The sequence below is a fragment of the Georgenia ruanii genome, from assembly GCF_009193175.1.
Taxonomy (GTDB): Bacteria; Actinomycetota; Actinomycetes; order Actinomycetales; family Actinomycetaceae; genus Georgenia; species Georgenia ruanii.
The window spans coordinates 54,594-169,936 of the sequence record NZ_VUKE01000010.1; the positions used below are offsets into that span (position 1 = coordinate 54,594).

Annotated in this window: 100 protein-coding genes and 1 pseudogene (2 of these 101 cut by a window edge); 60 read left to right on the top strand and 41 right to left on the bottom strand. The window is 74.0% G+C overall.

What is annotated here, in order from left to right; genetic code table 11:
• The 10 genes and pseudogenes from GD880_RS11090 to GD880_RS11135 all read right to left on the bottom strand — a co-directional run.
• Positions 1-103 carry the start of a TetR/AcrR family transcriptional regulator gene (locus tag GD880_RS11090; RefSeq protein WP_152231687.1) on the bottom strand. The gene continues 593 nt to the left of window position 1, outside the view, so the window shows 103 of its 696 coding nt (coding positions 1-103); the start codon lies at positions 101-103; its stop codon lies beyond the left edge, outside the window.
• A complete protein-coding gene (locus GD880_RS11095) occupies positions 100-1,710 on the bottom strand; it encodes an AMP-binding protein (protein WP_226909581.1) in 1,611 nt (536 codons plus the stop codon). Before GD880_RS11095 ends, GD880_RS11090 begins: the two co-directional genes overlap by 4 nt.
• Complete coding sequence (locus GD880_RS11100; protein WP_152231688.1) at positions 1,707-2,867, bottom strand: branched-chain amino acid ABC transporter permease; 1,161 nt, start codon at positions 2,865-2,867, stop codon at positions 1,707-1,709. The genes GD880_RS11095 and GD880_RS11100 overlap by 4 nt, the downstream gene beginning before the upstream one ends.
• On the bottom strand, positions 2,864-3,736 hold the full coding sequence (locus GD880_RS11105; protein WP_152231689.1) for a branched-chain amino acid ABC transporter permease: 873 nt from the start codon (positions 3,734-3,736) through the stop codon (positions 2,864-2,866). Before GD880_RS11105 ends, GD880_RS11100 begins: the two co-directional genes overlap by 4 nt.
• Positions 3,733-4,508, bottom strand: a pseudogene (locus tag GD880_RS11110) (ABC transporter ATP-binding protein). Before GD880_RS11110 ends, GD880_RS11105 begins: the two are co-directional and overlap by 4 nt.
• Positions 4,505-5,263, bottom strand: coding sequence for an ABC transporter ATP-binding protein (locus GD880_RS11115; protein WP_152231690.1), 759 nt, complete (start codon positions 5,261-5,263; stop codon positions 4,505-4,507). The pseudogene GD880_RS11110 and the gene GD880_RS11115 overlap by 4 nt, the downstream one beginning before the upstream one ends.
• A 179-nt stretch (positions 5,264-5,442) precedes the next feature.
• Complete coding sequence (locus GD880_RS11120; RefSeq protein WP_152231691.1) at positions 5,443-6,672, bottom strand: substrate-binding domain-containing protein; 1,230 nt, start codon at positions 6,670-6,672, stop codon at positions 5,443-5,445.
• A 205-nt stretch (positions 6,673-6,877) separates the two neighbouring features.
• Positions 6,878-7,180, bottom strand: coding sequence for a hypothetical protein (locus GD880_RS11125; protein WP_152231692.1), 303 nt, complete (start codon positions 7,178-7,180; stop codon positions 6,878-6,880).
• Positions 7,181-7,305: 125 nt separating this feature from the next.
• The gene (locus GD880_RS11130) at positions 7,306-7,632 is read right to left on the bottom strand and encodes a hypothetical protein (RefSeq protein WP_152231693.1); all 327 of its coding nucleotides are present in this window, start codon (positions 7,630-7,632) and stop codon (positions 7,306-7,308) included.
• 172 nt (positions 7,633-7,804) lie between these two features.
• Positions 7,805-7,999: an antitoxin gene (locus GD880_RS11135; protein WP_152231694.1), complete on the bottom strand. Its 195-nt coding sequence runs from the start codon at positions 7,997-7,999 to the stop codon at positions 7,805-7,807.
• Between the two features lie 213 nt (positions 8,000-8,212).
• On the opposite strand from GD880_RS11135, the gene GD880_RS11140 reads away from it, so the two are divergent.
• Complete coding sequence (locus GD880_RS11140; RefSeq protein ID WP_152231695.1) at positions 8,213-9,658, top strand: amidase; 1,446 nt, start codon at positions 8,213-8,215, stop codon at positions 9,656-9,658.
• Here the strand turns inward: GD880_RS11140 and GD880_RS11145 are convergent.
• On the bottom strand, positions 9,649-9,930 hold the full coding sequence (locus tag GD880_RS11145; RefSeq protein WP_152231696.1) for an Rv0909 family putative TA system antitoxin: 282 nt from the start codon (positions 9,928-9,930) through the stop codon (positions 9,649-9,651). The genes GD880_RS11140 and GD880_RS11145 overlap by 10 nt on opposite strands.
• 134 nt (positions 9,931-10,064) lie before the next feature.
• On the opposite strand from GD880_RS11145, the gene GD880_RS11150 reads away from it, so the two are divergent.
• The 9 genes from GD880_RS11150 to GD880_RS20735 all read left to right on the top strand — a co-directional run bounded on the left by GD880_RS11150 (position 10,065) and on the right by GD880_RS20735 (position 19,747).
• A complete protein-coding gene (locus tag GD880_RS11150) occupies positions 10,065-10,817 on the top strand; it encodes a metal-dependent hydrolase (protein WP_193314460.1) in 753 nt (250 codons plus the stop codon).
• 194 nt (positions 10,818-11,011) lie between these two features.
• Positions 11,012-13,678: an ATP-dependent chaperone ClpB gene (gene clpB / locus GD880_RS11155; RefSeq protein ID WP_152231698.1), complete on the top strand. Its 2,667-nt coding sequence runs from the start codon at positions 11,012-11,014 to the stop codon at positions 13,676-13,678.
• A 180-nt stretch (positions 13,679-13,858) separates the two neighbouring features.
• Positions 13,859-14,668, top strand: a complete 810-nt coding sequence (locus GD880_RS11160) for a serine hydrolase domain-containing protein (protein WP_152231699.1) — start codon at positions 13,859-13,861, stop codon at positions 14,666-14,668.
• Between the two features lie 194 nt (positions 14,669-14,862).
• A complete protein-coding gene (locus GD880_RS11165) occupies positions 14,863-15,846 on the top strand; it encodes a carbohydrate ABC transporter permease (protein ID WP_152231700.1) in 984 nt (327 codons plus the stop codon).
• The gene (locus GD880_RS11170; protein ID WP_152231701.1) at positions 15,843-16,739 is read left to right on the top strand and encodes a carbohydrate ABC transporter permease; all 897 of its coding nucleotides are present in this window, start codon (positions 15,843-15,845) and stop codon (positions 16,737-16,739) included. Before GD880_RS11165 ends, GD880_RS11170 begins: the two co-directional genes overlap by 4 nt.
• Before the next feature lie 157 nt (positions 16,740-16,896).
• Positions 16,897-18,285 carry an ABC transporter substrate-binding protein gene (locus tag GD880_RS11175; RefSeq protein WP_152231702.1) on the top strand — a complete coding sequence of 463 codons (1,389 nt, stop codon included), beginning with the start codon at positions 16,897-16,899 and terminating at the stop codon, positions 18,283-18,285.
• Complete coding sequence (locus GD880_RS11180; protein WP_226909582.1) at positions 18,282-19,088, top strand: glycerophosphodiester phosphodiesterase; 807 nt, start codon at positions 18,282-18,284, stop codon at positions 19,086-19,088. Before GD880_RS11175 ends, GD880_RS11180 begins: the two co-directional genes overlap by 4 nt.
• A 60-nt stretch (positions 19,089-19,148) precedes the next feature.
• Positions 19,149-19,610, top strand: coding sequence for a hypothetical protein (locus tag GD880_RS11185; RefSeq protein WP_226909583.1), 462 nt, complete (start codon positions 19,149-19,151; stop codon positions 19,608-19,610).
• Complete coding sequence (locus GD880_RS20735) at positions 19,571-19,747, top strand: LURP-one-related/scramblase family protein (RefSeq protein ID WP_226909584.1); 177 nt, start codon at positions 19,571-19,573, stop codon at positions 19,745-19,747. The genes GD880_RS11185 and GD880_RS20735 overlap by 40 nt, the downstream gene beginning before the upstream one ends.
• A 76-nt stretch (positions 19,748-19,823) precedes the next feature.
• Here the strand turns inward: GD880_RS20735 and GD880_RS11190 are convergent, their stop codons facing one another.
• Entirely contained in the window at positions 19,824-20,603 is a 780-nt protein-coding gene (locus GD880_RS11190; RefSeq protein ID WP_152231703.1) for an exodeoxyribonuclease III, read from the bottom strand.
• A gap of 89 nt (positions 20,604-20,692) precedes the next feature.
• Here GD880_RS11190 and GD880_RS11195 point away from each other — a divergent pair, with 89 nt between their 5' ends.
• From GD880_RS11195 to GD880_RS11205, 3 genes are all read left to right on the top strand, one after another.
• Entirely contained in the window at positions 20,693-21,466 is a 774-nt protein-coding gene (locus GD880_RS11195) for an SDR family NAD(P)-dependent oxidoreductase (protein ID WP_152231704.1), read from the top strand.
• Between the two features lie 36 nt (positions 21,467-21,502).
• On the top strand, positions 21,503-22,075 hold the full coding sequence (gene pyrE / locus GD880_RS11200) for an orotate phosphoribosyltransferase (protein WP_152231705.1): 573 nt from the start codon (positions 21,503-21,505) through the stop codon (positions 22,073-22,075).
• A gap of 115 nt (positions 22,076-22,190) precedes the next feature.
• Positions 22,191-22,787: a LemA family protein gene (locus GD880_RS11205; RefSeq protein ID WP_152231706.1), complete on the top strand. Its 597-nt coding sequence runs from the start codon at positions 22,191-22,193 to the stop codon at positions 22,785-22,787.
• On the opposite strand, the gene GD880_RS11210 is transcribed toward GD880_RS11205, so the two are convergent.
• Positions 22,771-23,544 carry an HAD-IIA family hydrolase gene (locus GD880_RS11210; protein ID WP_152202933.1) on the bottom strand — a complete coding sequence of 258 codons (774 nt, stop codon included), beginning with the start codon at positions 23,542-23,544 and terminating at the stop codon, positions 22,771-22,773. The genes GD880_RS11205 and GD880_RS11210 overlap by 17 nt on opposite strands.
• A gap of 182 nt (positions 23,545-23,726) precedes the next feature.
• Between GD880_RS11210 and GD880_RS11215 the strand changes: the two genes are divergently transcribed.
• Positions 23,727-24,392 carry a TrmH family RNA methyltransferase gene (locus tag GD880_RS11215; RefSeq protein WP_152231784.1) on the top strand — a complete coding sequence of 222 codons (666 nt, stop codon included), beginning with the start codon at positions 23,727-23,729 and terminating at the stop codon, positions 24,390-24,392.
• 49 nt (positions 24,393-24,441) lie between these two features.
• Here the strand turns inward: GD880_RS11215 and GD880_RS11220 are convergent, their stop codons facing one another.
• On the bottom strand, positions 24,442-24,810 hold the full coding sequence (locus GD880_RS11220) for a cupin domain-containing protein (protein WP_152231707.1): 369 nt from the start codon (positions 24,808-24,810) through the stop codon (positions 24,442-24,444).
• A 171-nt stretch (positions 24,811-24,981) separates the two neighbouring features.
• On the opposite strand from GD880_RS11220, the gene fbaA reads away from it, so the two are divergent.
• A complete protein-coding gene (gene fbaA, locus GD880_RS11225; RefSeq protein WP_152231708.1) occupies positions 24,982-26,004 on the top strand; it encodes a class II fructose-bisphosphate aldolase in 1,023 nt (340 codons plus the stop codon).
• Positions 26,005-26,082: 78 nt separating this feature from the next.
• Here fbaA and GD880_RS11230 read toward each other — a convergent pair whose 3' ends face one another.
• Positions 26,083-26,412, bottom strand: a complete 330-nt coding sequence (locus GD880_RS11230) for an STAS domain-containing protein (RefSeq protein WP_152231709.1) — start codon at positions 26,410-26,412, stop codon at positions 26,083-26,085.
• A gap of 168 nt (positions 26,413-26,580) precedes the next feature.
• Here GD880_RS11230 and GD880_RS11235 point away from each other — a divergent pair, with 168 nt between their 5' ends.
• A complete protein-coding gene (locus GD880_RS11235; protein WP_152231710.1) occupies positions 26,581-28,878 on the top strand; it encodes an ATP-binding SpoIIE family protein phosphatase in 2,298 nt (765 codons plus the stop codon).
• 103 nt (positions 28,879-28,981) lie between these two features.
• On the opposite strand, the gene GD880_RS11240 is transcribed toward GD880_RS11235, so the two are convergent.
• The gene (locus GD880_RS11240; protein WP_152231711.1) at positions 28,982-29,362 is read right to left on the bottom strand and encodes an STAS domain-containing protein; all 381 of its coding nucleotides are present in this window, start codon (positions 29,360-29,362) and stop codon (positions 28,982-28,984) included.
• Between the two features lie 334 nt (positions 29,363-29,696).
• Here GD880_RS11240 and GD880_RS11245 point away from each other — a divergent pair, with 334 nt between their 5' ends.
• Positions 29,697-30,983, top strand: coding sequence for an adenylosuccinate synthase (locus GD880_RS11245; RefSeq protein WP_152231712.1), 1,287 nt, complete (start codon positions 29,697-29,699; stop codon positions 30,981-30,983).
• Positions 30,984-31,101: 118 nt separating this feature from the next.
• On the opposite strand, the gene GD880_RS11250 is transcribed toward GD880_RS11245, so the two are convergent.
• Positions 31,102-32,577 carry a helix-turn-helix domain-containing protein gene (locus tag GD880_RS11250; protein ID WP_152231713.1) on the bottom strand — a complete coding sequence of 492 codons (1,476 nt, stop codon included), beginning with the start codon at positions 32,575-32,577 and terminating at the stop codon, positions 31,102-31,104.
• 123 nt (positions 32,578-32,700) lie between these two features.
• Here GD880_RS11250 and GD880_RS11255 point away from each other — a divergent pair, with 123 nt between their 5' ends.
• Positions 32,701-34,542: a phosphoenolpyruvate carboxykinase (GTP) gene (locus GD880_RS11255; protein ID WP_152231714.1), complete on the top strand. Its 1,842-nt coding sequence runs from the start codon at positions 32,701-32,703 to the stop codon at positions 34,540-34,542.
• A gap of 161 nt (positions 34,543-34,703) precedes the next feature.
• Positions 34,704-35,981 (top strand): phosphoribosylamine--glycine ligase, encoded by a 1,278-nt coding sequence (purD, locus tag GD880_RS11260; protein WP_152231715.1) that lies wholly within the window; start codon positions 34,704-34,706, stop codon positions 35,979-35,981.
• 90 nt (positions 35,982-36,071) lie between these two features.
• Here purD and GD880_RS11265 read toward each other — a convergent pair whose 3' ends face one another.
• On the bottom strand, positions 36,072-37,481 hold the full coding sequence (locus GD880_RS11265; protein WP_152231716.1) for an MFS transporter: 1,410 nt from the start codon (positions 37,479-37,481) through the stop codon (positions 36,072-36,074).
• Between the two features lie 245 nt (positions 37,482-37,726).
• Between GD880_RS11265 and GD880_RS11270 the strand changes: the two genes are divergently transcribed.
• From GD880_RS11270 to GD880_RS11290, 5 genes are all read left to right on the top strand, one after another.
• A complete protein-coding gene (locus GD880_RS11270; RefSeq protein WP_152231717.1) occupies positions 37,727-38,527 on the top strand; it encodes an IclR family transcriptional regulator in 801 nt (266 codons plus the stop codon).
• A gap of 218 nt (positions 38,528-38,745) precedes the next feature.
• Positions 38,746-40,017, top strand: coding sequence for a 4-hydroxybenzoate 3-monooxygenase (locus GD880_RS11275; protein WP_152231718.1), 1,272 nt, complete (start codon positions 38,746-38,748; stop codon positions 40,015-40,017).
• Entirely contained in the window at positions 40,014-40,328 is a 315-nt protein-coding gene (locus tag GD880_RS11280) for a Dabb family protein (RefSeq protein WP_152231719.1), read from the top strand. Before GD880_RS11275 ends, GD880_RS11280 begins: the two co-directional genes overlap by 4 nt.
• Positions 40,325-41,107: an SDR family NAD(P)-dependent oxidoreductase gene (locus GD880_RS11285; RefSeq protein ID WP_152231720.1), complete on the top strand. Its 783-nt coding sequence runs from the start codon at positions 40,325-40,327 to the stop codon at positions 41,105-41,107. Before GD880_RS11280 ends, GD880_RS11285 begins: the two co-directional genes overlap by 4 nt.
• 17 nt (positions 41,108-41,124) lie before the next feature.
• Positions 41,125-42,897, top strand: coding sequence for an FAD-dependent oxidoreductase (locus GD880_RS11290; RefSeq protein ID WP_152231721.1), 1,773 nt, complete (start codon positions 41,125-41,127; stop codon positions 42,895-42,897).
• A gap of 85 nt (positions 42,898-42,982) precedes the next feature.
• Here the strand turns inward: GD880_RS11290 and gndA are convergent, their stop codons facing one another.
• Positions 42,983-44,437 (bottom strand): NADP-dependent phosphogluconate dehydrogenase, encoded by a 1,455-nt coding sequence (gndA, locus tag GD880_RS11295; RefSeq protein WP_152231722.1) that lies wholly within the window; start codon positions 44,435-44,437, stop codon positions 42,983-42,985.
• Positions 44,438-44,616: 179 nt separating this feature from the next.
• Between gndA and GD880_RS11300 the strand changes: the two genes are divergently transcribed.
• The 6 genes from GD880_RS11300 to GD880_RS11325 all read left to right on the top strand — a co-directional run bounded on the left by GD880_RS11300 (position 44,617) and on the right by GD880_RS11325 (position 49,704).
• Positions 44,617-45,534: a phosphoribosylaminoimidazolesuccinocarboxamide synthase gene (locus GD880_RS11300; protein WP_152231723.1), complete on the top strand. Its 918-nt coding sequence runs from the start codon at positions 44,617-44,619 to the stop codon at positions 45,532-45,534.
• 152 nt (positions 45,535-45,686) lie between these two features.
• Positions 45,687-46,799, top strand: coding sequence for a fatty acid desaturase family protein (locus tag GD880_RS11305; protein ID WP_152231724.1), 1,113 nt, complete (start codon positions 45,687-45,689; stop codon positions 46,797-46,799).
• A gap of 140 nt (positions 46,800-46,939) precedes the next feature.
• Entirely contained in the window at positions 46,940-47,896 is a 957-nt protein-coding gene (locus tag GD880_RS11310; protein ID WP_152231725.1) for a nucleoside hydrolase, read from the top strand.
• Positions 47,897-48,030: 134 nt separating this feature from the next.
• Positions 48,031-48,288, top strand: a complete 258-nt coding sequence (locus GD880_RS11315) for a phosphoribosylformylglycinamidine synthase subunit PurS (RefSeq protein ID WP_152231726.1) — start codon at positions 48,031-48,033, stop codon at positions 48,286-48,288.
• Positions 48,288-49,001 carry a phosphoribosylformylglycinamidine synthase subunit PurQ gene (purQ, locus tag GD880_RS11320; RefSeq protein ID WP_152231727.1) on the top strand — a complete coding sequence of 238 codons (714 nt, stop codon included), beginning with the start codon at positions 48,288-48,290 and terminating at the stop codon, positions 48,999-49,001. The genes GD880_RS11315 and purQ overlap by 1 nt, the downstream gene beginning before the upstream one ends.
• A 127-nt stretch (positions 49,002-49,128) precedes the next feature.
• Positions 49,129-49,704, top strand: coding sequence for a YceI family protein (locus tag GD880_RS11325; protein ID WP_152231728.1), 576 nt, complete (start codon positions 49,129-49,131; stop codon positions 49,702-49,704).
• Between the two features lie 4 nt (positions 49,705-49,708).
• On the opposite strand, the gene GD880_RS11330 is transcribed toward GD880_RS11325, so the two are convergent.
• From GD880_RS11330 to GD880_RS11345, 4 genes are all read right to left on the bottom strand, one after another.
• Positions 49,709-51,373, bottom strand: a complete 1,665-nt coding sequence (locus GD880_RS11330) for an ABC-F family ATP-binding cassette domain-containing protein (RefSeq protein ID WP_152231729.1) — start codon at positions 51,371-51,373, stop codon at positions 49,709-49,711.
• A 23-nt stretch (positions 51,374-51,396) separates the two neighbouring features.
• On the bottom strand, positions 51,397-52,137 hold the full coding sequence (locus GD880_RS11335) for a MerR family transcriptional regulator (RefSeq protein WP_152231730.1): 741 nt from the start codon (positions 52,135-52,137) through the stop codon (positions 51,397-51,399).
• 184 nt (positions 52,138-52,321) lie between these two features.
• A complete protein-coding gene (fucP, locus tag GD880_RS11340; protein ID WP_152231731.1) occupies positions 52,322-53,650 on the bottom strand; it encodes an L-fucose:H+ symporter permease in 1,329 nt (442 codons plus the stop codon).
• Between the two features lie 114 nt (positions 53,651-53,764).
• Positions 53,765-54,067 carry a putative quinol monooxygenase gene (locus GD880_RS11345; RefSeq protein ID WP_152231732.1) on the bottom strand — a complete coding sequence of 101 codons (303 nt, stop codon included), beginning with the start codon at positions 54,065-54,067 and terminating at the stop codon, positions 53,765-53,767.
• 175 nt (positions 54,068-54,242) lie between these two features.
• On the opposite strand from GD880_RS11345, the gene GD880_RS11350 reads away from it, so the two are divergent.
• Positions 54,243-55,175, top strand: coding sequence for a carbohydrate kinase family protein (locus GD880_RS11350; RefSeq protein ID WP_152231733.1), 933 nt, complete (start codon positions 54,243-54,245; stop codon positions 55,173-55,175).
• Between the two features lie 40 nt (positions 55,176-55,215).
• Here the strand turns inward: GD880_RS11350 and GD880_RS11355 are convergent, their stop codons facing one another.
• The 4 genes from GD880_RS11355 to GD880_RS11370 all read right to left on the bottom strand — a co-directional run bounded on the left by GD880_RS11355 (position 55,216) and on the right by GD880_RS11370 (position 59,671).
• Positions 55,216-55,698, bottom strand: a complete 483-nt coding sequence (locus GD880_RS11355; protein WP_152231734.1) for a hypothetical protein — start codon at positions 55,696-55,698, stop codon at positions 55,216-55,218.
• A gap of 177 nt (positions 55,699-55,875) precedes the next feature.
• Entirely contained in the window at positions 55,876-56,727 is an 852-nt protein-coding gene (locus tag GD880_RS11360; RefSeq protein ID WP_152231735.1) for a MaoC/PaaZ C-terminal domain-containing protein, read from the bottom strand.
• 158 nt (positions 56,728-56,885) lie between these two features.
• On the bottom strand, positions 56,886-58,271 hold the full coding sequence (locus GD880_RS11365) for a 3-oxoacyl-ACP reductase (protein ID WP_152231736.1): 1,386 nt from the start codon (positions 58,269-58,271) through the stop codon (positions 56,886-56,888).
• Positions 58,268-59,671, bottom strand: a complete 1,404-nt coding sequence (locus tag GD880_RS11370) for an acetyl-CoA C-acetyltransferase (RefSeq protein WP_152231737.1) — start codon at positions 59,669-59,671, stop codon at positions 58,268-58,270. Before GD880_RS11370 ends, GD880_RS11365 begins: the two co-directional genes overlap by 4 nt.
• A gap of 34 nt (positions 59,672-59,705) precedes the next feature.
• Between GD880_RS11370 and GD880_RS11375 the strand changes: the two genes are divergently transcribed.
• From GD880_RS11375 to GD880_RS11385, 3 genes are all read left to right on the top strand, one after another.
• Positions 59,706-60,494, top strand: a complete 789-nt coding sequence (locus tag GD880_RS11375; RefSeq protein ID WP_226909585.1) for a TetR/AcrR family transcriptional regulator — start codon at positions 59,706-59,708, stop codon at positions 60,492-60,494.
• Between the two features lie 23 nt (positions 60,495-60,517).
• Entirely contained in the window at positions 60,518-62,665 is a 2,148-nt protein-coding gene (locus GD880_RS11380; RefSeq protein WP_152231739.1) for an acyl-CoA dehydrogenase family protein, read from the top strand.
• Positions 62,666-62,784: 119 nt separating this feature from the next.
• Positions 62,785-63,495 (top strand): 4'-phosphopantetheinyl transferase family protein, encoded by a 711-nt coding sequence (locus tag GD880_RS11385; RefSeq protein WP_152231740.1) that lies wholly within the window; start codon positions 62,785-62,787, stop codon positions 63,493-63,495.
• Positions 63,496-63,512: 17 nt separating this feature from the next.
• Here the strand turns inward: GD880_RS11385 and GD880_RS11390 are convergent, their stop codons facing one another.
• The 3 genes from GD880_RS11390 to GD880_RS11400 all read right to left on the bottom strand — a co-directional run bounded on the left by GD880_RS11390 (position 63,513) and on the right by GD880_RS11400 (position 70,448).
• The gene (locus GD880_RS11390) at positions 63,513-65,030 is read right to left on the bottom strand and encodes a CYTH and CHAD domain-containing protein (RefSeq protein ID WP_226909586.1); all 1,518 of its coding nucleotides are present in this window, start codon (positions 65,028-65,030) and stop codon (positions 63,513-63,515) included.
• Between the two features lie 106 nt (positions 65,031-65,136).
• Positions 65,137-66,459 (bottom strand): M1 family metallopeptidase, encoded by a 1,323-nt coding sequence (locus GD880_RS11395; RefSeq protein ID WP_226909587.1) that lies wholly within the window; start codon positions 66,457-66,459, stop codon positions 65,137-65,139.
• Positions 66,456-70,448: a Pls/PosA family non-ribosomal peptide synthetase gene (locus GD880_RS11400; RefSeq protein ID WP_152231742.1), complete on the bottom strand. Its 3,993-nt coding sequence runs from the start codon at positions 70,446-70,448 to the stop codon at positions 66,456-66,458. Before GD880_RS11400 ends, GD880_RS11395 begins: the two co-directional genes overlap by 4 nt.
• A gap of 146 nt (positions 70,449-70,594) precedes the next feature.
• Between GD880_RS11400 and GD880_RS11405 the strand changes: the two genes are divergently transcribed.
• The 4 genes from GD880_RS11405 to GD880_RS11420 all read left to right on the top strand — a co-directional run bounded on the left by GD880_RS11405 (position 70,595) and on the right by GD880_RS11420 (position 75,568).
• Positions 70,595-71,077 (top strand): cation:proton antiporter regulatory subunit, encoded by a 483-nt coding sequence (locus tag GD880_RS11405; RefSeq protein ID WP_152231743.1) that lies wholly within the window; start codon positions 70,595-70,597, stop codon positions 71,075-71,077.
• Between the two features lie 4 nt (positions 71,078-71,081).
• A complete protein-coding gene (locus GD880_RS11410) occupies positions 71,082-72,239 on the top strand; it encodes a cation:proton antiporter (RefSeq protein ID WP_152231744.1) in 1,158 nt (385 codons plus the stop codon).
• A gap of 122 nt (positions 72,240-72,361) precedes the next feature.
• Complete coding sequence (locus tag GD880_RS11415) at positions 72,362-73,819, top strand: dihydrolipoyl dehydrogenase family protein (RefSeq protein WP_152231745.1); 1,458 nt, start codon at positions 72,362-72,364, stop codon at positions 73,817-73,819.
• A 90-nt stretch (positions 73,820-73,909) separates the two neighbouring features.
• Positions 73,910-75,568 (top strand): PTS sugar transporter, encoded by a 1,659-nt coding sequence (locus tag GD880_RS11420; protein ID WP_193314461.1) that lies wholly within the window; start codon positions 73,910-73,912, stop codon positions 75,566-75,568.
• A 166-nt stretch (positions 75,569-75,734) separates the two neighbouring features.
• Here the strand turns inward: GD880_RS11420 and GD880_RS11425 are convergent, their stop codons facing one another.
• The 3 genes from GD880_RS11425 to GD880_RS11435 form a co-directional block, all read right to left on the bottom strand.
• Positions 75,735-76,067: a YnfA family protein gene (locus GD880_RS11425; protein WP_152231746.1), complete on the bottom strand. Its 333-nt coding sequence runs from the start codon at positions 76,065-76,067 to the stop codon at positions 75,735-75,737.
• Positions 76,068-76,114: 47 nt separating this feature from the next.
• Positions 76,115-76,351: a hypothetical protein gene (locus GD880_RS11430; RefSeq protein ID WP_152231747.1), complete on the bottom strand. Its 237-nt coding sequence runs from the start codon at positions 76,349-76,351 to the stop codon at positions 76,115-76,117.
• Positions 76,352-76,412: 61 nt separating this feature from the next.
• Positions 76,413-77,810, bottom strand: a complete 1,398-nt coding sequence (locus tag GD880_RS11435; RefSeq protein ID WP_152231748.1) for a glycosyltransferase — start codon at positions 77,808-77,810, stop codon at positions 76,413-76,415.
• Between the two features lie 172 nt (positions 77,811-77,982).
• On the opposite strand from GD880_RS11435, the gene purL reads away from it, so the two are divergent.
• The 4 genes from purL to GD880_RS11455 all read left to right on the top strand — a co-directional run bounded on the left by purL (position 77,983) and on the right by GD880_RS11455 (position 82,864).
• The gene (gene purL / locus GD880_RS11440; RefSeq protein WP_152231749.1) at positions 77,983-80,286 is read left to right on the top strand and encodes a phosphoribosylformylglycinamidine synthase subunit PurL; all 2,304 of its coding nucleotides are present in this window, start codon (positions 77,983-77,985) and stop codon (positions 80,284-80,286) included.
• Between the two features lie 225 nt (positions 80,287-80,511).
• Positions 80,512-81,849 (top strand): NADP-specific glutamate dehydrogenase, encoded by a 1,338-nt coding sequence (gene gdhA / locus GD880_RS11445; RefSeq protein ID WP_152231750.1) that lies wholly within the window; start codon positions 80,512-80,514, stop codon positions 81,847-81,849.
• A gap of 86 nt (positions 81,850-81,935) precedes the next feature.
• Positions 81,936-82,238, top strand: a complete 303-nt coding sequence (locus tag GD880_RS11450) for a thiamine-binding protein (protein WP_152231751.1) — start codon at positions 81,936-81,938, stop codon at positions 82,236-82,238.
• A 158-nt stretch (positions 82,239-82,396) separates the two neighbouring features.
• On the top strand, positions 82,397-82,864 hold the full coding sequence (locus GD880_RS11455; RefSeq protein WP_152231752.1) for an SRPBCC family protein: 468 nt from the start codon (positions 82,397-82,399) through the stop codon (positions 82,862-82,864).
• 33 nt (positions 82,865-82,897) lie between these two features.
• Here GD880_RS11455 and GD880_RS11460 read toward each other — a convergent pair whose 3' ends face one another.
• Positions 82,898-84,403, bottom strand: a complete 1,506-nt coding sequence (locus GD880_RS11460; protein ID WP_226909588.1) for an MFS transporter — start codon at positions 84,401-84,403, stop codon at positions 82,898-82,900.
• 257 nt (positions 84,404-84,660) lie between these two features.
• On the opposite strand from GD880_RS11460, the gene GD880_RS11465 reads away from it, so the two are divergent.
• The 11 genes from GD880_RS11465 (at position 84,661) to purM (ending at position 95,236) form a co-directional block, all read left to right on the top strand.
• Positions 84,661-86,403, top strand: a complete 1,743-nt coding sequence (locus GD880_RS11465; RefSeq protein WP_152231753.1) for a bifunctional metallophosphatase/5'-nucleotidase — start codon at positions 84,661-84,663, stop codon at positions 86,401-86,403.
• A gap of 120 nt (positions 86,404-86,523) precedes the next feature.
• Entirely contained in the window at positions 86,524-86,928 is a 405-nt protein-coding gene (locus GD880_RS11470) for a sterol carrier family protein (protein ID WP_152231754.1), read from the top strand.
• Positions 86,925-87,608, top strand: coding sequence for a hypothetical protein (locus GD880_RS20350; protein WP_193314462.1), 684 nt, complete (start codon positions 86,925-86,927; stop codon positions 87,606-87,608). The genes GD880_RS11470 and GD880_RS20350 overlap by 4 nt, the downstream gene beginning before the upstream one ends.
• Positions 87,609-87,617: 9 nt before the next feature.
• Complete coding sequence (locus GD880_RS11475; protein ID WP_152231755.1) at positions 87,618-89,090, top strand: RNB domain-containing ribonuclease; 1,473 nt, start codon at positions 87,618-87,620, stop codon at positions 89,088-89,090.
• Positions 89,091-89,142: 52 nt separating this feature from the next.
• Positions 89,143-89,667, top strand: a complete 525-nt coding sequence (locus GD880_RS11480) for a hypothetical protein (RefSeq protein WP_152231756.1) — start codon at positions 89,143-89,145, stop codon at positions 89,665-89,667.
• Positions 89,664-90,893, top strand: coding sequence for an Nramp family divalent metal transporter (locus GD880_RS11485; RefSeq protein WP_152231757.1), 1,230 nt, complete (start codon positions 89,664-89,666; stop codon positions 90,891-90,893). The genes GD880_RS11480 and GD880_RS11485 overlap by 4 nt, the downstream gene beginning before the upstream one ends.
• The gene (locus GD880_RS11490) at positions 90,890-91,303 is read left to right on the top strand and encodes a hypothetical protein (protein WP_193314463.1); all 414 of its coding nucleotides are present in this window, start codon (positions 90,890-90,892) and stop codon (positions 91,301-91,303) included. The genes GD880_RS11485 and GD880_RS11490 overlap by 4 nt, the downstream gene beginning before the upstream one ends.
• Positions 91,290-91,619 carry a PRC-barrel domain-containing protein gene (locus GD880_RS11495; protein ID WP_152231758.1) on the top strand — a complete coding sequence of 110 codons (330 nt, stop codon included), beginning with the start codon at positions 91,290-91,292 and terminating at the stop codon, positions 91,617-91,619. Before GD880_RS11490 ends, GD880_RS11495 begins: the two co-directional genes overlap by 14 nt.
• The gene (locus GD880_RS11500; RefSeq protein ID WP_152231759.1) at positions 91,616-92,419 is read left to right on the top strand and encodes an MIP/aquaporin family protein; all 804 of its coding nucleotides are present in this window, start codon (positions 91,616-91,618) and stop codon (positions 92,417-92,419) included. The genes GD880_RS11495 and GD880_RS11500 overlap by 4 nt, the downstream gene beginning before the upstream one ends.
• Positions 92,420-92,528: 109 nt before the next feature.
• Positions 92,529-94,118, top strand: a complete 1,590-nt coding sequence (gene purF / locus GD880_RS11505) for an amidophosphoribosyltransferase (RefSeq protein ID WP_152231760.1) — start codon at positions 92,529-92,531, stop codon at positions 94,116-94,118.
• Entirely contained in the window at positions 94,115-95,236 is a 1,122-nt protein-coding gene (gene purM / locus GD880_RS11510; protein ID WP_152231761.1) for a phosphoribosylformylglycinamidine cyclo-ligase, read from the top strand. Before purF ends, purM begins: the two co-directional genes overlap by 4 nt.
• 164 nt (positions 95,237-95,400) lie before the next feature.
• Here the strand turns inward: purM and GD880_RS11515 are convergent, their stop codons facing one another.
• Positions 95,401-95,604: a DUF3073 domain-containing protein gene (locus GD880_RS11515; RefSeq protein ID WP_152231788.1), complete on the bottom strand. Its 204-nt coding sequence runs from the start codon at positions 95,602-95,604 to the stop codon at positions 95,401-95,403.
• 360 nt (positions 95,605-95,964) lie between these two features.
• Here GD880_RS11515 and GD880_RS11520 point away from each other — a divergent pair, with 360 nt between their 5' ends.
• A complete protein-coding gene (locus GD880_RS11520) occupies positions 95,965-96,183 on the top strand; it encodes a BldC family transcriptional regulator (protein WP_152204060.1) in 219 nt (72 codons plus the stop codon).
• A 113-nt stretch (positions 96,184-96,296) separates the two neighbouring features.
• On the opposite strand, the gene GD880_RS11525 is transcribed toward GD880_RS11520, so the two are convergent.
• Both GD880_RS11525 and GD880_RS11530 read right to left on the bottom strand, forming a co-directional pair.
• Entirely contained in the window at positions 96,297-96,566 is a 270-nt protein-coding gene (locus tag GD880_RS11525) for a DUF3618 domain-containing protein (RefSeq protein ID WP_152231762.1), read from the bottom strand.
• The gene (locus tag GD880_RS11530; RefSeq protein WP_226909589.1) at positions 96,563-97,006 is read right to left on the bottom strand and encodes a phage holin family protein; all 444 of its coding nucleotides are present in this window, start codon (positions 97,004-97,006) and stop codon (positions 96,563-96,565) included. The genes GD880_RS11525 and GD880_RS11530 overlap by 4 nt, the downstream gene beginning before the upstream one ends.
• Before the next feature lie 403 nt (positions 97,007-97,409).
• Between GD880_RS11530 and GD880_RS11535 the strand changes: the two genes are divergently transcribed.
• On the top strand, positions 97,410-99,923 hold the full coding sequence (locus GD880_RS11535; RefSeq protein ID WP_152231764.1) for an ExeM/NucH family extracellular endonuclease: 2,514 nt from the start codon (positions 97,410-97,412) through the stop codon (positions 99,921-99,923).
• 109 nt (positions 99,924-100,032) lie between these two features.
• Here the strand turns inward: GD880_RS11535 and GD880_RS11540 are convergent, their stop codons facing one another.
• Both GD880_RS11540 and GD880_RS11545 read right to left on the bottom strand, forming a co-directional pair.
• The gene (locus GD880_RS11540; RefSeq protein ID WP_152231765.1) at positions 100,033-102,633 is read right to left on the bottom strand and encodes an ABC transporter permease; all 2,601 of its coding nucleotides are present in this window, start codon (positions 102,631-102,633) and stop codon (positions 100,033-100,035) included.
• Positions 102,633-103,472, bottom strand: coding sequence for an ABC transporter ATP-binding protein (locus GD880_RS11545; protein WP_226909592.1), 840 nt, complete (start codon positions 103,470-103,472; stop codon positions 102,633-102,635). Before GD880_RS11545 ends, GD880_RS11540 begins: the two co-directional genes overlap by 1 nt.
• Before the next feature lie 990 nt (positions 103,473-104,462).
• On the opposite strand from GD880_RS11545, the gene GD880_RS11550 reads away from it, so the two are divergent.
• Positions 104,463-105,431: an AAA family ATPase gene (locus GD880_RS11550; protein ID WP_152231767.1), complete on the top strand. Its 969-nt coding sequence runs from the start codon at positions 104,463-104,465 to the stop codon at positions 105,429-105,431.
• Positions 105,421-107,985 carry a S8 family peptidase gene (locus GD880_RS11555; protein ID WP_226909590.1) on the top strand — a complete coding sequence of 855 codons (2,565 nt, stop codon included), beginning with the start codon at positions 105,421-105,423 and terminating at the stop codon, positions 107,983-107,985. Before GD880_RS11550 ends, GD880_RS11555 begins: the two co-directional genes overlap by 11 nt.
• Positions 107,986-108,113: 128 nt before the next feature.
• Here the strand turns inward: GD880_RS11555 and mobF are convergent, their stop codons facing one another.
• Positions 108,114-111,548 carry a MobF family relaxase gene (gene mobF / locus GD880_RS11560; protein WP_193314464.1) on the bottom strand — a complete coding sequence of 1,145 codons (3,435 nt, stop codon included), beginning with the start codon at positions 111,546-111,548 and terminating at the stop codon, positions 108,114-108,116.
• 1,321 nt (positions 111,549-112,869) lie between these two features.
• Between mobF and GD880_RS11565 the strand changes: the two genes are divergently transcribed.
• The 3 genes from GD880_RS11565 to GD880_RS11575 all read left to right on the top strand — a co-directional run bounded on the left by GD880_RS11565 (position 112,870) and on the right by GD880_RS11575 (position 114,887).
• A complete protein-coding gene (locus GD880_RS11565) occupies positions 112,870-113,493 on the top strand; it encodes a hypothetical protein (protein WP_152231769.1) in 624 nt (207 codons plus the stop codon).
• 99 nt (positions 113,494-113,592) lie between these two features.
• A complete protein-coding gene (locus GD880_RS11570) occupies positions 113,593-114,060 on the top strand; it encodes a hypothetical protein (protein ID WP_152231770.1) in 468 nt (155 codons plus the stop codon).
• A 509-nt stretch (positions 114,061-114,569) separates the two neighbouring features.
• On the top strand, positions 114,570-114,887 hold the full coding sequence (locus tag GD880_RS11575; protein WP_264372280.1) for an SOS response-associated peptidase: 318 nt from the start codon (positions 114,570-114,572) through the stop codon (positions 114,885-114,887).
• 15 nt (positions 114,888-114,902) lie between these two features.
• On the opposite strand, the gene GD880_RS11580 is transcribed toward GD880_RS11575, so the two are convergent.
• Positions 114,903-115,343 carry the 3' portion of a hypothetical protein gene (locus GD880_RS11580; protein ID WP_152231772.1) on the bottom strand. It continues 93 nt past the right edge of the window, so the window shows 441 of its 534 coding nt (coding positions 94-534); its start codon lies beyond the right edge, outside the window; it ends in the stop codon at positions 114,903-114,905.

Below are 115,343 nucleotides of genomic sequence, written 5' to 3' on the forward strand. Positions count from 1 at the left end.
TGGAGGCGTCGTGGTAGCCCCGCTCGGCGAAGACCTGGGTGGCGACCTCGAGGATCCGGGCCCTGGTACGGCCGCCGCGCTCGGTGCGCGGCTGGGCGCTCACCGGGCCTCCTCGGCGGGCCGTGGGGCCGTCGGCGGCACCAGGCGCAGCGGTGCGGCCGGCGGCGCCGCGGTCTCGGGCCGGCCCAGGGCGCCGCGGCGCAGCTTGTGCAGCGCGGTGCGGGGCAGCTCGTCGACGAAGCCGACGGTGCGCGGGGCCTTGAACGCCGCCAGCCGGGTGCGCGCGTGGGCGATGACGCCCTCGGCGGTCAGCCGGGCACCCGGCCGGGCCACGACGTACGCGTGGCCGACCTCGCCCCAGCGCGGGTGGGGCACGCCGACGACGGCGGCCTCGCGGATGTCCGGGTGCGCGGTCAGGGCGGCCTCGACCTCGGCGGGGGAGATGTTCTCCCCGCCGGAGATGTACATGTCGGTGAGGCGGTCGACGACGCTGAAGTACCCGTCGCCGTCGCGCTCGACGAGGTCGCCGGTGCGCAGCCACCCGTCGCGCACGGCCGCGGCGGTGGCCTCGGCGTCGCGCAGGTAGCCGGCGAAGACGGCCGGCCCGCGCACGAGCAGCTCGCCGCGGCCCGGGCCGGCCATCAGCTCACCGGTGGTCGGGTCGGCCACGGCCACCTCGACGTGGGGGTAGGGCTTGCCGACCGAGCCGAGGTGGGTGACGGCGTCGGCCGCGGGCAGCGCGAGCACGTTGGGGCCGGCCTCGGTCAGCCCGTAGCCCTGGGTGATGCGCACCCCGCGCGCGTGCCAGGTGCGCAGCAGCTCCTCGGGCATGGTCGCGCCGCCGACGACGGCGTGGGTGAGGGTGGACAGGTCGGCGGTGGCGAAGTCCGGGTGCTCGGCCAGGAGCCGGTAGTTCGTCGGCACCCCCATCATCGTGGTGACGCCGTGCGCGGCGACGGCGGCCAGCGCCCGGCCGGCGTCGAAGTCCGGCTCGAGGATGACGGTGGCGCCGGTCCACCAGGCCAGCAGCGGCTGGATGTTCCACCCGCCCACGTGGAACTGGGGCAGCACGGCGAGCACGACGTCCTCGGCCGTCAGCCCGGTGGCCCCGGCCAGGGAGAGGTTGGTCCAGAAGCAGTTGCCGTGGGTGAGCACCACGCCCTTGGGCGCCGTGGCGGTGCCGGAGGTGTAGACGACGAGCAGCGGGTCGTCGTCGGCCACCGGGCGGGGGCCGGCCGGCGGGGCCGGGTCGGTGCGCACGGGGTGCGGCACGTGCGCCTCGACGCCGTCGGGCCCGAGCAGCTCCACGGCCGGGGCCGGGTCCGTCCCAACGAGCGCGGCCCGGGCGGCCTCGGCCAGCGGCGCCTGGACCAGCACGAGCGCGGGGCGGGCGTGCCGCAGCTGGTAGGCGAGCTCCTCGCCGGCCAGCCGCCAGGACAGCGGGACGAGCACGAGCCCGGCCTTGGCGCAGGCGAAGAAGAGCACGACGTGGTCGGTGCTGTTGCGGGTCAGGGTGGCGACCCGGTCGCCGTGGCCGTACCCGGCCCGCAGGAGCCGCTCGGCCAGCGCGGTGGCCCGGGCGTCGAGCTCGGCGTACGTGGTTTGCCGGCCGCGCTCGTCGACGGCGACCGTGGCCGGGGTGAGCCGGGCCCGGTCGGTGGTCCACCGGCCCAGGGTGTGCCGGTCCGCCGCCGGGGGCAGGGCGCTCACGCGAGCTCCTCGAGCCGGCGGCGCTGGGCGGTCGTCGTCGACTCCCGCGCGCCGGACGCCCGGCGCGGGCCACCCCGGGTGCGCAGCCGCTCGACGGCGCCGGCGATGCCGCCTGGGAGGAACAGCACCACGAGGATGAACAGCACCCCGAGGATGAAGAGCGGCTCGCTCAGCGGCACGCGGAGCACCGCGGGCAGCCCGGCGACGAGGTCCGAGGAGGCGAAGACGCCGAGGCGCTGGTCGAGCAGGGTGTAGACGACCGCGCCAACGACGGCGCCCCACCGTGAGCCGACGCCGCCGAGCACCACCATGACCAGCACCGTGATGGTGAAGTCCGCGGAGGAGATCTGCGGGACCGCCTGGGACTGCAGGACCAGGTACGCCATGCCGATGACGGCGGCGAGGCCGGCGGCGATGACGAACGTGAGCAGCCGGATCAGGTAGGGCTGCTGCCCGATGACCCGCACGCGCATCTCGTTCTCGCGGGTCGCCTCGACCACGTGCCCGGCACGGGAACGCTGCACCCAGGTGACCACGACGTAGACGAGCACCAGGACGCCGAGGGCGACCCAGTAGATGGTGCGGGTGTTGACCACCCCGACCAGGGCGTCCGGCACGTTGGTGGTGCGCAGCCCTACGCCCTCCTCCCCGCCGGTGAGCCCCCAGGTGTTGCGTCGCGCGAGCACGTTGCCGGCCTGGGCGAAGGCGAGGGTGACCATGGCGAAGGAGACGCCGGTGACCCGCAGCGAGACGGCCCCGACGACGTGGGCGAGCACGATCGCGCCCACCAGCACGAGCGCGGCGGCCTGCAGCAGACCGAGCTCGGTGTGCTTGAGGAGGATGCCCAGCCCGTACGCGCCGGCGGCGAAGTACAGGGCGTGGCCGAAGCTGAGCATGCCGGCGACGCCGTAGAGCAGGTGGTAGCTCAGGGCCAGGGCCGCGAACAGCAGGCACAGCGCCATGAGGTGGAGGCTGCCGGGGGTGTAGGTGGGCCCGGGCAGCACCCCGGGCAGCGGGATGTTGAGCAGCGGCAGGCTGAACAGGACGACGACGGCGACGGCGCCGCCCACCCACGGAGCCAGCCGGCGGCGGGGCCGTGCCGGCGGGGCCGGGGCGCGGACGGCGGCGGCCTCGGGGGCCCGCGTGGAGGTGGTCATGCCTTCGCTCCCAGGAGTCCGGAGGGCCGCAGCAGCAGGACGACGGCGAGGGCGAGCACCGCGATGAGATCGCCGACGCCCCAGTAGAAGTTGGCCAGCTGCTGCGGGATGGCCACGAGCACGGCCGCGACCGCCGCCCCGCTGAGCGAGCCGAGGCCGCCGATGACCGTGACGATGAAGGCGAAGATCAGCAGGGTGGCGCCCAGGTGCGCGGAGACGTAGTTGAAGGACTGCGAGGCCAGCACCCCGGCCAGCCCGGCCGCCGCGCCGCCGATCGAGAAGACCAGGGTGAACGAGCGGCGCACGTCGATGCCCAGCGCGGTGACCATCGCGCGGTTCTCCACCCCGGCCCGGATGATGAGGCCGTAGCGGGTGTGCTTGAGGAAGAGCACGAGCGCGGCGAGCACGGCGACGGCGACGGCGACGGCCAGGAAGTTGTCGTTGGAGATCCGCGCGCCGAGCACCGTGGTGGTCGAGCCGAGCCAGGCCGGGCCGGCGATGGTGATCGCGTCGGTGCCCCACACGCCCTCGAAGAGCGCCACGGTGGCCAGGCCCAGCCCGACGGTCACGAGGACCTGCTCGATGTGCCGGTTGTACAGGGGCCGGATGAGCAGCAGCTCGGTGACCGCGGCGATGGCCGCGCCGGCGACGGCGCCGACCAGCAGGGCCAGCAGGAACCCGGTCCACGTCGTGGCGCCGACCCGGCGGGCCACCTCCCACCCGGCGAAGGCGCCGAGGGTGAGGAAGGAGCCGTGGGCGAAGTTGAGCACGCCCATGAGCCCGTAGATGAGGGACAGGCCGGATGCGACGAGGAAGTACAGGGCGCCCAGGCCCAGGCCGGTGATCAGCAGCAGGACGATGGTGCTCACTTCGCGCCCTCCGGTGCGGTGGCGGCGGGGCCGCCGGGGGTCGGCACGGTCGCCGCGGCGGCGACCGTGCCGGCGGTCTCGGAGTGCACGCCGAGCAGCCGCTGGACGGCGTCGGGGTCGGCGAGCAGCTCGCGGGCCGGGCCGGTGTGGACCACCCGGCCGGAGTCGATGACGACGGCACCCTCGGCGAGCCGCTCGATGACGGGCAGGTTCTGCTCGACGAGGAGGATCGGCACGGTGCGCGCGGCCTCCGCGAGGGCCTCGGCGACCTCGGCGACGATCTTGGGCGCCAGGCCCTTGGTCGGCTCGTCCACGAGGAGCAGCCGGTTGTCGTTGAGCAGCGCCCGGGCCAGGGAGAGCATCTGCTGCTGCCGCCGGAAAGGGTGCCGGCGCGCTGGCCGGACCGCTTGACCAGGTCGGGGAAGAGCGCGGCGACGAGGTCGCGGCGCGGGGCGGCGTCGCGCTCGGCCAGGCGCAGGTTCTCCGCGACGGTGAGGGAGCCGAAGACCTCCCGGTCCTCGGGCACGTAGCCGATGCCGCGGCGGACGATGCGGTGGGGGTCCTCCCGGTCGATGCGCACGCCGTCGAGCACCACCTTCCCGGACCGGCTGATCAGGCCGAGGACCGCCTTCATGGTGGAGGTCTTGCCGACCCCGTTGCGGCCCAGGACGGCGGTGACGCCGGTGGCCGGGACGGTGAAGGTGATGTCCTCGATGACCTGCTGGCCACCGATGGCGGCGGAGAGGTGCTCGACCTCGAGGATGGCGCTCATACGGCGGCTCCCAGGTAGGCGCTCTGCACGAGCGGGTCGGCCATGATGGCGCCGGGCGCGTCCAGCGCGAGGATGGTGCCCTGGTGCAGCACCGCGACCCGCTCGACCAGTCCGAGGACGACGTCGATGTGGTGTTCGACCATGAGGACGGTGCACCCGTGGCCGCGGTGCAGGCGGCGGATGACCTCGGACAGGCCCGGCACGTCCGCGCGGGCGACGCCGGCCATCGGCTCGTCCAGGAGGATGACAGCGGGCTCCATGGCGAGCAGGACGGCGATCTCGAGCTTGCGCTTGTCGCCGTGGGACAGCCCACCCGCCGGGACGTCGGCCAGCTCGCTCAGGCCCACCTCCTCCAGGTGGGCCAGGGCCTCCCGGGAGGCGTCGTCGCCGCGCCGGGGGAAGCGCAGCACCGAGAGGTTGCCGCCGAGGCGGCGCTGCGCGGCGAGGCGGACGTTCTCCGCCGCGCTCAGCCCGGGGAAGAGGTTGGAGGTCTGGAAGGTCCGGCCCAGGCCCGCCTTGGCGCGGCGGTGGACCGGCTCGTGGGTGATGTCGGTGCCACCGAGGCGGATCCGGCCCGCGGTGGGGGCGTGGATCCCCGAGATCATGTTGAACAGGGTCGTCTTGCCCGCCCCGTTGGGGCCGATGACGCCGATCATCTCGCCGGGCGTGACCTCGAGGTTGACGTCGGTGAGGATCCGCGCGCCGCCGACCTGAAAGCTCAGGGACTCGACGGCGAGCGCGGGGGTGCTGGGCATGCTGGTCCTCTCGGGCCTCGACGATGCGCGACCACATCGCGGTTCTGGCTGCAGCGAGAATGCCGTTCTGGCTGCAGCCGCGGTCGCGGCTTGGCTGTGAGCGCGGGTGCTTCGCGGGACTGCGGTCACGGGCTGGGCCGCCCGGCAGCCTCGTGGACGACGGCTGCCGGGCGACCGGCTCAGCCGGCCTCGGGCGGGGCCACGTCGTCGGCGGTGGCGGTGGAGACGAGCTCGGGCTTCCACCCGCCGTTGCCGTCGGAGACGAGCCGGGCCTGGAACATCGGCTGGATGAGCGCGTGGTCGCCGGCGCGGATGGTGTAGCTGCCCTTGGGGCCGTCGAAGCTCCAGCCCTCGAGGGCGGTGATCATGGCGTCGACGTCGTCGGCGCCGCCCGCCTTCTCCACGGCGCGGACGATCATCTGCGCGGCCGTGAACCCGTCCGGGGTGAACAGGTCCGGGGTGCCGCCGGCCTTCTCGACGTGGTCGATCATCGCCGCGTTGATCTCGTTGTCCGCCGCGCCGGGGAAGTAGTGGTTGAGGAAGTCGATCTTCTCCGACGCCGCGCCGTAGGCGTTGTAGGTGGAGGCGTCGCCCAGGCCCGTGACGACGGTGACGTCGTCGAGCACGCCCTGCTGGTCCAGGGCCTGCCACATGGCGCCGGAGGTGGCGCCGGCCCAGGCGACGAACACCATCGTCGGCCTGGCCTGGAGGACCTGCGCCGCGAACGGGGTGAACTCCGTGACGTCCTCGGGCACCATCACCGAGGTGACCTCGGCGCCCTGCCCGCCCAGCACCGCCTGCACGGCGGCGAGGTTGCCCTGGCCGAAGGCGTTGTCCTGCGCGAAGACGAGCACCTGCTGGCCCTTGACGTCCGCGAAGGAGCCGGCGGTGGCGACGTCCTGGAGGGACTGACGACCAGAGCGGAACGTGTAGTCGTTGATCCCCGTGAGCGCGTCGGTCGCCGCGGGTCCGGAGACGTACAGGACCTTGTTCTGCTCGGCCTGCTCGGCGAGGGACAGCGCGATGCCGGAGGACGCGGTGCCCCCCAGGATGGTGTATCCCTGGCCGATGAGGTCGCGGGCGAGAGTGACGGCCCGGTCGGTGTCGCCGCCGTCGTCCTCGAAGGTGACCTTGAGCTCGCGCCCGTTCACCTCGCCGGTGCCGTCGGTGGCGTAGTCCAGGCCGGCCTCGAACCCCTCGGTGAAGGTCTTGCCGTAGGCGGCCAGCGGGCCGGTGGTCGAGGTGATGATGCCGACGTTGATCGGCTCTCCTCCCTGGCTGGCCCCCTGGGAGGAGCCGGTGCCGGCGCTGGCGCTGTCGCCGCCGCTGCTCGAGGGGGCGCACGCGGCGACGGCCAGCATGGTGGCGACGCCGAGGGTCAGAGCGAGTGACTTCCTTGTGGCTCGCATGAGACCGCCTTCCTTGGTGGTGCACCTCCCAACCTGAGAGGTGATTCAGGTTGCATCTTCTGGGGCGCACCCGGCGGAAACAACGTGCCTGCACACATATCTGCGGGCCGGCACCCTGAGGCTGCCCACATATGCCACCTCGCACGCGCGAGGGCGGCCGACCCCCTCGGGTCGGCCGCCCTCGGTGCGGGAACGGGCGGGAAGATCAGGTCAGCGGCTGCCCGGGTACGTCATCGGTCGCCTGCCCCTCGTCGAAGCGCCCCCGGACGTCCTCCTCGGCGTCGAGGGTGGCGTCGGTCGCCTGCCCCTCGTCGAAGCGGCCGTGGATCCCCTCCTCCGCGTCGAGGGTCACGTCGGCGGCCACGCCCTCGTCGAAGCGGCCGTGCACCGCCTCCTCGGCGTCGAGAGTGGCGTCGGCCGCCTCGCCCTCGTCGTACCGGCCGTGGAGGCCCTCCTCGGTCTCGCGGTCCACCGGGTCCTGCCCGCCGGTCATGGGAGATTCGCTCATCGCGCGCCCTTCGCCGTCACCTCGTCGTGGGCTCCGAGTGTCGCGGGCACCGGTGGTCGCCGCAACCGTTTCCGGCGCGCGCCGTCGCGCGGCACGCGGCGAAGCGGTCAGAGCTCTGGGGCCGATCAGAAGTCCGTCCGGCCGACGTCGGGCTCCTCGGTGGGGGTGGCGCGCTCGCCGTCGTCGAACCGCCCGTGCGGCTGGCGGACCTCCTCGGCGAGCTCGGCGTCGCTGATCTGGCCCTCGTCGAAGCGGCCCCGGATGGGCTCGTCCGGCGTGGGGGCGCTGGTCCCCGAGCGCTCGCCCTCGTCGAACCGCCCGTGCGGCTGGCGGACCTCCTCGGCGAGCTCGGCGTCGCTGGCCTGGCCCTCGTCGAAGCGGCCCCGAGAGAGCGTGACGGGGGGCTCGGGTTCGTCAGCGGGAACAGAGCGGGGGGTGGTGTCGTCACTCATGGCGTCCCTCCGGTCGATCGGAGTGTGCGACTCGCCGTCCCGCCAAGTCTCCCGCTGGTGGCGCCCAGCGGCAAGATTCGGCGGACGGCGGACGGCGGACGGCGGACGGCGGACGGCGGAGACAGGACGACGGCGTGGCCGGAACCCCGACCACGCCGTCGCCGAATGGCGGTCACTCGTCGCCGATGTGCTGGTCCGCGGCCGTCTGTCCCTTCTCGAGCTGCTCCTCGTACTTGCCGCCGGTGCGCTCGTTGAGGGCGTCCGTGCCGCGCTGCAGCGCGTCGTCGCTCTTCTCCTCGCCCTTGTCGGTGTTGAGGAAGTCCTTGGCCTTCTCGCCGAGGTCCTTGGCCTTGTCGCCGATGCCCATGTCCTCGTCCCTTCGTCGGCTGCGCACGCCGGCCGGCGCGGCCCTTCCAGGCTCCGTCCGGCCGAGCGGGCCCCGCAACCGCAGGGGAGGGGCCGGGGACCGGCCCTGGCCCTGGCCGTAGCCCTGGCCCTCCGGCTGCGGGGCTCGCTCCGTTGTCCCGGCCCGTCCGCCGTCGTCCCATCGGCCCCTGCCCGCCCTGGTTAGCCTCGGGGCATGACGCAGATCCACGAGCTCTCCGCCCGCGACCTCGCGGCCGCCGTCCGCGCCGGCGACGTCTCGCCGCGCGAGGTCGCCGATCACACCCTCGACCGCGCCCGGCGGCTGGGCCCGGACGTGGGGGCCTTCGTGCACGTGGCGGAGGAGCGGGCGCGGGCGCAGGCCGCCGAGGCCGAGGAGCAGCTGGCGGATGGCGGTGGGGCGGGCACGCTGCCGCCCTTCCTCGGCGTCCCGGTGCCGGTCAAGGACCTCACCATGGTCGCCGGGCTGCCGTTCGAGTGCGGGTCGGCCGCCTTCGCGGGCGCGGTCGCCCCCGTGGACGACGGCGTCGTGACGCTGCTGCGGGCGGCCGGGACCCTCATGGTCGGCAAGACCACCACCCCGGAGCTCGGCCTGCCGCCCTACACCGAGCCCGACGTCGCCGCCCCCGCCCGCAGCCCGTGGGACCGCAGCCGTACCGCCGGAGGGTCGAGCGGCGGCGCCGCCGCGGCGGTCGCCGCCGGAATCGTGCCGGTCGCCCACGGCAGCGACGGCGGGGGCTCGCTGCGCATCCCGGCCGCCGCCTGCGGCCTGGTCGGGCTCAAGCCCTCGCGGGGGCGGGTCTCGCCGGGCCCGTACGGCGTCGACGGCGCGGCCCTGGCCACCAACGGCGTGCTCAGCCGCACGGTGCGGGACACCGCGGCGTTCCTCGACGTGCTCTCCGCGCACTGGCCGGGCGACGCGCACCTGCTGCCGGAGCCGCGCACGAGCTTCCTGGACGCCTGCGACCGGGCGCCGGCCGCGCTGCGGGTGGGCGTGCTCACCGCGCCGGTCAATGTCGCCGATGCGCCGGTGCACCCCGGGGCGCGCGCCGCCGTCGACCGGGCCGCCCGGCTGCTCGAGGGCCTGGGCCACCACCTCGACGAGGCGCCGGTGCCGTTCTCCCCGGAGCAGTGGGACGCCTTCATGCCGCTGTGGTCGGTCGGCGCGCTCGCGGCCCCGGTGCCGCCCGAGCGCGCGGAGCTGCTCGTCCCGCTGACCCGGTGGATGCGGGAGGTGGGCCGGGGGTTCAGCGCCGCCGACTACGCGCGGGCCGTCGGCGACGTCCAGCGGCTGACCCGGCAGACGGCGCTGGCCTGGTCGGCGTTCGACGTCATCCTCTCCCCGACGCTGGCCCAGCCGCCGGTGAAGATCGGCGCCATGCGCGACGACGCCGACCCCGCCGGGGACTTCCAGGCGCAGAAGGCGTTCACCCCGTGGACGTCGGCGTGGAACCTCATCGGCGCCCCGGCGATCTCCCTGCCGCTGCACCGCGAGGTGGTCGAGGACGGCGACGGGCCGCGCGAGCTGCCCTTCGGCGTGATGCTCGGCGCCCGGCTGGGCCAGGAGGAGGCGCTGCTGGGCCTCGCCGCCCAGCTCGAGGCGGCCGATCCCTGGCCGGTCCTCGCCCCCGACTACCGCTGAGAGTCCCGGGCCCCGCCCGTCTTGCCGGCTGCGGGCCCGTCCGCCTGGGCGGCGCGCCGGTCGGCCTCGGTGCCGATGCGCTCGTCCGCTGCGTGGCGGCCCCGCTCCACCCGGTCGGTGTAGCGACCGCCCGTGAGCCGGTCGGCGAGCCCGGCCGCGCGGTCGAGGACGGCGTCGCTCACCTGCTCGGCCCGTTCGGTGCGCAGGGCCGCCTGCACCTTCTCGTTCTGGAACGCCTCCTTGGCCTTACGGGCTAGGTCCTCGGCTGCCATGTCGGTCCTTCCGGTCGGGCTCCTCACGCTAAGGCGACCCTCGACCGGGCGCACCCGGGATGGCGGTCACCCACGTCCGATGTGGGTGGTGTCGTCGACGATGGTCGACGTCGCCGACCCCAGGGGGAACCACCATGATGAGCCACGCCCACGCCACCACCGGAGCCGCGGCCTGGCTCGCGGTGACCGCCACGGTGCCGTGGGCGCTGGGCTGGATGCCGCTGCCGCCGAGCGAGGTTCTGGCCGGGGCGGTGGTGACGGCGGGCGCCGCGCTGCTGCTGGACGCCGACCACCACGCCGGCACGATCGCCCGGTCGCTGCCGCCCGTGTCGCGGTGGGTCACCCGCGGCCTGGGCAAGCTCTCCGGCGGGCACCGTCACGCCACCCACTCCCTCGTGGGGGTGGTCGGGGCCGGGCTGCTCGCCCGGCTGCTGGCCGCGGTGCGCGTGCCGGTCGGGGGCGAGGAGTTCCAGCTGGGCGCCTGGTTCATCATCGTCCTGCTCGTCGCCTACGCGGCGAAGGCGCTGCGGCTGACGCGCGGCTGGCTCTCCTCGTGGGCCGTGTCCCTCGCGGCCGGCTCCGCCGCCACCTGGTTCGCCCCGGAGACGACGTGGTGGCTGCCGACGGCCGTGGTGCTCGGCTGCCTGTGCCACCTGGCCGGCGACGCGCTGACCTCCGAGGGGGTGCCGCTGCTGTGGCCGCTGCGCCCGGATCCCCTGGTCCCGACGCCCCTGTGGCGAAACAACGGCCACTTCGCCCTGCCCCTGCTCGGCAGCGCCGGCTCCAAGCGGGAGTGGGCGTTCGCCGCCGTGGTGGACCTCTACATCGTCTACGTCGTCGCCATGACGTCGATGCAGGGCGCGCACACCGTGATGGCGTCGCTCTGATCCGCTGCGGCCACGCCTCCCGCCCGTGCTGACCGCACTGGCGCAGCCCCCGCCGGACGCCATCGGCGGCGACGCGGACCCCGCAGCAACGACGCGCGCCTCGTCGGGCACGCGCCAACGAGGTTGAGTGGAATAGGCTCAAGTTTGGGAGAGTTGATCCAAGCAGTACTGCCCCGACCCGACCGGAGGTCCCTTTGGACACCAAGCTCACCACCAAGTCGCAGGAGGCGATCGCGGAGGGCATCCGCACCGCCTCCGCCGCCGGCAACCCGCAGCTGGAGCCGGTCCACGTCCTCGCCGCGCTGCTCGAGCAGGAGGGCGGCGTCGCCGTCGCGCTGCTCGACGCCGTCGGCGCCGACCGCGGCGCCATCGCCCAGCGCACCCGGGCGGCGCTGGCCACCCTGCCCGGGGCCAGCGGCGCTTCGGTCGCCCAGCCGCAGACCTCGCGCGCGACCATGACGATGATCACCGACGCCGGCAACGAGGCCCGCACCCTCGGCGACGAGTACGTCTCCACCGAGCACCTGCTCATCGCCCTGGCCGCCTCGACCAGCCCCGCCGGGGAGATCCTGCGCGCCGCCGGCGCGACCCGCGAGGGGCTGCTCGCCGCGCTGCCCACCGTGCGCGGCTCCGCCAAGGTCACCTCGCCCGACCCGGAGGACACCTTCAAGGCGCTCGAGAAGTACGGCAACGACCTGACCGCCGCCGCCCGGGAGGGCAAGCTCGACCCGGTGATCGGCCGCGACGGGGAGATCCGCCGCGTGGTCCAGGTCCTGTCCCGGCGCACGAAGAACAACCCGGTGCTGATCGGCGAGCCCGGCGTCGGCAAGACCGCCGTCGTCGAGGGCCTCGCCCAGCGCATCGTGGCCGGCGACGTGCCCGAGTCCCTGCGGGGCAAGCGGCTCATCGCCCTGGACCTGGCCGCCATGGTCGCCGGCGCGAAGTACCGCGGTGAGTTCGAGGAGCGGCTCAAGGCCGTCCTCGAGGAGATCAAGGGCTCCGACGGGCAGGTCATCACCTTCATCGACGAGCTGCACACCGTCGTCGGCGCGGGCGCCTCCGAGGGCTCGATGGACGCGGGCAACATGCTCAAGCCCATGCTGGCCCGCGGCGAGCTGCGCATGGTCGGCGCCACCACGCTCGACGAGTACCGCGAGCACATCGAGAAGGACCCCGCGCTCGAGCGCCGCTTCCAGCAGGTGTTCGTGGGCGAGCCCTCGGTGGAGGACACCGTCGCCATCCTCCGCGGCATCGCCCCGCGCTACGAGGCCCACCACAAGGTGCGGATCTCCGACGGCGCGCTGGTGGCGGCCGCGTCCCTGTCCAACCGCTACATCACCGGCCGGCAGCTGCCCGACAAGGCCATCGACCTGGTCGACGAGGCGGCGTCCCGGCTGCGCATGGAGCTCGACTCCTCCCCGGTGGAGATCGACGAGCTCCGCCGCACCGTGGACCGGCTGAAGATGGAGGAGCTGGCGCTGGAGAAGTCCGACGACCCGGCCTCCCAGGAGCGGCTCGAGAAGCTGCGCGCCGACCTGGCCGACCGCCAGGAGGAGCTCGGCGGCCTTACCGCGCGGTGGGAGGCCGAGAAGGCCGGGCACAACCGCGTGGGCGACATCAAGGCCCGGCTCGACGAGCTGCGCACCGAGTCCGACCGCGCCCAGCGCGAGGGCGACCTGGAGACCGCCTCGCGGCTGCTGTACGGGGAGATCCCGGCGCTGCAGCGCGAGCTGGCCGAGGCCGAGCGCGCCGAGGAGGCCGGGGAGGCCGCGAAGCACGACGCGCCGATGGTCACCGACCACGTCGGCCCGGACGAGGTCGCCGAGGTCGTCGCGTCCTGGACCGGCATCCCGGTGGGCAGGCTGCTCCAGGGCGAGACCGAGAAGCTCCTGCACATGGAGGACCACCTCGGCCAGCGCCTCATCGGCCAGCGCAGCGCCGTGCGCGCCGTCTCCGACGCCGTGCGCCGCTCGCGCGCCGGCGTCGCCGACCCCGACCGGCCCACCGGCTCCTTCCTGTTCCTCGGGCCCACCGGCGTGGGCAAGACCGAGCTGGCGAAGTCCCTCGCCGACTTCCTCTTCGACGACGAGCGCGCCCTGGTCCGCATCGACATGTCGGAGTACTCCGAGAAGCACTCGGTGGCCCGGCTCGTCGGGGCGCCCCCGGGGTACGTCGGCTACGAGGAGGGCGGCCAGCTCACCGAGGCCGTGCGCCGTCGGCCGTACTCCGTGGTGCTCCTGGACGAGGTCGAGAAGGCCCACCCCGAGGTCTTCGACATCCTGCTGCAGGTGCTCGACGACGGCCGCCTCACCGACGGCCAGGGCCGCACGGTGGACTTCCGCAACACCATCCTCGTGCTGACCTCGAATCTCGGCTCGCAGTTCCTCGTCGACCAGAGCCTGGACGAGCGCGCCAAGCGCGAGGCCGTCATGGCGGCGGTGCGGGCGAGCTTCAAGCCCGAGTTCCTCAACCGGCTCGACGACGTCGTCGTCTTCGACGCGCTGAGCCTGGACGAGCTCGGCTCGATCGTCGACCTGCAGGTCGACCGCCTCGCCCGGCGGCTGGCCGACCGGCGGCTGCGGCTGGAGGTCACCGACGGCGCCCGCGAGTGGCTGGCGCTCGAGGGCTACGACCCGGCCTACGGCGCCCGCCCGCTGCGCCGGCTGGTGCAGACCGAGATCGGCGACCAGCTCGCCAAGATGCTGCTCGCCGGCGAGATCCACGACGGCGACACCGTGGTGGTCGACCGCCCCGAGCTCGACGCCGCGGCGGCCCTGGCCGAGACCAGCACGCTGACTCCGGGCCAGCCGCGGCTCGTGCTCAGCGTGGTGGCCGAGGAGCCCGCGCCGCACGTGGCGTGAGCCCGGCCGCCGCTCATCGGGCGCGCCACGACCAGGGGACCGCGTCAGCCGTAGCTGGCGCGGTCCCCATGTCCTGTGCCATGCCTGGCGACCGCTGCAGCGCTCGCCAGGCGTGGCTCCCGCGCTCGGGACGGGGAGCGCGGCGCCGGCCCGCGCCCGCTCCCGTGGCAGGCTGGGCGGGTGAGCAGCTTCGAGGCACTGCGTGACCTGGACTTCCCCGCCGGTGTCGTCGTGACGGACGCGGACGGCGTCGTCGCCACCTACGGCGAGACGACCACCGAGTTCCGCTGGGCGTCGGTGACCAAGCTGGTCTCCGCCTACGCCACGCTCGTCGCGGTGCGCCGCGGCCTGGTCGACCTCGACGCCCCGGCCGGCCCGCCCGGGTCGACGCTGCGCCACCTGCTCGCCCACGCCTCCGGCGTGCCGTTCGACTCCGGGGCCGTCCTCGCCCCGCCCGGCAAGCGCCGCATCTACTCCAACCTCGGCATCGAGCTCGCCGCCGAGCACGTGGCCGAGCACGTCGGCACCGACTTCACCAGCTGGGCCGAGGAGACGGTCATCGACCCGCTCGGCATGTCCACCGTGCTCATCGAGGGCTCGCCCGCGCACGCCGCCACCGGGTCCGCCGAGGACCTCGCCCGGCTCGGCCGCGAGCTGCTCGCCCCCACGCTGCTCGACGGCGAGCTGTTCGCCGAGGCCACGACCGTGGAGTTCCCGGGGCTGTCCGGCGTGCTGCCGGGGTTCGGCCGCCAGGCGCACAACGACTGGGGCCTCGGGTTCGAGATCCGCGACCACAAGACCCCCCACTGGACCGGCGCGACGTCGTCGCCGCGCACCTTCGGCCACTTCGGCCAGTCCGGCAGCTTCCTGTGGGTCGACCCGGAGGCCCGCCTGGCGACGGCCTTCCTCGGCGCCAACCCCTTTGGGGAGTGGGCGGCGCACGTGTGGCCTCGCCTCACCGACGACATCCTCGCCCAGCACCGCCGGTAGGGCGGAGCGGCGCCGCGCGTGAGTGGCGCGGGTCACCACGCGACGAACAGCAGGTGTCCGGCGCGACCGGCGGCGAGCCGCCCGGTGAAATCTTCTGGAACAGTCGGTAATACCGGTGGCCGGGCCGCTGACCTGCGCCGATGCTGCCCCTAGCGTGACTTCCGCACTCCTTCGAGAACGGAAGCCCCGCCCCGATGACCACCCTCCTCACGCCCGCGCGCCGCCCGTCGGTCGCGCCGACGGGAGCCGCCGCCGAGCCGCCCCCGAGGCGCCACCCACGCCCGCGCGGCCGGCGGCCGCTCGGCCGACGCCGGTCCACCTGGCTGGCGTTCCTCCTGCTGGCCGGTCCCAACCTCCTCCTGCTCCTCGTCTTCACCTACCGGCCCCTGCTGCTGAGCTTCTACTACTCCACCCTGCAGTGGAACGTCGGCTCCCGGACGGCCCGCCCGGTGGGCCTGGGCAACTACGCCGAGTGGTGGCAGGACCCCGACACCCCCATGGTGCTGACCACCACGGCCGTGTTCACCCTCGCCACCGTCGGGGGCGCCCTGGTCCTCGGGTTGGGCCTGGCCCTCGTGCTCAACCGGCGAATGGCCGGTCGCGGGTTCGCCCGCTCGGTGGCCTTCGCGCCGTACGTGCTCTCCGGCATCGCCGTCGGCATGCTCTGGCTGTACATCTTCGACCCGCGCTACGGGCTGCTCTCCGTCGTGCTGGGCTGGTTCGGCGTCGCCTCGCCCGACTGGTACAACAGCTCGCCCTGGGCGCTGATCATGCTGATCGTCGTCTACCTGTGGAAGAACCTCGGGTACGTCGCCCTCATCTACCTCGCCGGGCTGCAGGCGGTCCCGCGCGACCTGCTCGACGCCGCCGCGCTCGACGGCGCCAGCCGGGCCCGCGCGTTCCGCTCGATCGTGCTGCCGCTGCTGGGGCCGACGACGTTCTTCCTCGTCGTGACCCTGCTGCTCAGCTCGCTGCAGTCCTTCGACCTCGTCCAGGCCATGACCCAGGGCGGCCCCCTCGGCACGACGACCACGCTGATGTACCAGATCTACGAGGAGGGCTTCGTCGTCGGTCGGGCCGGCTACGCCTCCGCCGTCGCCACCGTGCTGTTCCTCATCCTCCTGGCCATCACGGCGCTGCAGCTGCGCGTCACGGAGCGGAAGGTGCACTACGCATGAGCCTCACCGCCCCGCCCCGCGACGCCCGGCCCGCCCCGGCGCTGCCCGGCCCGGACCGCCCCCGGCGGACGCGGCGCCGGGATGCCGGCCCGGGCCGCTACGCCGTCATGGTCCTGGCGGTCCTGGTCCTCGGCGTGCCGCTGCTGTGGATGCTGCTGGCCGGCTTCAAGCAGCCCGACGAGCTGTACACCGTGCCGCTGCGGTGGCTGCCGCACGGCCTCGACCTGTCCAACTACGCCGAGGCGACGTCCCTGGTGCCGATGGGCACGATGTTCCTCAACTCCGTGGGCATCACCCTGGTCGGGGCGGCCGGGGAGATGCTCCTCGGGCTCGGCTGCGCCTACGCCCTGGTGTTCCTCGACATCCCGTTCAAACGGGCGATCTTCGTCGCGGTGATCTTCACCCTGCTCATCCCGCAGCAGATCACGATCATCCCCAACTACACCCTCACCGCCGAGCTGGGGTGGATCAACACCTACCAGGGCATCATCGTGCCGGGCCTGTCCAGCGCCTTCGGCACCTTCCTGTTCCGCCAGCACTTCCTCACCCTGCCGGCGTCCATCCTCGAGGCGGCCGAGCTCGACGGTGCGGGCCACTGGCGCAAGCTCTTCCAGTTCATCGTGCCGATGTCCGCCCCGACCATCGCCGCGGTGGGCGTCGTCTCCGTCGTCGGCAAGTGGAACGAGTACCTGTGGCCGTTCCTCGTCACCGACGACCCCGACAAGATGACGCTCCCGGTGGGCCTGACCCTCCTGCAGAAGGTCGACGGCATGCAGGACTGGGGCCTGCTCATGGCCGCCACCTCCCTGGTCACCTTGCCGATGGTCGTCGTCTTCCTCGTCCTCCAGCGCCGGCTCGTCTCCGGCCTCACCGCCGGCGCGGTCACCGGCTGACGCCCCTCGCGCCGGCCGGCCGCCGGATCCCGGGCACCGGCCCGACCCGTCCCCGGCCACGTCCCGGACGCCGTCCCTCCCCGCGCCAGCTGGCCCGGCGCGCCCACCAACCCGTTTCCCCCGCACCTGTCAGTCCCCCACCACCAAGGAGCCATCCGTGCGCACGTCCCTCACCCGCCGTCCCTCCGGCCTCTGGGCCCCCTCCCGCCGGTCCGTCCTCCAGGCGGGCGGCCTCGGCGCCCTCGCCCTGACCCTCGCCGCCTGCGCCGGGCCCGCCGTGGGCGACGACGCCACCGCCGCGGACGAGGAGGAGAACGTCGACTGGGCCTCGATCACCCCGGCCGAGGAGATCACCTGGTGGAGCAACCACCCCGGCGCCTCGAAGCCCATCGAGGAGGAGATCATCAAGCGCTTCAACGCCGAGCACCCCGAGATCACCGTCAAGCTCGTCACCGGCGGGGCCAACTACGACGAGATCGCCCAGCGCTTCCAGGCCGCCTCGAGCACCGACAACCTCCCCGACCTGGTCATCGCCAGCGACGTGTGGTGGTTCCGGTACTTCATCAACGGCCAGATCATGCCGCTGGACAAGGTCTTCGCCCACCTCGGCGTGGACACCGGCGACTTCGTCCCCACCCTCTACGGCGACTACGAGTTCGAGGGCCAGCACTGGGCGGCCCCCTACGCCCGCTCGACGCCGCTCTTCTACTACAACAAGGACCTGTGGGCGAAGGCCGGCCTGCCCGACCGCGGCCCGAAGAACTGGGCCGAGCTGGAGGGCTGGGGCGAGCCGCTGCGCGGCGTGCTCCCCGACGGCGGCGCGCCGCTGGGGCTGGCCACCGGCACCTCCTGGGCGGCCTGGTGGTTCTCGAACATCCTGTGGGGCCACGGCGGCGCCTACAGCGACGAGTGGGCCGTCACGCTGGACACGCCCGAGGCGGTCGCGGCCGGCAACTACGTGCGCGACATGTACCACGGCCCCAAGGCCTACGCCGCCGTGGGCACGGACACCAACGCCGACTTCGCCGCGGGCACCTTCGCCGCGCTCATCGGCTCCACCGGCTCCCTCAGCGGGCTGCTGGAGGCCAGCTCGTTCGAGCTGGGCACCGCGTTCCTGCCCGACGGCCCCAAGGGCCCGGGCCGGTACACCCCCACCGGCGGCACCGGCCTCGCCATCCCCGCCTCGCGGACGCCCGAGCAGCAGCTCGCCGCCGCGATGTTCCTCGCGTTCCTCACCAACGAGGAGAACACCTCGGAGTTCTCCAAGGGCACCGGGTACATGCCCGTGCGGACGTCGGCGATCGACGGGCCCATCATGGGTGAGGTGTACGCACAGACGCCGCAGTTCCGCACCTCGGTCGACCAGCTCACCGAGAAGACCCGCAGCCAGGACCGGTCCCGGGTGTTCGTGCCGTCCGGGGACAAGATCCTCACCGACGGGCTCGAGAAGATCGTCCTGCGGGGCACCGACGCCGAGACGGTCTGGGCCGAGGTCACCCCCCAGCTCGAGCGGGCCTTCTCCGACAACGTGGAGCCCTACCTGTGACCGGCGCGACCACCGCCGGTGTCCCGGGCGCGGCCGCGCTGCCGGCCGTGCCCGGGGGCCCCCAGGAGGCCGCCCTGCCGCTGGTCGTCGCCCACCGGGGCAACTCCTCGGTGGCCCCGGAGAACACGCTCGTGGCCTTCGAGGCGGCGTGGCGGGCCGGCGCCGACCTCATCGAGGTCGACCTCCAGGTCACCCGGGACGGCGTCGCCGTCGTCATCCACAACGACACGGTCGACGCCACCACCGACGGCGCGGGCCGGGTGGACGACCTCGACGCCGACGAGCTGCGCCGGCTCGACGCCGGCACCTGGTTCTCCCCGCGCTACCGCGGCGCCCGGGTGCCCACGGCGGTCGAGCTCTTCGCCTTCCTCGCCGAGCGGCCCGACCTCGGGCTGCTCGCCGAGTTCAAGGGCGCCTGGCAGCCGGAGGCGGCGCGGCAGGTCGCCGAGGAGATCGAGCGGGCCGGGCTGCACGACCGGGTCATCGTCCAGAGCTTCTGGACCGAGACGGTGGCGGCGCTGCGCGACGTCGCCCCCGACCTGCCCCGCGGCCTGCTGCTGGTGGACCTGCCCGAGGACCTCCTGGCGCTGTGCCGGGAGCTGCGGGTGATGACGGTCAACCCCGCGGGCACCCTGCTCGTCGACGAGCCCGGCCTGGTCGACGCCCTGCACGGGGAGGGGCTGCGGACGATGCCGTGGACCCTCAACGAGCCGGCGCACTGGGCCGCCGCCGTCGCCGCCGGCGTGGACGCGATCATCACCGACCGCCCCGACCGGCTGCGCGGCTGGCTCTCGGCCCGGTAGCGCGACCGGGCCCGGGACGTCGCACGATGCCCCGGGCCCGGCCACTGCCACACCCCGCCCATGACGATGCCCGCCGCGCACGTGCCCCGGTTCTTCGTCCACCAGCACGTCACGCTGATGGTCAACCGGTACGAGATCCTCGCCGCCAACCCCGACGGCACCCCCGGGCCGCTGCTGGCCTTCGCCCAGCAGAAGCGGGCGGCGCTGCGCGAGGAGGTCACGTTCTACGCCGACCGGCAGCAGACCCGCCGCCTCTTCTCCTTCAAGGCCCGCAAGGTCGTCGACCTCGGCTCCGGCTACGACGTCCGGGACGACGCCGGTCGGCCCGTCGGGTTCTTCCGCAAGGACTCTCGCGCCAGCCTGCTGCGCTCGACCTGGCACGTCTCCGCGCACGGGCTGGAGGCCACCGGCCGGGAGCGCAGCGCTGCGGTGGCCCTCCTGCGCCGGGTCTGGGACCTCGTCCCCTACCTGGGGAGGTGTGGGTGCCCTTCGTCCTCCATGTCGACGTCGTCGACGCTGTGACCGGGCGGCCGGTGATGACCTCCGAGCGGCAGCTCGCGATCCGGGACCGGTACACCGTCACGGTGCCCGACGCGCGGCTCGACCTGCGCGTCGCCGCGTCCATGGCCGTGGCGCTGGACGCCCTGCAGGGCCGCTGACCGCGCCCGCCTCCCCCCGCGGCCACGGTGCCAGGCTGGTCACAGCCAGCATGGCGGTGTGGTCGTGGGGGTGGAATCAGTCGAGGTCGACGATCACCGGCACGTGGTCGCTCGGCGCCTTGCCCTTGCGCTCGTCCCGATCGATCTGCGCCCCGACGACGTGCGCGGCCAGCGCGGGGGAGGCCTGGACGAAGTCGATGCGCATGCCCTCGTTCCGGGGGAAGCGCAGCTGCTGGTAGTCCCAGTAGGTGTACTGCTGGACGTGCGGGCGGGTGACCTCGGTGAACCCGACGTCCTCGAGCGCCCGGAACGCCGCCCGCTCCGGCTCGGAGACGTGGGTGGCGCCGGTGAACAGGGACATGTCCCAGACGTCCTCGTCCCGGGGCGCGATGTTCCAGTCGCCGACCAGGGCGAGCTGCGCGTCCGGGTCGTCCGCCAGCCAGCCGCCGGCGGCCTCGCGCAGCGCGGCCAGCCACTCCAGCTTGTACACGTAGTGCGGGTCGCCCACGGCCCGCCCGTTGGGCACGTACAGGCTCCACACCCGCACGCCGTCGCAGGTCACGCCCAGCGCGCGGGCCTCCGCGGCCGCCGGGTCGCCCCAGGTCGGCATGCCGGGGAAGCCGACCTCGACGTCGGCGAGCCCCACCCGGGAGGCCACCGCCACCCCGTTCCACTGGTTGAGGCCGTGGTGCACGACCTCGTAGCCGGCCGCCTCGAACGCCAGGGCGGGGAACTGCTCGTCCCGGCACTTCGTCTCCTGCATGGCCAGCACGTCGGTGCCCGAGCGCTCCAGGAAAGCCACCACGCGGTCCACGCGGGTGCGGATGGAGTTCACGTTCCACGTCGCCAGCCTCATGGGCCCGACGGTACCGGGCGGCGCCGTGAGCTCCGGACCGTGCCCGTCCACCGGGCTCGACGGCGGCCCGAGCCCATACGCTGCGGAGCATGGGAACCGCACTCGTCACCGGCGCCTCCTCGGGGATCGGGCTGGAGCTGGCCTGGCAGCTGGCCGCCAACCGGCACCGCCTCGTGCTCGTCGCGCGCGACAGGGACCGGCTGGAGAAGCTCGCCCACCAGATCCGCTCGGCCGCCGGCGTCGAGGTCGAGGTGCTGCCCGCGGACCTGGCCATCGCCGCCGGCCGGGACGCCGTCGCCGCCCGGCTGCGCCAGGAGACCCACCCGGTGGGCCTGCTGGTCAACAACGCCGGCTTCGGCCTGGGCCAGCACCTGCTCGGCGGGGACCTGGCGCGCGAGGAGTCGGCGCTGGAGGTCATGGTCCGCGCCGTGCTCGTGCTCTCCAAGACCGCCGCCGAGGCGATGGTCCCGCGCGGGCGGGGCGCGATCCTCAACGTCTCCTCGATGGCGGCGCTGACGGCGATGGGCACCTACGCCGCCCACAAGGCCTGGGTGCTCACCTTCACCGAGGGCCTCGCGGCGGAGCTGCGGGGCACGGGCGTCACCGCCACCGCCCTGTGCCCGGGCCTGGTGCGCACCGAGTTCCACGAGCGTGCGGGCCTGGAGGCGGCCGCCTGGCCGGCGTCGGCGTGGGTCGACGTCGAGAAGGTGGCGGCGGACGCCCTGGCCGCGGTCCGGCGCGGGCGGGTGGTCGTCACGCCGTCGCTGCGCTACGGCGCCGCGGCCGTGGCCCTGCGGCACCTCCCACGCCGGGTGGTGCGCCGGGTCGCCGGGCCGGAGACCAGCGGGCGGGCGATGCGCTGAGCCGGGCACCCAGGTGGCGCCACTACGCTGGCCGCCGTGACCATCACCAACGACACGCCCCGGACCCAGCTGGCTGCCCTGGTCCGTGAGCTCGCCGTGGTGCGCGGCGAGGTGACCCTGGCCTCCGGGCTGACCTCCGACTTCTACGTCGACATGCGCCGCGCCACCCTCCACCACGCCGCCGCGCCCCTCATCGGGCACGTCATGCTCGACCTGCTCGAGGAGGCCGGGTACGGCCCCGACGAGGTCGACGCCGTCGGCGGGCTGACCATGGGCGCCGACCCCGTCGCCACCGCGATGCTGCACGCCGCGGCCTCGCGCGGGCTCGACCTCGACGCGTTCGTCGTCCGCAAGGAGGCGAAGTCGCACGGCATGCGCCGGCGCATCGAGGGCCCGGACGTGACGGGAAGGCGCGTCGTCGTCCTCGAGGACACCTCCACCACGGGCGGCAGCCCGCTGCAGGCCATCGAGGCGCTGCGCGAGGCGGGCGCGCAGGTGCAGGCCGTGGCCGTCGTCGTCGACCGCGCGACCGGGGCCCGCGAGGCGATCGAGGCCACCGGGCTGCCCTACCTCGCCGCCCTCGACCTGGCCGACCTCGGCCTCGACTGACACCGGCCGGCCGCACCGGGCGGATCGGCCCGGTGCGCCGTGCCGCCACCCGTCTGCCGCGTGACGCCCGGGTCCCTGTGGTTCAATCGCCGCCAGCGGGGGATCGGGAGGCCTGATGGACGGGCTGGTGGTGGCGCTGGTCCTCATCGCCGTGGTCGTCGCGGCGGTGGGGGGCTGGGCCGTGGCCACCGACAACGGCTTCGCCCGCCAGCGCCGGCTCCTGGGGGAGGCCTGGGGGCAGATCGACGTCGAGCTGCGCCGTCGCCGGGACCTCGTGCCCCGGCTCGCCGCCATGATCACCGCCGACCTGCCCTCCGCGGAGGAGCCGGCCCGGGAGTGCGAGCGGTGCGCGGCGTGGGCGGGCGCCACCGTGGCGGACCCCGCCGAGCAGGCGCGCCGGGAGAACGACCTGACCGCCGCGCTCGGGCGGCTGCTCGCCGCCGCGGCGACCTCGTCCCGGCTGAGCGGCGCCGAGGCGTTCGCCCGGCTGCACGCCGAGCTCACCGACGTCGAGGACCACATCGCGGCCGGCCGGCGCTTCTACAACGCCCACGCCCGCCAGCTCAACGCCCGCCTCGAGAGCTTCCCCGCGGGCCTGGTCGCGCGGCTGTCCGGCATCCGCCCCGCCGCATATTTCGCCGCGGAGGACCCGGCGGTGCGGGCCGCGCCGGCCGCCGCCTTCGAGGACCCGCAGCTCAGACGCGGTCGATGAGCTCGGCGATCGACGGGCGCACCTCGGTCGGGCGGAACGGGTACTTCTCCACGTCCGCCTCCGTGGTGGACCCGGTGAGCACGAGGAACGTGCGCAGCCCGGCCTCCATCCCGGCGAGGACGTCGGTGTCCATGCGGTCCCCGATCATCGCCGTCGTCTCCGAGTGCGCCTCGATGCGGTTGAGCGCCGCCCGGATCATCACCGGGTTGGGCTTGCCGACGAAGTAGGGCGACCGGCCGGTGGCCTTGGTGATGAGCGCCGCGACCGCGCCGGTGGCGGGCAGCGGGCCCTCGGTGGACGGGCCGGTGGGGTCGGGGTTGGTGGCGATGAACCGGGCGCCGTCGCGGATGAGCCGGATGGCCCGGGTGATCGAGGAGAAGGAGTACGTGCGGGTCTCGCCGAGGATGACGTAGTCGGGGTCGACGTCGGTCATGATGTAGCCGGCCTGGTACAGCGCGGTGGTCAGGCCCGCCTCACCGATGACGTACGCCCGCCCGCCGGGCATCTGCTGGGCCACGAAGGTGGCCGTGGCGAGCGCTGAGGTCCAGATGCGCTCCTCGGGCACCTTGATGCCGGAGGCGGCGAGCCGGGCCGAGAGGTCGCGCGGGGTGAAGATCGAGTTGTTGGTCAGGACCTGGTACGGCCGGTCGAGCTCGGTGAGCCGGGCGATGAACTCCGCCGCCCCGGGCAGCGCGTAGCCCTCGTGGACCAGCACCCCGTCCATGTCCGTCAACCAGCTCTTGATCTCCTCGGTCATGTGCTCGCCCTCCAGCTCTGACGCCCCCGGGCGGGGCCGCCCCCGGCGCGGACGAACCCGCGCCTGCCTCGAACGATACCGACGACGCGGCCCCGGGGTCGGGACGGCGCCGTCCGCCGGGCCGTTACCGTCGGGGGGTGAGCGACACAGTCAGGGCCGATCCCGACGGCGGCCGGGACCTCCTGGATGCCGCGGGGCCCGACGGCGGTCGGGACGTCCGGCGGGAGGGCGTGGAGGTCGGCGTGGGGCCGTGGCCCGGGGGCGAGGCCGCCTGGCCGGAGGACCCGCGCTACGACCCGGAGCTGCTCGCGCACGGCGACCGCCGCAACGTCGTCGACCGCTACCGGTACTGGACCGTCGAGGCGATCGTGGCCGACATCGACACCCGCCGGCACCCGCTGCACGTGGCGATCGAGAACTTCGCCCACGACATGAACATCGGCTCGGTGGTGCGCACGGCCAACGCGTTCGCCGTCGCCGAGGTGCACATCGTCGGGCGACGGCGATGGAACCGGCGCGGAGCCATGGTGACCGATCGGTATCAGCACCTGCGCCACCACGACGACGTCGCAGCCCTGCTCGCGTGGGCGGGGGCGGCGGGGCTGCCCGTGCTGGGCATCGACAACGTGCCCGGCTCGGTGCCGATCGAGGGCCGCACGCTGCCGCGGGACTGCGTGATGCTCTTCGGCCAGGAGTCCACCGGCCTGAGCCCCGCCGCCCTCGCCGGGTGCGCCGAGATCCTCCACATCACCCAGTACGGCTCGACCCGCTCGATCAACGCCGGCGCTGCGGCAGCCGTGGCGATGCACGCGTGGATGGTCCAGCACGCCGAGCCCGCGCCGGCCTGACGCGGCAGCCCACGGCTCCCCGGCGCGCCCGGCGGGGCCGGGGAGCGGGCTACTCCCGCTTCTTCGCCCAGACGGAGGCGCCCTGCCAGTCGACGGCGACGCCCGGCTCCTCGCCGACCACCCAGGCGTCGTGGCCCGGCGGGATGGACGTGACCTCGCCCGCGGTGGACTCGAACTCGGTGCCGTCCTCCATCTGCACGTGGAGCCGGCCGGAGATGAGGTACTGCTGGTGCGGCGCCATGCACAGGTCGGTGCCGGCGACCGGCTTGACGTGCTCGGACCAGCGCCACCCCGGCTGCAGGGTGATCCGCCCGACCTGGGCGCCTCCGGCGAGGTTGACCAGCTCCATGCGCCACTTCTCGCCCTCGCGGACCTCGTCGGGCTGGTCGAACGAGACGTGCTCCAGCGGCTGGCTCATGATGGTGCTCCTGACGGTGTCTGCTGAGAGACCCTGCCTGCTGACCCGACCATGCAGCGCCGCGCCCCCTCGGTGTGTCAAGCCCCGAGACCTGGGGCGAGGGTCCCAGTGCCCCTCGCAGGATGATGAAACAATCCCAGATGTACTGAAAATCACGAGACAGGAGCTGACGTGCCCATCGCAACCCCTGAGGCCTACGCCGAGATGATCGACCGGGCGAAGGCGGGCAAGTTCGCCTACCCGGCCATCAACGTGACCTCCTCGCAGACCGTCACCGCCGCGCTGCGCGGCTTCGCGGAGGCGGAGAGCGACGGCATCATCCAGGTCTCCGTCGGCGGCGGGGAGTACGCCTCCGGCTCGACGATCAAGGACGCCGTCACCGGCACCGTCGCCCTGGCCCGGTACGCCACCGAGGTCGCGAAGGGCTACGGCGTCACCATCGCGCTGCACACCGACCACTGCGTCAAGGAGAACCTCGACCGCTGGGTCCGCCCGCTGCTCGCCCTCGAGGCGGAGGAGGTCGCCGCCGGCAGGCAGCCGACCTTCCAGTCGCACATGTTCGACGGCTCCACCGTGCCGCTGGACGAGAACCTCGTCATCGCCGAGGAGCTGCTCGAGCTGTCGCAGAAGGCCCGCACCATCCTCGAGATCGAGATCGGCGTCGTCGGCGGCGAGGAGGACGGCCACGAGGCCGAGATCAACGAGAAGCTCTACACCACCCCGGAGGACGGCCTGGCCACCGTGCGGGCGCTGGGCACGGGCGAGCGGGGCCGGTACCTCACCGCCCTGACCTTCGGCAACGTTCACGGCGTGTACAAGCCCGGCGCCGTCAAGCTGCGCCCGGAGCTGCTCGGCGAGATCCAGCAGGTCGTGGGTCGGGAGGTCGGCAAGGAGCAGCCGTTCGACCTCGTCTTCCACGGCGGCTCCGGCTCCTCGGCGGAGGAGATCGCCCTCGCGGTGGACCACGGCGTCATCAAGATGAACATCGACACCGACACCCAGTACGCCTTCACCCGGCCGGTGGTGGACCACATGTTCACGAACTACGACGGCGTGCTCCGGATCGACGGCGAGGTGGGCAACAAGAAGGCCTACGACCCGCGCGCCTGGGGCAAGCTCGCCGAGGCCGGGATGGCCGCCCGCGTCGTCGAGGCCTGCCAGCAGCTGCGCTCGGCCGGCACCACGATGGCCTGACTTGAGCGTGGCCTGACGTGAGCGGGCGTGGGCCGGCGCCGTGTGGCGCCGGGCCACGTCGCGGCCGGGTCAGCGGCGTCAGGCCGCGTCGCCGCCCGTGGGTGGCTCGTCGTCGGGGAAGCCGGGGTCGACGTCGACGACGTCGACGACCTCGCCGATCCGCGTGACCCCGAGCAGGAACCGGACGACGTCGGGCGGCTCGATCATCGTCAGGCGACCGGGCGTCCGGTGCGCGAGCCGGGCGAGCATGCTCACGCCGGAGGAGTCCATGAAGGTCACGTGCCGGGCGTCGATCTCGACCGGCAGCCCGGCGCGCTCGGCCTCGGTGACCGCCTCGGTGAGGTCGCCGGAGAGGGCGACGTCGACCTCGCCGGAGAGCACCAGCCGGGTGCGTGAAGATGAGACCATGACGTGAACCGAACCGGTCTCCGCCGCCCCTGCGGCGTCCGGGCCGGGGCGGCCCGCTGGCTCGTCCTGTGTCACGTCGTGCACGTCACTCCCCTTCGCCTTGGCCTACACGTGCGTCCCGCGCGTCCACCGGGCATCGTAAGGAACGCTAACGGATCGGAGGACCTGATGGTGAAATCCCACGGCTCGGCGCGTACACCCGGCGTCCCCGTCGGGCCGGACGAGCCGTGGACCCCCGCGGGCGGCGCGACCACGGACGGCGCTCCGCAGGCCCCGGCGCGCACCGCGGACGTCGCGGCGGCCCCGGCCGGCCCCGCGCCCGTGTGCGCCACCTCGGTCCTCGAGCAACTCCCCGACGCCGTGCTGGTGCTGGGCCGCGGCGACGGGGAGTGGGAGGTCGCCTTCGCCAACGACGCCGCCGTCGAGCTGTGCGGGTTCGAGCGCACGCAGCTGCTCAGCGGCCTCGCCGAACCCCGGCACGTCCTTGGCCTCGACGCCGACGGCGCGCGGGCCGTCGCCGCCGCGCTCGAGCAGGGCCGCCCGGCCTCCCTGCGGGTGGCGGCACAGCGGGCGGACGGCACCGGCTACTGGGCCGGGATCGCGCTGGCGCCCCTCGAGGACGCCACGGGCCAGCGCTGGAGCGCCGTCGTGCGGGACGTCTCGGCCCAGGTCGCCAGCGCCCAGCTCGAGCGGGTGCGCCTGGACGCCGAGCGGCGGGCCCGGGTGGCGCTGAGCCTGGTGGCCCGCGTCTCCGACCTGCTCCAGGAGGTCGACTCCGGCGACGTGCTGCGCGCCATCGCGGACATGCTCACCCGGCAGGTCGTCGCCTGGAGCGGCTTCTACGTCCCCGGCCGGACCCTGCGCGAGGTCGACGGCATCGAGGACGACCCGCCGCCCGCCCGCCCGGCCGGCCGGCGCGGCGCCCAGCGCCACGACGAGGACCAGGTCCTCGACCTCGTGCTCGCCGCCGCCATGCGCACCCTCCGCCTCGACCCCGACCGGCCCGCCCCCCAGGGGACGCTCACGGCCGAGCTGCTCGAGCTGGTCACCCCGCACCTCGCCGAGCGGCCCGACGCGCTGCGCGAGGTGCTGGTCTTCCCCGTGCTGGGCCGCCAGCGCACCCTCGCGCTGCTCGTCGCGCTGCCCCGCCGGGCCAGCGCGGTGGTGGTCGACGACCTGACGGACGGGAACAGGGAGGTCCAGGGCTTCCACGAGGAGGTGCAGACCGTCCTCGAGCTCACCGCCCGCCGCGTGGGCATGGCCATGGACAACGCCCAGCTCTACGCCCGCGAGCACGTGCTGGCCGAGACGCTGCAGCGGGCGATGCTGCCCGAGCAGGACGACGTCGCCGGCCTGGACGTGTGGACGTACTACGCCCCCAACGCCGAGCACGCCCAGGTGGGCGGGGACTGGTACGACGTCGTCAACCTCCGGGCCAGCACCGTCGCGGTGGTCATCGGCGACGTCGTCGGCCACGACGTGGAGGCCGCGGCGGCGATGGGGCAGCTGCGCTCGGTGGTGCGGGCCCTGGCCGCCGAGCTGGTCGACCCCGGCACCGTGCTGGGGCGGGTCGACGGCCTGGTCACCGGCATGCGGATCCCGCGCAGCGCCTCCCTCGTGTACGCCACCCTCACCCCGCTGGAGGAGGGGGCGTGGGACTTCGCGTACTCCCGGGCCGGGCACCTGCCCCCGCTGCGGGTGCGCGGCGGGGAGGTGAGCGTGCTCGACGGCGCCGGCGGCACCCTGGTGGGCTTCAGCACCGGCGAGCGCGGGACCGCTCGCACCCTCGTGCTGCCCGGGGACGTGCTCGTCCTGTACACGGACGGGCTCATCGAGCGTCGCGACCGCCCCATGCGGGCCGGGCTCGAGGCCCTCAAGGAGCTCGCCGGCCAGGTGCACGCGCCCGACGCCGCGGGCGTGGGGGAGGAGCTGCTGTGGCTCGCCGACGCCCCCGAGGACGACGTCGCGATGGTCGTCATCCGGGTCCCCGGCGGCCCGGAGGGCGAGGTCGACGGCGCGGCGCCGCGGCAGCGCCGCTGGCAGCTGCCCATGGACGCCAGCTCGATCGGGCGGGCCCGCCACGCCGTGCGCCGCACCTGCCGGGCCTGGGGCATGCAGGAGGTCGCCGCCGCCGAGCTGGTCATCTCCGAGCTCATGGCCAACGCCGTCATGCACGGCTGGGGGCGGATCGGGCTGCGGCTGCAGGACACCGGCGACGGGCTGCGCATCGAGGTCGAGGACGCCAACCCCGCGCCGCCGATCACCCGGGAGCGCTCCGCCAGCCGGGTCGGGGGCTTCGGCATGCACATCGTCGACCGGCTCGCCGACTGGGGCTGGCGCCCGACGCCGACCGGCAAGGTGGTCTGGGCGCGGCTGCGTTCCCAGCCGCGCTCGACCGGCGAGCAGCCGCTCGGGTCGTCGGCCGAGCCGGACCACGACGGCGCGCCCCAGGGTGGCTCGGACTAGCGGCGAGCGGCGGCGCAGCGGCCGGCGCGCGGCGGGACGCCACGCCGTCGACGTCGCGTCGACCGGGGCCGGGCGGCTCCCACGTCCGGGAGCCCGTCGGGCGTCAGCGCGAGTTGTCGAGCTGGCGGGACTCGCGCTCCGCCCGCAGCCGCCCCTGCTCACCGCTCAGCTCGCAGCGGTGCTCATGGTCGATCCGGAACAGGGGCAGCGCCCCGCAGATCTCGAGGACGAACAGGTCCCGCTCGCTCACGCCGCGCAGCACCGTCGCGCCGCCGCGCCGGGAGCCGGCCTCGGCCAGCGCCATGAGGAAGGCCGCGCCGGTGGAGTCCATGAAGCTCACCCGGCACATGTCGATGACGAGCAGCTGGCGCCGCAGCCCGCTGACCCGGGCGGTGACCTCGGGGAACCGTTCGCGCTCGGCGAGGTCGAGGTCTCCGGTGATCGTGACGTTCGCCGTCGTCGACGACGCCGAGATCTCGATCATCCGCACTTCCTCCTCCGGGACCCCGTCCGGGTCACGGACTTTCCGCGACTCTGGGCGCGTCCATGTCACTTGTGGGACGTCACCAGTTCCTCCGAACCTAACGCGCCTTTTCCGGAGATGCACGTCGGGGTGCTCGCTGGGGGTGTGGACACCGTCACGTGAGGGACGCCCCCGTCGCGCCGGCGGCCGGCCCCGGCCTTCCGGGGGCGTCCCCACCCGGTGCCCCGCCGCCGGCCCCGGGCGGTCTCGCGCGAGAGGACCCCCGGCGGGTGGGGGCGCTCCGGTAGCCTCGTCGGGGCGCCGACCGGCGTCCGTGGCGGCGGAAGGGACCGAAATGCCAGCCGTGGTGGTCGTCGGAGCACAGTGGGGCGACGAGGGCAAGGGGAAGGCGACCGACCAGCTCGGCTCGCGCGTGGACTACGTCGTGAAGTTCAACGGCGGCAACAACGCCGGGCACACCGTCGTCGTCGGCGACGAGAAGTACGCCCTCCACCTGCTCCCCTCGGGCATCCTCACGCCCGGCTGCACCCCGGTGATCGGCAACGGCGTCGTCGTCGACCTCGAGGTGCTCTTCGAGGAGCTCGACGCGCTCAGCGCCCGCGGGGTGGACGTCTCCAAGCTGCTCGTGTCCTCCTCGGCGCACATCATCCCGCCGTACAACCGCACGCTGGACAAGGTCACCGAGCGCTTCCTCGGCAAGCGGCAGATCGGCACCACCGGGCGGGGCATCGGGCCGACGTACGCCGACAAGATGAGCCGGGTGGGCCTGCGCATCCAGGACCTGTTCGACGCGAGCATCCTGCGCCAGAAGGTCGAGGGCGCGCTGGCCCAGAAGAACCAGATGCTCGTCAAGGTCTACAACCGCCGCGCCGTCGACGTCGACGAGATCACCGAGGGGCTGCTGGCCTACGCCGAGCGGCTGCGCCCGATGGTCGCCGACACCTCCCTCGTCCTCAACCAGGCGCTCGACGCCGGTCAGACGGTGCTGTTCGAGGCCGGCCAGGCCACGATGCTCGACGTCGACCACGGCACCTACCCGTTCGTCACCTCCTCCTCGGCCACCGCGGGCGGGGCGTGCACCGGGTCCGGCGTGGGGCCCACCCGCATCGACCGCGTGGTGGGCGTGCTCAAGGCCTACGTCACCCGGGTCGGGGAGGGTCCGTTCCCCACCGAGCTGCACGACGAGGCGGGCGAGTTCCTGCGCCGCACCGGCGGGGAGTACGGCACGACGACCGGTCGGCCGCGCCGCACCGGCTGGTACGACGCCGTCGTCGCCCGCTACGCCACGCGCGTCAACGGGCTGACCGACCTGGTCATGACCAAGCTCGACGTGCTGACCGGCCTGGAGAAGATCCCGGTGTGCGTGGCCTACGACGTCGACGGGGTCCGGCACGACGAGATGCCCGCCGACCAGTCCTCCTACCACCACGCCCAGCCGATCTACGAGGAGCTCGACGGCTGGTCGGAGGACATCGGCGCCGCCCGCACCTTCGAGGACCTGCCCGCCAACGCCCAGCGCTACGTGCTCGCGCTGGAGGAGATGAGCGGCACCCGGATCTCCGCCGTGGGCGTCGGGCCGGACCGCGAGGCGACGATCGTGCGGCACGACCTGCTCGACTGAGAGCGCCCCGGCCGCGTTTGTCACCGCCCGGCCGCTTCGGTCACCCGTGGGCCCGGCCGCTTCGGTCAGCGCGCCAGTTCCCGGCGAGAGCTGGCGCGCAGCGCAGAGCACGCCGCGCTCAGGCCTCCGGGGCGTGGGCCTGGAGGAACTCGTACACCTCGGTGTCGTCCACCCCCGGGAACGTCCCCGACGGCAGCGGCCGGAGCACGTGGGCGTGCATCTTCGCGCTCGGCCAGGACTTCTCCCGCCACCGCGAGGCCAGCTCGGGGCGGGGCCGGCGGCAGCAGCCCTCGTCGGGGCAGGTGGACCGGGCGCGCCGGGTCGTCTCCCGGCCGCGGAACCACTTCGCGTGGGCGAAGGGCACGCCGAGGGTGATGGAGAACTCCTGCTCCGTCGTCGAGCCGGTCTGCGTGCTGCACCAGTACGTGCCCGCGGGGGTGTCGGTGTACTGGAAGAACTCGGTGGTGCGGTTGCGGCGGGAGAACGCCGCCCGCGCCGCCCACTTGCGGCACAGCAGCTGCCCCTCGATCGCGCCGGTCGCGTCGGTGGGCAGCGGCACCCCGTCGTTCTCGTAGCCCCGGTAGAGGTCCCCGTCGCTGTTGGCGCGGATGAAGTGCACCGGGATGCCCAGGTGCGCGGTGGCCAGGTTGGTGAACCGCTGGGCGGCGGAGTGGTGGGTCACCCCGAAGGCGTCGCGGAAGTCCTCCATCGCCAGGTCCTTGACCGCCTTCTTCTTCTCGAGGAACGCCAGCGCGGCGAAGCGCGGCACCAGGCAGCACGCGGTGAAGTACGCCAGCTCCTGGCGCTGGCGGAGGAAGTCGCCGTAGTTGCGCGGGTTCTCGTGGCCGAAGATGCGGTGCGCCATCGCCTGCAGGGCGAGCGAGCGCAGCCCGTAGCCGCCGGGGATGGACGCCGGGGGCAGGTAGATCCGGCCGTTCTCCAGGTCGGTGATGGTGCGCGTGGAGTGCGGCAGGTCGTCGACGTGGATGATCGTGAACCCGAGCCGGTCGGCCATCTGGGAGACCATGTGGTGGGTCAGCGCCCCGCCGGTGTACCCCACCGAGCGGACGAATTCCTCGGCCATCTCCTCGATCTCGGGCACGTAGTTGTTGCGGGCCTGCATCTCCAGGCGCAGCTCGGTGTTGATCCGCCGGGCCTCCTCCGGGGTGGCGATCGCCGCGCGGGCGCGCCGGTCGAGCTCGGCGTGCAGGGCCACGAGCGACTCCAGCGCGTCCATCGGCAGCCGGCGCCCGGGCCGCACCGGCGGCACCCCGAGGGAGGCGAACACCGGGCTGCGCTGGGCCCGCTCGAGGGCGATCTCCAGCATGGCCCGCCGGTCCGGCGGCGGCTCGGGGCTGAGCAGCGCCGCGGGGCTGGTCCCCAGCGCCTCGGCGAGCGCGGTGAGCAGCGACAGCCGCGGCTCGCGGCGGCCGTTCTCCACCAGGGACAGCTGGCTCGTCGTCGACCCGACGGCGGCGGCGAGCTCCCGCAGCGTCAGGCCGGCCGCGGTGCGCGCGTGGCGGATGCGCCGGCCGAGGACGAGCGGATCCGTGCCGTGTCTGGAATTCTGGGTGGCAGAGGTCTCAGCGGCCATGGTTTGACAGTAGTGAAACTTTGGCGCTTTTTGCCAGCAGGTCCGCTTTGAAGGGGGCCGGGAATGCACCGAGAGTGGATACAGGACGCGAAAGAGCGCGCCGCAGGACCCTCGGAGGAGAGCATGACGACGACCGACGCCCGCCCGCGCACCGTTCCGGTGACCGGGCTGCCGATCAACGACCCGGACCTGGACGCCTGGGTGCAGCAGATCGCCGCCCTGACCGAGCCCGACGAGATCTACGTGTGCGACGGCTCCCAGGAGGAGTACGACCGCTTCGCCGCGCAGCTCGTCGAGGCGGGCACGTTCATCAAGCTCAACGAGGCCAAGCGGCCGGGCAGCTACCTCGCCCGCTCGGAGCCGTCGGACGTCGCGCGGGTGGAGTCGCGCACCTTCATCGCCTCGGAGCAAGAGATCGACGCCGGCCCGACGAACAACTGGGCCGAGCCGGCGGCCATGCGCGAGGAGCTGCGCGGGGTCTTCGCCGGCTCGATGCGCGGCCGCACGATGTACGTCGTGCCCTTCTCCATGGGCCCGGTCGGCGGCCCGATCTCCCGCGTCGGCGTCGAGCTCACCGACTCGCCCTACGTCGTCGTGTCCATGCGGGTCATGACCCGGATGGGGGCCGCCGCGCTCGAGCAGATCGAGAAGGGCGCGGACTGGGTCCCCGCGGTCCACTCGGTGGGGTACCCGCTGCGCGAGGCCGGCGGCGCGGAGCGCCCGGACGTCGCCTGGCCGTGCAACGACACCAAGTACATCGTCCACTTCCCCGAGACCCGGGAGATCTGGTCCTACGGCTCCGGCTACGGCGGCAACGCCCTGCTCGGCAAGAAGTGCTACGCCCTCCGCATCGCCTCGGTCCTGGGCCGGGACGAGGGCTGGATGGCCGAGCACATGCTCGTCCTCAAGATCACCGGCCCCGACGGGCGCGTGTACCACCTCGCCGCCGCCTTCCCCTCCGCCTGCGGCAAGACCAACCTGGCCATGCTGCGCCCGACCATCCCGGGCTGGAAGGTCGAGACCATCGGCGACGACATCGCCTGGATGCGGCCCGGCGCCGACGGCCGGCTGTACGCGATCAACCCCGAGGCGGGCTTCTTCGGCGTCGCGCCGGGCACCGGGGAGTCGACCAACCCGACGGCGATCGCCGCGCTGGACCGCGACGTCATCTTCACCAACGTCGCCCTGACCGACGACGGCGACGTGTGGTGGGAGGGCCTGACCGACGAGGTGCCCGCGCACCTCATCGACTGGCAGGGCAACGACTGGACGCCGGACGCCGGCCACCCCGCCGCCCACCCGAACTCCCGGTTCACCGTGCGCGCCGACCAGGCCCCGTCCATCGCCCCCGAGTGGGAGGACCTCGGCGGGGTGCCGATCGACGTCATCCTCTTCGGCGGGCGCCGCGCCACCAACGTCCCGCTGGTGGCCGAGGCCTACGACTGGGAGCACGGGGTGTTCATCGGCGCCACCGTCTCCTCCGAGCAGACCGCCGCCGCCGAGGGGGCCGTGGGCGCGCTGCGCCGCGACCCGTTCGCCATGCTGCCCTTCTGCGGGTACAACATGGCCGACTACTGGGGCCACTGGCTGGAGATGGGGGAGAAGCTCGGCGACAAGGCGCCGCACATCTTCCAGGTGAACTGGTTCCGCAAGGGTCACGACGGCACGTTCCTCTGGCCCGGGTTCGGCGAGAACTCCCGCGTGCTCGAGTGGGCGCTGCGGCGGGTCAACGGCGAGGTGGGCGCGCGCGACGCCGCCACCGGCCGGCTGCCCCGGCCCGAGGACCTCAACCTCGAGGGCCTGTCCCTCTCCGCGGACGAGCTCGCCGAGCTCTTCGCGATCGACCCGGCCAGCTGGGCTGCGGAGGCCGACCTCACCGAGGAGTACTTCGCCCAGTTCGGGTCGCGCCTGCCCGACGCGATGACCGACCAGCTCGCCGCGCTGCGCGAGCGGCTCGGCGACTGACCTCGCGGACGCGATGCCGCGGCCCCGCCTCCCGTGGGAGGCGGGGCCGCGGCGTCTCCGGGGTGGCCCGGCGTGCGCCCGTCGCCCGCGCGAGGCGGTGTCCCGCCCGCTCCGCGAGACGCGCCCCGGGCGCCGCGGTGGGCCCCCAGTAGGCTCACCGGGTGAGGATCCTGCTGATCGGGTCGGGGGCGCGCGAGCACGCCCTGGCCCGGGCCCTGGCCCGTGACGGACGCGTCGAGCAGCTGGTGGTGGCCCCGGGCAACCCCGGCACCGCCGCCATCGCCACCAACGTCCCCCTCGACGTCCTCGACGGCGCCGCCGTGGTGGCCGCCGCCCGCGACCTGGCCGCGGACCTCGTCGTCATCGGGCCCGAGGCCCCGCTCGTCGCCGGCGTGGCCGACGCGGTGCGCGCCGCCGGGTTCGCCTGCTTCGGACCCGACCGGGAGGCGGCGCGCCTGGAGGGCTCCAAAGCGTTCGCCAAGGAGATCATGGCAGCCGCCGGCGTTCCCACCGCGCTGGCCCGGGTGTGCACCACCGAGGCGCAGGTGGTCGACGCCATGGAGGCCTTCGGCGCCCCGTACGTCATCAAGGACGACGGCCTCGCCGCCGGGAAGGGCGTCGTCGTCACCTCCGACCGCGAGGAGGCGCTCGCGCACGCCCGCGCCTGCCTCGCCAAGGAGGGCGGCGACCCGGCCACCCACGGCGAGCCCGCCGTCGTCGTCGAGGAGTTCCTCGACGGACCCGAGATCTCCCTGTTCTGCCTGTGCGACGGCACCACCGTGGTGCCGCTCGCCCCCGCGCAGGACTTCAAGCGGCTGCGCGACGGCGACGCCGGCCCGAACACCGGCGGCATGGGCGCGTACTCCCCGCTCACCTGGGCGCCCGAGACGCTCACCGACGAGGTCGTCGAGCGGGTCGCCGAGCCGGTGGTCCGCGAGATGGCCCACCGCGGCACCCCGTTCGTCGGCCTGCTGTACTGCGGCCTCGCCCTGACCTCCCGCGGCCTGCGGGTGGTGGAGTTCAACGTCCGCTTCGGCGACCCCGAGACCCAGGTGGTCCTCGCGCGCCTCGAGTCCTCCCTCGGCGAGGCCCTCCTGGCCGCGGCCACCGGCCGCCTCGACCAGGCCGGCGAGCTGCGATGGAGCCGCGGCGCCGCCGTGACCGTCGTCGTCGCCGCCCAGGGCTACCCCGGGCAGGTCCGCAAGGGCGACCCCCTCGCCGGCCTGACCGAGGCGGAGGCGGTCGAGGGCGTGCACGTGCTGCACGCCGGCACGGCGCTCGACGGCGACGACCGCCTGGTCAGCGCCGGCGGGCGCGTGCTCAGCGTCGTCGGGACCGGTGCTGACGTGGCCGCGGCCCGGGCGGCCGCCTACGCCGGGGTCGACCGGGTCGGCCTCGCCGGGTCCCAGCACCGCACGGACATCGCCGCCGGGCGCTGACCTCGCGGCGCCGCGGCGCCTCGGACATCGGCGGCCCGCAGGCACGACGACGGGCCGCCCGGATCCTCGGGCGGCCCGTCGTTCGTACCGTCAGCGCGCCATGGCCGTCTCGGGCGCGGGCGTCGGCTCCGACGGGCGCCGACGCAGGCCCAGCTCGTCCAGCGGCGTGCGGTAGGTCTCCCGGGCGGTGGCCATCGCGATCGCGGAGACCAGCCCGCACCCGCCGGCCAGCACCGCCACCGGGAGCCAGCCCCACGGTCCGTCGCCTGCCAGCCCCGCCGCGATCGCCGGAGCGAACCCGCCGATGAGGAAGCCGAACTGCGAGCCGATCGCGAAGCCGGAGTAACGCACCGGCGCGGCGAACGTCTCCGAGAAGAAGGCCGGCCACAGGCCGTTCACGGCGCTGTACACGACGCCGGCGAAGAGCACGCCGGTGACGAACACGAGCGGGTAGCTTCCCGCGGAGATCGCCCAGAGGTAGAGGGGCAGCAGCAGGGTGCAGCCGACCGCGCCGACGATCCACACCGGCCTACGTCCCACCCGGTCGGAGAGGGCGGCCATGGCCGGCAGCGCGATGACCGCGGTCGCGTTGGCCGCGACCGAGACCCACAGCATGGCCGAGCGGTCCAGCCCGACGGCGTCACTCGAGGCGTACGACAGGCTCCAGACCGCGAACAGCGACTGGAAGACGCTGAAGAGCGAGATCGCCATGACCCGCACGACGTCGCTGCCCTGACGGTGGAACAGTTCGACGACGGGGACGGCGGCCACGGCTTCCTTCTCCTGCTCGGCCACGAAGACAGGCGTCTCGTCGAGGCGGCGGCGGACCACGTAGGCGACGGCGATGACGAGCACGCTGACCCAGAACGGCACGCGCCAGCCCCAGGAGTACAGCGCCTCGTCGGGCAGCGCCGCGACGGGGAGGAACACGATGTTCGCGAGCACCATGCCGCCGGCGAAGCCCGACATGGCGAAGCTCGTGAAGAACGCCCGGCGGCCCCGCGGGGAGTGCTCGAGGGTCAGGGTGCTGGCCCCGGCGGCCTCGCCGCCCGCGGAGAAGCCCTGGGCCAGGCGCAGGACCACCAGCAGGATCGGCGCGAGTGCGCCGACCTGGTGGTACGTGGGCAGGAAGCCGATCGCCAGGCTCGCCACCCCCATGAGCAGCAGGGTGAACACCATGACCTTCTTGCGGCCGATCCTGTCGCCGAAGTGTCCCAGCACGAACGCGCCCAGCGGGCGGGCGACGTAGGCGATGCCGAAGGACGACAGCGACAGGACCGTCGCGACCGTGGGGTCGTCCACCTGGAAGAAGAGCGTGGGGAAGACCAGGGCCGCGGTGAGCCCGTAGACGAAGAAGTCGTAGTACTCGAGCATGCTGCCAAGGAACGCCGCGAGTGCGGCCTTCCGGGCGTTGGTCGTGGTGGGGCCGCGCGTGCCGGCGAGGCTGCCGGGCGTCGGCACGGTGCCGAACTCGGGGTGGGACAGGTGGCGCTGGGGCATGACATGCTCCCTAAGGCGTCTGGGCCGCCGGAGGCGGGCAGGCGGGCAAGGTCGCGGCAGAAGGCTCGACAGAGCCACGGCGGGGGTGCGCCGGGTCGAACGGCCGCCCCGCCGGAGCTCGCACCCCTCCGTCGAGGATGCGCCGGCCGGACGGCCTGGGATGGGCCGACGTTACGGGCGGTGACGCACGGCACCAAGCCCGTCTCCATTGAATGAAAAGTGCGCGTGGGCCCAGGATGGGCGCCATGGCCAGGTCCAGCTCCGGCGACTCACTGCTCACCCGCGTCATGCGCGTGCTCCAGGTCTTCGGGGGGACGCCCAGCGCGACCATCTCCGAGATCGCCGTGCGAGCCGACCTGCCGCTGGCCACCGCCCATCGGCTGGTCACCGAGATGCTCGGCTTCGGGCTGCTGGAGCGCACCGAGGACCGCCGCATCCGCATGGGGGTGCGGCTGTGGGAGATGAGCCTGCGCTCGCACCGGGTGCTCGGGCTGCAAGAGGCCGCGCTGCCGTACATGGAGGACCTCCAGGCGGTCGTGCGTCAGCACGTCGAGATCGCCGTGCTCACCGGGACCGAGGTGCTCTACATCGAGCGGTTGTCCGCCCCGGGGGCGGTGGCCAACATCGCCAAGATCGCTCGCCGGCTGCCGGTCTACGCCTGCTCCTCGGGCCTGGTGCTCCTGGCTCACGCCCCGTCGGAGGTGCGGGACGCCGTGCTGACGGGCCCGCTCGAGACCTTCACCCCGCAGTCCATCACCGACGCCGCTCGCCTGCGCCGGGTGGTGGGGAACGTGCGCCGGCGCGGCTACGCCGTCGCTCCAGGGCTCATCACGGTCGGCTCGAAGGGAGTGGCCGCGCCGCTGCGCGACGCCAGCGGCGCCGTCGTCGCCGCGCTGTCCATCGTCATCCCCATGACCATGGACCACCGCCCGGTCGTCCCCGCGCTCATGGCCGCCGCCCGCGGCATCTCGCGCGCCATGGGCGGTGCGACGCCCGGCGAGGCGGACCTCGTCCGGCAGCGCAATCCGCTGCCAATCTCCCATTGAATGGGAACCTGTTCGCCCTGCCTGTGACGTAGGTCCTAGCGTCGGTCGCACGGCAGAACATCGTCGCCCGCCGGGAGCCCACCAGGCTGCCCCGGGGGCGCGGGACCGGCGCTCCGTCGCGCCGGCTCTCACCACGTACCACCACCCACCCGCGCGGCTTCGTGCTGCCCGGGCTCGCGCACGCCGACGACCGCCGGGTGTGAGAACAGGAGACAACCGTGACCACCACCACCGTCCGCACCCAGGTCGGGATCGTCGGCGCGGGCCCGGCCGGGCTGTGGTTGGCGCACCTGCTGGCGGTGGCCGGGATCGACTCGGTGGTGCTGGAGCGGCGCTCGCGGGTGGAGATCGCCGCCACGCACCGGGCGGGGATCCTCGAGCAGGGCACGGTGGACCTCATGGCGGCGCTGGGCCTGGACGCCCGGATGCGGGCCGAGGGGTACGCCCATCACGGCATCGAGCTGCGGGTGGCCGGGGAGGCGAGGCGCGTCGACTTCGCCGACCTGGTCGGGCGGGCGGTGCAGCTCTACCCCCAGCAGGAGGTCTTTTCCGACCTGGCCGACGGCGCCGCCGCGAGGGGCCTGGACGTGCGGTTCGAGGTCGCCGACGTGGCCGTGCACGACCTGACGAGCCAGGCGCCGTCGATCACCTTCACCGACGCCGACGGCACGCCTGCTCGGCTGGTGTGCGACTTCGTCGCCGGCTGTGACGGCTCGCGCGGGATCGCCAAGTGGGCCATCCCCGAGAACGTGCGCACCGATCACTTCCGCGAGTACCCCTTCGGCTGGTTCGGGATCCTCGTCGAGGCGCCGCCGAGCGCGCCGGAGCTGATCTACGCCGCCTCCGACCACGGCTTCGCGCTGATCTCCCAGCGCACCGCGACCACCCAGCGGATGTACTTCCAGTGCGACCCCACCGACAGGCCCGACAACTGGGACGACGCGCGCATCTGGGACCAGCTCGAGGCGTGCACCGCCGCCCCCGGCTTCGCGCTCACCCGCGGGCCGATCGTCGACAAGACCGTCATCCCCATGCGCTCCTACGTGTGCGAGCCCATGCAGCACGGGCGGCTCTTCCTCGCCGGCGACGCCGGCCACACCGTCCCCCCGACCGGGGCCAAGGGGATGAACCTGGCCGCCGGGGACGTCGCGGTGCTGGCCCGGTCCCTGGAGCGGTTCTACCGCGACGGGCAGCACGACCTGCTCGACGCCTACTCGGCCACCGCGCTGGCGCGGGTGTGGAAGGCCCAGCACTTCTCCTGGTGGATGACCTCGATGCTGCACACCCACCCCGGCGCCTCCACCTTCGACCGGCGCCGCCAGCTCGGCGAGCTCGACCTGGTCACCACCTCCCGCGCCGGGTCGACCTACCTCGCCGAGGCCTACACCGGCTGGCCGCTGATCCCCACCCGCCCCGGCTTCCTCGACCCCGACACCGCCCTCGGCGCCGCCCTCGCGTCCCAGCTTCCGGCCGAGGCGGTGACCGCATGATCCGCCACGTCGTGATGTTTCGGTGGAAGCCGGACTTCGAGGAGAGCCGACGGCGGGAGTGGTACGACCGGCTGCTCGAGCTGCCGGGCAAGATCGACGTCATCCGGTCTCTCAGCGCCGGGCCTGACGTCCTCCGCTCCGGCCGATCCTGGGACGTCGTGCTCGTGGCCGACTTCGACTCCCTCGAGGACGTCGGGGTCTACACCGACCACCCGGACCACCAGCCCCTCATCGCCCTGTCCGGCGCCGGCGCCGCCCAGATCGCATCCGTCGACTTCGAGATCCCCGAGCCCCCTGGGAGCATCGCATGACCACCACCGCACCAGCCCCCGCCGTCGCCCCCGGACGCGTCGCCGGCAAGCTCGTCGTCCTCACCGGCGGCAGCGGCGACCTCGGTGGCGCCACCGCCCGTCTCCTGGCGGCACACGGGGCCACCGTCGTCAACCTCGACCGGGTCGCCCCCGCGGAGCCGTGGGGAAGCGAGGCCATCAGCGACCTCGAGACCGACATCACCTCCGCACCTGAGGTCGAGGCGGCGGTGGCCGAGGTCGTCACCCGCCACGGCGTGCCGGACGTCCTCGTCAACGCCGCCGGCATCATCGGCCGCCCGGCGCCCTCCCACGAGGCCACCGAAGAGGAGTTCGACCAGCTCTTCGCCGTCAACGTCAAGGGCACCTGGCACATGACGAAGTACGTGGTCCCGCACATGATCGCGGCCGGGCGGGGAAGCATCGTCAACTTCTCGTCCATCCACGGCATCACCGGCGGGAAGACGGTCCCGCTGTACCACGCCACCAAGGGCGCCATCCGGCTGCTGACCAAGTCCGACGCCGCCGTGTACGGCGAGCACGGCATCCGGGTCAACTCCATCCACCCGGGGTCGATGGCCACGCGCATGAGCCGCTCCGCGGCCGAGCGCAGCCCCGGCGGCCCAGACGCCTACTACCGCCAGCTCGTCAGCGCCAACGCCTTGCCACGCCAGGGCCGGCCGGAGGAGATCGCCTACGCGGTCCTCTACCTCGCGTCCGACGAGTCCACCTTCACCACCGGCGCCGAGTTCGTCGTCGACGGCGGCTACACGGCCGTCTGAGAGAGAGCAGGAGAACCATGAGCACCCCCCGCGCCGGCACCACCGGCACGATCCACACCGACGTCCTCGTCATCGGCTCCGGCGCCGCGGGCATCGCCGCCGCGCTCAAGGCCGCCCACCAGGGCCACAGCGTCGTCGTCGTCGAGAAGGAGAAGTACCTCGGCGGCACCTCGGCCATCTCCGGCGGCTGGGCCTGGGTGCCCGGCAACAAGCAGGGCGTCGCCCAGGGCGACACCCGTGCCGAGGTCGAGACGTACCTGCGCCACCTGGCGCCCGACACCCTCAACGACGAGATGGTGGCCACCTTCCTCGACGAGGTGCCCGAGGCCATGCGGTTCCTCGAGGAGGACGCCGGCATCGCGGTCAAGTACGCCGACAAGGCCCCCGACTACCAGATGGACGCCCCGGGCGCGAGGGAATCCGGCCGCGCGGTGACCTTCGAGGCGGCCGACGGGCGGATGCTCGGCAAGGACCGCCTCCGCGTCCAGCCCTACCTCATGTCCTACACCGTGTACGGCTACATGCCGGAGATCGGCAAGGACATCGCGACGTTCCTCACCGCCAACCAGAACGTCAGGGACTTCCTCTACGCCACCCGCAAGGTCACCCGCACCTGGATCGAGACCCTGCTGTTCAAGCGGTCCTTCACGCGCACCAACGGCAACGCCCTCATGACCCGGATGATCACCGCCGCGCGGGAGGCCGGGATCCGCATGTGGACCTCCACCCGCGCCGCGGAGCTCCTCACCGGGCCCGACGGCGTGGTGACCGGCGTGCGGCTCGAGGGCGAGCACCGCGGGGTGGTCGAGGCCCGTCTCGGTGTCGTCGTCGCCGCCGGGGGCTTCTCCGGCAACGCCGAGCTCCGCAAGAAGTACTTCCCGCACGACCCGCACGGCGACAACCACACCACGCCCACCATCGGGCACCAGGGTGAGTCCTACCGGCTCGCCCAGCCCCTCGGCGGCCACATCGACGCCGCCCCGCACCAGCCGGCCTCCTGGGGCCCCGTCACGGTGTTCCAGGGGATGCGAGGCCAGAAGCGGTGGTTCCCGCACCTGCGGGCGTTCGGCCTCCCGGGGCTCATCGCGGTGGACCGCGAGGGCATCCGGTTCGCCAACGAGTCGCTCTCCTACCACGACTACGGCGTGGAGATGCTCAAGAACGACGCCGGCCGGGAGAAGACGTTCGGCTGGATCGTCGCCGACCACAAGGCCATGCACAAGTACGGCATCGGCTACGCCAAGCCCTGGCCGTTCCCCCAGGCGCTCTTCACCTCCTCGGGGTACCTCACCAGGGCGGCCACCGTCGCCGAGCTCGCGCAGAAGATCGGCGTCCCGGCGGCCAACCTGCAGCGGACCCTGGACGAGTTCAACGAGGGGGCCGCCCGCGGCGTGGACCCGAAGTTCCACCGCGGGTCGAACAAGTTCCACCACTTCAAGGGCGACATGACCCACACGCCCAACCCCAACCTCGCCCCGATCGACAAGGGGCCCTACTACGCGGTGAAGATCGAGATGGGAGACCTGGGCAGCTACGCGGGCCTGGCCGTCAACACCCGCAACGAGGTCCTCGACGAGCGCGGGCACGGCGTTCCCGGGCTCTACGCGGTCGGCACCGCCGCGGTGTCCGTCTTCGGCGGCGGGTACCCCGGCTACGGCGCGAACATCGGCCCGGCGCTGGTGTTCGGGCACATGGTCGGCCGCGACATCGCCGGGCACGCCGCCGAGCGCACCCGGGCCGCGTCCACCGGCGCGAGCCGGCGCCGGCATCCGGCGGCCGCGACGGCCTGACCGCCCCGCACAGCACCGACGACGACGGCGGCCGGTCACCGGGCAGGTGACCGGCCGCCGTCGTGCGCCGGAAGGGTCCGTCAGGTCAGGACTGCTTCTCCTCGGACCGGTCGCCGGACCACAGCGTGTGGAACACGCCCTCCTGGTCCACCCGGTGGTAGGTGTGCGCCCCGAAGAAGTCACGCTGGGCCTGGATGAGCGCGGCGGGCAGGCGCGCGGCGCGGATGCCGTCGTAGTAGCTCAGCGAGGACGCGAACGCCGGGGTGGGCACGCCGTTGAGCGCGGCCTGGGACACGACCCGGCGCCACGCGGCGACGCCGTTGCCGACGGCCTCGGTGAAGTACGGGTCGGCGAGGAGCAGCGGCAGGTCCGCCTGGCGCTCGTAGGCCTCGGTGATGCGGTTGAGGAACCGCGCGCGGATGATGCAGCCGCCGCGCCAGATGCGGGCCATGGCGCCGCGGTCGATGTTCCAGCCGTACTCGGCCGAGGCGGCCGCGATCTGGTCGAAGCCCTGGGAGTAGGCGACCACCTTGGAGGCGTACAGGGCCAGGCGCACGTCCTCGATGAAGGCGTCGCGGTCGGTGACGTCCCAGGTGCCGGCGTCGCCGGGGAGGGCGGCGCGGGCCGCCTCGCGCTGGGGCACCGAGCCGGACAGCGCCCGGGCGAAGGTGGCCTCGGCGATGCCGGTGATCGGCACGCCCAGGTCGAGGGCGTTCTGCACGGTCCAGCGGCCGGTGCCCTTCTGCTCGGCCTGGTCGAGGACGACGTCCACGAACGCCTGGCCGGTCTGGGGGTCGGTGTGCTGGAGCACGTCCGCCGAGATCTCGATGAGGAAGGACTCCAGGTCCCCGGCGTTCCACTCCTCGAAGATCTTGCCGATCTCGGCCGCCGAGGCGCCCAGGCCCTGGCGGAGCAGGTCGTAGGCCTCGGCGATGAGCTGCATGTCGGCGTACTCGATGCCGTTGTGCACCATCTTGACGAAGTGGCCGGCGCCGTCGGTGCCGACGTAGGTCGCGCACGGGACGCCGTCGACGTGCGCCGAGATGGCCTCCAGCATCGGGCCGAGGCGGTCGTAGGACTCCTTGGTCCCGCCCGGCATGATGGACGGGCCGTTGAGGGCGCCCTCCTCGCCGCCGGAGACGCCCATGCCGACGAAGTGCAGGCCCTTCTCCTTGAGCTCGCGCTCGCGGCGGATGGTGTCGGGGAAGTGCGAGTTGCCGCCGTCGACGATGATGTCGCCGGGCTCCATGTACTCGGCCAGCTCGTCGATGACGGCGTCGGTCGGGCCGCCGGCCTTGACCATGATGAGGGCCACGCGGGGCTTGGCGAGCGAGGCGACGAAGTCTTCCACGGACTCCGAGGGGACGAACGTGCCCTCGTCGCCGTGCTCGGAGACCAGCCTCTCGGTGCGGGCGTAGGTGCGGTTGTGCACGGCGACCTTGTGCCCGTGACGGGCGAAGTTCCGGGCCAGGTTCGAGCCCATGACCGCCAGTCCGGTCACGCCGATGTCGGCCACACCGACGGGCTTCTCGCTTGCCATGTCCACTTCCTCCTGGGGGTTGGGCTGCACAGGCTTCCCCCGAAACGGTACGCGGTCGCCCATCCCGGTGGCCCGCCGGTGCCATGAGTTGCCGGGTGTCGGTCGGTGGCGCCGGCACGCGCGGGCCGCATGCCGGACCGCGGCAGACGCCGCCGGGAACCGGCTGCCAGGATGACGCCATGACGACCACGCCCGGGACCGCGCCCGACCTCGAGGGCTGGACGCACGCCCACTCCGGCAAGGTCCGCGACCTGTACGTGCCCGCCGGGGCCGCGTCGGGCGCCGGCGGCGACGTCGTCCTCGTCGTCGCGTCGGACCGCATCAGCGCCTTCGACTACGTGCTGCCGACGACGATCCCGGACAAGGGCAAGATCCTCACCGCCATGAGCCTGTGGTGGTTCGAGCAGCTCGAGGACGTCGTCCCCCACCACGTGGTCTCCCTCGACGTGCCCGAGCAGGTCGCCGGGCGCGCGATGATCTGCCGGCAGCTGCGCATGTACCCCATCGAGTGCGTGGCCCGCGGGTACATCACCGGCTCGGCGCTGAGCGAGTACCGCGCCAGCGCCGCGGTGTGCGGGGTGCCGCTGCCGGCCGGGCTTGTCGAGAGCGACCGGCTGCCCGAGCCGATCTTCACCCCCGCCGCCAAGGCGCAGATGGGCGAGCACGACGAGAACATCACCTTCGAGGACATGGCGGAGCGGGTGGGGGAGACGGCCGCGCGCCGCCTGCGCGAGACGACGCTGGAGGTCTACGAGCGCGCCGCCGACCTCGCCGCCCGCCGCGGGATGATCCTCGCCGACACCAAGCTCGAGTTCGGGGCCTCCCCGCACCCCGGCGAGCCGGAGATCGTCCTGGCCGACGAGGTGCTCACCCCCGACTCCTCGCGCTTCTGGGCGGCCGCGGACTACCAGCCGGGCCGGCCCCAGATGAGCTACGACAAGCAGTTCGTGCGCGACTGGCTCCTCTCGCCGGACGCCGGCTGGGACCGCCGCGACGGCACCCCGCCCCCGGCGCTGCCCGCCGACGTCGTCGAGCGCACCCGCGAACGCTACGTCGAGGCCTACGAGCTGCTGACCGGCAAGACCTTCGCGGCCTGAGGGCGCCGCGAGGCAGCCGGCGCCGACGTAACCTACGGCACCGTAGCCCGAGGTATCGGTCGCCACCGTTCCATGCCAGACTCGGCGCAGGCGGTCGCCCGTGACCGCCAGTGCGGCCCGTGGTCGTGCCCCTCGAGCATCAGGCGGCGGCCATGAGCCATACCCTCAGCCCAGCAGCATCTCCCGATACCGGCGGCGGCAGGAGCCCTGCCCCGCGCAGCGCCCGCGAGCGGCAGGTCAGCGACTTCACCGCGCTCACGGCGAAGGTCCAGGAGCACGGCCTCATGCGCCGGGCCTACGGCTACTACTGGTCCAAGCTCGTCGGGCTGACCGTGGCCGGGCTGGTCCTGGCCGGGACGTTCGTCCACATGGGCGACACGTGGTGGCAGCTGAGCACCGCCGTCGTCCTCGCCCTGCTCATGACGCAGATCGCCTTCCTCGGGCACGACGCCGCCCACCGGCAGATCTTCGTCTCCGGCCGGTGGAACGAGTGGGTCTCCCTCATCGTGGTGAACCTGTTCGCCGGGATGGGCCTGGGCTGGTGGCAGCGCAAGCACACCAAGCACCACGCCGCACCGAACCAGGTCGACGCCGACCCCGACATCGACTCGGGGGTGCTGGCCCTCACGCCGCAGGCGGCCGCGGGCCGCACGTCCCGGCTCGGGCGCTGGCTGGCCACCAAGCAGGGCTGGTTCTTCTTCCCGCTGCTGCTGCTCGAGGGCGTGAACCTGCACGTCCAGGGTCTCAAGCGGGTGCTCGGGCGCGACCGGGTCAAGCGCCGCTGGGTGGAGCTGAGCTTCATCGGCTTCCGGCTCCTCAGCTACGTCGCGCTGGTGTTCGTGATCCTGCCGCCGGGCAAGGCCGCCGCCTTCATCGGGGTCCAGCTCGCCGTGTTCGGCCTGTACATGGGCCTGTCGTTCGCGCCCAACCACATCGGCATGCCGATCGTGCCGCCCACCGTCAAGATCGACTTCCTGCGGCGCCAGGTCCTCATGAGCCGCAACATCACGGGCGGGCGCTGGGTCGACACGTTCATGGGCGGGCTGAACTTCCAGGTGGAGCACCACCTCTTCCCCTCCATGGCGCGGCCGAATCTGCGCAAGGTCGCCCCGATGGTGCGGGCGTACTGCGAGCAGCTCGGCGTGCGGTACACCGAGACCTCGATCGGCCAGTCCTACAAGGCGGTGCACGACTACATCAACCGCGTCGGCCGGGGCGGGCTGGACGTGTGGGCGTGCCCGCTCGCCACGCAGTACCGCGTCTGACGCCGCGGGGCGCGCAGCTCTGACGTCGCCGGGCGTGCAGGGTGCACGCCCCGCCGCCATTGCACGCCCCGCCATTGCGCGCCCCGCCATTGCGCGCCCCGCCATTGCGCGGCCGGCGGCCCGCGCGGCACCGTGGCCCGGTGACCACCCCCAGGCCGGCCCCGCGCCGCATCGTCCTCGACTGCGACCCGGGCCACGACGACGCCCTCGCCCTGCTCCTGGCCGCCGGGCACCCCGGCGTCGAGATCGCTGCCATCACCACGGTCGGTGGCAACCAGACCCTGGAGAAGGTCACCCGCAACGCCCTCGCGGTCGCCACCGTGGCCGGGCTGGACGACGTCGTCGTCGCCGCCGGCTGTGACCGGCCGCTCGTGCGCGAGGCGGTGCTCACCGACCCGCGCACCCACGGCGAGAGCGGCCTGGACGGCCCGGCGCTGCCCGCCCCGACCGTGGCGCTCGATCCCCGCCACGGCGTCGACGTCATCATCGACACGGTCATGGGCGCCGAGCCCGGGACCGTCACGCTCGTGCCCACCGGCCCGCTGACCAACATCGCCACCGCGGCGCGCCGCCAACCGGACATCGTCGGCCGGGTGGCGGAGGTCGTCCTCATGGGTGGGGGGTACTCCAAGGGCAACGTCACCGCCGCCGCGGAGTTCAACATCTACACCGACCCGGAGGCGGCCCACGTCGTCTTCTCGGCCCCCTGGCGGGTGACCATGATCGGCCTCGACCTGACCCACCGGGCGCTGGCCACCCCCGACGTCGTCGAGCGGTTCCGGGCGCTGGGGACGACGGCGGGCCGCTTCGTCGTCGACCTGCTCGCCTTCTTCGGCCCGGCCTACCGCGCCAAGCAGGGCTTCCCCGCCCCGCCGGTGCACGACGTGTGCGCCGTCGCGCGGGTCATCGACCCCGACCTCGTGCGCGTGCGGCCCGCGCACGTCGCCGTCGAGCTGCGCGGGGAGCACACCACCGGCATGACGGTGACCGACTTCGCCGGCCGGGCGGGCCAGGAGCTCGACCACCTGGTGGCCACCGATCTGGACGTGCACCGGTTCTGGGACCTCGTGCTGGGGGCCGTGGGCCGGCTGGCGTGACCGCTGCGCGCTCGGCGGGCGGCCGGGAGCGGCCGCTGTGGCCGGGCTCTCGCCCCGCATGGACGGCCCCTCGGACGGGTTGGGGCGAGCGGTTACCCTGACCTCGCCGTCGCCGAGACACCAGGAGCGAAGTAATGGGACGCATCGTCGTCGAGGTCATGCCGAAGCCGGAGATCCTCGATCCCCAGGGCAAGGCTGTCGCCGGGGCGCTGCCGCGGCTGGGCCTGGACCAGTTCACCGGCGTGCGCCAGGGCAAGCGCTTCGAGCTGAGCGTCGAGGGAGCCGTCACGCCGGAGCTCATCGACGCAGCCCGCCAGGCGGCCGAGACGGCGCTGTCCAACCCGATCATCGAGGACGTCGTGGGCGTCTACGACGCCGAGGAGCAGCGCTGATGTCCGCCGCCAGCGGCGCCCGGATCGGCGTCGTCACCTTCCCCGGCACCCTGGACGACCGCGACGCCCAGCGGGCCGTCCGCCTCGCCGGCGCCCAGCCGGTCGCCCTGTGGCACGCCGACGCGGACCTGCGCGGCGTCGACGCCGTCGTCCTGCCCGGTGGCTTCTCCTACGGCGACTACCTGCGCTGCGGCGCGATCGCCCGGTTCGCGCCGGTGATGGGCGAGGTCGTGGCGGCCGCTCAGGGCGGGCTGCCCGTGCTCGGCATCTGCAACGGCTTCCAGATCCTGTGCGAGGCCCACCTGCTGCCCGGCGCGCTCATCCGCAACGACCACCAGCACTTCATCTGCCGGGACCAGCAGCTGCGGGTGGAGAGCACGCGCACCCCGTGGACCGCCGACCTCGCGGCCGACGAGGTGATCACCATCCCGCTGAAGAACGGCGAGGGCGGCTTCGTCGCCGACGAGGACACGCTGAACCGGATCGAGGGGGAGGGACAGGTCGTCTTCCGCTACGCGGGGATGAACCCCAACGGCTCCCTGCGCGACATCGCCGGCGTGAGCAACGCGCGCGGCAACGTCGTCGGGCTCATGCCGCACCCCGAGCACGCCGTCGAGCCCGGCTTCGGCCCGGACGCGCCGGGCGCGCCGCGCGGAGGCACCGACGGGCTGAAGCTGTTCACCTCGGTGATCGGCTCGCTCGTCGCCGCCTGAGAAGCCGCGAGAGCGACGCGCTGCGGAAGACACCGTTCCGAAAAACCGGTCGTCACGTGCCCGGCAAGGGTAGGGTCTCCGACAGCCGTCTAAGATACCCGGCGACGGTCTTCGAAGGAGGAAGACGATGGCGGATCTCGACGCCAGCACGCTGAGCGGGGAGTGGATCTTCGACCCCGACCACACCCGGATCGGGTTCTCCGCCCGGCACGCCATGGTGACGAAGGTCCGGGGGGCCTTCAACGACGTCGACGGGCACATCCACGTCGACGCCGCGAGCCCGGGCAACTCCACCGTCGAGGTCCGGGTCAAGACCGCGAGCGTGGACACCCGCAACGCCCAGCGCGACGAGCACCTGCGCAGCGCGGACTTCTTCGACGTCGAGCGCTACCCGGAGATCGTCTTCACCAGCTCCACCGTGGACGAGGTCGAGGACAACACCTTCATGGTGGTCGGCGACCTCACCATCCGGGGCATCTCCAAGCAGGTGGCCATCCCGCTCGACCTCGTCGGGGTCCACCGCGACGCCACCGGCCAGCTGCGCGCCGGCTTCGAGGGCACCCGTCGGGTCAACCGCCGCGACTGGGGACTGGAGTGGCAGGTCGCCCTGGACACCGGCGGCGTCCTCGTCTCGGAGAAGATCACCCTCGAGTTCGAGATCTCCGCGGTCAAGGTCGAGGACCAGGCGGCCGGCGCCGCCTGAGGGCTCACCGCTGCGGCAGCTCCCGCAGCCGGCCCGCCTCGAGCTCCCACCGGCGGGTGGCCCGAACCTGCGCGAGCATCCGCCGGTCGTGCGTGACCAGCAGCACGGTGCCGGGGAAGGACTCCACCGCCTGCTCGAGCTGGACGATCGCGGGCAGGTCCAGGTGGTTGGTCGGCTCGTCGAGCACCAGCAGGTTCACCCCGCGGGCCTGCAGGAGGGCGAGCGCGGCCCGGGTGCGCTCGCCGGGGGAGAGCGAGGCCGCGGGGCGCACCGCGTGCTCCCCGCCCAGCCCGAACTTCGCCAGCAGCGTGCGCACCTCGGCCGCGGGCCACTGCGGCACCAGCTCGCCGAACGCCGTCGCCAGCGGCTGCGCGCCCCCGAACAGGGCGCGCGCCTGGTCCACCTCGCCGACGGCGACCGAGGCGCCCAGCGCGGCCCGCCCCTCGGCGGGGGCCAGCCGGCCGAGCAGCACGGCGAGGAGGGTGGACTTGCCCGCCCCGTTCGCGCCGGTGACGACGATCCGGTCGCCGTAGTCCACCTGGGCCGTGACGGGGCCGAAGGTGAAGCCGCCGCGGCGCACCACCACGCCGTCGAGCGTGGCCACGACGCTGCCGCTGCGCGGGGCGGCCGCGATGGACATCCGCAGCTCCCACTCCTTGCGCGGCTCCTCGACCCGCTCGAGCCGCTCGATGGCCCGCTCGGTCTGGCTGACCTTCGCCGCCTGCTTCTCGGTGCGCGCGACCGCGTGCGCCTTGACGTGCTTGTCCGGTTCGCGGCGCGCGGCCTTCTTGCGGGCGTTGCGCACGCCCTTGTCCACCCAGGACTTCTGCATCTGCGCCCGCGCCCGCAGCTCGGAGAGCCGGTCCGCGTAGTCCTCGTACGCCTCGCGCGAGTGCCGGCGCGCCAGCTCCCGCTCGGCCAGGAAGGACTCGTAGCCGCCGTCGTAAACGCTGACCTGCTGCTGGGCGAGGTCCAGCTCGACGACGCCGGTCACCGTGCGGGCGAGGAACTCCCGGTCGTGGCTGACGACGACGAGCGGGGCCCGCGACCCGGCGACGAACCGCTCCAGGCGCTCGAGCCCGGCGAGGTCGAGGTCGTTGGTCGGCTCGTCGAGGAGTAGGATGTCGTGGCGGGAGAGCAGCAGCGCGGCCAGCGAGGTGCGCGCGGCCTCGCCGCCGGACAGCGTGGCTATCTCCGCGTCGAGCCCGACGCCGAGCCCGACGTCGGCGGCCACCTCCTCGGCCCGCTCGTCCAGGTCCGCCCCGCCGAGCGCGAGCCACCGGTCGAGGGCGGCGGCGTACGCGTCGGCGGTCGCGGCGTCGTCGGGGCGGGCGCCCAGGTCGTGAGCCCCGCGCTCCATCGCGGCCGTGGCCGCCGCCACCCCGGTGCGCCGGTGCAGCAGCTCGAGGACCGTCTCGCCGGGACGGCGCTCGGGCTCCTGGGCGAGGTAGCCGACGGTCGCCTCCGGCGGGGCCAGCGTGGCGCGGCCGGAGGTCTCCGCGCCGGTGGGGAGCCCGGCGAGCGCGGCGAGCAGGGTCGACTTCCCCGCCCCGTTGGCGCCCACCAGCCCCCACACGTCCCCGGGCGCGACGGTGAACGAGAGGTCGGAGAACAGGCGGCGGGCGCCGCGGGCGGCGCCGAAGCCGGCGACGTGGAGGGTGGCGGGCACGCCTCCGAGGGTACGGGGCCGCGTTACAGGTTCCGGTCCGCGTAGGCGCGCATCGCGTCACGCACGTAGCGCGCGCCGTCCTCGCCGCCGTAGTTGGCGGCGAAGCGCGGGTCGGCCACGTACATGTCGCCGAGCCCCAGGAAGTACTCCTTGGAGACGGCGCCCACCATCGGCGCCATCAGCCACTCGTGGTGCCGGCGGACGACGTCCTGCACCTCGTCGGCGTCCGGGGCGAGGCCGCGGTCCCGGACCCGGGCGTAGTCGGCGGCGATGTCCACGTGCCGCCGCCCGAAGGCGCGCCGCTCCTCGTCGGAGAGCCCCCGGTACCAACGGTCGCTCCGCGCGTAGGCCTCCCGGCCCCACCGGTGCTCGACCTCCTCCCGGTACGCGGTGTGGTCGAAGCCGTCGAACATCTCCTCCGCCATGAGCGGTTCACCTTCCTTGCGTCGTTGGATCGTTCGGGTCACGGACGTGATCTGCCGCTCCAGGCGGTCCTTCTCCTGCCGCAGCAGGGTCAGGTGCGTCTGGAGGGCGGCGACGACGTCGTGCCGGCCGGCGAGCACCTCGGCGATGGCCGGCAGGCCGAGGCCGAGCTCCCGCAGCAGCAGGATCCGCTGCAGCCGCAGCAGGGCCGCCTCGTCGTAGAAGCGGTACCCGTTCGCGCCGGTGCGCGACGGCGTCAGGAGCCCGGCGTCGCCGTAGTGCCGCAACGTCCGGCTCGTCGTCCCGGTCGCCCGGGCGACCTCGCTGATCGACCATTCCATCGCTGCGCCCTCCGTCCGGGCACCAGCATGGCGGTTGACGCAACGTCAAGGTCAACACCGTCGCGCGCTGTGCGTGGGCCCGCCGCGGGTGACCGGGGTGCGGTGGGGTGTCCGGACGTGCGGCGGCCGCGCTCCCGGCGGGCGGGGCGCGGCCGGGGGCGAACTGTCAGAGGGCGGAGGCCCCTCAGAGGTGGCCGGTCGCGACGACCTGGTGGGTGCGGGCCGTCCGCAGGTCGAACATGGCGTACCCGGCGACCAGGGCCAGGCAGACCGCGGGGACGATGTAGGCGACGTTGGCGCTGGTCGCGTCCATCAACCGGCCCTGGACCAGCGGCAGCAGCGCGCCGCCCAGGATGGCCATGACGAGGCCGGCGGCGCCGAACTTGGTGTCGTCGCCCAGCCCCTGCAGGGCGACGCCGTAGATGGTCGGGAACATCAGGGACAGCGAGACGGAGATCGCCACGACGGCGAAGAGACCGACGAGGTTGGGGGAGAAGACCCCGATGAGGGCGAGGACGACGCCCAGCGACCCCATGGCGAAGAGCAGCTTCGTGGGCCGGAAGATGCCGAGCAGGTACGTCATGACGAACCGGGCGATGAGGAAGAGGATGAGGCTGGCCTGGAGGAACCACCCCGAGCGGGCCACCGGGATCCCCACCACCTCCTGGGCGTACTGGATCGTGAACGTCCACGTGCACACCTGGGCGGCGACGTTGAAGAACTGCGCGGCGACGCCGTACCGGTAGTGCGGGTTGTGCCACAGGCGGCCCAGGGCGCCCTTGCGCACCTCGGTCGCCTCGCTCCGCTCCGCCGGCGTCGTCATCTTGCGGAAGGCGATGAGCAGCCAGATGAGGAGCAGCACTGCGGCGATGCCCGTGTAGGGCTTGAGCACCAGCGACAGGTCGCTCTGCTCGGCGTGGTGCAGCTGCACCGCCCCCATGGTGGCCTTCGCGGAGTCCGGGGTGATGTTCGGGAGGATGAGCACCGCGCCCATGAGGACGCCGATGTTCGCCCCGACGGGGTTGAACGCCTGGGCGAGGTTGAGGCGCTGGGTGGCGTTCTGCTCGGGCCCCATGGCGATGACGAACGGGTTCGCCGAGGTCTCGAGGATGGACAGGCCGGACGCGAGCACGAAGAGCGCCAGGAGGAAGAAGCCATACTGCAGCAGCCCGGCGGCGGGGATGAACAAGAACCCGCCGAGCGCGGCCAGCCCCAGGCCGGTGAGGACGCCCGTCTTGTAGCCGAAGCGGCGGTTGATGAAGGCCGCCGGGATGGCCAGGGAGAAGTAGGCCCCGTAGTAGGCGAACTGCACCAGCGCCGACTGGAAGTTCGACATCGTGAAGATGTGCCGGAAGACGCCGACGAGCACGTCGGTGAGGTTGGCCGCCGACCCCCACGCGGCGAAGCAGGTGATGAGGAGGGCGAAGGGCACGGCCAGGCCGGGATAGACGAGTGACACCTTGCCGCTGGTGCGTGCGACCGGTTGCTCCTGGGGAACGGCCATGTCCGCCATGTCGACCACCTGCCGTGTCGGGACCCGCGTCTACACGTGTCGCTCACGTCGTGCGGTTACAGGAAAGCACCGCGGACGGGGTCCCGCCATCGGGGGACGGGGGCGGGGGTGGCGCTACTTCTCGGTGAAGAAGCGGAGGTCCGACGGCTCGCGCAGCAGGTCCTCGAGGATCTTGTTGCCCTCGGTGTTGTACGGCTGGCGCATGTGCTCGTTCCAGGCCTCGCGCGAGCGGAACATCTCGAGCATGACCCAGTTGTCCGGGTCGTCCTCGGGCTGGACCAGGTGCATGTACACGCACCCGGGCTCCTCGAGGGTGTGGCGGCGCATGGACTGCAGCTGCGCCTCGGCCTCGGCCTTGCGGTCCGGGCGCGGCTTGATCGTCACCACGAGGAAGAGGGGGCCGCCCTGCTCGCTCATGGCTCTTTCATACTCCTCGCCCGGCACCCGCTCGCGGCGAGGCCTGTCCCCACTTGTGGCCACCGCGCGGCTGCGCCGCTCCCCGGGCGACGCACCCGCGTGGTCCTTATGCTGAGCACGCATGCTGCGCCCGGCGCGTCAAAGACGCGCGTCATCGTCGTCGCGAGGTGAAGCGATGTTCGTCGTGGTCGGGGAAGCACTGGTGGATCTCGTCGGGCAGCGCGGCGGGCGGACCTGGGTCGCGCACCCGGGCGGCAGCCCCGCCAACGTCGCCCTCGGCCTCGCCCGGCTGGGCAACCCGGTCACCCTCGTGACCCGCCTCGGCCGCGACGCCTTCGGGGAGATGGTCCGCGCCCACCTCGAGGACAGCGGCGTGCAGATCGACGCCGGGTCCGACGGTGAGGTCGCCACCAGCCTGGCCATCGCGACGCTCGCCGCCGGGGTCGCCTCCTACGACTTCCGGATCGAGTGGGACCTCGGCGACCTCGCGCCGCTGCCCGTCGAGGCCCGGTGCCTGCACACCGGCTCGCTCGCCACGGCCCTGACGCCCGGCAACGGCCCGGTGATCGACCTCCTCGAGCGCGAGCACGAACGCGGCCGCGCGACGATCTCCTACGACCCCAACGTGCGCCCGGCGCTGCTGGGGGCGCCCGAGGCGGCGCTCGCGGACATCGAGCGGCTCGTGGCCCTGGCCGACGTGGTCAAGGTGAGCGACGAGGACCTGCGCTGGCTCTACCCCGGCCGGCCCGACGAGGACGTCGCGCGCGCGTGGCTCGCCTCGGGCCCCGCGCTCGTGGTGATCACCCGCGGCGGCGAGGGGGTCTTCGCCGTCACCCGGTCCCTGGAGGTCCGGCGCCCCGCCGTCCCCATCGACCTCGTCGACACCGTGGGGGCCGGGGACTCCTTCAGCTCGGGATTGCTCGACGGCCTGCGCCGCGCCGACCTGCTCGGCGGTCCGCGCCGGGAGGCGCTGGCTCAGGTCGACCGCGCCACCCTGCTGAGCATCGTCGACGCCGCGGGCATGGTCGCGGCCATCACCTGCTCGCGGCCCGGGGCGAACCCGCCGACCCGGGAGGAGCTGGACGCCGCGTTCGAGCGGCGGGCCTGACCGCACCCGCCGCTCGCGCGTACCGCGGCCGCCGACCCGGCTACGCCTGGGACGCCACGTGCGTCACGGGCACGTGGAAGTGGTGCTCCAGGCGGTGCGGAAGGTCCTGCCGGAGCCACTTGGACACGTGCGCGGGCAGGGTGGCGACGATGATCTCGTCGACCTGCCGGCGCCGGAGGGCGTGCTTTACGGCCCGGACCGGGTCCGCGTCGCCCACCTCGCCGCCGACCTGGATGGCGTGGGCCGAGAGCTGCTGCAACGCGGTGTCGAGCCGGCCCTGCGCCACCTTGCGGTCGTGCTCGGGGTCCGGGAGGGACGCCACGCCACCCATCGTCGGCATCGGCGGCGGCAGGGGCGCGAGCTCGACCAGGCGGGTGGCGGGGACGACGAGCCAGAAGTCCGCGGGCCCCGCGACGGTCCGCTCCTGGATCGCCTCGGTGAGCTCGCGGCGCCCGAGGGTCTGGTAGGCGACCACCAGGTAGTGCCGCACCGGGGCGGCCGCGGGTGTGCTGCTCTCACTCATAGCGCCCTCGCTCCCGTGAGACAGGCCTCGCCGGGCCGGCCGCCCGGTCGACACCTGCAGAATATCGCCGGACGGCGGTGCCCGCCCGGGCGGTGTCCACCGCCCGTCCACAGGCTCGGGCGCATGCCTGTGCAGATGTGCACAACCCTGTGGACGAAGACGGTGGACAGCCGGCCCTCACGCCGTGGTGACGGCCCCCGTCAGGTGCACCGTCCGGCCGTGCGGGGACCACGCCGCGTACCGCAGCTCCGACCCGTCGTGCACGACGGCGAAGGCCACGGTGGTGGGCAGGAGCACCGGCTTGGCGAACTCCACCGTCCACGTCAGGGCGCCCGCGCGCACGGCGGTGCCGGCCAGCGCCCGCGCCGCCGTGTACATGCCGTGCGCGATCGGGCGGGGGAACCCGAACAGCCGCGCACCGAGCCGGCTGACGTGGATGGGGTTGCGGTCCCCGGAGACGGCCGCGTAGCGCCGCCCGGTGTCCGCCGGCAGCCGCCACACGCCGGTCGCCGCGGTGGGCAGCGCCGGGCGTGGCCGGGTGTCGGCGGCCGGAGCCGGCAGGTCCGGCAGCCGGCGGCGCGCGAGGTAGGTGGACACGCCCCGCCACACCTGCTCCCCGCCGGCGTCCACCGTGACCACGAGGTCCACCAGGGTGCCCTTGGCGTGCGCCCGCACGCCCTCCGCCCAGGCCCGCACGGTCACCGACTCGTCGAGCCGCACCGCGCGGCGCTGCTCGACCCGGTTCGCGGTGTGCACCATCGCGATCGCCGGCAGCGGGAAGTCGGGCCGGACCATGACGGCCATCGCGAGCGGGAAGGCGAGGACGTGGACGTACCCGGGCGGCAGGTCGTCGGTGCCGGGCAGGCCCAGCAGGTGCTGGTAGTCGGCCAGCTGCGCCGGGTCGGCACGCACGGCGTCGACCCGCAGGGCCACCTTGGGCAGGCCCCGCCGGGCCAGCGGGCGGGAGGTGAGCACGAGCGCGCGGCTGCGCCCGACGGCCTGGGCGTACAGCCGTCCCAGGGACGGCATGCGCGCGAGCACCTCCTCGCGATACCCCGCCGGAAGGTGCCGATCCGGTCCCGTGGCCGCGTCCGTGGCGCCGGGACCGGTCTCCGGCGGGCCGGCCGCCTCCCCGCCGCCCGGACCGGCCCCCGCGGGCGCCGGGGCCACCGCGCCGCGCCGCCGGCTCACTGGCCCACCATGAGCTGGCCGCACACCCGCAGCACCTGTCCGTTGATCCCGCCGGCCTGGGGCGAGGCGAGGAACGCGATCGCCTCGGCCACGTCCACCGGCTGCCCGCCCTGCTGCAGGGAGCTGCCGCGGCGGGAGATCTCCCGGGGCACGGGCGGGATGGAGGCGGTCATGTCGGTCTCGATGAAGCCGGGCGCCACCGCGTTCGCCGTGCCGCCGGCCGCCGCGAGCGGGGCCGCCAGCGCCCGGGTCATGCCGATGATGCCCGCCTTGGCGGCGCCGTAGTTGGTCTGCCCGCGGTTGCCGGCGATGCCCGACGTGGACGCGAGGGAGATGATCCGCGGCGCCGCGCCCTGCCCGCCCAGCGTGCCGGGCGCGGCGAAGGTCTCGTTCATCCGCAGCGGCGCGGCGATGTTCACCGCGAGCAGGCCCTCGAACCGGTCCGCGGTCATGTTGGCGAGCAGCTTGTCGCGCAGGATCCCGGCGTTGTGCACGACGACGTCGAGGTGGCCGTAGCGCTCGCGGGCGGCGGCGAGGATGCGCCCGGCGGCGTCGGGCGCGGTGATGTCCAGCTGCAGCGCCGTGCCGCGGACCTCGTTCATCACCGCCGCCAGCGACTCCCCGGCCGCCGGCACGTCCACGCCCAGCACGTGGGCGCCGTCGCGGGCGAGCACCCGGGCGGTGGCCGCCCCGATGCCCCGGGCCGCGCCGGTGACCGCCGCGACGACCCCCTCCAGCGGCCGCGCCCAGTCGGCCGGCTCGGCGCCGCCGGCGGCCACGGGCAGCAGCTGGCCGTCGACGAAGGCCGAGCGGGCAGACAGCAGGAAGCGCAGCCCGCCGCGCACGGACGGCGCGCCGACCTGCAGGTCCTCGGCGAGGACCAGCCCGTTGGCGGTGGCCCCGGTGCGCATCTCCTTGGCGAGGGAGCGCAGGAAGCCGTCGACGCCCTGCCGGGCGGCGGCGACGGCCGGGTCGCCGTCGCCGGTCGCGCCGGGCGCCGGGGCGGTGCGCGAGAGGGTGACGATCCGGGCGCCGGCGGCCATCTGCTTGAGCGCCGGGGCGAGCGCGAGCGCGGGGGCGGCCAGCTGGGCCGGGTGGGTCAGCCCGGTGAGGACGACGACGACCGCGCCCCAGCGGGCGTGGTCGCCCAGCCGCGGGGTGCGGTGGACATCGAGGTCCCAGCCCAGCAGCCCCTCGGCGACCGCGTCGGCGTCGTCGGCGGCGGCCTCGTCGGACAGGACGAGCACCGGGCCGGGTGTCAGCGGCCGGTCGACCGCGTCGGGGTCGGTCCGGCGCAGCCGCACCGGGCGGGGCAGGCCGAGCTTCTTGGCGATCGTGGCGGGCAGGCCGCCGCTGACCAGCTCGAGGTAGGTGTCGCTCACGCCGCCTCCAGGATCATGGCCACGGCCTGCCCGCCGGCCGCGCAGACGGAGATGAGGCCGCGCGCCGGCTCGCCGGGCCGGACCTGGGACTCGCCGCGCTCGTGCAGCAGCTTGGCGAGGGTGCCGACGATGCGCCCGCCGGTCGCGGCGAAGGGGTGCCCGGCCGCCAGGGAGGAGCCGGTGACGTTGAGCCGCTCCCGGTCCACGGGGCCCAGCGGGGCGCCCAGGCCGTTGCGGGCGGCGAAGTCCTCGTCCTCGAAGGCGGCGAGCGTGGCGAGCACGGTGGCGGCGAAGGCCTCGTGGATCTCGACGAAGTCGAAGTCCGCCAGGCTCATCCGCTGCCGGCCCAGCAGCCGCGGGACGGCGTACGCCCCGCCCATGAGCAGCCCCTCGGTGCCGGTGACGAAGTCCACCGCGCCGGCCTGGGCGTCGACGACGTGGGCGAGCACGGGCAGCCCCCGGGCCTCGGCCCACCCGTCGGAGGCGAGCAGCACGGTGGAGGCACCGTCGGACAGCGGGGTGGAGTTGCCGGCGGTCATGGTCGCCGCCGCGCCGTCGGTGCCGTGGGTGCCGAAGACCGGCTTGAGCGTGGCGAGCTTCTCCAGGGAGGTGTCCGGGCGCAGGGACTCGTCCCGGGTCAGGCCCCGGTAGGGGGTGAGCAGGTCGTCGAAGAACCCGCGCTCGTAGGCGGCGGCGAGGCGCTGGTGGGAGGCCAGCGCGAGGGCGTCCTGGTCCTGCCGGGAGACGCCCCACCGCGCGGTCGTCAGCGCCTGGTGCTCGCCCATGCTCAGCCCCGTGCGCGGCTCGGCCACGTCCGGGGCGACCGGCAGCAGGTCCTTGGGGCGCACCGCGGCCAGGGCCCGGAGCCGGTCCGGCACCGTCTTGGCGCGGGCCGCCTTGAGGAGGGCCCGCCGCAGCGGCTCGGAGACGACGATCGGGGCGTCGGAGGCGGAGTCCACGCCGCCCCCCACGCCGACCTCCGCCTGGCCGAGGGCGATCTTGTTGGCCACGCCGACGACCGCCTCGAGCCCGGTGCCGCAGGCGCGCTGGACGTCGTAGGCGGGGGTGCGGGGGTCGAGCGAGGAGCCCAGCACGGCCTCGCGGGCGAGGTTGAAGTTCTTGGGGTGCTTGAGCACGGCCCCGGCGGCGACCTCGTCGAGCCGCTCCCCGGCCAGCCCGAACCGGGCCACGAGGCCCTCGAGCGCGGCCGTGAGCATGTCCTGGTTCGAGGCGCTGGCATACCTGCTCCCGGCCTTGGCGAACGGGATCCGGTTGGACCCGACGACCGCCGCGCGCGCCGGTGCACCGTCGGTCTGGGGAGATGGAGTCACGTCGTCGTCCTCTTCCTGCAGCGGGTGCGGTGCGGACGGGCCGAAGGTCCTGCGCGGTCCGGGCACCATTGCGATACCGACAGTACCTGATACTGTCGGTATCGTGATACCCGTCACAGACGACGATCTGGCCGGCGCTCCGTCCGGCGGAGGCGCCCCGCCGCGCCGCGGCCCCGGCGGGCCCGCCGTCGGGCACCCCGAGCCCGGCGAGCTGACGGCGGACGGGCGCGCCACCCGCTGGGCGGGGCACCGCACGTCCCGGCGCACGGAGCTGGTCCGGGCGGCCCGCCGGGCCGTCCACCGGCTCGGCCCGGACCTGTCGATGGAGGAGATCGCCTCCGAGATCGGCACCTCCAAGTCCATCCTGTACCGCTACTTCACCGACAAGACCGGCCTGCAGACCGCCGTCGGGCACGCGGTCCTCGACCGCATGCGCGCCGCGCTGGAGGGGGCCGCCGGGCGGGCGGGCGGCTCGCGCGAGCAGATCACCGCGATGGTGACCGTCTACCTCGAGATGGTGGCGTCCTCGCCGCACGTGTACGCGTTCGTCACCCGGCCGGAGGGCACCTCCCAGGCGGGCGAGCTGCGCGGCTTCGTCGCCGAGGTCAACGACCTCGTGGCCGCCTCGCTCCTGCCCGCGCTGCGCGGCGGTGAGGAGGGGGCCGATCTGGACGACGAGACCCTCGCCGTGGCCCAGCTGTGGGCCTCCGGTGTCGTGGGCCTCGTGCGCGGGGCCGCCGAGCGCTGGGTCGGCGAGCAGGTCGACGACGCCGCCGTGGGCGTCGACGCCGCGTTGGCCCGCATGACCCAGCAGGAGCTCGCCGCCCACCTGGCGGCCTGGCTGTGGGACGGCGCCGTCGGCGTCACCCGTCGGGCCCGCCGCCGTACCTGACACCGACCGAGGGGAACCGGAGCATGAGCATCACGACCAGACCCGAGGGCACGACCACGCGGGTCCCGGGCGCGCCGTCCGCCGCCACCCCGGCCGGCCCCGGGCCGGCCCCGGCCGCGGGCGAGCGGCTCGACGTCGAGGCGCTCGGCCGCCTGCTCGACGGGCGGTGGGCGGACCTGCGGCGCGCCTCCCGGGACCTGGCCCTCGACCCGGCGTTCCGGAAGGTCGAGGGCCTGCCGCTGGCCGAGCACCGCGAGCGCGCCCTCGGCCAGCTGCGCACCCTCGCCGGGCGCGGCGTGGTCCACCGGGCCTACCCGGCGCGCTTCGGCGGGGCGGAGGACCCCGGCGGCAACCTCGCCTGCTTCGAGGAGCTCGCGGTGGTCGACCCGTCGCTGCAGATCAAGGCGGGGGTGCAGTGGGGCCTGTTCGGCGCCGCCGTCCTGCACCTGGGCACCGCCGAGCACCACGGCCGGCTGCTGCCCGGCATCATGGACCTGACCGTGCCGGGCTGCTTCGCCATGACCGAGGTCGGGCACGGGTCGGACGTCGCCGCGCTGACGACCACCGCCACCTACGACCCGGCCACCGAGGAGTTCGTCCTCCACACCCCCCTCGCCGCGGCCCGCAAGGAGTACCTGGGCAACGCCGGGCAGCACGGCACCGCCGCCGTCGTCTTCGCCCAGCTCATCACCCGCGGCGTCAACCACGGGGTGCACGCCTTCTACGTCCCGGTCCGCGCCGCCGGCCCCGACGGCACGCTGACGTACCTGCCCGGCGTGGGCGGGCGCGACGACGGCCTCAAGGGCGGCCTCAACGGCGTCGACAACGGCCAGCTGTGGTTCGACCACGTGCGCGTGCCGCGCGCGAACCTCCTCAACCGCTACGGGGACGTGGCCGCCGACGGCACCTACACCTCGCCCATCGCCAGCCCCGGGCGCCGCTTCTTCACCATGCTCGGCACCCTGGTGCAGGGTCGGGTCTCCCTCTCCGGCGCGGGGGTGAGCGTGGCCAAGGCCGCGCTGGCCATCGCGGTCGCCTACGGCCTGGAGCGACGCCAGTTCACCGGCGCCGACGAGCACGAGGAGGTCGTCCTGCTGGACTACCAGCAGCACCAGCGCCGCCTGCTGCCGCTGCTGGCGCGGACCTACGCCGCCGCCTTCGCCCACCACGAGCTGCTCGAGCGGTTCGACGACGTCTTCTCCGGGGCCCACGACACCGACGCCGACCGCCAGGACCTCGAGACCCTCGCCGCGGCCGCCAAGCCGCTGAGCACCTGGCTCGCCCTGGAGGTGCTGCAGGAGGCCCGGGAGGCCTGCGGCGGCGCCGGGTTCCTCGCCGAGAACCGCCTGGTGGGGCTGCACCAGGACCTGGACGTGTACGTGACGTTCGAGGGCGACAACACCGTGCTGCTGCAGCTCGTCGGCAAGCGGCTGCTCACCGACTACGGCAAGGGCCTGGCCAAGGTCGACATCGCCGGCGCCGCCCGCTACGTCGCCGCCCGCGCCGCCGACATGACGCTGCACCGCACCCCGCTGCGGCGCGCCGCGCAGTCGGTGCGCGACTCCGGCTCCCGGGCCCGCTCGGCCGGGCACCTGCGGGAGGCCGACGCCCAGCGCGAGCTGCTGGAGGACCGGGTGGAGGCCATGATCGCCGAGATCGCCCAGGCGCTGCGCCCGGCCCGCAAGGCCGGCCCCGCCCAGGCCGCCGCGCTGTTCAACGCCCACCAGCACGAGCTCGTCGAGGCCGCCCGCGCCCACGGCGAGCTGCTGCAGTGGGAGGCGTTCACGGCGGCCCTGCCGCGGGTGCGCGACGCGCGCACCCGCGAGGTGCTCACCACCCTGCGCGACCTGCTCGGGCTGACGCTCATCGAGAAGAACCTCGCCTGGTACCTCATGAACGGGCGCCTGACGGCGCAGCGGGCCAAGACGGTGACCAGCTACGTCGACCGGCTGCTGGTGCGGCTGCGCCCGCACGCCCGCGACCTCGTCGAGGCGTTCGGGTACACGCCCGCGCACCTCGGCGCCACGATCGCCACCGGGGCGGAGGCCGAGCGGCAGCGCGAGGCGCGGGAGTACTTCCGCCGGCTGCGCGCCGCCGGGCTCGAACCGGTCAACGAGAAGGAGCTGCACGCCAGCCAGCAGAAGTCCGGCCTCGCCGCGCCGCCCGACTGACCCCCGGGAGACGTCCCGAGGCGCGCGAGCGGTGACCGAGCGCACCGGACGCGCCGAAGCGCCCGGCATCACCAGGCCCGAGACGCCCCGGAGGCGAGGGCCGGCGGGATGATGGGCCCGTGCGCAGCGCCGTCGACGTGTGGCTCCTCGAGCCGCCCCAGCGGGTGCCCGACCCCGCCGGCCTCGACGACGCCGAGCGCGAGCGGGCCGCCCGCCTGCCCGTACCCCAGGCCGCCCGCTTCGTCGCCGCGCGGCGCCAGCTGCGCGCGGCCGTGGCGGAGCGGCTCGGGCTGGGCCCGGCCGAGGTCCCGCTCGTCGCGACCTGCGCGGTCTGCGGCGGGCCGCACGGCCGCGTCCGGGTGGACCTGGCGGGGGCGCCGTCGGTGAGCGTGACCCGGTCCGGGCCGCTGCTCGCGGTCGCCGTCGGTGGGCCGGACCCGCTCGGCGTCGACGTCGAGAGCGCGGCGGCCGTCGCCGCCGCCCCGCTCGACGACGTCGCCCTCGCGCCGGCTGAGCTGGCGCACCTGCGCGGCCTGGCGGACCCCGCCCGCGCCCCCTTCCGGCTGCGCACCTGGGTGCGCAAGGAGGCGACCCTCAAGGCGCTCGGCACCGGGCTGGACCTCGCCCCGGCCGACCTCGAGCTCGCGGTGCCCGGCCGGGCCCCGCGGCTGCTCCGCCCGGCGGGCCCGCCCGGCCCGACCGCGCTCGCCGTCGGCCTCCGCGACCTGGTCCTGGGCACCGGGCGGGCGGGGGCGGTCGCCGTCCTCGGGGCCGGCGCCCCGACCGTCCGGCAGCACGACGGCGCGGCGCTCCTCACCGCGCGCTCCTGACCGCGCCCCGGGTGAGGTCAGGACCAGAGCGGCCGGGCCTTCTTCAGTGCCCGCTGCCACGCCCGGCCCAGCCGCGCCACCTGCGCCTCGGCCACGTCCGCCTCCTGCTGGGAGGCCACCCCCAGGGCGAACCCGGCCACCCCCGCGGTCGCGTCCTGACCGGCGGCCCGGGTCAGGTGCTCCCGGGCGACCACGGCGTCCTGGAACTCCCCGAGCAGGTCCTGCAGGTCGTCGAGCCGGTTCAGCGCCCGCCCGGTCTTCTTCGGCGCCAGCGGCTTGGCCACCTCCACGGCGTAGCGCAGCCGCTTCGCGGCCTTGCGGACCCCGTGCACGGCGGCGTCGCGCTCCGCCGGTGCGGGGGCCGCGTCGACGTCGCGGCGCCGGCCGGCGACCTTCTTCGCCAGCCGCCGCAGCGGACGTGCCACGTCGCCCCGGGCGAGGTCGGGCGCGCCGGGACCGGCGAGGTCGCCGACGAGCGCCTCGAGGGCGTCGAGCAGGCCGAGGTACCGGTCGGAGTCGAGCGCGGCGACGACGTGCTCGCGGGCCGCGGCGCCCCGCTCGGTGAAGTAGGCCGCCAGGCGCGCCCGCCCGGCCTCCGCGCCCGGCGTGGCGGTCGCGGCGACCCGCGCGTCGAGGCGGGCGCGCTGGACCTCGACGTCGCGGGCCTCGCTCAGCCGCTGGCCCAGCCACCGCAGCTCGTCCTCCAGCGGGTCGGCCCGCTCGGCCAGGCCCAGGGCCGGCGCGTACGCGCGCAGGGCGCTGCGCAGGCGCCGGCTCGCCTTGCGCATCGCGTGGACGGACTCGGGGACGTCGCGCCGGGCGCCGACGTCGGCGAGCACCAGGTGCTCCAGCTCCCGCCGCAGGTACCCGCCCAGCACGCCCGCCTCGGCCGGCCGGGCAGGCAGCGCGGCCCCGTCGGCCGCGCTGATCGCGTGGTGCAGCTTGGAGGGGGAGGCGGACCGCTCGATGCCGGCGGCGGCGAGCCGCGCGCTCAGGGCGTCGGCCACGGCGCCGTCGCCGGCGAGATCCTCGACCTCGATCTCCCGCCACCGCTGGGCCCCGGCGTGCCCGCCGACGACGGCGCGCACGCGGTCCTCGACCACCTCGGCCTGCGGGCGGCCGCCGGCGTCGACGAGCTCGCGGCGGTGACGCTCGGTGCTGATCTGGGCGACCGGGACCAGCGGCTGGCGGCGGACCACGCCCGTGAGGAGCTGCACCAGCGCCACCGGCGGGGCGCTCCCGGCGGCGAGGCCAAGCCGCACCTCGGTGCGCACCGGGGCGCCGCCGGCGCCGGTGCCGGCCGGGATCTTGAGGTGCCAGCCCGCGTCGGGCCCGCCCTCCCGGCGGCGCAGGGTCAGCCCGAGGCGCAGGAGCCGCAGGTCGCGGGTGTCGAAGTACTGCGCCCTCAGGGCGTCCACCGCGGACGGCGCGCCCGCGGTGGCGGGCAGCCCGTCCAGCCCCGGCAGCGACTGCCCGGGCCGGAGCACGTACTTGCGCTCGATCTCGGGCACCGACGCCGGTTCCGTCCCGCTCACGACGGCTCCCTCCTCCGGCCCCGGCGGCTTCGCGCAGGTCCGCCCCGGGGCGCTCGACGAGGGCATCGTCCCAGAGGCGCCGCCGTCCCGGAAGGTCCCGGGCGACCTACGCCCGCGCCGGCAGCGGCGGCAGCTCGGGCCGGTCCAGCCAGGCGGTGAGCAGGTCCGCGACGGCTTCGGCCCGCCGCTCGCCGCCGGACCGCGCGGCGTGCTCGCCCGCCAGGGCGCGGAAGTCCGCCGTCGTGACGCTGCGGCCGGCGAAGCGGTCCGTCCAGTCCCGCACCAGCGCGAAGAACGCCTCCTCGCCCAGGGTCAGGCGCAGGGCGTGCAGGGCCAGGGCGCCGCGCTTGTAGACCCGGTCGTCGAAGATGTTCTCGGGCCCGGGGTCGGCCAGCACGAGGTCCTCGTCCAGCCCGGCGAGTCGCTCGTGCCAGGTGCGGGCGAGGGCGTCGGTGTCCGGGCCGCCGGCGTGGGGGGACCACAGCCACTCCGCGTAGCAGGCGAAGCCCTCGTTGAGCCAGATGTGCTGCCAGGTGGCCACCGAGACGGAGTTGCCGAACCACTGGTGCGCGAGCTCGTGCGGCACGAGCCGCTCGTCGCCGTCGGCCGGGTCGACGTGGTTGGCGCCGAAGACCGAGATGCCCTGCGCCTCGACCGGGATCTCGAGGTCGTCGTCGGTGAAGACGAGCGTGTAGGCGTCGAACGGGTAGGGCCCGAAGAGCCGGGCCAGCTCGGCCACGAGCTCACCGTGCCGGGCGAGCAGCCGCGCCGCGTCCTTGCGCAGCGCGGCCGGCACGAGGGCCCGCTGGGGCACCGGCCGGTCGGCGAGCGTGACCTCCTGGTACCGGCCGATCTGCACGGTCGCGAGATAGGCGGCGGTGGGGTGGCGCTCCTCGTAGACCCAGGTGGTGGTGCCCGCCCGGGCCGTGCGCGCGACCAGCTGGCCGTGGGCGAGGACGTGGTAGGCGCTCTCGGTGGTCACCGCGGTGCGGTAGGTGGCCCGGTCCGCGGGCCGGTCGTTGCAGGGGAACCATGACGAGGCCCCGATCGGCTGGCTGGCGACCAGGGCGCCGTCGGTCAGCTCCTCCCAGCCCACGGTGCCCCAGGCGCTGGGCACGGGCTCGGGGTGCCCCTCGTAGCGCACCGACACCTCCAGCAGGTCCCCCGCCGCGACGGGGGCGGCCAGCCGGAGCCGCAGCCGGTCGCCGCGGTGGCTGTACCGGGCCAGCTCGGCGCCGGCGACGCTGACCGCCTTGACCCGCAGCCCGGCCAGGTCGAGCACCACCGCGCGCAGGTCCGTCAGGGCCCGCACGCGCAGCCCGGCGGTGCCCGCCAGCCGGTTGCTGGCCACCCGGTAGGACAGGTCCAGGTCGTAGTGCTCGACGTGGATGTCGCCGGACCCGTGCGGGTCGTACGGGTCGGTGCTCACGTGGCCTCCTCGTGCCAGGGGCTGATCGGGTTGCCGGCCCACCGGGTGCTGGCCGGCACGCCCTCGCCGCGCATGACCAGCGAGCCCGGGCCCACGCAGCTGCCGGCCCCGAGCACGGCGGCCGGCAGGATCACCCCGTGCGGACCCAGGGTGGCGCCGGGGTCCAGGGTGGCGGTGTCCAGGCTCATGATGCGGTCGTGGAAGAGGTGCGTCTGCACCACGCAGCCGGGGCCGATGGCGGCGCCGTCGCCCAGCCGGACCAGGTCGGCCTCGGGCAGCCAATAGGTCTGCAGCCACACCCCGCGGCCGATCCGCGCCCCCATCCCGCGCAGCCACCACACCAGGGCGACGGTGCCGGTGACGGCGTCGGCCAGGAACGGGGCGGCGAGCATCTCGGTGAAGGTGTCCGCGAGCTCCCCGCGCCAGACGAACGCGCTCCACAGCGGGTGCTCGCCCGGGCGCACCCGGCCCACGAGCACCCGCTTGGCCGCGACGGTGAGCAGCCCCGCGACCGCGCCGGCGCCCAGCAGCACCACGCCGCCCAGCGCCGCGGCCGCGCCCCACCCGGCGGCGAGCACGATCGCCTGCAGCGCGAGCACGATCCCCAGCGCGAGGACCCCGACGAGCAGGGCGGGCACGGCCCGCGCGGCCTCGACGGCGCCGCGGGCCCGGCGCAGCCGGGCGGGCGGGGAGTAGGTGCGCTCGCCGTCGTCCAGGGTGGCCGCGCGGGGCAGCAGCACCGGCGGGCTGCCGAGGTAGCTCGACCCGGCGCGGGTCTTGGCCGGGGTGGCGGAGAGGACGGCGACCAGCCCGTTCTTCGGCACCGTGCGGCCCGGTGCGGTCATGCCCGAGTTGCCCAGGAAGGCCCGCCGGCCGACCTTGGCGCGGGCCACGCGGACCCAGCCGCCGCCGAGCTCGTAGGGCGCGACCATGGTGTCGTCGGCGAGGAACGCCCCGGTCTTGACGCGCATCATGCTGGGCAGGCCGATGACGGTGGAGGCCTCGACGTCGTCGCCCACCTTGGCCCCGAGCAGCCGCAGCCACGCCGGGGTGACCACCGAGGAGTACAGCGGGAACAGGGCGGTGCGCGCCGAGTCCATGAGCCGCTCGGTGCACCAGGCCTGCCAGCCCACCCGGGAGCGGACGGGGTGGAAGCCCTCGGTCAGGCCGGTGGCGAGCAGCCGGACCCCGGCCACCACGGCGAGGGCGTACAGCAGGTAGGCCAGCGCGGTGGCCCCCACGCCGGCCAGCAGCGCCGGCCCGGCGGCGGCGGCCAGCGTCGGCGCCCCGCGCACGGCCAGGCCGACCAGCACGAGGGGGACGGCGACGGCGAGCACCGGCAGCGCGGCCACCACCGCGGCGCCCGCGGCATAGGCCGCGACCCATCCGCGCGGCGCGGCCGGGCGTTCCGGCGGCCAGGGGTGGCGGGCCGAGTGCACCCGGGCCGCGGGCGAGCCGGCCCAGTACTCGTCCTCCCCGGTGCGCCCGTGCACCGCCGAGCCGGGTGCGACGTCCGTCCCGGCGCCGACCCGGGCCCCGGGGTACAGGACGCTGCGCGCCCCCACGGTGGCCCGCGGCCCGACGACGATGCGCCCGATGCGCAGGACGTCGCCGTCGACCCAGTGCCCGGACACGTCCACCTCCGGCTCGATCGCGCACTCGCGGCCGAGTGTGAGCAGGCCGGTCACCGGCGGCACGGCGTGCAGGTCGACCCCGCGGCCCACCCGCGCCCCGAGGGCCCGGGCGTACAGGCCCACCCACGGGGCGGTCGCCGTCGTCACGGCCCCGAACCCCTCGGCCAGCCGCTCGGCGGCCCACAGCCGCAGGTGCACGGCGCCGCCGCGGGGGTAGGCGCCGGGGCCGACGCCGGCCAGGAGCAGCCGCGCGCCCAGGGCGCTGACGCCCATGCGGCCGAGCGGGCTGACGGTGAGCAGCCACCCGGCCGCGACCCACCACCACGACACCGGCAGCGCCCAGGGGACCTGCCAGGCCCAGGCGAGCACGTTGTTCATCGCCGCCAGCGCGGTGAGCCAGCGCAGCGCGACGAGGGTGCGCAGCGGCACGAGCGCGAGGAGCTGGGCCGCCTGGCTGCCCACCGGCACCGGCCTCGGGACCGGGGCGGTGCCGAGGTCCGCGGCGGTGGCGTCCGGGGCGGGGTAGGTCGCCTCGAGGTGGGCGGCGAGGTCGCCGACCTCCGGGTACCGGTAGACCTCGGCGACGGTGACCTCGGGGTAGCGCACCCGGAGCGCGGAGACGAGCTGGGCGGCGGTCAGCGAGCTGCCGCCGTGGGAGAAGAAGTCGTCCTCCGGGCCGGCCGGGTGCACGCCGATGACGGCGGCCCACTGCTCCCCGATCCAGGCCGCGGTGCCGGTCAGGGCCGAGACGCGCTCGGTGGCGCCCAGGCCGGGCAGCGGCCAGGGCAGGGCGTCGCGGTCGACCTTGCCCGACGTGCGGGTGGGGATCTCCTCGACGACGGCGAGCAGCGGGATCATCGACGCCGGCAGCTCCTCGCGCAGGGCGTCGAGCAGCACCGTGGTGTCCAGGCCGTCGGGCCCGGCGGGCACCACGTAGCCGACGAGCACCGCCGTGCCGGCGGCGGTGTGCTTGACCGCGGCCGCCGCGGCGCCCACCCCGGGCAGGGCGAGCAGGGCGGCGTCGACCTCGCCGAGCTCGATGCGCCGGCCGTTGACCTTCACCTGGTCGTCGGCGCGGCCCACGAACACCAGGCCCGCCCGGTCGAGCTGGACGAGGTCCCCGCTGCGGTAGGCGCGCTCCCAGCCCAGCGCCGGCACGGGGGCGAACTTGGCGGCGTCGAGGGCGGGGTCGAGGTACCGGGCCAGGCCCACCCCGCCGATGATGAGCTCGCCGGTCTCGCCCTCGGCGACCGGCTGCCCCGCGGCGTCGACGACGGCGAGGTCCCAGCCGTCCTGCGGCAGGCCGATGCGCACCGGCTCGCCGGGCTCGAGCCGGGCGGCGCACGCGATGACGGTGGCCTCGGTGGGGCCGTAGGTGTTCCACAGCTCCCGGTCCGGGCGCGCCAGGCGGGTGGCGAGCTCGGCCGGGATCGCCTCGCCGCCGAAGATCAGCAGCCGCACGCCGTCGAGGGAGTCCACCGGCCACATCCCGGCCAGCGTCGGGACGGTGGAGACCACGGTGATCTCGCGCTCGTGCAGCCACGGGCCGAGGTCGGTGCCGGTGCGCACGAGCGCGCGGGGGGCGGGCACCAGCGCGGCGCCGTGACGCCAGGCCAGCCACATCTCCTCGCAGGAGGCGTCGAAGGCCACCGACAGGCCGGCGAGCACCCGGTCCGCGGGGCCGATGGGGGCGTCGGGGAGGAACAGGCGGGCCTCGGCGTCGACCAGGGCGGCGGCGCTGCGGTGGGTGACCGCCACGCCCTTGGGGCGCCCGGTGGAGCCGGAGGTGAAGATGATCCAGGCGTCGTCGTCGAGGCCGGGAGGCTCGGGCGACTGCGGCGACCGCGGCGACCGCGGCGACTGCGGCGGCTCGACGGCTCCGGCCGCGGCGGATGGTCCAGACGCCATGGCGAGGGGCCACGGCCCCGCCGGGCGCCGTGACCAGGTGGTGCCGTCGGGGCGGGTGAGGTGGCCGTCGTCGTGGACGACGCCGAGGACGCCCGCCTCCTCCCACACCAGCGCCGCGCGCTCGTCGGGGTCGTCGGCGTCCACGGGGACGTAGGCGGCCCCGGCGTGCAGGACGGCGAGGATGGTCAGGTAGAGGTCGACCGTGCCGGAGGTGGCGCGCACGCCCACCCGGTCCCCGCGCCGCACGCCGGCCGCGGCCAGCCGGGCGGCGCGCGCCTCGACCGCGCCGCGCAGCGCGGCGTAGGTGAGCTCCTCGTCGCCGTCGTCGATCGCCAGGGCGGTGGGGTGCCGCTCGGCGGTGGCGCGAAACACGTCGACGAGGGTGCGCGGGGCCGGGGCACGCGACCCGGCGAGCAACGGGTCGAGCGCGGTGCGCGAGGGTGTCACGGGTCTGACCTGCTTTCTGCGAACGCTGGGCCGCCGTCCGCCGCAGCCGGCCCTCGGGATGGTCTCACGCCCGCTGTGGCGAGGGGCGAGTGGGAAGCGACCGCCGAAGCCGCGCAGCAGCGGCCGCACGGTGGAAGCATGACGGCGTGGACGTCGTCGAGACCCTCCTGCCCGGGGTCGGCATCCGCTACGAGCTGACCACCCGGTCCGGGGTGCTCCTGGGATTCGTCGTGCGCCGCGACGGCCCCGTCGAGGTGGCGGTGTACGACCCGGAAGACCCGGACCGCGCCCGGGAGGTCCTGCACCTGGACGCCGACGAGGCGGACGCCGTCGCCGAGGTCCTCGGCGCCCCCCGCGTGGCCCAGCGCTTCGCCGACATCTCCAAGGAGGTCCCCGGCCTGCACTCCGCCCGGCTGGCCGTCCCGCCCGGCTCGCGCTTCGCCGACCGCCCCCTGGGCGCCACCCGGGCGCGCACCGTCACCGGCTGCTCGGTGGTCGCGATCGTGCGCGACGCCGACGTCGTGGCCGCCCCAGGACCGGAGGAGGTGCTGCGGGAGGGCGACATCCTCGTGGTGCTCGGCTCGGAGGAGGGCCTCGAGCGACTCGGCGCCCTGCTGGCCGAGCACTAGGCCGATGTCCGAGGTCAGCGCGCTGCTCCTCGAGCTCGGCGCGCTGTTCCTCGGGCTCTCGCTCCTGGGCCTGCTGGCCCGCCGCGTCGGGCTGTCCCCTATCCCCCTCGTCCTGCTCGCCGCGCTCGCGCTCGGCGACGGCGGCCTCGTCCCGCTGGAGCAGGCGCGCCCGTTCGTCGAGACCGCCGCCGAGATCGGCCTCGTCATGCTCCTGCTCACCCTGGGCCTGGAGTTCTCCGCCGCCGAGCTGGTCGCCTCCGTGCGCCGCCACTCGCCGTCGGGGCTGGTCGACCTGCTGCTCAACGCCCCGCCCGGGTTTCTGGCCGGGCACCTCCTCGGGTTGCCCTGGCCCGGCGCCCTCGCGCTGGCCGGGATCACATGGGTCTCCTCCTCGGGAATCATCGCCCGGTTGCTCGGCGACCTCGACCGCATCGCGAACCGGGAGACGCCGGCGGTGCTCTCCGTGCTCGTGCTCGAGGACGTCGCGATGGCGCTCTTCCTGCCGCTGCTCGCCGTCGTACTGGCCGGGGCGGGCCCCCTGCGCGCCGCCGCCGGCGTCGCGCTCGCGCTCGGCGCCGTGCTGCTGGTGCTGCGCGCTGCCCACCGCCACGGGCACCGGCTCTCCCGGCTGCTGGCCCACCCCGACGACGAGCAGGTGCTGCTGCGCCTGCTCGCCCTGACCCTGCTCGTGGCGGGGCTGACCCAGACCCTCGGCGCCTCCGCCGCCGTGGGGGCCTTCCTCGTCGGCATCGCCGTCCCGGCCTCCTTCGCCGACCGGGCCCGCACGATCCTCAGCCCGCTGCGCGACCTGTTCGCCGCGACGTTCTTCGTCGCGTTCGGGATGACCATCGACGCCGCCGCCGTGTGGCCGGTGCTGCCCGCGGTGCTGCTGCTGGCCGCCGTCACGGCCGCGACCAAGATTGCCACCGGCTGGTACGCCGCGCGGCGGGACCGGGTGGGCTCGGCCGGCCGGCTGCGCGCCGGCACCGCGCTCATCGCCCGCGGGGAGTTCTCGGTGGTCATCGCCGGGCTCGCGACGGCGGCCGGGGTGGCCCGGGTGGGGCCGGTGGCCGCCGGGTACGTCCTCGTGCTGGCGGTGGCGGGCCCGGTCCTCGCGCGCTTCGCGGACCCGCTGTCGGCCCGCCTGCTGCCCCGGCGCTGACGTCACCGCCACCGACGCCGGGACCGCGGCTGCCGCGGTGCTCTGCCCGCCGCCACGCCGCGCGCCCTTCCCGCCACCCCGCACCTGTTGCGCGCCCGCCCGCCCGGCAAGAGGCTCTGGGCATGAGCGAGGAAGCGGCCGACCAGACCGTCGACGTCGTCGTCATCGGTGGAGGCGCGGTGGGCGAGGTGGCCGCGGGCTACACCCACCAGGGCGGCCTGTCGGTCGCGCTGGTGGAGCAGAGCCTCCTGGGCGGGGAGTGCTCGTACTACGCCTGCATGCCGTCGAAGGCGCTGCTGCGCCCGGGGCAGGCCGTCGCCGCGGCCCGGGGGGTGGAGGGGGCGGGCCCCGCCGTCACCGGGCCGCTGGACGCCGCCGGGGTGCTCGCGCGGCGCACCACCTTCACCCATGACTGGGACGACAGCAGCCAGGTGCGGTGGGCCGTCGGGGAGGGGCTGGAGGTGGTCCGGGGCACCGCCCGGCTGGTGGGGGAGCGCGAGGTCGTGGTGGCCGGCGCGGACGGCGAGGAGCGCCGCCTGGGGGCCCGCCACGCCGTCGTCCTGGCCACCGGGTCGATGCCGTCGACGCCGCCCATCCCGGGCCTGGACCGGACCCGGCACTGGACCACCCGTGACGCCACCTCGTCCCACGAGGTGCCGCCGCGGCTCGTGGTGATCGGCGCCGGCGTCGCCGGGTGCGAACTGGCGCTGGCCTACGTCCGGCTCGGCTCTGCGGTCACCGTGGTGGCCCGCTCCCAGGTCCTGCCGATGTACCCGTTCCGGGCGGGCGGGATGGTCGCGCGCGGGCTGTCCCTGGCCGGGGCGGACGTGCGCACGCAGGTCGAGACCACCTCGATCGAGCGGCCGGAGGGACCCGATGAGCCCGCCGTCATCCGGCTCTCCGACGGCCACACCATGGTCGCCGAAGAGGTGCTCGTCGCCACCGGGCGCCGGCCCCATACCCGCGGGCTCGGGCTCGAGACGGTCGGACTGGAGGTGCCCGACGGCAAGCCCCTCGAGGTGGACGACTCCGGGCGGGTCACGGCGCTCGCGGACGGCTGGCTCTACGCCGTCGGCGACGTCACCGGCCGGGCGCCGCTGACCCACCAGGGCAAGTACGCCGCCCGCGTGGTCGGCGACGCCATCGCGGCGCGGGCCGCGGGGAAGGCGGCCGAGCCGCGGCCCTGGTCGGCCTACGCCGCCACCGCCGACCACGCCGCGGTCCCGCAGGTGGTCTTCACCGACCCCGAGCTGGCCCAGGTGGGGCTCACCGAGCAGCAGGCGCGGGAGCGCGGCCACCGGGTGCGGACGGCGGAGGTCGACCTCTACGAGGTCGCCGGCGCCTCGATCCTCGCCGACCACTACACGGGGTGGGCGCAGCTGGTCATCGACGACGAGCGCGACGTCGTCCTCGGCGCGATCTTCGTGGGCCAGGACGTCGCGGAGCTGCTCCACGCCGCGACCATCGCCGTCGTGGGGGAGGTGCCGCTGGACCGGCTCTGGCACGCCGTGCCGGCCTACCCGACGCTGAGCGAGGCGTGGCTGAAGCTGCTCGAGGCGGACCGGGCGCGCACCGCGTAAGCCTGCTCACACCCTGGCGCCGGCCCGGTCGAGGCGCCGTGACGGCCACTACCCTGCAGGGGTTCCCCTTCCCTGTTCTGGAGCACCCCCATGCCTGACGCCCCCCGGCCCGAACCGGCGCCCGAGACCCCCGAGCCGCGCACCTCTGCCCGCCGGCTCGCCGTCGTGGGGAGCAGCGGGGGCAACCTGTACAGCCACGGCGGGGACGACCCGGTGCGCATGGTCGAGGAGATCCGGCGCCAGGCCCGCGCGGGCGGTTTCGAGGTGGTGGTGCTCCAGCTCGTCGCCGCGCGCGGGTCCATGGACGGCGCCGGGGACGACACCCCGGCCGAGCTGCTCGAGCTGCGCGACGGCGCGGTGACGGTCACCGCGCGCGGCACGCTGACCGAGGTCAACGCGGCCGCCGCCGTCGTGGACGCCGCGCTGGCGGAGGCGGTGGGTCGCGGCGAGGTGGACGCCCTCGTGCTCGTCAGCGCCGACCCCTCCAGCGTCAACGCCGCCGCGGTCCACGCCGCCGTCGGGGCGCACCTGCCGGCGGCCGGCACCGGCGGGTCGTCGATCGCGGCCGCGCAGGCGCTCGGGCTGCGGCTGGTCGCGGCGTCGGGCACGACCGGGTCGACGAGCACCACCCGGGCCGTCTCCTACATCGCCGGCCTCGCCCGGCACTTCGGCCACCGCTACCGCCCGGCCCTCGGCTCCCCGGAGACCCCGGCCGCGTCCGGCTCGCCGTGGCGGCGCATCTCCGTGCGCGGGATCATGGTCGGCTCGCTGCCGGCGTTCATCGCCCTCGCGCTCGTGCTGGCCGTCTCGAAGATCCCCGGCCTCGGCGCCCTCACGCCCGTCTTCGACGCCCTCATCGCCGGGCTGCCCGTCGTCGTCGCCGCGGTCGCGGCCCGCCGGGTCTCCGGGCTGGGGGAGGTGGGCCTGGTGGCCGGCGTGGTCGCCGGCGTGCTGTCCACCGACGGCGGCATCATCGGCGGCCTGGTCGGCGGCGTCCTCGCCGGCGCCGGGGTGTCCTACCTGCTGCGCTGGACGCTGGCGCGCCGGTTCCCGGTGACGACGGCGAACATCGTCGCCGGCGGGCTGTCCGGCCTGGTCTCCGGGCTGCTGGTGTTCCTCGCGCTCGCCCCGGTCACGGCCGCGCTGGGGGAGGGCGTCAAGGACGCCATCGGCTTCCTCGTCGACCTCAACCCGCTGCTCGCCGGCGCCGTCGCCGGCCTGGTCATCTGGCCGGCGATCATGGGCGGGGTCTACCACGCCGCGATCCTGCCGTTGGTGCTGCTGGAGATGGGCGAGAAGGGGCACAGCTTCTTCGGCGCCGTGGACATGGTCAGCCTCGTCATGGTGTCCCTGGGCATCACCCTGGCCAACGCCGTGCGGCCGCGCAGCTCCGGCGAGCGGGCACTGGCGGCGTCCGGCGCCGCCGTGAACTTCGGCTTCGGCACCTTCGTGGAGGCCTCGTACCCGTTCATGTTCGCCGACCGCAAGGTGCTCGCCGTCGCGCTGGGCTCGGCCACGCTCGGAGGGCTCGTCGTCGGGGCGACCGGCGCCGAGGCGACGGCGTACCTGCCCGCGGTGGTCGCGCCGTTCGTCGCCACGAACACCGTGGGCATGGTGCTGTCGATGCTCGTCGGCGCCGTCGTGCCCTTCGTCGCGGTGCTGGTGCTCAACCTCCGCCACAACCGGCGGGCGAGCGCGGAGGCCATGGTCGTTCCCGCCGCGCCGGCTCCCGCTCGCGAACGGGCCTAGGCAGCCCCTGCCGAGCGACTGTGTGCCGAGAGAGTGCGGGCAGGCTCCGCGTGGCCATGCCCTGCACTCGTGTCGGCGCTCGGTTCAGGCCCGCACGTGTCCGTCCGTCACATCCGCGGCGGCGTCGTCGGTCTTTGCGTGGGCGGGGAGGGCAACCGCTCGAGGCTCACGCCTGCCGCGGGGCGTACATGATCACCGCGACGCCGGCGAGGCAGACGAGGGCGCCGACGACGTCCCAGCGGTCCGGGCGGAAGCCGTCGACGACCATGCCCCAGGCGAGGGAGCCGGCGACGAACACGCCGCCGTAGGCCGCGAGGATCCGGCCGAAGCTGGCTTCGGGCTGGAAGGTGGCGACGAACCCGTAGAGGCCGAGGGCGATGGCGCCGGCGCCGACCCAGACCCAGCCCTTGTGCTCGCGCACGCCTTGCCAGACGAGCCAGGCGCCGCCGATCTCGAGGAGGGCGGCGATGGCGAAGAGCACGATGGAACGAAGCGGCATGGTCGTCTCCTTGGTGGGGCAGGGCGACGCTATCGAGAGCCGGCCCGTCAGGCGTCCTCCGGTTGCGGCCGGTCGCCACTCGTCGGCTGCGGCTCTGATCGCGGACGCGAGCTGATCAGCGGTGGGGAGCCGGCGAAGCCCAGGGCGACGGCCTGCTCAGAGGTTGTCACCTCGACCAGCTGGGGGACCACGTCACGTCCGAGCCGGGCGAGGACCTCGGTGAGGCGTTCGTGAGCGACCTGCCAGCTCGGGCATCCGTCGACGCAGAGCAGGTCGACCTTCACGACTCGGCCCTCGTCGTTGCCAGCGGCCGGTTCGGCGCCGGAAAGAGTGCGCCGGAAAGAGTCAGAGCAGCTCGTCGACGAGGTCGACGTACTGCAGCAGGTGGCGGTCGCTGAGGAACTCGCGGCGGACCCGGTCGTGGGCGGCCTCCCCGAGCCGCTCGGCGAACGCCGGCTCGGCGAGCAGCCGCGCCACGCAGGTGATCACCCCGTGCAGGTCGGTCGGGTCGGGCACGAGCAGCCCGTTCGTGCCGTCGGTGATCTGGTCCTGGATCCCGCCCACCGCCGTGGCGACCACCGGCCGGCCCTTCCACAGCGCCTCGGTCACCGTGAGCCCGAAGCCCTCGGCGAGGCTCTTCTGCACGACGACGGCGGCGTGGCGCTGCAGGGCGTTGACGAGCAGCGCGTTGTGGTCCCGGTCGGCGGTGGGCAGGCACGCCACGTGCGCGCGTCCCCGTACCTCTGGCTCGAGGCCCTGCCAGATCTCCAGGCACCCGTCGAGCACCTCCGCCGCGGCGCTGTCGTGCGGGGCGACGGCGGCTCCGGCCAGCAGCAGGTGGACGTCCTCGGGCAGCTCCTCGAACCCCTCGGCGAAGGCGATGAGCAGCCCGCTCATGTCCTTGAGCCGGTCCCACCGCGAGACCTGCAGCACGGTGCGGGCGCCGGCCGGGACGGAGCCGCCCGCGCGCATCGCGCCGTCGGCGGGCTCCGCGGGCCGGTCCGCGCCGTCGCCGGCGGTGCCCGGTGCGGACGCGCCGCCCGCGAGACCGGCGTCGGTGAGCAGCCGCGCCACCTCGGCGGGCTCGAGCCGGCGGTTCTTCGGCGAGAGCGGGTCCACCGACGGGGCGATGACCCGCACGGCCTCCGCCTCGAGGAAGCCGGGACGGTAGGTGGGCCGGGAGAGGACCACCCGGTCCGCCTGCGCGACCGCCGGCTCGAGAAACGCCCAGGCCCGGTCGAGGATGCCGTCGGGGGCGTCGGTGCCGACGTGGCAGCGCCACACCACCCGGGCGCCGCGCCGGTGCAGCCCCGGCGCCAGCCCGGCGGTGGCCGGGTCGTGCAGGAGGACGACGTCGCCGGACGCGACCGACTCGCGGACCTCCTCGAGGTTGGCGCCGAGGACCCGGTCGTAGTGGGCCATCTCCTCGGGGCCGAGCTCGCCGCCGTCCCCGGGGTCGGCGTGCATCACCGCGTGCAGCCGGGCGGCGATCCGGAAGAACTCGGCGTCGCCGTCGAGCACCAGCCAGCGCGCGTCCACCCCGCCGTCGCGGGCGTAGGGCAGCATCGTGCGGAGCAGCTCGCCCACCCCGCCGCCCTCGGCGGCGCTGACGTTCCACACCGTGCGCCCGGCGAGCAGCCGGCGGGCGCGCTCCGCCCCGGCGGTGAGCCGCCGGGCGGCGACCTCGTCGAGCTCGGCGGCGAGCGCCGCCAGCGGCGCCGCCGAGACCTCCACGGTCCTCATGGCACCCGATCCAACCCCCGAAGTCCCGATCGCGCGAAAGATTCGGAGGGCAGCGCCAGCCACCCCCGGGGCGTCCATGACGCACGTCACCGCTGCGCCGGACGGCCCCGGAGGCCCCGTGCGCGCCCGGGTTACCCTGGCGCCAGCACGGGCCCCGACGCACGGAGGAATCATGACCAGCGTGGCCGAGCACCTGCCGGACACCGTCGAGCACGCGGCCGCGACGCCCGACGTCGAGCTGCCCTACCGGGAGCTGGGCCTCAAGCCCGACGAGTACGACCGCATCGTCGAGATCCTGGGCCGGCGCCCCACCGCCGCCGAGCTCGCCATGTACTCGGTGATGTGGTCCGAGCACTGCTCCTACAAGTCCTCCAAGCGGCACCTGCGCCAGTTCGGTGAGAAGACCACCACGGCGATGCGCGAGCACCTGCTGGTGGGCATCGGCGAGAACGCCGGCGTCGTCGACATCGGGCAGGGCTGGGCCGTGACGTTCAAGGTCGAGTCGCACAACCACCCCAGCTACGTCGAGCCCTACCAGGGCGCTGCCACCGGCGTCGGCGGCATCGTCCGCGACATCATCTCCATGGGCGCCCGGCCGGTGGCCGTGATGGACCAGCTGCGCTTCGGTGCCGTCGACCACCCCGACACCGCCCGGGTGGTGCACGGCGTGGTCGCCGGCGTGGCCGGCTACGGCAACTGCCTGGGTCTGCCCAACATCGGCGGCGAGGTCGACTTCGACCCGTCCTACCAGGGCAACCCGCTGGTCAACGCGCTGTGCCTGGGCGTCCTGCGCCACGAGGACATCCACCTGGCCAACGCCTCCGGCGCCGGCAACAAGGTGGTCCTCTTCGGCGCCCGCACCGGCGGCGACGGCATCGGCGGGGCCTCCATCCTCGCGAGCGAGACCTTCGAGGGCGGCATGCCCGCCAAGCGCCCCAGCGTGCAGGTCGGCGACCCCTTCATGGAGAAGGTGCTCATCGAGTGCTGCCTCGAGCTCTACGCCGCCGGCGTGGTCGAGGGCATCCAGGACCTGGGCGCGGCCGGCATCTCCTGCGCCACCTCCGAGCTGGCCTCCAACGGCGACGGCGGCATGCACGTGGACCTCGAGGAGGTGCTGCTGCGCGACCCCACGCTCAGCGCCGGCGAGATCCTCATGAGCGAGTCGCAGGAGCGGATGATGGCCGTCGTCGCGCCGGACCAGCTCGACGAGTTCCTCGCCATCACCGCCAAGTGGGACGTCGAGACCGCCGTCATCGGTGAGGTCACCGGCACCGGCCGGCTGACCATCGACCACCACGGGCACCGCATCGTCGACGTCGACCCCCGGACCGTCGCCCACGAGGGCCCGGTGTACGACCGGCCCTACGCCCGGCCCGCCTGGCAGGACGCCCTCAACGCCGACACCGCAGCCGCCCTGCCGCGCCCCGGCACGGGCGAGGAGCTGCGCGCGCAGGTGCTGGCGCTGGTGGCCTCCCCGAACCTGGCCTCCAAGGCCTGGGTGACCGACCAGTACGACCGGTACGTGCAGGGCAACACCGCCCTCGCCCAGCCCGACGACGCCGGCGTGGTGCGCGTGGACGAGACCACGAACCTCGGCGTGGCCCTGGCCACCGACGCCAACGGCCGCTTCACCAAGCTCGACCCCTACGCCGGCGCCCAGCAGGCCCTGGCGGAGGCCTACCGCAACGTCGCCACCGTCGGGGCGCGCCCGCTGGCGGTCACCGACTGCCTCAACTTCGGCTCCCCCGAGGACCCGGACGCCATGTGGCAGCTGGTCCAGGCGATCACCGGCCTGGCCGACGCCTGCCAGGAGCTGGGCGTGCCGGTCACCGGCGGCAACGTCTCCCTCTACAACAGCACCGGCGAGCCCGGCCGCATCGACTCCTCGATCAACCCCACCCCGGTGGTGGGCGTGCTCGGGGTGCTCGACGACGTGCGCCGCGCCACGCCGTCGGGCTGGACGACGGCCGGCGACGGCGTGCTCCTGCTCGGCGCCACGGCCGCCGACCTGGACGGCTCGGCCTGGGCCGGCGTCGTCCACGACCACCTGGGCGGCCGGCCGCCGCGGGTGGACCTGGGCGCCGAGCGGGCCCTGGCCGAGGTGCTCGTCGCCGCCGGCACCGGCGGGCTCGTCTCCGCCGCCCACGACCTGTCCACCGGCGGCCTGGCTCAGGCCCTCGCCGACGCCGTGCTGCGGTACGGGGTGGGCGCCACCGTGGACCTGGCCGACGTCGCCGGCCGCGACGGCGTGGACCTTGCCACCCTGCTGTTCGCGGAGACCGGCGCGCGGGCCGTCGTCGCCGTGGCGCCCGAGCGTGAGGCCCAGATGCTGGACCTGTGCACCGCGCGCGGCGTCCCGGTCGCCAGGATCGGCGCGACGGGCGGCGACGCGCTGACCGTCGCCGGGGCGTTCACCTTGCCCCTCACCGCCCTGGCGGAGGCCTCGGCAGCGACCCTGCCTCGGTACTTCGGTTGACCTTCGCGGGCGAGACGTCGCGTCGGGCGCGAGACGTCACGTCCGGCGTCATGTGTCGCCTTCGTCACGGAACGCCCGTCCGGCCTCGCGCACGGCGCCCCGAAATGGCGTCGTCGCGCCGATGGTGCGGCGCCGCGGCGAGCCGCCGGCCTCGGCGGCGTGACGCCGCCGCCGCTTGCCGCCCGTAACATCTTCATCCGACCCCACACCTAGGAAGGCCCCACCGTGCTCGACGATCTCCAGGACGTCTACGACAAGGTGCTGCGCCGCAACCCCGGCGAGCCAGAGTTCCACCAGGCTGTCCGCGAGGTGCTGGAGACGCTTGGACCGGTCGTGCGCAAGCACCCGGAGTACCGCGAGCTATCCGTGCTCCAGCGCATCTGCGAGCCGGACCGGCAGATCATGTTCCGGGTGCCGTGGGTCGACGACCAGGGCGTCGTGCAGGTCAACCGCGGGTTCCGCGTGCAGTTCAGCTCGGCGCTCGGCCCGTACAAGGGCGGCCTGCGGTTCCACCCCAGCGTCAACCTGGGCATCATCAAGTTCCTCGGCTTCGAGCAGATCTTCAAGAACGCCCTCACCGGTCTGGACATCGGCGGCGGCAAGGGCGGCTCGGACTTCGACCCGCACGGGCGCAGCGACGGCGAGATCATGCGGTTCTGCCAGTCGTTCATGTCCGAGCTGTTCCGGCACATCGGTGCGACCACGGACGTGCCGGCCGGGGACATCGGCGTCGGCGGCCGGGAGATCGGCTACCTCTTCGGCCAGTACAAGCGGCTGACCAACCGCTACGAGAGCGGGGTGCTGACCGGCAAGGGCATCGGCTGGGGCGGCTCGCTCGCCCGCACCGAGGCCACCGGCTACGGCGCGGTGATCTTCGCCGACCGCATGCTCGCCAGCCGCGGCCAGGCCATGGAGGGCCAGCGCGTGGTCGTCTCCGGCTCGGGCAACGTGGCGATCTACGCGATCGCCAAGGCCCAGGAGCTCGGCGCGCAGGTGCTGACCTTCTCGGACTCCTCCGGCTACGTCGTCGACGAGGCCGGGGTGGACCTCGAGCTGCTCCAGCAGGTCAAGGAGGTCGAGCGCGGCCGCGTCTCCGACTACGTGGAGCGCCGGCCCGGCGCCCGGCTCGTCCAGGGCGGCCGGGTGTGGGACGTGCCGTGCACCGTCGCGCTGCCCTGCGCCACCCAGAACGAGCTCGACCACCACGCGGCCGAGGTGCTCATCAAGAACGGCGTGGTCGCCGTCGCCGAGGGCGCCAACATGCCCTCCACCCCCGACGCCGTGGAGGCCTTCCAGCGCGCCGGGGTGCTCTTCGGCCCGGGCAAGGCGGCCAACGCCGGCGGCGTCGCGACGTCCGCCCTGGAGATGGCGCAGAACTCCGCCCGCGACCCGTGGAGCTTCGCCAAGGTCGCCTCCAAGCTCGAGCTCATCATGGAGCGCATCCACGACGAGTGCGCCTGCACCGCCGAGGAGTACGACGAGCCGGGCAACTACGTGCTCGGCGCCAACATCGCCGGGTTCACCAAGGTGGCCGACGCCGTCATCGCCCACGGCATCCTCTGACGCCGGTCCGCGCGTCCCCGCGCGGCACCCGTCGCGGGCCCGGCAGCGCTGCTGCCGGGCCCGCGGCCGTGCGTAGGCTGGCGGCCATGCTGTTCGCCTTCTCCGTCGCCCCCACCGTCTCCGACACCCCCGACGGCTCGGTCAGCGCCGCCGTCGCCGAGGCGGTGCGCATCGTGCGCGAGTCCGGGCTGCCCAACGAGACCACCGCGATGTTCACCACCGTCGAGGGCGAGTGGGACGAGTGCCTGGCCGTGATCAACCGCGCCACCGAGGCCGTCGCCGCCGTCAGCCCCCGCGTCAGCCTCGTCATCAAGGCCGACATCCGCCCCGGCCACACCGGCCAGCTCACCGAGAAGGTCCGCCGCGTCGAGGAGCACCTGCGCGGCTGACGCTCACGGGGCCGGCCGGGTTCGAGGAGCTGTCGGCCGGCGCGACAAGCCCGACCTCCTGCTGCGCGAGGCGCTCTGCCGGCGCGACCGCGACGAGCGCCGGCATGCGCCTGGCCGACCTTGGCCAGGCGCTCACCGACATGGCGAAAGGACGAGGAATGAACGCGACCCCCGAGACGAGCGCCCAGCCGGAGGCGGCCACCAGCGTGGTCATCGAGCAGTCCTACCCGCACGCGCCCGCGGTGGTCTGGCAGGCCCTGACCACCCCGGAGCTCATGGCGCGCTGGCTCATGACGTCGCAGGGGTTCGCCCCCGAGGTGGGGCGTCGCTTCACCATGCAGGGACGTCCCATGGAGGCCGCCCGGTTCTCCGGCGTCGTCGCCTCCACGGTGCTGGAGGTCACGGCGCCGCACCGGCTGAGCCTGAGCTGGGACGACGCCCATGCCGACCGGCCCACCGGATGGGTGGTCACCTGGGAGCTGCGGGCCGAGGGGGACGGCACCCGGCTGCTCCTCACCCACAGCGGCTTCGACCCCGACGACGCCACCCAGCAGGTGGCCCGTCGCATCATGTCCGGCGGCTGGGCGCACATCCTGGGTGCGCTCGGCCGGGTGCTGGGCGGCTGACCCGCCCCGCCCCGCGACAGGCACGGGGCCCGCTCAGGCCGCCGGTGGCACCCCCGCCCGCCGGTGCCGGGCGCGCCGGACGGCGTCGGCGAGCGCGAGCACGAGCGCGATCGCGAACAGCCCGAGGGTGAAGCGCAGCCCGACGGTCAGCGCCGGCCCGTACCCGTGCGCCCGCGCGCCGGGCCCGCCGTCGTCGGCGAGCGCGGCGAAGAACACCGAGCTGACGATGGCGATGCCGACGGCGGCGCCGATGCGTTGCGCCGTCTGCAGCACCCCGCCGGCCGTCCCGCCCATCCGCACCGGCACGTCCTGCAGCGTCAGCGTCTGGTTCGGGGAGATGACGGCACCGTTGCCCAGCCCGGCCAGGGCCAGCCAGGCACCCATGGCCAGCGCGGCGCGGGTCCCGTCGAGGCTGCCGACCACGACGTCGACGGCGACCACGCCGGCGGACATCACCACGATGCCCACCACGATGGTCCACCGCTGGAAGTGCTGCACGAGGCGCCCGCTCACCGCCGCCGAGGCGCCGCTGACGAGCGCGAACGGCGTCTGGACCAGGCCGGCCTGCAGCGGCGTGAGCCCCAGCCCGAGCTGGAGGTAGAGGGTGCCCACCAGGAAGATCCCGGTGAACCCGGCGAAGTAGGCGGTGCCCACGGCGGAGCCGAAGGTGAAGCTGCGGTCCCGGGTCAGCTCGGCGGCGAGGACCGGGCTGCGCCCGGCGCGCTCGGTGCGCCGCTCCCACCACCAGAACACCGCGAGGAGGACGACGGCGACGCCCAGCAGCCACCACGGCGTGCCGCCCGCCCGCCGCCCCGCGAGGGAGATGAACGGCAGCATCACGCACAGCACGCTGGCGGCGACGAGCACCAGGCCGACGACGTCGATGTCGAGCCGGGCGCGCGCCGCCCTCGTGCCCGCGGGGCGGGGCAGGTGGCGCAGCCCGAGCACGATGAGCGCCGCCCCGATGGGCACGTTGACGAGGAAGACCGACCGCCACCCCTCGGCCTCGCCGAAGATCGCCAGCAGCCCGCCACCGAGCAGGGGCCCGGTGGCGGTGGACACCCCGATGGTCGCGCCGAACAGCCCGAAGGCCCGGGCCCGCTCCCGCCCGGTGAACAGCTGCTGGATGAAACCGCTGACCTGGGGGTTGAGGACACCGGCGCTGAGGCCCTGCACGAGCCGGGTGAGCGCGAGCATCTCGGGGGTGACGGCCAGGCCGCAGGCGGCGGAGGCGACGACGAACGCGCCGAGGCCGAACACGAAGACGCTGCGCCGGCCCAGCACGTCGCCGATCCGCCCGGCCGGCACCAGGGTGAGGCCGAAGGCGAGGGTGTAGCCGGCCACGATCCACTGCAGGTCGCTCGCGCTCGCCGCCAGCGAGCGCTCCACCGAGGGCAGGGCCACGTTGACGATCGAGACGTCCAGCAGCGTCACGAACCCGGCGCCGAGGCAGACCGCGAAGGCCCGCCACCGGGCCCGCTCGGCGGCCACGTCGGTGTTCGGCACGCGGCCGCCCTCGCGGCCGGGGAACGAGGTCACCGCACTGGTGTAACAGCCAGCGGGGACGCACGAGAACCGGAGGCAGGGCGCCCGCTGCGGCCGGAGGCCGACGCGACGAGCGGGGCGGAGGCCGACGGCGGGGATCGCCGCGAGGGTGCGCACCACGCGACCGCCGAGTAGCAACACCGGCCAAGGCCGGTACCCCGGACGCTTCCTGCTTCCGGCACCCGTCCTGAATCCCTCCCGTGTGTCGGTGGTTGCCGCTACGGTCTGGCGCACCCGAGCGAAGGAGCGACATGTCCAGACAACGAGGTCCGCGCACGAGACGGACGGTGGCGGCGACGGCGGGGCTCACCCTCGCCTCCGTCGCGCTGGTCGCCGGCGGGGCCGCCGCGGCACCGGCGAACGACAAGCCCCGCCCCGGCGACGTCGAGATCCAGCTGCTGGCCTTCAACGACTATCACGGCCACCTCGAGGCCAGCACCCCCGGGACCATCGGCACCACGCAGGCCGGCGGCGCCGAGTACCTGGCCACCCATCTCGAGCGGCTGCGGCAGGGGCACCGCAACTCGGTGACCGTGGCGGCCGGGGACCTCATCGGCGGGTCGCCGTTCCTGTCCGGGCTGTTCCACGACGAGCCCTCGGTGGAGTCGCTCAACGCCCTTGGCCTGGACGTGTCGGGCGTCGGCAACCACGAGTTCGACGAGGGAGTCACCGAGCTGCTGCGCATGCAGAACGGCGGCTGCCACCCGGTGGACGGCTGCTACTTCCCCGGCGCCCCCTACGCGGGTGCCGACTTCCAGTGGCTCGCGGCCAACGTCCGCAACGAGCAGACCGGGAAGACGCCGCTCCCGCCCTACTGGGTGCAGAAGTTCCAGGGCGCCAACGTCGGCTTCATCGGCATGACCCTCGAGGGCACCGACGCCCTCGTGGCCCAGTCCGGCATCCAGGGCTGGAAGTTCCGCGACGAGGTGGAGACCGCCAACGCGCTGGTGCCCGAGCTGAAGAAGCAGGGCGTCGAGGCGATCGTCGTGCTCCTGCACGAAGGCGGCGCGCAGACCGGCAGCTACGACCAGTGCGACGGCATCTCCGGGCCCGTGGTGGACATCGCGAAGAACCTCGACCCCGCGATCGACGTCCTGCTCACCGGACACACCCACCAGGCCTACAACTGCACCATCCCGGACCCGGCCGGCGTCCCGCGCCGCGTCACCTCCGCCGCCTCCTTCGGCCGCATCGTCTCCGAGATCAACCTGACCATCAGCCGCACCACCGGCGACGTGCGCCGTGACAGCGTCACCGCCGTCAACCACGTCGTCAGCCAGGACGTGCCGCGCTCCGCCGCGCAGACCCGGATCATCGACAAGTGGAAGGGCCTCGCCGACACGGTGGGCAACTCCGAGGTGGGCCGGATCACCGCCGACATCAAGCGCCGGTACGAGGCCGGCGGGTCGGACGACCGCGGCGCCGAGTCCGACCTCGGCAACATGATCGCCGACTCGCAGCTGTGGGCCACCCAGGCCAACGGCGCCCAGATCGCCCTCATGAACCCCGGCGGCCTGCGGGCCGACCTGCTCTACGCGCGCTCGGGCGCCGAGACGACCGACGGCGTGGTGACCTACGCCGAGGCATTCAACGTCCAGCCGTTCGGCAACCTGCTGAGCACCGTCCCGATGACGGGGGACCAGCTCCACCGGGTCCTGCTCCAGCAGTGCCAGCCGCGTTACCTGCACCTGGGGGTGTCGGCCGGCCTCACCTACGACGTCACCCGGCAGCTGAACGGGCGCGTGTGCACCCCGAACAGCATCGAGGTGACGAACATGCGCCTCAACGGGGTGCCGATCGACCCGGCCGCGACCTACATGGTGACGGTCAACAACTTCCTCGTCGACGGCGGCGACGGCTTCACGGTCTTCCGCGAGGTCGACCCGGCGCTGCGCGTGGGGGCGGGCATCGACCTCGACGCCCTCAACGCGTACCTGCGCACTCGGGGCCCGATCGCCCCGCCCGGCACCGACCGGGTCAACGAGCTGGGGTAGCACCACCCCCGCCGGGGGACCGCCCGCCACCCGGTGGGGCCGGGCCGGGATGGCCCCACCGGGCCGGGCCGGGGGACGCTCCGGCCCGGCCCCGCCCGCGGTGCGGGATACCGTGGGGGCGTGCCCCCACGCCGCCGCATCGATCCCTCCGACGGGCTGGCCGCCCTGGGCCGCTGGGCCGCCGGTCGAGAGGACGACGGCGCCGACGGCGACCTGCCCGCCGCCGTCGTGCGTACCGCCGTCCGCTTCACCCTCGAGGAGCTCGCGGTGAGCTCCCCGGGCAACAGCGTCGAGGTGCGCGTGCCGCCTGCCGGGGCCGTGCAGGCCATCGCCGGTCCCCGCCACACCCGCGGGACCCCGCCCAACGTCATCGAGACCGATCAGGAGACCTGGCTGGCGCTCGCCACCGGCATGCTCAGCTGGGAGGACGCCGTGATGGCCGGGCGCGTGCACGCCTCGGGCATCCGCGCCGACCTCAGCTCGGTTCTCCCGCTCGTGCGCCGCCCAGGTAGGTTCGCCCGGTGACCAGCTCCACCCCCGACCCCCGCCGCGACCGCGACGACGTGCCCGAGGTGCCCGCCCAGCCGCCGGCCGCCGAGCCTGCCCCGCCGTCTGCCGGCGCGCCTGCCGCTGCGCCGTCGGCGGCTGCCGCTGCCGCCGAGCCGCCGGCCGCCGCGCCTGGAGCCGAGCCTTCGGCCGCCGAGCCTGCCGGCACCGAGGCCGCCGGCACCGAGCCAGCCGCGGAACCCGAGTACCGCGTCGCCGATCTTGTCGACCCGGCCACGGTCCGCCGCGCGCCGCGCTTCGGCCGCTTCGTGGTGGCCGGGATCGTCGTCGGCGCGATCGTCTCGCTCGGCCTCGCCGTCCTCTCCCCGCCGGACCACCTCGCCCGCACGGACCTCTTCTGGCTGCTCTTCCTGGCCCTCGGCGCGGCCGGCGCCCTGGCCGGCCTGGGCGTCGCCGTCTACCTCGACCGGCGCTCCTGGGAGCAGCGCGCGACCCGGACGGCCGCGCGGCCGGCAGCAGGGGAGCCGGCCCCGGGGGAGCCAGCACCGGGCGGGACGGCACCGGGCGGGACAGCGCCGGGCGCGCCGACGCCGGGCGCACCCGCACCGGGTGGGGAAGCGGACGACGGCGGCGCGACCGAGGGGGGCACGCCGGGCCAGCCCGGCCCGCCGGACGCGGGTCGGCCGCCCCGGTCCTAGGGTGCCGACGTGCCCTGCCGCCAGCTGCGCCTGCCCGCCGCCACGCCCGCCGAGGTCCGCCAGGCCCTGACCGGCCTGCGCGAGGAGCTCGGCATCGCGCCCGAGTTCCCCGCCGATGTCCTCGCCGAGGCCGAGCGGGCGGTCGCGGACGCGGAGCCGCTTGCGGCCGACGCCACCGACATCCCTTTCGTCACCATCGACCCGCCCGGCTCGAGGGACCTCGACCAGGCCGTCCACATCGCCCCCGACGGCGACGGCTTCCTGGTCCGGTACGCCATCGCCTCCCTCGCCACGTTCATCACCCCGGGCGGCGCGCTCGACCGCGCCGCGCACGCGCGCGGCGTCACCGTCTACGGTCCCGCCGGTTCCTACCCGCTGCACCCGCCTGTCCTGAGCGCCGACGCCGCCAGCCTGATCGAGGGCCAGGAGCGCCCGGCGTGCGTGTGGTCCCTGCAGGTGGGCCCGGACGGCGCGCTGCGCGGCGCCGACGTCGTCCGCGCCCGGGTCCGCTCCCGCGCCCGGCTGACCTACGCGCAGGTCCAGGCCGCCGCCGACGGCGGGCCCGCCCTGCCGGCGGCCGCGCCCGCCGAGCTGCCCGCCCTGCTGAGCACCGTGGGCCGGCTGCGTCAGGAGTGCGAGCGCGCCCGGGGCGGCGTCTCCCTGGACATCCCCGAGCAGGAGGCGGTGCGGCGCGACCACGGCTACGTGCTGCGCTTCCGGTCCGCGCTGCCGGCGGAGGGGTGGAACGCCCAGATCTCCCTCATGACCGGCATCGCCGCCGCCCGCATGATGCGGGCGGCCGGGGTGGGCATCCTGCGCACGCTGCCGGCCGCCGACCCCCGCGACGTGGCCCGGCTGCGACGCACCGCCCGCGCCCTGGAGATCCCCTGGCCCGCCGGGACCTCCTACGCCGAGCTGCTGCGGCACCTCGACTCCGCGGTGCCCGCGCACGCCGCGTTCCTCAGCGAGGCCACCACCCTCTTCCGCGGCGCCGGCTACCTCGCCTTCGGCGCCCCCGACACCGTCCCGGCCGGTGACGTCGCGGTGGGCGAGGCCCGCCACGCCGCCATCGGTGCGGAGTACGCGCACGTGACCGCGCCGCTGCGCCGGCTCGTGGACCGCTACGGCCTCGAGGTGTGCCTGGCGCACTGCGCCGGGACGCCCGTGCCCGGCTGGGTCCGCGATGCCCTGCCCGCCCTCGCGGGCACCATGGCGAGCACCACCCGACGGGCGAACGCCTTCGAGCGCGGGGCCCTGGACGCCGTCGAGGCGCTGGTCCTGGCGGGGCGGGTGGGGGAGCGGTTCGCCGGCGTCGTCGTCGACCTCGACGGCGAGCGCACCGGCCGGGGCACCGTGGTGCTGCGCGAGCCCGCCGTGCGCGCCCGCGTCGACGGCGAGCCCCTGCCGCTGGGCGAACCGGTCGCGGCGCGGCTTGCCGAGGCCGACGTCGCCGCCCGGCGGGTGCGCTTCACCCTGCCCTGACCGGGACCGCCCACGGCGGGCGGCGGGCGGCGGGCGGCGCCACACTGGCGCCGTGCAGGGCTGCGGCGCGGCAGGACCCGCGGACGGCGCGACCCGTCCGGGCCCGGGCGTCGCGCGGTCCCGGCGGTCCCGCACGGCGGGCCTGGTTGCCGCTGTCGTCGCACTCGCCGGCCTGCTCGCCGGGTGCGCCAACCCCGGCGGCCTGACCGGGAACCTCGCCCAGGCGGCCTCGCAGGCGTCCTCCTCCGCCGCCAGCTCCGCCCTCGGCCTGCAGCTGTACCTCGACGGCCGCACGACGGCCACCCACGCCGACATCACCCTCATCGACATGGCCCGCCAGGTCTCGACGGCGCAGGACGCCGCCAGCCAGCAGGTGGTCACCGGCGCGGACGAGCTCAGGCTGCGCGACGACGTCACGAGCGCCATCACCGCGGTGGGAGACCAGATCGACCAGGCCCGGGCCCTGGTGGCCGGCGCGGCGCCCGCCCAGCAGGGACCGGCGCTCGTCGCCGACCTGCGGGCTCGCGCGAGCGCGCTGTCGGACACCTCCGACCGTCTCAAGGAGGCGGCCGGATGAACCGACTCCTCGGCCTCGCCCTCGGCATCCTCACCGCGATCGGCGGCTTCGTCGATGTCGGTGACCTGGTGACCAGCGCCGTCGTCGGCTCGCGGTTCGGCCTGTCACTGCTGTGGGTGATCGCCCTCGGCGTGGTCGGCATCATCGTCTTCGCCGAGATGGCCGGACGGGTGGCCGCCGTCAGCGGCCGCGCCGCCTTCGAGATCATCCGCGAACGGCTCAGCCCCCGTATGGCCCTGGGCAACCTCGTCGCCTCGTTCCTCATCAACCTCCTCACGCTCACCGCAGAGGTGGGGGGCATCGCGCTCTCCCTGCAGCTGGCCAGCGACGTCCACCCCCGGCTGCTGATCCCCGTGGCGGCCCTCGCGGTCTGGCTCGTGGTCTGGCGGGTGAAGTTCCGCGTCCTCGAGAACGTCACCGGCCTCCTCGGGCTCGCCCTCGCCGTCTTCGCCGTGACGATCGTCCTGCTCAAGCCCCACTGGGCGGACCTGGCGGCGGGCGCGCTCCGGCCCTCGGTGCCCGCCAGCGAGCCGGTGCCGACCTACTGGTACTACGCCATCGCCCTCTTCGGGTCCGCGATGACGCCCTACGAGGTCTTCTTCTTCTCCTCGGGCGCGGTGGAGGAGCGGTGGTCCGTCAGGGACCTGGGTCAGGCGCGGCTCAACGTCTTCGTCGGCTTTCCCCTCGGCGGGTTGCTTTCGGGGGCCATCGCCGTCTGCGCGGCCATCGTCCTGCTGCCCCGCGGCATCCAGGTGACCTCCCTGTCCGAGGTGGTCGCCCCGGTGGCCCTCGCCGGCGGCAAGCTCGCGCTCGCCGTCGCCATCCTCGGGATGGTCGCCGCCACCTTCGGCGCCGCGCTCGAGACCGCCCTGTCCGGCGGGTACACCATCGCCCAGTTCTTCGGCTGGTCCTGGGGCAAGTTCCGCCGTCCCACCGAGGCCGCCCGCTTCCACCTGCTCGTCATCGTCACGCTGCTCGTCGCCGTGGCGGTGCTCATGACCGGGGTCGACCCCGTCAAGGTCACGGAGTACTCCGTGGTGTTCTCCGCCATCGCCCTGCCGCTGACCTACCTGCCCATCCTCATCATCGCCAACGACCCCCAGTACATGGGCGAGCACGTCAACAGCCGGGTCACCAACGCCCTCGGGCTGGCGTTCCTCGTCCTGATCGTGCTGGCCTCGGTCGCCGCCATCCCGCTCATGGTCGTCACGGGGGCCGGCGCGTGAGCCGGCGGCGCCGCCGCGCCGAGCGGCTGCCCGCCCCGCCCCGCCCGGCGGGCCGGGTCCTCGACGCCCGCCTGCACCTGCTGGACCGGCAGGTCCTCGACGTCGACGACGTGCCCGTGGCCACGGTCGACGACGTCGAGGTCGAGGGCGTCGAGCGCACCCGGGAGAAGGAGCGCGAGCTTCCGCACATCACCGCGCTGCTCACCGGCGCCGTGCTGGGCACCCGCATCTTCGGCGGCCGGCCGCCACGGCACCTGTGGATCCGGCTGCCCTGGTCGGACGTCAGCGATGTCGACGTCGTCGTCTCGCTCGGCGTGCCCGGCGAGGGCCTCGAGGCGACGTGGCAGGAGCGGTGGGTACGCGACCAGATCATCCGCCGGATCCCCGGGGGCCGCCATGCTCCTGACTGACCTGCTCGAGCTGCCGGTGCTGGCCACGACAGGCAAGCGGATCGGCTATGTCAACGACGTCCGCTTCGTCCTCGACGGCCCCCCGGACGGGGTGCTCGCCCGGCCCCGGCTGTACGGCCTGGTCGTCGGCCCCCGGCGCCGCGGCTCCTTCCTCGGGTACGAGCGGCGGGACGTGGCCGCCCCGGCACTGATCAACAGGTTCCTCACCTGGCGGCACGCCGGCAGCGTCCTGGTGCTGTGGCCCGACGTCCGCCTGGTCGAGCCCGACGCCGTCCACCTGGCCGCCGGGTACCACTCCTACGACCCGGTGCTATGAGCGGCAACCCGGCCCGGCCCAACGACCGCGACGACGCGCTGCGCCACCTCGCCCTCTCCCAGGCGCAGCAGGCGCAGGCGCGCGAGTTCACCGAGCCCGGGCACGAGCTGCGCCGGTTGTTCGCCGAGGTCCTCGGCACCTTCTTCCTCGTCCTGGTGGCCGCGGGGGCGAAGGTGGTCGACGCCGCCTCCGGCGGCGCGGTGGGCCGGGTCGCGGCCATCACGGCGCCGGGCCTCATGGTCATGGTCGTCATCCTGTTCATGGGTGCGACCTCCGGGGCCCACCTCAACCCCGCCGTGACGCTGGGGTTCGCGCTGCGCCGGGACTTCCCGTGGCGGCGGGTGCCGGGCTACCTTGCCGCCGAGCTCCTGGGGGCCACGGCGGCGGCCGGGGTGCTGCGCCTGACCTTCGGCCTGGCGGGCGACGTCGGGACGACCTCGGTGGGCCACGGCTTCACCGTCACGCAGGCGCTCGTCACCGAGACGCTGCTCACCTTCGGCCTCGTCGGCACCGTGCTGGGGGCCTCCTCCGGGGCGCAGAACATCGGCACCTTCTCGGCCATCGCCGTCGGCGGCTACATCGTCCTGGCGGGGCTGTGGGCGAGCCCGGTCAGCGACGCGTCGATGAACCCCGCCCGGTCCCTCGGCCCGGCCCTGGTCGCGGGGCGCTTCGCCGACCTGTGGCTCTACGTCGCCGGTCCGTTGCTCGGCGCCGTGCTCGCCGTCGGGGTGGCCCACCTGCTGCGCGGCCCGGGCGGCGGGCCGACGGCGTCGGAGGCCGCGCAGGGCCGGCCGCGGTAGGTCGGGTGCCGGCCCGGGACGGCCGCGTCCCGGCGGGGCCGCGGTGCGGGCCTGGTCAGGCACCGGACCGCCCGGCGGGGCGCGCGGGGGCGTGTGCGACCATAGCCGCGTGGCACGCGGTGACGGACGGCTTTCCCACGACCTGCTCCCCGGCGAGAAGGGTCCCCAGGACGAGTGCGGGGTCTTCGGGGTCTGGGCCCCCGGCGAGGACGTCTCCCGGCTGACCTACTTCGGCATCTACGCCCTGCAGCACCGTGGGCAGGAGTCGGCCGGCATCGCCACCTCCGACGGCGAGAAGATCCTCGTCTACAAGGACATGGGGCTGGTCTCGCAGGTCTTCGACGACCGGGCGCTGGAGCCCCTCAAGGGCCACATCGCCGTCGGGCACGTCCGCTACTCCACCACCGGCGCCTCCTCCTGGGAGAACGCCCAGCCCACCCTCGGCCCCACCGCCGCGGGCACCGTGGCGGTGGGGCACAACGGCAACCTCACCAACACCCGCGCGCTCATGGACCTGGTCCAGCACCGCTTCGGCAAGGACCTGCGTGGCGAGCTCGGCCGCGGCTCCTCCACCGACACCGCCGTCGTCACCGCGCTGCTCGGCGGCACGGCCGAGGCGGGGGAGAGCCTCGAGGACGTCGCCATGGAGGTGCTGCCGCTGCTCGAGGGCGCCTTCTCGCTGGCCTTCATGGACGAGCACACCCTCTACGCCGCCCGCGACGCCCACGGCGTGCGGCCCCTGGTGCTGGGTCGGCTGCCGCGCGGCTGGGCGGTGGCCTCGGAGACGGCGGCCCTGGACATCGTCGGCGCCACCTTCGTCCGCGAGATCGAGCCCGGCGAGCTGCTCGTCATCGACGCCGACGGGCTGCGCTCGCGCCACTTCGCCGAGCCGACCCCGCACGGCTGCGTCTTCGAGTACGTCTACCTCGCCCGGCCGGACACCAACATCGCCGGCGTGCCGGTCAACGCCGCCCGCACCGAGATGGGCCGGGTGCTGGCGCGCGAGCACCCGGTCGAGGCGGACCTCGTCATCCCCACCCCGGAGTCCGGCACGCCCGCGGCCATCGGCTACGCCCAGGCGTCCGGCATCCCGTTCGCCCAGGGGCTCGTGAAGAACTCCTACGTGGGCCGCACGTTCATCCAGCCCACCGACACCATCCGCCAGCTCGGCATCCGCCTCAAGCTCAACCCGCTGCGCGAGGTCATCGCCGGCAAGCGGCTCGTCGTCGTCGACGACTCCATCGTGCGCGGCAACACCCAGCGGGCGCTGGTGCGCATGCTGCGCGAGGCGGGCGCGGCGGAGGTGCACGTGCGCATCTCCTCCCCGCCGGTGAAGTGGCCGTGCTTCTACGGCATCGACTTCGCCACCCGCGCCGAGCTCATCGCCAACGGCATGAGCACCGAGGAGGTCCGCGCGTCCCTGGGGGCGGACTCGCTGGGCCACATCTCCCTCGAGGGCATGGTCGAGGCGACGACCGTGCCCCGGCAGCGGCTGTGCACCGCCTGCTTCACCGGCGGCTACCCCATCCCCATCCGCGACGGCGCCACCGTCTCCGGCGCCGACGCCCCGTCCATCCCCGCCGACGCCCCGTCCATCCCCGCCGCCGCGCCGGTCGCGGGCCCCGAGGTCCCCGGCGTGCCGGGGACGGCGGCCGCCGGCGCGGACGCCCCCACCGCGACCGCAGGAGCGCACCAGTGACCCACCCCACCCCCGACGTGCCGCTGACCTACGCCGCCGCGGGGGTGGACACCGAGGCGGGGGACCGGGCCGTCGAGCTCATGAAGGACGCCGTGCGCGCCACGCACACCCCCGGCGTCGTGGGCGGCGTGGGAGGTTTCGCCGGCCTCGTCGACGTCTCGGCGCTGCGTGGCTACCGCCGCCCGCTGCTGGCCACCTCCACCGACGGGGTGGGCACCAAGGTCGCCGTCGCGCAGGCCATGGACGTCCACCACACCATCGGCCACGACCTCGTCGGCATGGTGGTGGACGACATCGTCGTGGTCGGCGCGCGGCCGCTGCTCATGACCGACTACATCGCCACCGGCAAGGTGGTCCCCGAGCGCATCGCGGACATCGTGCGCGGCATCGCCGAGGCGTGCGCCGTCGTGGGCACGCCGCTGCTGGGCGGGGAGACCGCCGAGCACCCCGGCCTGCTCGGCGAGCACGAGTACGACGTCGCCGGCGCCGCCACCGGCGTCGTCGAGGCCGACGCGGTGCTGGGCGCCGAGCGCGTCCGCCCCGGCGACGTGCTCGTCGCCATGGCCGCCTCGGGGCTGCACTCCAACGGCTACTCCCTGGTGCGCCGGGTGCTCGACGTCGCCGGCTGGGGCTACGAGCGCGCGGTGCCGGAGCTGGGCCGGACCGTGGGGGAGGAGCTCCTCGAGCCGACCCGGCTGTACACCCCGGTGTGCCTGGACCTGGTGGACGATCCCGGGGTGGACGTGCACGCCCTGAGCCACATCACCGGCGGCGGGCTGGCGGCCAACCTCGCCCGGGTGCTGCCCCGGGGCCTGCGCGCCGACGTGGACCGGTCCACCTGGGTGGTCCCGCCTGTCTTCGACCTCGTGCGCCGGCTCGGCAACGTGCCGTGGCCCGACCTGCAGAACACCCTCAACCTCGGCGTCGGCATGGTGGCGGTGGTGGCGCAGGGCAGCGCCGACGCCGCGCTGGCCGCGGTGCGGGCCCGGGGCATCGAGGCGTGGGTCCTCGGCGAGGTCGGCGAGGACGACGGCGCCGCAGGCTCGGACGTGGTCCGGGGGACCAAGGGCGTCGACGGCGGAGCGGTGCGCCTGCGGGGCGGGTACCGCACCAGCTGACCGCGTCCGGCGCGACTCACGGAGTCGCGCGCCAGAGCATCTCCACGGCGAACGACCGTGCACGGCGAACCACCCGTGCCCCGCATGGGGGGCACGGGTGGTGAGCGAGCTGACCGACCTCGGACGAGATCCGTGCCGTCCGGCCGGGGCCGGTCGGCGGAGGGTCAACGGCTGGAGCGGATGTCCCAGTCGTTCTCGGCGTCGTCCCAGTCGTCCGTGGCGGGAGGGATCCGGCCGTACTCGTCGTCTACGTCGTCAGTACGCGACGTGAGCTCCTTCTCGAGGGCTCGGTAGTCGGTCTCGGGGCTGAAGTACTTCAGCTTGCGAGCGACCTTCGTCTGCTTGGCCTTTTGACGGCCGCGCCCCATGGCGTCGACCCCCTCCAACGTAGAACCGGGGCAGGCACCCGAGGGTGCGGCCCCGTGTTTGTGGTCATGTGTGTCGTGGTGCCACGGTACATGGTCGGGGCACCCAACAGCCATTCCTGAACGCGGCGTCGCGCTGTGGAGCGAGTCTCACCCCGCCCGGCAGATGAGCGGGAGCGTCTCACGATGAGGTCGCGGACGAGGTCCGCGCGGCCGCCGGACGCCGCCGCGGCGCACGAGCAAGCTACGCGCCAAAAGTCCCGATTGTCGGGACCATGGGCCCGGGTCGGGGCAGGGCCCGCGTGGTTGGCTGGCGCTCAGCAGCGCGCGGCAGGGCGCGCACGAGCACCGCGGGAGGACTCCATGGCCACGATCGACGACACGGCCGAGCAGCTGCTCACGCCGTCGGAGGTGGCGGCCCGGTTCCGGGTCGACCCCAAGACCGTGACGCGGTGGGCGAACGCCGGGAAGCTGTCCTCCATCCGCACCCTCGGTGGGCACCGGCGGTTCCGCCGCAGCGAGGTCGAGGAGCTCCTCGCCGCCAGCGGGCTGGCCGAGGACCACCGCCACCCGGCGGCGTAGCCGCGCCGCCGCGCTGCCGTCGCGGCAGCCGGGGTGCCGCACCGGGCGCCTCGCGACCGACCGCCGGCCCGAGAGGGGCCGGCGGTCGGTCAGCTGGTCGTGGGCGGGCCCGGTCAGCGGCCCCGGCCGCGGGCCGCGGCGACGATGAGCAGCCCGAGGAACGCCACGGCGCCGCCCGCGACGGCCACCGCCTTCGGCTCGCCGGTGCGCACGTCGTCGGCGAAGCTCCGCGCCTTCTCGGTCGCGGCGGTGCGCGCCGCCTCCACCTGGGTGCGCGGGTCGAGCCGGTCGGAGAGCTCGTTGACCGTGCGGGTCAGCTCGAGGCGGGTGCGGGCGAGGTCGGCCGCGATCTCCTCCGCCGTGCGCTTGCGCTCTTCGCTCACTGCTGGATCCCCTTCTTCACGGCGTCGAGGTCGTCCTTGAAGCCGTCCTGCGGATTGGCGTTGACCTGCTTCGAGGCGTCGATCTTCTTCTTGCCGAGCATCGCGGCGATCCCGGCGATGATGAGCAGGACCACGCCGACGATCAGCGCGGACAGCCACGCCGGCAGCACGGTGGCCAGCCCGAGCACGGCGGCGGCGAGGAGGACCCCGACGGCGTAGAGGGCGACGACGCCCGCCGCGCCGAGGAAGCCGGCCCCGGTGCCGAGCCGCTTGCCCTTCTCGGCGAGCTGGACCTGCGCGAGCTGGAGCTCGTCGCGCACGAGGCGGGAGAACTGCTCGGAGACCGTGGCGATGAGCTCGCCCACCGTGCGTCCCCTGCCCGGTCCCTCGACCCTCGTGGCCTCGACCACGGGGGTGGTCTGCTCTGCCGATGTACTCACGACCATCGTCTCCTCGTTCGTGCCGGTGCCGGCACATCGCTCCTGCGACGGGCGCGCGGCGCCCGGATCCCCATGATTGCGGCCCGGGGCGTTCGCTGCACCCTCATCAGGCTAAGCGTGTCACGTTTGTGCCTGCCGGTGCGGTAGCGGCCACCGTTCCGGACGGCGCCCGGACGCCGGGGCGGCGGTCATCCGAGCTCCTGATGGATGCGCGTCGTCCGTTGAATGGCGCGCACGTGACGGGCGCATGACCAGGTGGTGACTGGGGTGCGGAAGTCCTTGACCGGGACGTGACCCGTCTGGATGATGACGATCCGGCCGGCCGAAGACGCCCGCGTCGGAATCCCGAGGCGGGAGATCCCCGTCCGTGCCCCGCCGGCCCCGCCGGCACGAAGGAGTGGTCGTGAGCACCCACCGTTCGATCGGCAGAAGGGCGGGTGCGGCCGCCGCCGGCTGCGCCGTCGTCCTCGCCCCGCTGGTCGCCGCCCCCGCGTTCGCCGCGCCGGACGGCGGCGGCGTCGTCATCAACGAGGTCTACGCCCGCGGCGGCAGCGCCAACCAGCCGTACACCAACAAGTTCGTCGAGCTGTTCAACCCCACCGACGCCCCGGTCAGCCTCGCCGGCCTGAGCCTGCAGTACCGCTCCGCCACCGGCACCGGGGCGCCCACCGGCGTCCTCGCCCTCAGCGGCACCATCCCCGCCAACGGCTACTTCCTCGTCGAGGCCGGGAGCAACGGTGGCAGCGGTTCGGCGCTGCCCCACCCGGACCTGTCCAGCACCAGCTTCCAGCCCTCGGGCACGACAGGCACGCTCGCGCTGGTCGAGGGCACCCGCGCCCTCGCGTTCCCCACCGGCAACGTGGCCGGTGCCGCGGGCATCGTGGACCTCGTCGGGTACGGCACCTCCAACACCTACGAGGGCAGCGGGCGAGCCGTGGTGTCCGGGGGCAACACCGTGCCCCAGTCCTGGACCCGCACCGACGGGGTCGACACCGACGACAACGCCGCGGACTTCACCATCGCCGACACCCCGACGCCGCAGAACTCCGGCGCCGGCGGGGACGACGAGGTCGTCGAGGCGACCATCGCCGAGATCCAGGGCACCGGCGCGGTCTCCCCGCTCGCCGGCCGGACGGTGGTCACCCGCGGCGTGGTGACGGCCGCCTACCCGACCGGCGGCTTCGACGGCGTGTACCTGCAGACCCCGGGCACCGGCGGCGACCTCGCCGGGCACCAGGCCTCCGACGGCGTCTTCGTCTTCTCCGGCGCGCTCGCCCGCGCCGCCCAGGTCGGCCAGTACCTCGAGGTCACCGGTGAGGTGTCGGAGTACTTCGGCCTGACCGAGGTCACCGCCAAGGAGTGGGCCGTGCTCGACGAGCCGGTCGAGCCGGTGGTGCCCGCCGCCATCGAGCTGCCGGCCACGGAGGCCGGCCGGGAGGCCTTCGAGGGCATGCTCGTCGCCCCGCAGGGCGACTTCACCGTCACCGACACCTACGACACCAACCGCTTCGGCCTGGTGGGCCTGGCCGCGGGCACCACCCCGCTGGTCCAGCCCAGCGACGTCGCCAACCCGGGCACCGACCGCGCCCGCTACGACGCCGTCGCCGCCGACAACGCCGCCCGCGCCATCACCCTGGACGACGGCGCCGGCTGGGACTACACGAACTTCAACCGTGACTACCACGAGACCCCGCTGCCCTACCTCAGCCTGGAGAACCCGGTGCGGGTGGGCGCCGCGGCGACCTTCACCGCCCCGGTCGTGCTGGACTACCGGTTCCAGTGGAACTTTCAGCCCACCACCCAGGTGACGGGCGACAACGGCGCCGCGCCGGCCACGTTCACCAACACTCGCGCGGCGGGCCCGGCGGCGGTCGGCGGCGACATTCAGATCGCCTCCTTCAACGTGCTCAACTACTTCACCACCACCGGTGACGAGCTCGCCGGCTGCCAGTACTACGCGGACCGCCACGGCAACCCGATCTCGGTGCGCACCGGTTGCGACGCCCGCGGGGCCGCCGACGACGCCAACCTGGCGCGCCAGCAGGCCAAGATCGTCGCGGCCATCAACGCCCTGGGCACCGAGATCGTCTCCCTCGAGGAGATCGAGAACTCGGTGCGTTTCGGCACCGACCGGGACGCGGCGCTGGCCGACCTCACCGCCGCCCTCAACGCCGCGGCCGGCGCGGGCACCTGGGCGTACGTGCCGTCCCCGGCCGCGCTGCCGGCGGACGAGGACGTCATCCGCAACGCGTTCATCTACCGCGCCGACCGGGTCGTGCCGGTGGGCGCGTCGCGCATCCTCGTCGGCGACGCGGCCTTCGCCAACGCGCGCGAGCCGCTGGCGCAGACCTTCCGCGCCCTCAACCCCGGCGGGCAGGCCCAGGGGCCGCAGTTCGCCGTGATCAGCAACCACTTCAAGTCCAAGGGCTCGGGCGAGGGGCCGGGCAACGACCGTGACGAGGGGCAGGGGCTGTCCAACGCCGACCGGGTCCGGCAGGCGCGTGCGCTCGTGGCCTTCGCCGCGGACGTCTACGGCGCCGCCACCCCGGTGTTCCTCGTGGGCGACTTCAACGCCTACACCGCCGAGGACCCGCTGGCGGTCCTCGAGCAGGCCGGCTACACCAACATCGGCCAGACGCGGACGGCCAAGGACACCTACTCCTTCGACGGCCTCGTGGGCTCGCTCGACCACGTCTTCGCCAACCCGGCCGGCCTCAAGCTGGTCACCGGCGCGGACATCTGGAACGTCAACTCCGGGGAGTCCGTGGGCCTGGAGTACAGCCGCCACAACTACAACGTCACCGACCTCTACGACGCCTCGCCGTTCCGCTCCAGCGACCACGACCCGGTGGTCGTGGGCCTGGACGTGCTGCCCGGCGAGGCGCCGGACCGGGCCTGGGAGCGTGGCCGGCGCTGACGTGGCCACCTGCCGCCCGGCGCGGCTGCCCGAGGCGACCGGGAGGCCATTCTGGCTGCGACCAGAATGGCCTCCTGGTCGCGGGGACGGGCAGCGCTCGGCGCTCCCCTCACTCGTCGGCGACGGCCTGCAGCACCGGCAGCGCCGTCGCCCGCGCGGCCGGGAGCAGGGCGGCCACCACCCCGACGACGCCGGAGACCACCACCATGACGGCGAGCAGGTCCCACGGCACCGCGAGGCGGGTGAGCCCCTGGTCGGCGAACACCGTCGGCAGGGCGGACGCCAGGGAGACGCCGACGGCGACCCCCAGCAGGGTGCCGAAGACGGCGGTGAGCACGGACTCCAGCACGATCGTCCCGGCCAGCTGGGCCCGGCCCAGCCCCACCGCGCGCATGAGCCCGATCTCGCGGGTGCGCTCGACCACCGCCAGCGCCAGGGTGTTGACGATGCCCAGCACCGCGATGACGACGCTGAGCCCGAGCAGGGCGTAGAGGATGACCATCGCCTGGTCCACCTGCTGCGCCAGGGCGCTGGTCAGCTCGGCGGCGTCCTGGACGGTGAGCACCACGTAGGGCTTGGCCACCCGGTCCAGCGCGGCCCGCAGCGTCGGCTGGGCCACCCCCGGCTTGCCGTCGACGAGGACCGCTAGCACGGTCGTCTCCCCGGCCGGCACCACCTCCCGGAACAGGCCCGTGTCCATCACCAATGGCGTGCCCAGCAGCTGGGACTCGACGACGGCGCCCACGCGCGCCTGGCGGGACCCGTCCGCCGTCGGGAGGGTGAGCACGTCCCCGACCTGCCAGCCGTGCTCGACGGCGGACGTGCGCTGCACGGCGACCTCGCCGCCCGCCAGGCCGGCGAGCGAGCCGGAGTCCACCGTCACCCGGATGGTGCGGCCGAACGCGTCGGCCGGCAGCCCGGAGACCCGGTAGCTGCCCGTGCCGTCCGGGCCGGTCGCCGTGGCGCGGCCGACGGTGACGGTGTCGGCCCGCCCCACGACGTCCAGCCCGGCGATGTCGGTGGCCACCTGCGGCGGGACGTTGCGGGTGGCGGACTGGACCCAGAAGTCCGCGCGGGACTCCGTCGCCACGATCGCGGCGGTGGAGGCCTGGGCGGACTCGGCCAGCACCGCGCAGGCCCCGACCAGGGCCATGCCGATCATCAGCGCCCCGGCGGTGCTCGCCGTCCGGCGCGGGCTGCGGGTGACGTTCCCGCGCGCGAGCCGGCCCATGGGCCGGGCCAGGACCAGGAACGGGGCGGCGAGCACGCCGATGACGGCGCGGGCGATGACGGGGGAGACCGCGAGCGTGCCGAGCAGCACCGCCCCGGCCCCCACGCCGAGCCAGGTGCCCGCGTGCTGCGTGCCGTGGCGCACGGAGACGAGCGCGGCGGCGATGCCGCCGGCGAGCAGCACGACGCCGACCACCGCCCGCAGCCGCAGCGAGCGCTCGACCACGACGACGTCGTCGCGCATGGCCTCCACCGGCGGGGTGCCGGCCGCGCGCCGGGCCGGGACCAGCGCGGCGAGCACGGACATGCCGGTGCCGAGGGCCACGATGCCCCCCGCCTGGGCCGGGGTGATGACGACGTGCGCGGCGAGCTGCATGTCCATGGCCGCCAGCCACGTCCGCAGCACCGCGACGAGCCCGATCCCGGCGGCGATGCCGGCCGCCGAGCCCACCACCCCGACGACGGCGGCCTGGCCCAGCACCGTGGTGAGCACCTGTCCGGGGGAGGCGCCCACCGCCCGCAGCAGGGCGAACTCCCGCTGCCGCTGGCGCACCGCCATCGCGAAGGTGTTGGCGATGATGAAGCCGCCCACGAACAGCGAGATCAGGGCGAAGACGAGCAAGAACGTGCCGAGGAAGCCGAGCAGCTGGTTGATCGTCTTCGTGGCCTCGGCGCGCATCTCCTCGCCGGTGACGACCTCGACGTCGGCCGGCACCACCTTGGCCACCCGCGCCTCGAGTGCTGTGAGGTCGGTGCCCGGCTCGGCGAAGATCGCCACCTGGGGCACCACGCCCTGCGGCGCGAAGGCCGCCTGCCCGGTGGCCGGGTCCACGAGCACGAGGGTGGTGCCCACCATCGGGTTGCCGTAGGTGACCTCGCCGACGACCGTGACCGGGCGCGGGGGGCCGTTGCCGACGACCACCTGGGTGGTGTCGCCGACCTTGAGGCCGGAGGTCTTCAGCGCCGTGGTCTCCAGGGCGATCTCGCCCGGGCCGTGCGGGGCACGCCCGGCCAGCAGCCGGCCCGAGGGGTCCTGGTCGCGCAGCGTGCTGCCGATCGAGGGCGCCTGCCCGTTGACCACGGCCTGGCCGTCGGCGCCGATGAGGACGGCGGGACCGATCATGTCCGCGACCGCCTGGCGCACGCCGTCGACCTTCGCGACGTCGTCGGCGAGGCTCGCCGGGATCGGGGTGCGCTCGGCGGTGAGGGTGCCGCCCGGTCCGCCGCCGCCCGCGGCGCCGCCCCGGTTCTCCTCGCCGCCGGCGGCCTGGCCGGCGCCCTGCCCGGCCGCCGGGGCCTTGCCGCGCAGATACAGGTCGCCCTGCGTGGTGGAGGCGATGATCGAGCCGAAGGTGTCGGCCAGCATCGCGCGCAGCGAGAACGTGCCGGTGACGAACGCGATGCCAAGCGTGACGGCCAGGACGCTGAGCAGGAAGCGGCCGAGGTGGTTGCGCACCTCGCGCAGGGCCACGCGCAACATCAGCGGGCCCCGTCGCCGTCGGCCGGGGTGATGACGGCGGTGCCCGCGGCGCCGGTGGTGCCGGTGGAGCCGGCCTGGCGGCGCTCGCGGGCGGCGCTGAGCTCGCCGATGGCCGCGAGGATGCCGGCCTCGTCGGGATGGAGCAGCTCGGCCTCCAGCCGCCCGTCGGCGAGGAAGAGCACCCGGTGGGCGTACGCCGCCGCCGAGGGCTCGTGCGTGACCATGACCACCGAGTGGCCCAGCTCGTCGACGCTGCGGCGCAGGAAGCCGAGCACCTCGGCGGCCGAGCGGGAGTCCAGGTTGCCGGTGGGCTCGTCGGCGAAGACCACCGACGGCTCGGCGATGAGCGCCCGGGCGCAGGCCACGCGCTGCTGCTGGCCGCCGGAGAGCTCCGAGGGCCGGTGGTGCAGCCGGTCCTCCAGCCCCACGGCGCGCACGACGGCGTCGAAGCGCGCCTTGTCCACCGGCCTGCGGGCGATGTCCAGCGGCAGGCGGATGTTCTCGGCCGCGGTGAGGGTGGGCACGAGGTTGTAGGCCTGGAAGACGAACCCGATGCGGGTGCGCCGCAGCTTGGTCAGCTGCCGCTGGCTCATCCGGGAGATCTCTACCCCGTCGACGACGACGGAGCCGGAGGTGGGGGAGTCCAGGCCGGCCAGGCAGTGCATGAGGGTGGACTTGCCCGAGCCGGACGGGCCCATGACGGCGGTGAGCGAGCCGCGGGCCAGGTCGACGTCGACGCCGTCCAGCGCCCGCACCTGGGTCTCGCCGGCGCCGTAGACCTTCGTCAGCGCCCGGGCGGAGGCGATGGCGTCCGGGCCGGGCTGCGCGGGGGTGTGCACGGGCGTCGGCCCGGTGCGCGGTGCGGTGCGGGCGGCGCCGTGGCCGCTGCCGTCGGGGTGGGGCGGGGCCGTCGTGGGGGACGTCGCCCCGTCGCCGGGAGCGGCGCCGGCCGCGGCCGCCGCGTCGCCGACGCCGGCCGCGTCGCCGTCACCCGACGACCCGCCGTCGTCCACCGTCTTCGGTTCGACCTGGTCCACGGCGCCGGCGCGCACGCGCCCGCGTGGCCTGCGCTGCTCGTGCGGCTCGGCGCCGCGGTGCCTGCCCATGCCGCGATTCTCGCTCACGCCGGGCCGGCGGGCCCATGGGAGGAAGGAGCGGGCTCGACGCCCTGAAACCAGCGAGGCCCCGCACTCGGGAGTGCGGGGCCTCGCGGCGGTGGCTCCGACCGGTGTCGATCCGGTGACCTTTCGATTTTCAGTTCGCTCAGGCGCTTTTCGGTACCGTATGTATGCGTGGGATCCGCAGAATCACGCGGTTCCTGGTGGTGAGTGTCAGTTAGTTGCAGTTGCTTCTCGCGATTTATATGGCACAAATATGGCACACGACGACCCGCGCCTCCGGTCGCCCGAGAGTCGATCACAACGTGGCTCTCTGCGGTTCGTGGTGAACGTGCCGTGTGGGGTGTTTCCCCTGGTCCCACGAGACCGAGGGGTGCCTGCTGGACCGTCCGGTCCTCCCTCGAGGTGATTTCGGGGTGAGCGCTCTGAGGCCGTTGCGGGCATTGTGAACTCGCCGTAGGAGGCGGACTCGCGGACACCGATGTGGCCGGAGGTGGGTTGCGGCGGGTCGACCTCTTGGATTAGGGCATGCTGGCTTCGGCGTAACATGACGCGGCAGGAGAACCGAGCTGTGGGTCGGGCCCCGGACGGCGCCGCCCGGGACACTGGAGTGGCAGCTCGGGCTTGCAGCCGGTCTCGGCGTCGAGTCGGCTGCCCGTGTGGCGGGGTCTGCTGCGATGATGACGGCGACGACGACATGGAGGGGCAGCGATGGCTGGGTCAGGCGAGCACATCAGGGCGCTCGTGCGCACCCACGCGGCGGGCGACGACTCCGCCTTCTATTCGGTCGCTCTGCAGGTGGCGGCCCGTGAAGCCCGGCTCGGTCACAACCGCCTCGCAGACGACATCAAGAAGGCCGTCGAGGCGTCGCGAAGTGCAATACCGCCGTCGAACGTCACACGGCTCGCCCTACCGCGTGGCGACCTTGCCGAGCTGCTGACTGCATCAAATCCCGAAGTCTCGTTGCGCGATCTTGTCATCGCCGCACCCATGTCGGCGCAGATCAAGCAGGTTCTGTCCGAGCAGCGTCAGCGCCGCGCGCTTCTCGAGCATGGCTTCAGCCCGGCGCATCGGCTCCTGCTGGAAGGACCCCCGGGAACCGGCAAGACCATGACGGCATCAGTTCTCGCCCACGAGCTTTCCCTGCCGCTGTTCACGGTGCGTCTGGACGCGCTCATGAGTAGGTACATGGGCGAGACCGCGTCGAAGCTTCGGCTGGTGTTCGACGAGGTCGCCAGCCGCCGCGGCGTCTACCTGTTCGACGAGTTCGACGCGCTTGGTGCTGACAGGTCGGGCAACGACGTCGGCGAGGCGCGTCGCATTCTCAACTCCTTCCTCGTGTTCCTAGAGCAGTCGAGCCCGGAGAGCCTGGTCATCGCAGCGACCAACCACCGCACGATCCTGGACCGCGCCCTATTCCGCCGATTCGATGTCGTGCTGACCTACGAACTGCCGGACGCCCGCCAGGCGGGCGTGGTGATTCGAACTCGGCTCGGATCGCTCGCCCGCGGGATCGACTGGCGCACGGTCCGGCGTCACGTCGAGGGATTGAGCCACGCCGACCTGGTGAAGTCTGCCGAGACTGCGGCCAAGACCGCCCTCATGCGCGGCGACGCGGCGGTCAGTGTCGAGGACATCGTGACAGCACTGGACGCGCGCAAGGCGGCCAGTGTTGCCTGAGCCCGCAGACGGTCTTCCCCACCTCCTCGTCCTCGACCGCGTCGACAATGCTGAGTTCAACAGAACCGGCGGTGGCAACCCGAAGATTCGACCGGTCGAGCGCCGCGTTCACGGCCAGACGATTCTCGACGAAGCCCGCGCGGCTCTGGAACCGGACGACGAGCGGCGCGCGCTGTTTTCGACCGACGAACTGCGGGCGCTGGGGACCTTCATCACCCTCGAGGGGGCCAAAGGGGTATATCCACTGAAGGTCGACTCGCTCGAGCATTGGAGCAGCCACCGCAAGACTCCGAAGCTCCCCGAATGGCTCCTGATGTCGGTCCAGCCCGCAACCAACGGGACGCCCGAACGGGCCGTGGTCTGGGTTGCCGATGCCTATCGAGAGAAGTTCCTCAAGCGCTTCGAGGACTACCTCGATGATGACAAGCGGGGAAAGCAGTCCGACTCGGAGGGCAGGGAGACTCGCTCGGGGAACCCGGCGAATCGGGAACTGGTAGCGAACATCGCCACGATCCGTTCGACCGTGCTGCACGACCTGTGGCAATCTGAAGGCGAACCGCAGACCTCAGGAAGGGCATGGTGGGAGCTGTGGCTCCAACGAGCCGACAGCGCGCTGACCCAGTTGCGTGCCTTCGCAGCGGTGTACTCACTGCCCCTGCGCGAGGAGACCTTGGCCCTCGGCGACCGCCTCATAGTGTGGATCAACGCGACCTGGGCTGACCTGGAAATCCTTCCGTTCACTTCCATCCCGCTCGCAGAAGTACGTCGGCCGGCCTTCATCGACACGATCGAAGACCTGTCGATCAGCGAGCAAGACGAGTACGTGGACGACCTGGCCGCGCGCATCGTCCCGGCACCAGCGGACGCCCCGGCCGTTTGCCATCTGGACACCGGCGTGGCGCGTAGCCACCGCCTCCTGACCGCCTCGCTCGACCCCTCTGACGTACATGATGTTATTGGCCAGTCAGGCTTCGACGTTCAGGGGCACGGTACCAAGATGGCGGGGCTGGCACTGTTCGGACCGCTCGACGGAGTGCTGATCGGAACCGAGCCGGTCGCCCTGTCCCACCGCCTGGAATCCGTGCGAATACTGCCCAAAACGGACGAGCCGGAGACCGCCCCGCGCGACTACGGCACCGTCACCGTGCAAGGCGTCACCCTGCCGGAGGCAACTTTTCAGCGGCCGCGCGTCTTCTGCATGCCGGTATCCACCGAGCCGGATCTACCCGGCCAGCCGACTCTGTGGTCGGCCACAGTCGACGCTCTGGCGGTGGGAACCGACGTGGTGCGGGACGGCGCGCAGCTACGCCTGCTGTCACAACCAGACCCCAAAGCGGCGCGCCTTATCGTGGTGTCGGCCGGCAATGTCCAGAATTACGTCGCCGACCACCTCGGAGAGTCGGATACGTCGATCATCGACGACCCTGGGCAGGCCTGGAATGCTCTGACGGTCGGCGCACACACCGACCTTGTGCAGACTTCTAGCCATCCGGATTACCAGGGATGGAGGGCTGTCGCACCGGCCGGCGAGCTGTCGCCGCACAGTCGGACCTCGCTGTTGTACGGAACGAAGTGGCCGCTGAAGCCCGACATCTGCATGGAAGGCGGCAACGTCCTGACGGACGGGACGTCGATGTTCGAGCCAGGACACGCAGCACTTTCGCTGCGCACCACCGGGCACCGGAACGACCTTGCGGTGACGCACGCCAGCGCAACGAGCGCGGCCAGCGCCCAGGCGGCACGTCTTGCCGCACTGGCAATGCAGCGCTACCCGCACTACTGGCCCGAGACGATCCGCGGTCTTCTAACGCACGCCGCGGAGTGGACACCAACTATGCGGGCCGCCATCGACCAGAAGCACCAGGCGGGCAGGAAGGCGAGATTCCTCATACTGCGCCGCTACGGCTGGGGCGTGCCGACCGAGGCGTCTGTGCTGTCGTCGAGCCGGCAGGCCGTCACGCTGGTGACCCAGGACGAATTCGTGCCGTTCGAGGGACCGGAGTACGCAATGCGGCGCTTCAGGCTGCACGCGCTGCCCTGGCCGACGGAGGTTCTCGCTGCGATCGGTGCGGGAGATGTGAGACTGCGGGTGACATTGTCCTACTTCGTCGAGCCGTCGCCATCGCGACGCGGCTGGCGGCAGCGGTACTCGTATGCCTCTCACGGACTGCGGTTCGACATCCAGACGCCGACCGAGTCGATGGGGGAGTTCGTGCGCCGCGTTGGACGAGCCGCCTCCGATGACGAGGCCGGAATCGCGCCGCGATCTAGCGGCTCCGAGCGGTGGCTCGTCGGGAGCACGCAGCGCCACGTCGGATCGCTGCACCAGGATATCTGGGAGGGCTCGGGCCAGGAACTCGCTTCCAGCAGTGCGATTGCGGTGTACCCGGTGGGCGGTTGGTGGAAACGGAACGGTCGCAAGGACCGACTCGACCGGCCGGTGCGATATGCCCTGTTGGTGTCCCTGGCCACGAGAGGGCAGGATGTGGATCTCTACACACCCATCGCCAACGAACTGCGGATACCGATCGTCAATGAGATCTTGACGGACTGAACGGCGTGTGAGCCAGCCCTCTCAAACGAACGCAGACGGCAAGACCTGTTCCCACGGGACTCGTCGTTGGGCCTTAGACCACATCGCGGCACGACCGCAGACGTATGTCGTTGGCATATGAGTCGTGGCTATAGGCTCTGGCCGAGGTCGCGGCGCGGGCCCAGCCGACGCGCGGGAGGCGGCGATGTCTGGCCGTGGGCTTCGAGCGCTCGTGCCTTCTGCGTGGCTCCGGCCATCCGCCCGGGAGCGCAGGGTCTGGCGTTCTGGAGGAGGAGTTGCGCGGCCTCGGTGACGGGGAGGGCGTCGGTTGCGGCGAGTAGGCGGCGTGCTTCGTCCGCGCGGCGACGCCACTGGAGGGCGCGGGCGTTGACGGTGTTCGGTGGCTGGCCGTCGCCGATGCCGCGCCAGAGTGCGGTCCGTGCGTCCGCGTGGCGGGCGGAGAGGTCCTGTAGCTGCCCGTGCGCGTGTGCGGCGTCCTGGCGCGCTTGGACGACCCGGGGGTGGGCGTCGGCTCGCCGCCCGGCGATGGCCTCGGCCCACGAGCGGGTGTCCGCCATCGGGGGCGGCACGGCACCCCAGCGTCGCCGTATCGCGTCCTCGGCGTCCTGGTGTGCTTGGTCGGCCTCCCGCGTAGTTCGGGCGGCGGCCCGCCGCCCGAACCGGCCCGAGCCCTGGAGGCGGCGGCTCGCATGCCACATGCGCTGTTGGGTGGTCTGGTAGTCGGTGGCGTCGGCGGTGGCCTGGGCGATCAGTGGTGCGGCTACCTCGTACCGGACCTCGGAGGCGTGGGCGTCGGCGGCGGCGACGAGCTGGCTTTGCCGTGCGTACTCGGTGTGGTGGACGGCGGTCTGGCGGGCGAGGGCGGCCGCGACGCGCTCCCACCGGGCCGTCTGACGGTCGGCGGTCGCGATCCACTCGCGCAGGCGGCTCCGTTCGGCGTTCACCCACGCGAGCCGGCCGTCCGGGACCAGGCCGCTGACGACGGCCTGCGCGGCGCGGGTCGCCTCGGTGAGGCCGCGGTCGGCGCGGTCGCGCTCGAGGGCGGCGGCGTACTGCTGCCGGGCGTCGTCCAGGTCCGTCGCGACGAGGTGGAGGAGGTTCTGGCAGCGGCCGCGCGTCATGCCGACGTAGATCCCGGCGGCGTCGAGGGCGTCGGAGAGGACCGTGTGCGCCGCGTTCGCGGTCGCGCCCTGCACCCCGTAGGCGGTGGCGGCGTAGGCCAGGTGGGCGTGCTCGGCCAGATACTCCGCCGGTAGCCGCACGGCGGGCGGGTGCCGGCGCCCGCTCCCTTGCTCGGTCACCCAGGCCGTGCCGTCGTCCTCGACGCGGGTCACGGTCCAGGTCTGTCGGTTGGCGACCCTCAGGACGCTGTCGTTGCGGCGGGTCTGGATCACGTCCCCGGTGCCGATGGGCAGCCCGTCGGACCCGACCGTGGTCCGGTCGTCGTCGACGAGGCCCTGTCGCACCCGCGCCACGCGGATGTGCGTGTTGAGCTCGCGGGCCTCCTCGTTCGTTGCGGTCGTGATCGCCTCGCCGTCCTGCGCGGTGGCGGCGATCGTCTCGTGCAGGTCCTTGGTGCTCTCGTGCATCTGGACCAGGCCGAGCGCGTGCAGGTGGTCGAACAGCTCCGCGGGGTGTTCGCCGGCGCGCATCCGCACCGTGAGGTCGGCGTAGGCGGGGTCGGTGAAGCGGTGCACGGTGGCCATGTCGTAGGTCGTGTCGGCGAGCTGGGCGGCGATGTCGAGCACGCCGCCGCGGCCGACGGCGGGCAGCTGGGCGCGGTCGCCGACCAGGGCGAGGGTCGCGCCGGCCTCGTCGGCGATGGTCAGCAGGGCCAGGGCGGTGTCCTGGTCGAGCATCCCGGCCTCGTCGACCACGATCCGCTCGCCCCGCCGCAGCCGCGCGGCCGGTGGTGGGCCGCTGTAGGTGCCGCCGGTCTCGGGGTCGACCTCGCCGACCCGGAGCCGGGTCCAGACGTCGTCGGCGTTCCACCGCCACCCGTGGGCGTGCACGAGCTTGGCCACGCTGTCGGCCGGGACGCCGAGCTCCTGCGCGGCGACCTGGGCGGCCTTCTTCGTCGGCGTCACGATGCGGGTCGGACGGCCCTGCTCGGCGGCGGCGCGGATCGCGGCGCCGAGCATGGTGGTCTTGCCCGCCCCGGCCGCGCCCTCCACCACCACCAGCGCAGCGTCGGAGGAGACGGCGGCGGCCGCGCGTGCCTGCTCCGCGTCCAGCCCGTGCTCGTGCGCCACCCGAATCATGTCGGGCGTCGGGGGTGCGTCGGCGGTGGTGCGGGCGGCCAACAGGTCCCGCAGGCGCGTCTCGACGGCGATCACGCGGAGGCTCGTCAGGTGCGCGACGTGGTCCGGGGCCGCGGCGCCGGGCGGCAGCACCGACAGGCAGTCCTCAACGGCGAGCCGGGTGGTGATCGTGATCAGCTCGACCAGCGCCTGCGGGGTGGCGCGCACCCCGGCCTCGGTGATGAGGCGGGTGACGTGCTCCTGGACGGTGTGCCGGGTCCACGTCGACGCCGCGGCCGCGCACCGGTCCAGCGCGCGGTTCGCGACCTGCTGCACCCGCAGCTCGTCCAGCTCGCGCGGTGGGCGGCAGGGCACGCGTGGGAGGTCCGCGGTGTAGCCGGCCTCGTCCAGCTCGCGCCGCCAGCCGGCCTCGCTGCCGAGCCGTGACGGCCTCTTGCTCGGGCGCTGGTGATCCCAGGCGATCGCCTGCAACCGGGCGCTGACCCCCGGGCCCGGCTCCCGGCCGGGGTGGGCGGCCTCCCACTGCGCCGTGAACACCGCGAGGTTGCGCGCGACCTGGCCGGCGCGCTTGCTCATCACCGCGTTGAACGGCTCCAGCTCCGCCACCTCGCCGGAGACCGGATCGAGCGTCAGGCCGTGGGCGTCGAGCACCGCGGCCAGCTGCGGGTGGGCCGCCAGCACCGCGGTGCCCAGCGCCCGGATCGCCCCTTGCTGCCGGAACAGCGCCGCGGTGTCCAGCCCGCGCCACGCGCCACGGGCCCACACCCGGGTGCCGATCTGCAGGTGGATGTGCTGGTGCGGGTCACCGGCGCGGGAGGTCCGGTGCGAGATGGCTACCGTCTGCAGCCGCTCGACCGGCACGACCTCCTGCCGCCCGCGCGGGCCGATGCGGGTGACCGAGTGCTGTCCGAGCCAGTCGCGGATCACCTGCACGGCGTCGCGCTGCGCGGCATCCAGCGCCGCCGAGACGTCGGGATGCAGCGCCGCGGCGATCGACAGCGACTTCGGCGTGTTGACCACCATCTCCGCGAACCGCGGGGACCCTTGCCGGCCGCCGCCGGCCTGGCGGGCCCTGCCCATCGGCTCCCCGCTGATCGGGTCGAGCCAGTCGACCCAGCCCGCGTACTCGACGGGTGTCAGCGGGCGATCGACCGCCGCCATCCCGGTGTCGTCGACCACGGATAGCTCGGCCCGTGCGGCGCCGGCGTCCAGGTAGTACTCGTCCGCCCGCGAGCGGTCCGCCTCGAGGTAGCGACGCGCGGCAGTCCCCGTCCCTCGGAACAGGATCACTCCGCCGCGCACGCCGACCCCTTCGTCGCGTGTACTTGCAACTACCGAAGGTAGCATACGTCCATTCAGAAGTGGCGGGGAGAGCGGGCGCGGGGTCTCACCGGAGTTCGGGAGGCGAGCGGCTTGGACGTCATGGAAGGGTGCGGTCAAGATCGACTTCGGGCGGCGTGGGGGCGATCGTGGAACATCACACCGGAAGCGGCCTCCGTCTCGACTCTGTGGTCTCAGCCCGGGAGTTTCGGTCGGCGTGGCGGTGTCGAGCACTTGTGGGGGGCACGACCCCCGCGGACCTCAAACGGTTTGTCTGAGGTCCGCGGGGGTTGGTGAGCGCCAGGCTTTGCTGAGGAGGGCCGGCCGTCACGCCCCCCGTCAGTTGCCTGACGAGGTCGCTGAGCCTGGCCGTCGCGGTCGTTGCCTCAATCTCGAACGCCTCGATCTCTGCCACAGCGGTCGTGGCGGCGACCCAGGCGTCGGAGCCCTCCTCGTGGGCGTCGGCTTAGTCGCGCAGCGGAGCGAAGATGTCGTGGCCGTCCATGCCGGTGAGGTCAGGCAGGGCCAGCAGGTCAGGCGGGGCCGGAGGTCGACGGCGCCTCACCGGTCCACCGCCCGCAGCCGGTACGGGCCCCGGGCCGCGCCACGGCGCTGTGGCCGGCAGCATCAGCGTTGCCGTTCCGGCCGTGGTTGCCGACCACGGTGGGAGAGCATCACCGAGAAGCCGTCGTTCAAGGCCGCGGCCGCGAAGCGTCGGTGCATCGTGCCGGCTTATCTGTAGCGCGGAGCTTGGAGAGCGCGCCCCAACCGGCGCCGGATGGACGGCGACGGCGAAATGACATCTAGGCGGTCGTCGTAGCCGTAGCTCGCGATGCCGTTCCAGGTCACTTTCCGCGACACTCAATCGCATTGACGGCGGGCTCGGCCAACGGCTGGTGCGCCGCACACGTTCCGCAAACGATCAGTTCTGAGACGGGCCCCGTATCCCGAATCCGCTCTCCTTGACATTCAAGGTACCGTTCAGCCCTTCCACGTGCCTCTTTGAGCCCACAGGTTCCTGACAGTAGGTTGAGGTGGACTTGGTGATGGATCAACACGTGAAGGTGCTGCGGCGTGTTGCTAGCACCGGCCGCTGCATCCGGCCGTCTCAATCCGCCGGCCTGATCAATTGAATGCGCGAGGCCGAGTTTCACAAGCGACCTGACAGTTCGGCCCTCTAGTCGCTAACCTTGCTGCATGAACGCCAGTTCCGACCGTGCCGCCGATACACCGGCCAGGGGGGCTTTCATCGGCGAACCTCGTCGAAAGTGGGTGGCTTCGGATCAGGGCGATCTGGGCATGGGTGAGTGCAGCGCAGAGTGGATCCAGGGGCCTACTTTGGCGCTGGCTTCCGAGCGGTAACGAATGCACGGACAGCGAACGGGACGGGTCACCCACCTATTGCTACCGCTGCGCGCTCGCCGCAGGTGGTTGTGCGATACAGCACGTCGAGTCGACCGCGCGGGAGAACGCGATCAGGCGCGTCGTTGGTCTGCATGAGAGGTCCGTCGAGTGCTTCAACGAGTACCTCGCTGACTACCGGGACGACGAGGACTTCTTCGCGTACGTCTCGCGTTTAGCGGGCGAGGGATGCGGGAGTCCGCTCATCCTCAACAAGACCGACGACGAAATCGCCGGGATGAACTTCAAGCCGACCGGAAGTAACACGTGGTACACCTCCGGCACCCGCACCGGGGACAGAGCCGTCTTAGCTGTCACGACGGTCGGTGATGGTCGGGCCACCGCTACGCACGCGTCGGCGTCGCAGTCGCTGGCCGTCTGCTGGACGCTCGTGGTCGACGTTCCTGGACGTACCGCGCAAGCCGTCAACGACGACGGCGAGTGTCATGACGCGGTGCTCTTCGGTGACACCAAGATCGTGACCTGGGACGAAGTGGCCCGGGAGTACGAAGAACTGGATAACTAACAGCACGATCAGCAGGGCCGATAGCCTCACACATCAGTTGTCTAGAACAGGGAGCACGCGCAGATGCGGGCAAGGCAGTGGGCAGGGATCTCGACAGCGGTGCTCCTGACCGCAGTCATCAGCGGGTGCAGTACGGACGAGGACGCTCAAGCAGTGGAAAGCGCGGCAACACAGCCCGCCACTCCATCCGAGGAGCTCGTGACGGCCGATCCACCGGCGGATGAGCCGATCGACGATGCCGCTATCTGCACCGCTTACGGCGACGTACTGACGATCCTGGAGAACGCGGACCTGGGCCTTGATGATGGTCGGATGGCAGAACAGGAACACGAGGGCTGGTATCAACTGGCCACACGCGTGCTCGACCGGCTGCCCTCGAGCGGCGGGGGCGCCGTCCGCGACGCGATCGCAGACCTGCAGGACGTTGCCCCCGCCATCCCATCGGGTGCAGGTGAGGACCCGGCCGGGGTTCGGTCAACGGAGTGGTACGCCGCCGAGGAAGTCCTCGGAGCCGCCTGTGACGACCTCGGCGTCCCTCTGGCGATCAACGTATTCACCGGCGGATGACTGACACCAGCCCAAGGCGCCCTTCGGGTATGCCTTGGTCACGGTCATCACGGTCATCACGGTCATCACGGCCCTGCCCAGGGTGGCCCTCACCCTGCTTGCGCTCGCCTATCGCCTGCCTGTGACATTCCGCGAGGGCCCTGGACCTCGTGGCTCCACCGGCGGCTGGGGGATTGACCTGAGCGGTGCGGTGATGGCCCTGACGTGGTGGATGCTCGTGATCGAAGTCGTCCTGGTCCCCGGCGCCGTCGGAGCACGGCTATCCAGTAGCACGAGCCAGTGCACGTGGCCGCACTCATCTCAGACCCCCACCTGTTGGTGACAGCGGTCAGATAGCCATGTCGGCAACACATGCGGGCAGCATCCGAGAACGACCGTCGCCGACACTGATGACAGTCCTGCATCCACACCGGATAAGCCGGCGGACGGGTACCACGAGTGGCAGCAGCTCGACGAGGCCGGCAAAGACGAAGCAGCCGTACTACCTGCATGACGAGGACGGCGCGCCGTTGGCGTTCGGCGGCCTGTACGGGTGGTGGAAGGACCCCGAGCTGCCGGACGACCACCCGGAGAAGTGGCGTTGGACCAACACCGTCCTGACCACCACGGCCTCGGACGCCTGGGGCACGTGCACGACCGATCTCCGGTCATCGTGCCGGCCCGACATGCTCGCTGATTGGCTCAACCCAGGCATCACCGACCCGAAGGACGTGCGCGGGATGGTCGCCGCCATGCCTGAGCCGCACCTGGTCCCGCGCCCCGTCGGCAAGACGGTCGGCAATGTGCGGAACAACGGCCCGCAGCTCGTCGAGCCGGTCGAGTTCTAGCTGACTGGCTTGGGGTCACACCGAGACGCCGAGTAGCTGCGGCACGAACACCTCGCGTACGAAGTCGACGCTGGACTGCGGTAGAGAGCCGGTGGGGCCGGTCTCCTGCACGGTCACATAGGCGACGTGGGAGCCGTCGTCGGAGCGCACCCGCATGTCGACCGCCCACTCGGTGACGCGCGTCATCGCGGTGCCACCTCGGACCTCGACGGGGTCGTAGCCAGGGCCTCCGGGGACCTCGCCCTGCGGGACGTCTTCCTCCCATGCCCTGATCTGCCCGGCCGCCTTCTCGCCGAGATGGAGGGTGAAGGCGAGACCAGTCCCCGTCGTCTTGTCCTCGTAGTAGCCGTCGATCATCGACGTGCTGCCGGAATCGATGCGCTCGATGCGAATCGGGATGAAGCCGCTGCCCTGGACGAGCGCCTTGTACGGCGCCGCCTCCTCCACCCTCAGCGG

Coding starts and splice junctions, on each gene's coding strand:
- GD880_RS11455 (WP_152231752.1), top strand. CDS start 82,397: ATGAACGCGACCCCCGAGACGAGCGCCCAGCCGGAGGCGGCCACCAGC.
- gndA (WP_152231722.1), bottom strand. CDS start 44,437: ATGGCAAGCGAGAAGCCCGTCGGTGTGGCCGACATCGGCGTGACCGGA.
- GD880_RS11270 (WP_152231717.1), top strand. CDS start 37,727: ATGGCCAGGTCCAGCTCCGGCGACTCACTGCTCACCCGCGTCATGCGC.
- GD880_RS11360 (WP_152231735.1), bottom strand. CDS start 56,727: ATGCCGTCCCTGGGACGGCTGTACGCCCAGGCCGTCGGGCGCAGCCGC.
- GD880_RS11450 (WP_152231751.1), top strand. CDS start 81,936: ATGCTGTTCGCCTTCTCCGTCGCCCCCACCGTCTCCGACACCCCCGAC.
- GD880_RS11410 (WP_152231744.1), top strand. CDS start 71,082: ATGTCCGAGGTCAGCGCGCTGCTCCTCGAGCTCGGCGCGCTGTTCCTC.
- GD880_RS11195 (WP_152231704.1), top strand. CDS start 20,693: ATGGGAACCGCACTCGTCACCGGCGCCTCCTCGGGGATCGGGCTGGAG.
- GD880_RS11255 (WP_152231714.1), top strand. CDS start 32,701: ATGACGACGACCGACGCCCGCCCGCGCACCGTTCCGGTGACCGGGCTG.
- purL (WP_152231749.1), top strand. CDS start 77,983: ATGACCAGCGTGGCCGAGCACCTGCCGGACACCGTCGAGCACGCGGCC.
- GD880_RS11150 (WP_193314460.1), top strand. CDS start 10,065: ATGATGAGCCACGCCCACGCCACCACCGGAGCCGCGGCCTGGCTCGCG.
- GD880_RS11245 (WP_152231712.1), top strand. CDS start 29,697: ATGCCAGCCGTGGTGGTCGTCGGAGCACAGTGGGGCGACGAGGGCAAG.
- GD880_RS11210 (WP_152202933.1), bottom strand. CDS start 23,544: ATGACCGAGGAGATCAAGAGCTGGTTGACGGACATGGACGGGGTGCTG.
- GD880_RS11135 (WP_152231694.1), bottom strand. CDS start 7,999: ATGGGCATCGGCGACAAGGCCAAGGACCTCGGCGAGAAGGCCAAGGAC.
- GD880_RS11285 (WP_152231720.1), top strand. CDS start 40,325: ATGACCACCACCGCACCAGCCCCCGCCGTCGCCCCCGGACGCGTCGCC.
- GD880_RS11485 (WP_152231757.1), top strand. CDS start 89,664: ATGAACCGACTCCTCGGCCTCGCCCTCGGCATCCTCACCGCGATCGGC.
- GD880_RS11290 (WP_152231721.1), top strand. CDS start 41,125: ATGAGCACCCCCCGCGCCGGCACCACCGGCACGATCCACACCGACGTC.
- GD880_RS11465 (WP_152231753.1), top strand. CDS start 84,661: ATGTCCAGACAACGAGGTCCGCGCACGAGACGGACGGTGGCGGCGACG.
- fucP (WP_152231731.1), bottom strand. CDS start 53,650: ATGGCGGACATGGCCGTTCCCCAGGAGCAACCGGTCGCACGCACCAGC.
- GD880_RS11140 (WP_152231695.1), top strand. CDS start 8,213: ATGACGCAGATCCACGAGCTCTCCGCCCGCGACCTCGCGGCCGCCGTC.
- GD880_RS11315 (WP_152231726.1), top strand. CDS start 48,031: ATGGGACGCATCGTCGTCGAGGTCATGCCGAAGCCGGAGATCCTCGAT.
- GD880_RS11130 (WP_152231693.1), bottom strand. CDS start 7,632: ATGAGTGACGACACCACCCCCCGCTCTGTTCCCGCTGACGAACCCGAG.
- GD880_RS11280 (WP_152231719.1), top strand. CDS start 40,014: ATGATCCGCCACGTCGTGATGTTTCGGTGGAAGCCGGACTTCGAGGAG.
- GD880_RS11325 (WP_152231728.1), top strand. CDS start 49,129: ATGGCGGATCTCGACGCCAGCACGCTGAGCGGGGAGTGGATCTTCGAC.
- GD880_RS11240 (WP_152231711.1), bottom strand. CDS start 29,362: ATGATCGAGATCTCGGCGTCGTCGACGACGGCGAACGTCACGATCACC.
- GD880_RS11120 (WP_152231691.1), bottom strand. CDS start 6,672: ATGCGAGCCACAAGGAAGTCACTCGCTCTGACCCTCGGCGTCGCCACC.
- GD880_RS11520 (WP_152204060.1), top strand. CDS start 95,965: ATGGCCACGATCGACGACACGGCCGAGCAGCTGCTCACGCCGTCGGAG.
- GD880_RS11145 (WP_152231696.1), bottom strand. CDS start 9,930: ATGGCAGCCGAGGACCTAGCCCGTAAGGCCAAGGAGGCGTTCCAGAAC.
- GD880_RS11235 (WP_152231710.1), top strand. CDS start 26,581: ATGGTGAAATCCCACGGCTCGGCGCGTACACCCGGCGTCCCCGTCGGG.
- GD880_RS11495 (WP_152231758.1), top strand. CDS start 91,290: ATGCTCCTGACTGACCTGCTCGAGCTGCCGGTGCTGGCCACGACAGGC.
- GD880_RS11500 (WP_152231759.1), top strand. CDS start 91,616: ATGAGCGGCAACCCGGCCCGGCCCAACGACCGCGACGACGCGCTGCGC.
- GD880_RS11230 (WP_152231709.1), bottom strand. CDS start 26,412: ATGGTCTCATCTTCACGCACCCGGCTGGTGCTCTCCGGCGAGGTCGAC.
- GD880_RS11190 (WP_152231703.1), bottom strand. CDS start 20,603: ATGAGGCTGGCGACGTGGAACGTGAACTCCATCCGCACCCGCGTGGAC.
- GD880_RS11350 (WP_152231733.1), top strand. CDS start 54,243: ATGTTCGTCGTGGTCGGGGAAGCACTGGTGGATCTCGTCGGGCAGCGC.
- GD880_RS11220 (WP_152231707.1), bottom strand. CDS start 24,810: ATGAGCCAGCCGCTGGAGCACGTCTCGTTCGACCAGCCCGACGAGGTC.
- GD880_RS11515 (WP_152231788.1), bottom strand. CDS start 95,604: ATGGGGCGCGGCCGTCAAAAGGCCAAGCAGACGAAGGTCGCTCGCAAG.
- GD880_RS11100 (WP_152231688.1), bottom strand. CDS start 2,867: ATGACCACCTCCACGCGGGCCCCCGAGGCCGCCGCCGTCCGCGCCCCG.
- GD880_RS11345 (WP_152231732.1), bottom strand. CDS start 54,067: ATGAGCGAGCAGGGCGGCCCCCTCTTCCTCGTGGTGACGATCAAGCCG.
- GD880_RS11425 (WP_152231746.1), bottom strand. CDS start 76,067: ATGCCGCTTCGTTCCATCGTGCTCTTCGCCATCGCCGCCCTCCTCGAG.
- GD880_RS11205 (WP_152231706.1), top strand. CDS start 22,191: ATGGACGGGCTGGTGGTGGCGCTGGTCCTCATCGCCGTGGTCGTCGCG.
- GD880_RS11125 (WP_152231692.1), bottom strand. CDS start 7,180: ATGAGCGAATCTCCCATGACCGGCGGGCAGGACCCGGTGGACCGCGAG.
- GD880_RS11420 (WP_193314461.1), top strand. CDS start 73,910: ATGCCTGACGCCCCCCGGCCCGAACCGGCGCCCGAGACCCCCGAGCCG.
- GD880_RS11415 (WP_152231745.1), top strand. CDS start 72,362: ATGAGCGAGGAAGCGGCCGACCAGACCGTCGACGTCGTCGTCATCGGT.
- GD880_RS11380 (WP_152231739.1), top strand. CDS start 60,518: ATGAGCATCACGACCAGACCCGAGGGCACGACCACGCGGGTCCCGGGC.
- GD880_RS11250 (WP_152231713.1), bottom strand. CDS start 32,577: ATGGCCGCTGAGACCTCTGCCACCCAGAATTCCAGACACGGCACGGAT.
- GD880_RS11265 (WP_152231716.1), bottom strand. CDS start 37,481: ATGCCCCAGCGCCACCTGTCCCACCCCGAGTTCGGCACCGTGCCGACG.
- GD880_RS11170 (WP_152231701.1), top strand. CDS start 15,843: ATGAGCCTCACCGCCCCGCCCCGCGACGCCCGGCCCGCCCCGGCGCTG.
- GD880_RS11300 (WP_152231723.1), top strand. CDS start 44,617: ATGACGACCACGCCCGGGACCGCGCCCGACCTCGAGGGCTGGACGCAC.
- GD880_RS11305 (WP_152231724.1), top strand. CDS start 45,687: ATGAGCCATACCCTCAGCCCAGCAGCATCTCCCGATACCGGCGGCGGC.
- GD880_RS11115 (WP_152231690.1), bottom strand. CDS start 5,263: ATGCCCAGCACCCCCGCGCTCGCCGTCGAGTCCCTGAGCTTTCAGGTC.
- GD880_RS11355 (WP_152231734.1), bottom strand. CDS start 55,698: ATGAGTGAGAGCAGCACACCCGCGGCCGCCCCGGTGCGGCACTACCTG.
- GD880_RS11435 (WP_152231748.1), bottom strand. CDS start 77,810: ATGAGGACCGTGGAGGTCTCGGCGGCGCCGCTGGCGGCGCTCGCCGCC.
- GD880_RS11335 (WP_152231730.1), bottom strand. CDS start 52,137: ATGGAATGGTCGATCAGCGAGGTCGCCCGGGCGACCGGGACGACGAGC.
- GD880_RS11550 (WP_152231767.1), top strand. CDS start 104,463: ATGGCTGGGTCAGGCGAGCACATCAGGGCGCTCGTGCGCACCCACGCG.
- GD880_RS11370 (WP_152231737.1), bottom strand. CDS start 59,671: ATGGTGCCCGGACCGCGCAGGACCTTCGGCCCGTCCGCACCGCACCCG.
- purQ (WP_152231727.1), top strand. CDS start 48,288: ATGTCCGCCGCCAGCGGCGCCCGGATCGGCGTCGTCACCTTCCCCGGC.
- GD880_RS11165 (WP_152231700.1), top strand. CDS start 14,863: ATGACCACCCTCCTCACGCCCGCGCGCCGCCCGTCGGTCGCGCCGACG.
- GD880_RS11540 (WP_152231765.1), bottom strand. CDS start 102,633: ATGTTGCGCGTGGCCCTGCGCGAGGTGCGCAACCACCTCGGCCGCTTC.
- GD880_RS11185 (WP_226909583.1), top strand. CDS start 19,149: ATGACGATGCCCGCCGCGCACGTGCCCCGGTTCTTCGTCCACCAGCAC.